Raw genomic sequence first — 98,810 nt, forward strand, 5'->3', positions numbered from 1 at the left:
TTCCGTCTCGGCCCGAGTGACGGTCCGTGGTGGCTGGGGTCCTTCTGGAGGGACCCCCTGCGGGGGAGAGAAGAAAACGGTCCGTCGCGGCTGGGCCCGATGGCGGGATCCTCCTCCCGGGAGCGGAAGAAGACGGTCCGTCGTGGATGAGGCCCCAGGAAGGGGCTTTTTGCACGTTTTGTGGAACTTGCTCGGGTAGTGGGGTGTTTCGGAGACTTGAGGAAACATTGTGGAGATCGAACGTAAGTACGATGTCAACGGCCCCGTCGAGATCGCGATCGAGGACTTCGCCGGCCCGGACGGCAAGGTCACGGTGGACGAGCCGGAGACGTGGCGGCTGGTGGCCGACTACGTCGACACCCCCGCTCTGACGCTCGCCGCCCACGGCATCACCCTGCGCCGCCGCCGGGGCGGCCAGGACGCCGGGTGGCATCTCAAGTTGCCGGTGGCCAAGGGGGCCAAGCGGGAGGTGCACGCGCCGCTGGGCGCCGGTGTGCATCAGGTGCCCGCCCGGCTGACCGACCTCGTCGCCGCCCATCTCCGCGGGCGCGACCTCGTGCCGGTCGCCACCCTCCGGACCACCCGCACGACGCGCAAGCTGCGCGACCAAGAGGGCCGGGTGCTGGCCGAGGTCAGCGACGACGTGGTGGAGGGCCGTCGTCAAAACGCCGACCGGCCGCCCGTCTCGTGGCGCGAGATCGAGGTCGAGCTGGTCGACGGCCGCATGGACGTACTCGATGCCGTCGAGAGCAGGCTGCGTGACGCCGGGCTGGCGCCGTCGCCGTCCGGCTCCAAGCTGGCGCGCGTGCTGGGCGCCGACCTGCCCCCGGAAAGCGGCCGCAATGACGGGCGGAGCGCCAGGGCGGTGCTGATCGCGTACGTGCGGCGCCAACGCGGGCAACTGCTCGCCAACGACCCGCTGGTACGCCTGGCCGACCACGACGACGACTCGGTGCACGACATGCGCGTGGCCCTGCGGCGCATCCGCAGCCTCCTGCGCACCCACGCGCGGCTGCTGGACGGCGACCGGATCGGCCCGCTCGACGCGGAGCTGAAGTGGCTGGCCGCCGAACTGGGCACGGTGCGCGATCTTGAAGTGCTCACCGGCCGATTCGCCCGCCGCCTCGCCGACCAGCCCGCCGCCGGTCCCCGGGAGGCGGAATGGCCTGCCGTGCTGGCCGAGCGCGAGCACAAGGCCAGACGGGCACTCAAGAAGACGCTGCGGACACCGCGTTACTTCGCCCTCCTGGCCGCCGTCGACGATCTCATCGCCGACCCGCCCTTCCACGGCAAGGCGAACCACCGGCCCTCGGCCCTGGTGGCCAGGAGCTGGCGCAAGGTCCTGGCCAAATACGCCAAGGCCGAGCAGCTGCCCCCGGGCGAGGAGCGCGACCAGGCCCTGCACGCCACCCGCAAGGCGGCCAAACGCGCCCGCTACACCGCCGAAGCCGCCGCCGACGTGCTCGGCAAGCCCGCCGCGAAGCTCGCCAAGCACGGCGAACGACTGCAGGACGCCTTCGGCCGCCGCCAGGACGCGCTGGTCGCCCAGCAACAGCTCACCCAGCTCGCCACCAGGGCGAACCTGTCGGCGGCCGACGCCTTCACCCTCGGCCTGCTGCTCGCCGAGGAACGTCACGAGGCCGCCGAGGCGTACCGCGCCCTCGCGCCGATCTGGAAGAAGGCCGCCAAACCCAAGCTTCTGCGCGCCCTCGCGAAATGATCAGTCACGCGTATCGGGAGGCTCCCCGTCCGCGGCTCGGGCCCGCTCACCGACCCACACGGCGATCTGGGCGCGTGAGTTGAAGCCGAGCTTGTTCAGGATGTGCTCGATATGCCCCTCGGCGGTGCGCGGGGCGATCACCAGCGCGGCGGCGATCTGCTTGTTGGTCATCCCCTGGGCGACCAGCTGGGCGATCTCCGTCTCACGGCGGGTGAGCCGCGCCGGCTCAGCCTTCGCCGCCTTCTCACTCTGAGGCGGCTCCTCCTGGAGCGCGTAGCCGAGCGCCTCGTCGTAGGAGAGCCGGGCACCCCGCTTGAACTCGGTGTCGAAGGTCGCGTCCCCCAAGGCGGCGCGCGTGCGACTCTCGCATTCGTCGTGGTAGCGGACCAGGTGCCCGAATCCGGACAATGCCGCGCCGATCGAGCTCCAGACCGTCTCCAGGATGCCCAGCAGCCGGGCGGCCCGCTCGTAGTGCTGCTCCGTCTCGGCGATCCAGGCCAGCACCTCGAGGTTGACCCCGACGCCCAGCGGATCGTCCAGCGAGCGGTTGAAGACCAGGCTCTCCTTCTCGAGTTCGGTCGCGCGGCGGAGGTCTCCCTGCCGCCACACCTCCACGCCGAGCGCCATCATCGTGTACGCCTTGTGCCACCCCTCCCCATAGGCGTCGCACACGGCCAGGCAGTCGTCGCCCAGGGCGATGGCCTGCGAGGAGTCACCCAGGTAGGAGTGCGCGAGGGACAGCCGGATGAGGGCCAGGGCCAGGCCCACGGGGTTCTCGGTGTTCCGGTGGTGTGCCACGGCCTCCTCGTACAGCCCGATGGCCATTTCGGTGTCGCCGCGGTACATGGCGATCATGCCGGAGTAGAGCGCGACGTACCCGCGGACCAGCTCATCACCCAGCCGCTCCCCCAGGACCCGGCTCTCCTCCAGCATGGCCGCGGCGGCGGTGATGTCGGCCTGGATGATGGCCAGCCAGCTGTTGGCCCACAGCGCCCTGGCGCGTACCTCACTCGGCTCGGTGTCCAGGGCCAGCCCTCGGTCCAGCCAGCGCCGGCCCTCGCCGAGGTAGTAACTGGTGATCCAGTGGTAGAGCAGGTCGGCGGCCATGCCCAGGCCGGCCCTGATCTCCGCCGGGTCGCCGTAGAAGCTGTCGATGGCGGTGCGCAGGTTGGCGTGTTCGAGCTGCAGCCGGTCGAACCAGGCCACCTGCGAGGGGCCGAACAACTGCGCGTGGGCCCGCGCCGCCAGTGCCCGGTAGTAGGCGCGGTGTCGCCGTTGCAGCGCGGGCTCCTGGCCCGAGGCGGTGAGCCGTTCGCGGCCGTACTGACGGATGGTCTCGAGGAGCCGGTATCTCACCCCCCGGCCATGCTCCTCCCGGAGGAAGACGGACTTGTCGACCAGGCCCATCACCAGGTCGATGACCTCCTCGCGGCTGATGCCGTCGCCGGAGCAGACCGCCTCCGCCGCCTCCAGGTCCAGCGTGCCGGCGAACACCGACGCGCGCTCCCACATCAGTTGTTCCTGCTCCGAGCAGAGGCCGTAGCTCCAGTCGATCATCGCGCGCAGCGTCTGATGGCGCGGCAGCGTCGCCCGCGAGCCCGCGGTGAGCAGCCGGAACCGGTCGTCCAGCCGGTCGTGGAGCTGCTGGAGCGACAGCGCCCGCAGCCGCACGGCCGCCAACTCGATGGCGAGCGGCAGCCCGTCCAGCCGGCGGCAGATCCGCAGCACGAGGTCCCGGTTCTCCTCGGTGACGGCGAACGCCGGCAGGACGGCCCGGGCCCGCTCGGTGAACAGCCGCACCCCGTCACACTGCATGAGCGCCTCGGCGGACATGCCCGGGCGGTCGGAGTCCGGCAGCGGAAGCGTCGGCACGGGCAGCATCTGCTCGCCGCTGATGCCCAGCGTCTGCCTGCTGGTGGCCAGGATCCGCAGCTCAGGCGCGGCCCGCAGGAGCATGTCGGCCACCACGGCGCACTCGTTGACCAGGTGCTCGCAGTTGTCCAGGATCATCAGCGTCTGCTTGTCGCGCAGGTGGCCGACGAGCACCTGCAGAGGCGGGCAGACGGTGTGGTCGCGAATCTCCAGGGCTTCGGCCACGACCTGGGCCAGCAGTTCCGGATCCTCCAGGGAGGCGAGCTCGACCAGCCACACCCCGTCGCGGAACGCCCGCCGCACCTCGAGCCCCACGCGCAGGGCCAGCCGGGTCTTGCCCACCCCGCCCACGCCGATCAAGGTCACCGCCCGGGATGCGGACAGCAGCGTTTTGACCTCGGCCACCTCGTGCCGACGGCCCACGAAACTAGTCACCTCGGCCGGCAGCCACCCACTCCGCTGCCGCCGGGACTCCCCTGTTGCCATGACGCGCCCTCGTGCCGGCTCGGCCAAGCAGGTCACCACCGTGCTGAATCCGGGCCCTTAACTACCTAGGTTATGCCCAGACCGTTTTCCGGTGCACAACGCGATGAAGTGGACATAGCCTGGTGGTGAGTGATGGCGCGATTACAGCAGCGCCACAAGGCAGGATGGACGCGGAGGTGACCGGTTCTCCGGAACGCCGGCGGGCAGAAGGACCCGGCATCGTCGGGCGCAGGCATGAGATGTCCGCCGTGCGGCGCATGTTGGGCCAGACCCGGTTGCTGACCCTGACGGGCACCGGTGGAGTCGGCAAGACCCGGCTGGCCGTGCAGGCGGCCGAGGCCCTGCGCGGGGCGTTCGCGCATGGAGCCGAGCTGGTCGAGCTGGCCCCTCTCGAGGATGGCGATCTTCTGGAGTCGGCCGTGGCCACGGCGCTGGGCCTGCGCGAACAGGGCCCCTGCTCCATGACCACGCTGGTGGACTACCTGGCCGACAGGCGGATGCTGTTGGTGCTGGACAACTGCGAGCACCTGCTGGAGGAGTGCGCCCTCCTGGTGGACCGCATGCTGCGCGGCGCCCCCCGCCTGCGGATCCTGGCGACCAGCCGGCAGGCGCTCGGCGTCTACGGCGAGCAGGTGCTGCACGTGCCGCCGCTGACGACATCGGATCCCTGCGAGGCGGTACGCGACATCGCCCGCCACGACGCGGTCCGCCTGTTCGCCGAACGCGCGGCGCGGGCACGACCCGGGTTCACGGTCGACGCGGCCAACGCCGCGACGGTGGCCCGGCTGTCACAGCGCCTGGAGGGGATCCCCCTGGCGATCGAGCTGGCCGCGGTGCGGCTGCGCACGACGCCCGTGGAGCAGTTGCTGCGTGAGCTGGACGAGCACTTCGAGGCGCCGGTCGAAGGCGCCCGTTCCGCCCTGCCCCGGCACCGGTCGCTGCGCGCCACCCTGGACTGGAGTTTCGGGCTGTGCTCGCCGGCCGAGCAGCGGCTGTGGAGCAGGCTGTCGATGTTCGCCGGCGGCGTCGAACTGGAGGCCGCGGAGGCGATCTGTCCGGGAGCGGAGAGCGAGAAGGAGGATATCCAAAAAGAGGATATCCAAAAAGAGGATGTCGTCGATCTGATCGCCGGCTTGGTGGACAAGTCCGTACTCATCGCGACAGAGCGCGACACCGGGGTGTATTACCGCATGCTCGACAGCATCCGCTCATACGGCCGTGAGGAGTTGTCTCCGGCCGAGGTGAGGGCGCTGGGCCGGCGATACGTCGAGTATTACCGGGGTGAGGTCGAGCGGCACCGGTTGGATCGGCTCTCTCCCCACCAGCTTGTGGGGTTCAGGGCCCTGCAGCGTGAGCTGCCCAATCTGCGCGTCGCGCTCGACCTGTGCTTCGGCCGGGCGGGCGAGGCGTCCGTGGGGCTGGAGATCGCCTCGGCGCTGTGGGTCTTCTGGATCATCGCCGGCTCTCTCACCGAGGGCCGGCACTGGCTGGATCGTGGCCTGCGGCTCGTACCGGAGGCGAACTCCGCCCGGGCCCACGCCCTGTGGGTCGACAGCCTGCTCGCCCTCCATCAGGGCGACCTGAAGACGGCCCTGCCGCAGCTTGAGGAATGTCAGATCCTGGCCCGGCGGCTGGGTGACGAGTCGGCTCTCGCGTTCGCCACCCAGGTCTCGGGCATCGCCGCCTTCTCGGCAGGAGAGCCCCGGCGAGGTCTCGCGCTCCTGGAGGGGGCCCGCGCCGGGCACCTGGCCTGTGGAGACGTCGACGCCGCCGCCATCAACCGGTTCTACGCCGCCGCCTACGGCGCGGCCGAGGCCCCGGAGCTCAGCATCACCCTGGGCGACTGGTTCCTCGCGCTGTCGGACGCCCGGGGTGCCCAGTTGTCGCGCGGATACGCGCTGTTCGCCCTCGGCATGGCCGCGTGGAACCAGGGCGATTGGCGCAGGGCGGAGGCCCTGATGAGGGAGGCGGCCGAGTTGAGGAACATGCTCAACGACCGGTGGGGCCTCACGCAATGCCTGGAGGTGCTGGCCTGGACGGCCTGCGCGCAGGGCCGATACGAACGGGCGGCCACGATACTCGGCACCGCGCATCCGCTGTGGCGGGCGATGGGCGCCTCACCGACCCGGCTGTTTCCCCACGTACGGGGCCACGAGCAGTGCATGGCCCGCGCCCACGAGGAACTGGGCGGGCGGGCGTTCGCGGCGGCCTTCCGCCAAGGGGCGCGGCTGGGGCTGAAGCGGACGATCACCTACGCGATCGAGGGGGACGACGGCGAGTGACCCTCGCCTGACGCTCACCGACAAGGCGGGACGCCGGGACCGATCTCAGCGGTGACCCGATCGGCTCCGGCGTCCCTCTGTTCAGGGGGTTCCGTAATGATCGTTTATTCAGTATGGCAACCTCCGTCCTGATGGCGTCCGCAGATCTGGCCGATCATCTTTGGTGCGGATAGGACTTTTGCGGACACGGATTTGGCGCATGGACTCTCTCTCGTAACCTTTCCGGATCGTGGGCGAGTGGGCCCGGGTTTCAGCACTGGCGCGCGCCGACAGGCAGTTCGCACCAGACGACCTTTCCCCGATGGGTGCGGATGCTTCCCCAGCAACACGACAGCGTGTCGACCAGGTGCAGACCGTGCCCCCTCTCCTCGTCCGGGCGGGGCGTACGCACCTGAGGCAGCTCGGGATTCGTATCCTCGACCTCGAAGCGCAGCAACCCGTCCTCAGCGGAGAGGCTGAGATCGACGGTCCCTTTCACATATTTCAGCGCGTTGGTGACCAACTCGCTGACCAGCAGTTCGGCGACCTCACCCTGGCCGTCGAAGCCCCATTGGGACAGCAGCGCACGTGTCAGGTGGCGTGCCTTGGGCACTGAGCCGAGCTGGTGCGGGAGCCTCCATGAGGCAGCCCGCCGCGTGTCGGCAGGACAGTCGTTCTCGACCCTGGCCGCGAACCGGTGTCGCTCATGTGCACCATCCCCTTGCGACGCAGACCCCATCCCTGCTCCAAGCAGTAGGTGACGAAAGATTTCGCCTCGCGGTCGGGAACGAAGGGGGGTGGACTTGGGGGGCTGATGCTTGTACATGGCTCGCAGCCTCGATCCTCACTTTCGGCGGAATTGGTACTTTGGCGACTAGCCTTCCTCACACCCCGCGATGACGAGAGGTGAGAAATCCCCATACGACTACCTATTTCGACTACGTAGGTAGTCCCCGGGACACCTACCTACGCGACCTGACTGATCATGCTCAGCCGGTATCTTTCTGTAGTCGTACAGTTACGTTAGGTAGTTTTCGCTGATGGGCATCGGTGCAGAGGGTCCACTCCTGATCGAAAGGAAGCCGATGCGCATCCCCCTCACCGACCCCGCGAAGATCGAGCACGCCCGGCGGATCCTCAGCGGCGAGGAGCAGGAGGAGCTGCACGTCCTGGGCCGGATCATCAAGAGACCGGCCCCCTACAACCCGTACTGGAGCTTCCACTACGACCCGGACACGATCAGCTTCTTCGCGCTGGCCATCGAGGTCTGCGACGCCACGGTGACCTACACCGAAGAGCATCTCGATGAGGCGTGCGGCGCCTTCCTGCCCGGCTGCTTCTTCTGCCCCTGGACGTCCAGGCTGGTCCGCGAGGTCCCCGCCCCCTGAGAACCCAAGAGCCACTCCCCGCACCACCGAAACCTCCGCGGTCACGCCCGCGGAGGTTTCGGTGTGAACGGGCCCCTCAGCTTCGTTCGGCAGAAACTTGACCATGGTCACGGAAGCGCCTTACGTTCGAGCGGTGAATCTCACAGGGAAAGCAGCCGCCACCGGTCGTACCGGCTCCCGGTACGAGAACCCGGGAACCTCCGGACGTCCGGCATGAACGTCGACGAGCTCGTCGCGATCGACGTTCACACGCACGCCGAGGTGTCCAAGGACGGCCACGGCTCGCTGAGTCCGGAGCTGTTCGGCGCGTCGGCGGAGTACTTCAAGGGGCACGCGCGGCCGGGCATCCCCGAAATCGCCGCCTACTACCGCGAGCGGAAGATGGCCGCGGTCGTGTTCACCGTGGACGCCGAGCACGCCACAGGTCACCCGCGCATCTCCAACGAGGAGGTGGCGGCGAGCTGCGCCGAGCACGCCGATGTGCTGATCCCGTTCGGCAGCGTGGACCCGTGGAAGGGACGGGCGGGCGCCCGTGAGGCGCGCAGGCTCGTCGAGGAGTACGGCGTGCGCGGCTTCAAGTTCCACCCCAGCATCCAGGGCTTCGCGCCGAACGACCCGATGGCCTACCCCCTCTATGAGGTCATCGAGGAGCTCGGGGTGCCCGCGTTGTTCCACACCGGGCAGACCGGCATCGGCGCGCGGGTGCCGGGCGGGGGCGGGATCCGGCTGAAGTACGGCAATCCGATGCTGGTCGACGACGTCGCCGTGGACTTCCCCGAGCTGCGGATCATCCTGGCCCACCCGTCCTTCCCCTGGCAGGACGAGGCGCTCGCGGTGGCCACGCACAAGCCGTACGTCTACATCGACCTGTCCGGTTGGTCGCCGAAGTACTTCCCCCCGCAGCTCGTCCAGTACGCGAACACGCTGCTCAAGGACAAGGTGCTCTTCGGCTCCGACTACCCGGTGATCACCCCCGACCGCTGGCTGGCCGACTTCGCCAAGCTCGACATCAAGCCCGAGGTCCGTCCGATGATCCTCAAGGACAACGCCGTGGGCCTGCTCGGGCTCCGTCCATAACTCCTGATCATGGGCGTCTCTAAATCACATTAAAGACAGCCGTATACATAAAAGGGCGGCATAGTGTCTTTTTGCCCTGTTTGTCATCATTGAGACAGAGCCTGTTTCGGACAGGCCAGCTCCCCGCCCAGCATCGGTCCTAATTTTCTGACCTGCCATTTTCCGAAGACGCTTCAGGACTCCTATATTCCCGCTGGTTCCATACCAGAAGTCAGGAAGCCCAGAAAATATTGCGGGTCCGGCCCGAAATATGATCGGTTACGATCGTGAGAAATTTTCTCATCGTGGGCGGCGGGGTGGCCGGCGCGAGCGCGGGATACTTCCTCGCCGAGTTCGGCACCGTGACGCTGCTGGAGATGGAGCACGCTCCCGGCTACCACGCGACCGGGCGGTCCGCCGCGCTCTTCTCGGAGTACTTCGGCAACCCGGCCGTACGAGCGCTCACCACGGCGAGCCGATCGTTCCTCACCACGCCACCGCCCGGTTTCGCCGACGGTCCGCTGCTCACCCCGCGCGGCGTGCTGACGCTGTGTCCCGTAGGCGCGGAGGAGCAGTTCGCCGAGATGCTGGCCGACGGGCTGTCGGCCCCGACCCCGGTCCGTGAGATCGACCACGATGAGGTACACCGGCTCTGCCCGATCGTGCGGTCCGGCTGGTACAGCCGCGCCATGCTGAAACCCGGGGCGATGGACATCGACGTGGACGCGCTCCACCAGGGCTTTCTCCGCGGCATGCGGGCGCGCGGCGGCCAGGTGATCACGTCGGCGCGGGTGCGGGGGCTGTCCCGGCGGGACGGGCTCTGGCACGCGGCGACCGACGCGGGCGAGTTCGCCGCGCCGATCGTGGTCAACGCGGCCGGGGCGTGGGCCGACGAGGTGGCCAGGCTCGCCGGGGTCCGGCTCATCGGCCTGCGGCCGCTACGACGCACCGCCTTCCTCACCGACCTACCCGAAGACAACAGCCTGTCCGAAGACGCCGAGCTCCCCCAGGGCCTCAGCGCGGCCCGGTGGCCGATGGTCACCGACGTGGCGGACACCTTCTACTTCAAGCCCGAGTCGGGGCGCCTGCTCGTCTCACCCGCCGACGCGACCCCGATGCCGCCCGGTGACATCCGTCCCGACGACCTCGACGTCGCGATCGGCGTGGAGCGATTACAGCGGGCCACCACGTTGGAGATCCGCAGCGTCCGCCACGCGTGGGCCGGCCTGCGCAGCGTGGTGGCGGACGACACGCCCGTGGTCGGCGAGGCCCCGGACGCACCGGGCTTCGTCTGGCTGGCCGCGCTCGGCGGTTACGGCGTGCAGACCGCGCCCGCCGTCGGCCGGATCGCCGCCGCGGCGGCGACGCGCACCCCGCTGGACGTCGCGTACGACCACCTCTCACCGGAACGCACTCATCTGGAACGGCATGGAACGCCTACGAGTAGGGCGGCATTCCTAACGGAGAGGTGGAAATGACCGGACAGCCGACCGGCAACGACCAGGAAGGGTCCCAGGGGCAGCAATCAGCCCCTTCCGGATTATCGATCGAATCCCAGAGCTTCGCCGGCCGCGCGGTCGACTTCGGGGTGTTCCGCCCGATCTCCGCGTTGATCGAGGAGCAGACCGACCGCCATCCCGAGCGCCCTGCGGTGTCGTTCGAGGGCCGGATGCTCACCTATCGACGGCTGGACGAGCTGGTGAACGGCCTGGCGGCCACACTGACCGGGCACGGCGTGGGCAAGGGCGACGTGGTCGCGGTCCTGCTGGTCAACTCTCTGGAACTGCCCATCACATATCTGGCGCTGATGAAGCTGGGCGCGGCGTTCGTACCGCTGGACCCCTCGTGGCCGGAGGACCGGATCCGCGGCACCTTCGGGGTGCTGCCGGGCGGGCCGATCCTGTGCGCCACCGCAGACGCGCTGCCACGGGAGTTACGGCACCGCGCGGTCACCGTCGAGGTCGACCGGATCGTCCCGTCACCCCGGCGCCCGGCGGTGCCCGTGGGCCCCGATGACCTGATCTACGGCTATTTCACCTCGGGCACCACGGGCACGCCGAAGTGCGCGATGAACCGGCACGCGGGGCTGACCAACCGGTTTCGCTTCATGACGCGTTACTTCGCCGCGACGGGCGCGGACGTCGTCCTGCAGAACAGCAGGCACACCTCCGACTCCTCGCTCTGGCAGCTGTTCTGGCCGCTGACCACGGGCGGTCACACCGTGCTGCCCGTACAGGAGGAGTTCCTCAACCTGCGGCACACCATCGACCTGATCGCCGAGTACGGCATCACGACCGCGGACTTCGTCTCCAGCGTCTTCAACGCGCTGGTGGCCATCGTGGACAGCGACGAGCAGGCGCTTCGGAAGCTGTCGTCGCTGCGGCGGCTCGTCGTCGGCAGCGAGGCGGTCAATCCGCGCGCGGTGCACCGGCTGATGGCGCTGCTCCCGGGCCTCCAGGTGACCAACGGCTACGGGCCGACGGAGGCGTCCATCGGGATGGTCTTCCACCCCGTGTCCGCTGCGGATGGGGACACGATTCCGCTGGGCCGCCCGATCGACAACTGCTTTGCCGTGGTGGTCGACGACGACCTGCGCCCGGTGCCGCCCGGCACCACCGGCGAGCTGGCCATCGGCGGCGAGTGCCTCGGCGAGGGGTACTTGGGCGACGCGGCGGCCACCGCCAAGGCGTTCGTCCCCAACCCGTTTCCGGAGATCATCCCCGGCCCCCGGCTCTACCTCACCGGGGATCTCGGCCATCTGGACCACGAGGGCCGATTGTTCTTCTCCGGGCGCAAGGACTTCCAGGTCAAGATCCGGGGCGTCCGGATCGAGCTGGGCGAGATCGAGGTGGCCGCCGAGAGGTGCCCCGGGGTCCGGCAGGCGGAGGTCCTGGTGGCCGAGCAGCGGGGTACGAAGGCGCTGGCGCTGTTCGCCTCCGGCACCGGTCTCACCGAGGCCGCGCTCAGCGAGCACCTGCGCCGCACCCTGCCCAGGACCAGCATGCCCCGCTACTTCTTCCTGCTGCCGGAGATGCCGCTGAACGACAACGGCAAGGTCGACCGCGGCCGGCTCCAGGCGGTCCTCGACGGCAGGCTGGCCGAGGACACCGCCCGGCTGGCCGAGAGCGCGCCGACCACGAACCTGGCCGACCAGGTCCTGCGGGCGCTGCGCTCGGCGCTCGGCCGGCCCGGACTGACGGGCGACACGCACTTCGCGGAGGCGGGCGGCGACTCCATCCAGGCCCTGTCCGTCGTGCACATGATCACCGCGGAGTGCGGTGTGCGGGTCGACGTCAAGGATCTGTACGACCACCCGACCGCGAACGAGCTGACGCCCCTGATCGAGGCCCGGCGGCGCGACGGCGTGGCCATCGAGGACGAGTCCGTGCTCATGGCCCACGACTCGACAGTGCCGGAGGGCGAGCCCATCCGGCCCGCCGACAGGTCGGGCAGGCTGCGGACCGTGCTGGTCACCGGGGCGACCGGCTTCGTCGGCAGCCGCCTGGTCCATGAGCTGCTGGCCCATACCGATCTGCGGGTTCGCTGCCTCGCGCGGGCCGCCGACGACACCGGCGCGACCGCGCGGGTCGTCGGCGCGCTCCTGGAGCGGGGTCTGTGGGAGCCGCGGTTCGCCGACCGGCTGGAGGGGTACGCGGGCGACCTGGCGTTACCGGGCCTCGGGCTGACCGCCCGGACCTGGGAGCACCTGGCACGTACGTGTGACCTGGTGCTCCACAACGGCGCACTGGTGAACTTCCTGTTCGACTATCGCGCCCATCGTCAGGTCAACGTGCGCGGCACCATCGAGCTCGTACGGCTCGCGATGGCCTACCGGCCCGTGCCGGTGCACTACGTCTCGACGCTCGGGGCGCTCCAGGACGAGGCGCTGCGGCACGACGACCGCCTGCCGGAGGACTACGAACCGTCCCTCGCCAGGACGCCCGCCGGCGGGTACGGCCGGTCCAAGTGGATCGCCGAACGCTACCTCGCCGAGGCCCGGCGCCGGGGCGCGCTGGTCACCATCCTGCGGCTCGGCGAGGTGATGCCGAGCGCCGACAACGGATATCCGAATCCGGTGGCTTTCACCCATCTGCTGCTGTCGGCCTTCCTGCGGCTGGGCGTCATGCCCGAGGTCGCCACGCGCTCCGACTACACCCCGGTCGACTATGTGGCGGCCCGCGTGGCGGCGGCGGTGTGCGACGACGGCGCCTGGGGCCGTACGCTGCACGTCTTCCGCGCGGAGAGCGTCAGCTTCGACGACGTCCTTGCGCGCGCCGGCGCGGTCATCGCGCCGATCCCGTGCGGGGACTTCGTGACGCTGGTCCGCGAGGCGGGCCGGGCCACCGCCGATCGCGAGCTGGCCGCGCTCGCGTCCCTCCTGCCCGCTCCGGAGGGCACGAGCGAGGACAAGCTGAAGCGGGCCTTCGCCAGGCTGCTGACCGACAACCCCGCACTGTTCCGCAAGGACGAATGCCGCCGGCTGGAGCAGCGCTGGCAGCTCGACGACGGCGGCCTGGACGGCTCGATCACCGCGTACCACGCCCGGCTGGCGAGCGGGAGCGGGGACGGTCGCGCGGTGAAGGGCCGCCCGCTGATCACCACGCGACAGAGAGGCTAGGGATGCGACACCGCAAGATGGGGAACCTCGGCTGGGCGGTCAGCGAGGTCGGATACGGCATGTGGGGCATCGGCGGCGGCCCCGGCAACTTCACCGGCTGGGACTACGACCTCGCCCCACGCTGCCTCGACGAAGCCGTGGCGCTGGGCTGCGACTTCTTCGACACGGCCTGGGTGTACGGCCGGGGCGTCAGCGAGCAGATGCTCGGCGCGCTGCTGCGCCGCCATCCCGACCGGAAGCTGTACGTCGCCACGAAGATCCCCCCGAAGAACCGCGAATGGCCGCCGGGACCGGACGACACCCTCGACGACGCCTACCCCGCGGATCACATCAGGGAGTACACCCATCGCAGCCTCGACAACCTCGGGGTGGCGCGCATCGACCTGATGCAGTTCCACACCTGGGAGGACCGGTGGGCGGCCGACGAACGCTGGCAGGAGGCGATCACCGACCTCAAGCGTGAGGGGGTCATCGACGCGGTCGGCATCAGCGTCAACCGGTGGGAACCGGCCAACTGCTTCGCCGCGCTCGACACCGGCCTCATCGACGTCATCCAGGTGATCTACAACATCTTCGACCAGGCGCCCGAGGACGAGCTGTTCGACCGCGCGCTGCGCGACGGCATCGGGATCATCGCCCGCGTACCGTTCGACGAAGGCACCCTCACCGGCACGCTGAGCGCCGACAGCAGCTGGCCGGAGGAGGACTGGCGCAGCACGTACTTCTGCGCGGAGAACCTGGGGCCGAGCGTCGAGCGGGCCGAGCGTCTCAAGGCGGCCCTCCCCGAGGGCACCTCGCTGCCCGAGCTCGCCCTGCGGTTCATCCTCAATCACCCGGCGGTCAGCACAGTGATCCCGGGCATGCGGAAACCCGCCCACGTACGGGCGAACTTCTCGGTCAGCGACGGCCGGCCGCTCGACGACGCGCTGCTCCAGGAGCTCCGCCGGCACCGCTGGGACCGCGTCCCGGCTTGGTGGTCCGGGTGAACCCGCTGATCGTCATGTGGGCGCACTCCCGCTCGGCCTCGACGGCGTTCCTGCGCATGATGATCGAGCGCGGCGACGTGACCGTTCTGCACGAGCCGTTCCTCGCCCTGACCGAGGAGGGCGCGGTGCCGCTCCCGTCCCTGCACGGCGGCCGGGCGGTGGCGCGCTCGGAGAAGGAGCTCCTCATCGGCCTCAGGGAGCTGGCTCGCGTGCGGCCGGTGTTCGTCAAGGAGGTGCTCGACTACGACTACGGCTACCTCTTCGACCACCCCGAGGAGCTCGCCGGGATCGTCCACACCTTCATCGTCCGCGATCCCAAGCCGACCATCAGCTCGCACTACGCGATCAAACCGGCCGTGACCTGCGCGGAGATCGGCTACGAGCGGTTGTACCGGCTGTTCGAGCTGGCCTGGTCGGCGACCGGGCGCAGGCCGCTCGTCATCCGCACGGAGCGGCTGGTCGCGGAGCCGGCGAAGGTGGCCGAGGTCTTCTGCGCGTACGCCGGTCTGCCGTTCCTCGCGCACGCGCTCACCTGGGACTCCGGAGACCGGCCCGAGTGGCAGCGGACCCGACGGTGGCATCTCGACGCGATCGGCAGCGCCGGCTTCGAGGACCGCCGCAACACCTACCCGGACACCGTCGACAACCACTCCGCGCTGAAGGCCTTCTACGACCACCATCTGCCCTTCTACCAGCGGCTCATCCAGCACGACTTCTGACCGGGAGGCCCCATGTCAACGGACACCGCCCCAGCCCCCACCGCCGTGAAGCAATCTCCGGGCCAGGCGTTCGCGCGGGCGTTCGCGGCCGACCCCGGCCGCGCCGAGGTGACCTTCGACTACACCATCACCGAGGCACACGAGCCGACCAAGGACAGACCACGGCTGACCGTACGGAACCTGCTCAAGGTCCGCCCCACCGACGACATCGCCCGGTTTTGGACGGAGTCCCGGCCCACCCCGGAAGAGCAGAAGGCGGTACGCGGCTCCGACGTCCGCCGGGAGGCGGCCTTCAGGTTCGGCATGGGCGAGGCGGGGGTGCACCCGATCCGGGCGTGGGTGCAGATCCCCGATGGGCTGGCCGACGACCCGGACGCGCTGGCCACCTTCCTCGACTACCGATTACTGGTACGGCTCGCCACCGCCGAGAACCTCGCCCTGACCAACGCCCTGCTCGACCACCCGGAGATCGCCCGGCTCCCCTACGACACCGACTACGTCACCGGGGTCCTGACGGCCTGCGACGAGGTCGAGCAGTCGGGCGCCACCCCGCACGCGATGATCATCAACCCGAACGACTACTACCACCGGCTCGTCGGCCGCAACGGCCTGCTGGCCGACCTGGCGGCGGGCAACGGCATGAAGATCAGCCGCAACCGGTGGATCAGCCCGGGGTCCGCCCTCGTGGGCGACATCTCGGTGGCGGCCAGGCTGCTGGACGCCCGTCACTCGGTCATCCGGGTGGCCGAACCGCCGCCGGGCACGTTCGCCCGGCCCGGGGTGGCTGTGTGCGCGGAGGTGTACGAGGGGGTGGCGGTCCATCTGCCGGCCCTGTTCTACCTCGTCACCCCCGCCTCGTGACCATGGCCCCCTTCGTCGCACGACCGTCTCGGTTCCTGTGACGGTCCGTGGTGGCTGGGGTCCCTGGAGAGGGACACCCCCTCCGGGGAGCAAAAGGGTGGCCTCCTCCGAGGGAATGGAGGATAAAACCCGTAGGCGATGAATTGCGGTAAATGCCGTACGTTGAATTTCGTGCAGATCAGCAGACGAGGGCGTCCGCGGGGCGCCTGATGGAAGGCGGGCGAGCGTGACGGACACACATGAGGAATATCGGCGCAACGGCTGGTGGCGAAGCACGACTTTCCTGGACGACCTTCACCATCATGTGACGGAATTTCCCGACAAGCCGGCCCTCATCAGTCGGCGCGTCGCCGATGGCCAAACCGACGTCGTCAGCTACGCCGAGCTCGACCGGCTGACCGACCGGATCGCCCACGGCCTGATCCGGCTGGGCGTACAGCCCGGGGATTATGTCGCGATCCAATTACCCAATCGCCGGGAGATGCTGCCCCTGACGCTGGCCTGCATCAAAGTCGGCGCGCGTATCGCGCCGCAGTTCCCCATCTACCGGCATCGCGAGCTCGACTTCATGATCCGGCTGACCGAGGCGCGCGTCTTCATCACCGTGAACCGCCTCGGTGACCTGCCGACCGCCGAGACCGCGATGACGCTCGCGGGCGAGATCCCGGCCCTGGAGCACGTCGTCGTGCTCGGCGGCGACGGCCCGGCCGGGTCCATCGGATTCGAGGAGCACCTCCTCGACCCCGAACCCGGTGACCCCGCGGACCTGGCCGGGCGCGCGCTGGGTCCGGACGATCCCTTCCTCATCCTGTTCACCTCGGGGACGACCGGAGAGCCCAAAGGCGCGCTGCACAGCCAGAACACCCTGCATGCCGCCATCCGCGGCTACGGGGACGCGTACGGCCTGGACGACAGCCTGGTCATCATGACGGCGCAGACCTCCATGCACTATGTGGGCCTGGTGATGACGTACCTGCAGGCGTTGATGCTGGGCGGCACCGCGGTCACGGCCGACATCTGGAACCCCGGCGTCTACCTCGACCTCATGGCAGAGCACGGCGTCACGATGTATTACGGCACGCCGCCCTTCGCCCGGGAGATCAGCGAGGAGCAGAAGGCCAACCCGCGGAAGATCCCCACTCTGCGGATCTTCGTGTCCGGCTCGGCGCCCGTCCCGCCGCACCTGGTGGAGCAGGTGAGCGAGATCCTCGGAGTACGGGTGTACGCGCTGTGGGGCATGACCGAGAACGGCGGCGTCACCATGACCCGGCCCGAAGACCCGCCGGAGCGGGCGGGCGAGAGTGACGGCACCGTCGTCACCGGCATGCAGGTGCGCATCGTCGACGAGGAGAACCAGCCGGTCCCGGCCGGCGAGATCGGCGCGCTGCAGGTACGCGGCGCGGCCCAATGCCTCGGCTACTACCGGCGCGAGGAGATCTACGCCAAGTCGCTCACGCCGGACGGCTGGTTCGACACCGGCGACCTGGCCCGCGACGACGGGTACGGCGGCGTGCGCATCTCCGGCCGGACCAAGGACGTCATCATCGCCAACATGTGCCTCAAGCTGCCGGTGAGCGACATCGAGGCGCTGCTGGGCAGGCACCCCGCCGTCCGCGACATCGCGCTCATCGGCATTCCGGATCCGAAGCTGATCGAGCTGGTGTGCGCCGTCGTGACACCGTCCGGCGAACCGCCCACGCTGGAGGATCTGCGGACGTACCTCAAGGACGCCGGCGTGAACAGCTGGTTCTGGCCCGAACGCCTCGAAGTCGTCGAGGCCATGCCACGGACCGTAACGGGCAAGATCCGAAAGGTCGAGCTCCGCGAGCAGTACGGCGCGGCGTCCAGCTGAGGTGCGCGGATCCCGGGCGCTCCCCCTGGCGGTGCTGTGCGGGAGCGCCTTTCTCGGTGCGATCGACGTACAGCTGGCCAACATCGCCTTCCCCGACATGCTCCGCAGCTTTCCGAGCAGCGGGCTGCCCGAACTCTCGTGGGTGTTCAACGGCTACGCGATCACGTTCACGGCGGCGCTGCTGCCGGCGGGCGGTCTGGCGGACCGGTTCGGCTATCGGCGGGTGTTCCTCGCCGGGCTGACGGTGTTCGTGGTCGGCGCCGCCCTGTGCGCGGTCGCCCCCTCGGCGGGCATCCTGATCGCGGCCAGGGTGGTGCAGGGCGTGGGCGGTGGCGTGATCACCCCGCTGACGCTCGCGCTGATCCTGCCGTACTATCCGCCGGAACGGCGCGGCACGGCGATCGGTCTGTGGAGCGCGACGCAGTCGGTGGCGACCGCCTCCGGGCCGTCGCTCGGCGGTCTGCTGGTCGCCGTCTGGGACTGGCGTACGGTGTTCTTCCTCCACCTGCCGGTCGGGCTCGTCGTGCTGTTCGGCACGTGGCGGACCCTGGCACGGACGCCGCCGTCCACCCCGTCACGGATGCCGGACCTCATCGGTCTGTTCCTGCTGGTGGCGGCCATCGGCCTGCCCTCGCTGGCCATCGTGCAGAGTGACGCGTGGGGGCCGGGCAGTCCGGGTACGATCCTCGCCCTCGTCGCCGGTGTCCTCGTCGGCGTGCTCTTCGTCCGGCGGTCGCGCTCCCACCCCGCTCCCATCGTGGACCTGAAGATCCTTCGGGCACGGGGCACCCAGCGGGCCAACCTCGCGATGTTCCTCCTCGGGCTGGTGATGTTCGCCCTTCCGCTGGCCAACATCCTGTTCCTCACCAAGATCTGGGGATATTCGGAGGCTCAGGCGGGGCTCGCCGTCACTCCCGGCGCGGTCGTACAGGTGCTCACCGCACCGCTCGCCGGGCGACTGGCGGCCAAGACCGGGCACCGCAGGCTGGCGTTGGGCGGGGTGGTGCTGCTCTCGCTCGCCACCGGCTACCTTGCGGTCGCGGCCGGGGGCGGTCAGGCGTACCTCGCGGTGGTCCTGCCCGCGGTCGTCGCCACCGGGATGGGCGTCGCCGTGCTGGTCAACGCGCTCAGCGGTGCCGCCGTCGCCGAGATTCCGCCCGCCCGGCTGGCCACCGGCACCGCCATGTCCGTCACCTCGCGCGCCTGTGGGGCGGTCATCGGCGTCTCCGCGCTCGTACTGGTGCTGTCGGGGGATCGCCTCGGCTCGACCGCCGCGTACCACGGTGTCTGGGCGACCATGCTCGGGCTCTGCGCCCTCATCGCCGTCGCCGCCTCGGGGCTGCGCAGCCCCGAGGCACCCGCCACGGCGGACGCCGGTCGGCGCGAACCCGGCTCGAAGACGCCGTGACGGACGCCGTCCCTCAGGCGGGCGGCGTCCCTCAGGCGCTGTCCCTCAGGTGCTGGTCCTCAGGTGCCGGTCCTCAGGCGGGGACGACCTCGAAGCGGCGGTTGGTGAGGCTGGGGTTCTTGGCGCGTACGGTCTTCACCCGCTCCGCGCCGATGACCGCGGACGCCACTCCCGGAGCCTCGCCCGCCGAGGCCGCTATCTGGCCCATCGGGTCCACGACGGCGCTGTGGCCGGTGCAGGTCGGGCCGGTCTGCCCGCAGGCGATGACGTAGGCGGTGTTCTCGATCGCGCGGGCGCGGGCCAGCGTGATCCAGTGGTCCTCCTTGGCGGGCCCGGCGACCCACGCGGCGGGTACGACGAGCGCCTCGGCCCCGGCGTCGACCAGGAACCGGGCCATCTCGGGGAAGCGGAGGTCGTAGCAGGTCATGACGCCGAAGGTCAGGTCGCCCAGGGTGAAGATCAGCGGCTCGGGCTTGTGCGCCTGGACCCGGTCGGACTCGCGGTAGCCGAAGGCGTCGTAGAGGTGGACCTTGCGGTAGACGCCCACGAGGTCACCACCGGAGTCCACGGCGATCACGGTGTTACTGGGCTTACCGAACCCTCCAGCCGACGCCTCGGTCGCGCCAGGCCCTCCGGTCTGCCCCTCAGCCATGCCGGACCCTCCCGCCGGTGCCTCGGTCATGCCGGCGACGACGGCGATGCCGTGCTTCTTGGCCAGCGCGCGGATCGTGGTCGCGAAGGGGCCGTCAAGGGGTTCGGTCTCCGAGACGATGTCGGCTGTGACGTCCGAGTTGGAGTACATGGCGTTCTCCGGCAGGACGATGAGCTGGGAGCCCTGGGCCGCCGCCTGCTCGATCAGTGCGGTGGCCGCTTCCAGGTTGGCGGACTTGTCGGTGGTGGCGCCGAACTGGCCGACGGTGACGAGCATGCTGTGTCTCCTAACGATTGCGGGTGAGTTCGCGGGTCTGGTCGAGAGCGGCCCGGAAACCGGCCATGATGGCGCCGTGCTCCATGGTCAGGACGAGTTGGTCGGCGCCGTTCGCCAGCGCGAACGCCTTCTCCTCCGCCGACCACGCGGGCAGCACCCAGGGCTTGCCGGCGGCGCGGGCCGCGTCCGCCACGATCTTGAGGTCGGCGAAGTCGCCTTCCGACCGGCTGTAGGCGCCGCGCTCCCGGCGCAGGGACAGGTCACTGGGGCCGACGAAGACGCCGTCGACCGTGGGGAGCGCGAGGATGTCGGCGATCTGCTCCAGCGCACCGGCGTCCTCGATCATGGGGTAGACGCGGGTCTCGCGGTCCTGCCGGGCGGTCCACTCGTCGTCGAAGCCGCCATAGCGCGTCGTACGGCCGCCCGCGAAACTCCGGTCACCCAGCGGCGGGAACTTCCCGAACGCGCAGATGGCGGCCGCGTGCGCGACGCCCTCGATGTGGGGCACGACGACGGCGGTGGCGCCGAAGTCGAGGGCCTGCTGGATCGGGCCCCGCTCCGGCCCCAGGACCTTGGCCAGCACCTCCAGATCGAGAGCGCGCAGGAACGGGATATAGCGTTCCAGATCGGCCAGATCGAACGAGCCGTGTTCGATGTCGAGGACCACCGCCCCGTAACCCAGGTCCGCCACGATCTCGGCCGCGGCGAAGCTCGGACCGGACAGCCAGGCGGCGTATCTCCGGTCTTGCTGGTCCTGCAATGGATACTCCTAACAGAAACTGGTATACGCTGTGTATACACATGAACATGGGGGGTGGCATGGATTGGGAACCGGACAGGGTCCCGGCGACGACGGCCGGTGAGCGTGCTTACCGGTGGACGAGGGAGGCGATCCTCGGCGGCCGGTTTCCTGAGGGTTCCTTCCTGGAGGAGAAGCTGGTCTGCGACGAGGCCGGCGTGTCGCGGACTCCCGTCCGGGAGGCGTTCCACCGTCTGGCGGCCGAGAAGTACATCGACCTGCAGCCCAGGCGCGGCGCCCAGGTGCGGAGCGTCACGGCCGGCGAGCTGTTCGAGACCTACGAGATGCGGCAGGTGCTCGAGATCCACGGTTTCCGGATCCTGTGCGAGACGAAGACCGACATCCCGGCGGGCCTGTCCGCGCACCTGGACCTGATGGAGGAGCCCTCGACGCTGGCGCGGTGCCGGGCCGGCGACCGCGACGCGATCGCCGAGCACGCGAAGATGGATTTCTTCTTCCACTATTCGTTTGTGAAGGCGACGGGCAACACCGTCCTGACCGACCTGTTCACCAGCCTCCAGCCGCGCCACCAGCGGATCGGGGTCAGCGCGATCTCGCTGCGGCCCAACCGGCTGGCGGTCATCGGCCCGGAGCACCGCGCCCTGCTCGCGGCGCTGACCGAGCACGACTTCGAGGCCGCCGAACGTACGCTGCGCAACCATCTGCGCCCCGACGAGTCGGTGGTCTCCCGCCTGAAGTGAACACCCGATAGACAGCTCGATCACTTCGCCATGGCCCGCCACAGCTCGCGGCGCTCGGCCTGCTCGGCGGGATCGGGCACCGGCGCCGCCGCGACGAGCCGCTTGGTGTAGTCGGTCCGCGGCTGGTTCAGCACCTCACGAGCCGGGCCGTGCTCGACCAGCCGCCCGTGCTGCAGGACGGCGACGTCGTGCGCGAGCAGTTCGACGACGCCGAGATCGTGGCTGATGAACAGGCAGGAGAAGCCGAGCCGGTCCTGCAACTCCTGGAACAACCGCAGGACGGTGGCCTGCACCGACACGTCGAGCGCCGAGGTGGGCTCGTCGGCGATGAGCAACTCGGGCTCCAGCGCCAGCGCGCGGGCGATCCCGACGCGCTGCCGCTGACCGCCCGACAGCTCGTGCGGAAACCGGTCGGCCCAGCTCTTGGGCAGCTCCACCTGTTCCAGCAGGTCCAGCACCCGCTCGCGTACGGCGGCGCGACCGGCGTACCGATTGATGATCATCGGTGCCGCGATCGAGTCGCCGATCGACCGGCGCGGGTCGAGCGAGGAGCCCGGATCCTGGAAGACCATCGAGTACGTCCGGCGGAAGTCGCGCAGTTGCCCGGCCTTGAGCCCCGTCACCTCGCGCCCGCAGATCTCGATCGCGCCCGCCGAGGCCCGCGCCAGCCCGACGATCGCCCGGCCGATCGTGGACTTGCCCGAGCCGGACTCCCCCACGAGACCGAGGACCTTCCCCTTCTCGATGGCGAAGCTGACGCCGTGTACCGCTTTGAAGCCTTTGCGACCGAGCCGGCCCGGGTACTCGACCTCGAGATCGGTGACCCGCAGCGTCATGCCATCAGCGGGCTCGGCCGTGGCGCGGGCCGGTTCCGCCTGCCCGCGCCGGGGCACCGCGGCCAGCAGCTTGCGGGTGTACTCGTGGCGGGGGTCGGCGAACAGCCGGGCGACCGGCGCCTCCTCCACGACCTCGCCCTGCTTCATCACCACGACCCGGTCGGCCAGGTCGGCGACCACTCCCATGTCGTGGGTGATGACGATGACCGCCGAGCCGAGGTCCTTCTGCAGGCGGCGCAGGAGCTCCAGGATCTCCGCCTGCACGGTGACGTCGAGGGCGGTGGTCGGCTCGTCGGCGATGATGACCTCCGGCGAGCCGGAGATCGCCATGGCGATCATCGCGCGCTGCCGCTGACCGCCGGACAGCTGGTGCGGGTAGCTGTCGATCCGCGACTCCGGCTCCGGGATGCCGACCTTGCGCAGCAGTTCCAGGGTCCGCGAGCGGGCCTCGGCGACGGGCAGGCGCTCGTGGCACTGGATCGCCTCGATGATCTGCTCGCCGATGGTGTAGACGGGGTTCAGCGCGGTCATCGGCTCCTGGAAGATCATCGCGATCCGCTTGCCCCGGATGGCGCGCAGCGGCTCCTCGCCGAGGCCGATCAGCTCGGTGTCGCCGAACCGGATGCTCCCGCGGCGCCGCGCGTTCGGCGCCAGCAGCCCGAGCACCGACATCGAGCTGACGGACTTGCCCGAGCCGGACTCCCCGACCAGCGCCACCACCTCGCCCTTGGCGACCGAGAAGCTGACGTCTTTCACCGCCGTGGTCCACTCGCCCGCGATCTGGAAATCCACCGAGAGCTGCTCGACCGAGAGGATCGTGTCGGTTGTCATGTGTCTCCCCAAATGCTCATGCAGGGCTACTCGGCTTTGGTGTTGCGGTCGTACTCCTGGATGTAGGCGGAGCAGAAACCGATGACCCGCTCGATCCAGATCTCGCCGATCTTGGCGTCGCCGAGGCTCACGTCGCCGGTGCAGCCGGTCTCGCTCACCTCGGAGAAGTCCCAGAAGACGGTCCCGCGTACGGTCTGGCCGGGGATCGCCGTCTCGAGGTAGCTCGTCGGCGTCCAGCCGCTGCCGGACGCCAGGCCGCCCGGGACGGCCAGCTCACTGCGCACCTGCTCGGGGAACATCGCGAGCATCGCGGAGTGCTCGGGCTCGGCGCCGTGTCCGTACGCGGTGGTGGGGTCCTCGTACACGTCGCGCATGAGCGCGTAGCCGAGCTGCCACGGGTACAGGTGCCCGATCAGCACGCCGAGGTCGCGGCGCGCGTCGAGGGCGGCGCCGGTGACGGGCCCGACGTTGCCGCCGTTGTTGTCGACGATGATGATGCGCCGGAATCCGGACTGGACCAGCGCCTCGATGATCTCGTACGTGACGTTGCGCAGGGTCGCCTGGCTCAAGGAGAGGTTGCCGGCGTAGCCGCGGAAGGTGCCGGAGTGCCCGTAGTGGAGGGCCGGGGCGACATAGCATCCGTTCTCCGCCGCCAGCTTGTCGGCGACCCATTCGGCCACGATGGAGTCCTCGTGGATGGGCAGGTGCGGGCCGTGCTGCTCGACGGCGCCGATCGGCAGCAGGATGATCGGGTCCCGTTCCGCCAGCTCCTTGACCTGGGTCCAGGAGAGCTCACCGAGCCTGTGGGTGGAAGGGAGGGTCATGTGGTGGTTCCTTTCAGTTGGTGCCAGGACTCGGTGGGTGCCACGTCTCAGCTGGTGCCTCGGCGGCGCGGGTCGAGCAGGTCGCGCAGGCCGTCCCCGAACACGTTGAGGGCGAGGACGACGAGGATGATGAGCACGGACGGGTAGATCAGCAGCGTCGGCTGGACCTCCAGGAAGTCGCGTCCCGAGCCGACCATCGTGCCCAGCGAGGGCAGCGGTGGCTGCGCGCCGAGGCCGAGGAAGCTCAGTCCGGCCTCCATCTGGATGGCGAAGCTGACCGACAGGCTGAGCTGGACGATGATGGGCGCGGCCACGTTCGGCAGGATCGTGCCGGCCAGGATGCCGGCCGGTTTCGCGCCCATGATCTTCGAGGCTTCGACGTACTCCAGGTTCCTGATGGACAGCACCTGGGTGTACACGATCCTGGTGAATCTCGGGATGTACAGGACGCCGATCACCAGGACGACGTTCACCAGGGCCGGCCCCAGGATCGCCACCACCGCGATGGCCAGCACGATCGGGGGGAAGCTCAGCAGGACGTCGATGCCGCGCATGATGATCGTCGAGACCCAGCGGCCGACGTACCCGGCCACCAGTCCGAGCGCGACGCCGATGACCGCCGCCACCAGGACCGCCGACAGCGCCACCCCGAGGGAGACCCGCAGCCCGATGAGCAGGCGGGACAGCACGTCGCGGCCGAAGTCGTCGATGCCCAGCGCCGCGCCGGAGGTCAGCGGCTTGCCGACGATGTCGCGGTAGTCGTACGGGGCGAGGAACGGGGCGAACACCGCGACCAGCGCGACCAGCAGCAGGAAGGCGCCCGCGACGGACGTCCTGCGGTTGGCCAGCAGCCGCCGCAGGAAGGTCTTCCTGTCGGCGCTCGTGATCGCCGGTGCGCCTGACAGCACAGTGGCCATGATCAGTTGTCCTCCGCCCGGGGGTCGAGTGCCCTGACGACCAGGTCTCCGACCAGGTTGACCAGGATGACGATGGTGGCCGCGGCGAGGACTACGGCCTGGATGACGGGGTAGTCGCGCTGCCCCACGGCGTTCATGAGCAGGGAGCTCATCCCCGGCCAGCCGAAGATGGTCTCCACCAGGACCGTGCTGCCGATCAGCGTCGTCAGCTCCACCGTCGTCACGGAGACCACGGACAGCATCGCCGTACGCAGGGCGTGCCGGTTGATGACGCGTTTCTCCACCAGCCCCTTGGCGCGGGCCGTACGGACATAGTCGGCGTTGAGGGTCTCCAGCATGGACGCCCTGGTCATCCGGGTGACCACGGCGCACGAGGCCGCCGTCAGCGTGACCACCGGCAGGATGAGGATGTGCAGGTGCGTGAGGGGATCTTCGAACGGTGAGGCGAAGCGCGCCGGCGGCAGGATCGGGATGAGGATGGCGAACACCAGCAGCAGCAGTGTGCCGACCACGAAGACGGGCAGGGAGATCCCGAAGATGGACCCGGCGACCAGCACGTGGTCCGACGGCTTGTCGGCGCGGGTGGCGGCCATCCGGCCTAGGACGATGCCGACCACCAGCGAGACGGCCAGCGCGATCAGGACCAGTTCCAGCGAGTTGCCGATGCGGGAGGGCAGGTCCTGCATCACCGGGCGCCCGCTGATCAGCGAGGTGCCGAGATCGCCCTGGAACAGCCGCGCCCAGAAGCCGATGAACTGCCCGAAGAAGGGTTCGTCGAGGTGCATCGCCAGCCGCGTCTGGGCGATCTGCTGCTCGGTGGCCGCCTCGCCCAGCACCGCCTTGGCGGGATCGCCCGGGATGAGGCGTACCAAGAAGAAGACGATGGTGCCGACGAGGAGCAACTGCAGGATCGCCTGCGCGAACCGCTTGGCCAGGAATCGCCTCACGCCGTCTTCTCCATCCAGGTCCGGCGCAGGGCCGTGGCGGTCCAGGCGCCCTTCGGCGGGTGCTCGTATCCCTTGACGTAGGTGTAGTGAGCCTCGCCCTGCTCGCGGCGGACGGTGTAGGTCATCGGAACCAGCTCCAGCGCCCGCTTCTCGATGTCGAGGTAGATCTCGTCGCGCAGGCTCTGCTCCGAGGTCTTGCGCCCCTGGGCGAGCAGCTCGTCGATCTTGTCGTCCGCGAAGTCGAGGTACTTGGCGAAGGTGCCCGTACTGCCGATGAAGTCGCCCAGCGACGCGGGGTCGCCGAACTTCGGCGCCGTCCCCCAGGAGTGGACGGGGAAGACCTTGTCGGTCACGCTGGCCCGGAAGGTCAGCCATTCCTGCTGCGTGAGGTTCACGTTCAGGCCGGCCGCGCGCAGGCCCGGCAGCATCGCCTGGGCGGGCCGGGCGATGACCGAGTAGGAGCTGGTGGTGACCACCGGCAGGGTCAAACCCTCTTGCCCGGCCTGTTTCAGCAGGAACCTCGCCTGTTCAGGGTCGTACGGCATGGTCCCGTCGAGCCCACGCGCGTACGGAGCGAACGTCTCTGACATCAGCGCGCCGTCCATCGGCCTGCCGTGCCCGAGCAGCGCGGTGTCCAGAACCGACTGCCGGTTGATCGACATGGCGATCGCCTTGCGGACCCGCACGTCGTCGAAGGGCCGCTTGCTGGTCACGAACCCGACGAAGCCGAAGCCGAAGGTCTTGTCCGAGGCGAACCGCAGCCGGGGGTTCTCGGAGATGACGCCGACGTGGGTGGCCGGGACATAGTCGATCATGTCCACGGTCGCCGTGCGCAGGGCCATCACGCGGGCGTAGTCGTCGCTCATCGGCTGGAAGACGATGCCGTTGAGGTACGGCAGGCCGGACTCGAAGTAGTGCTCGAACCGGACGAAAGTGGTGCTCACTCCGGGTATGCGCTCCACGAACCGGAACGGGCCGGTGCCCATGACCTGCGTCTTGGTGTTCGCCCCCGCCTCGATCCACTTCTTGGAGACGATGTTGGTGGTGGGCGCGGCCAGCGCGAACGGGAAGGCCACGTCGGGCCGCTTCAGGGTGAAGGTCACGGTCGTGGCGTCGGGCGCCTCGACGGAGGTGACCTGCGTGAGCAGCGGGCCCGACGCCGCCGCGGTCTCCTTGTCCATCATGCGGCGGAAGGAGAAGACCACGTCCTCGGCCGTCATCGGGGAGCCGTCGTGGAAGGTGACCCCTGAGCGGAGCTTGACCTTGTAGGTCAGCTCGTCCGCCCAGCCGAACTCGGTCGCGAGGTCCCCGACGATCTCTCCGGCGCCGTTGTACTGCACCAGCCCGTTGTAGGCGAGTTGCCGCAGGTAGTCGGAGGCGCTGCCGGTGCTGAGATGCGGGTCGAGGTTGGCCGGGTCCGTGGAGAGACCGAAGTACAGGATTCCGCCCCGGCTCGGGCCACCGTTACCGGCGCGGACCACCTGCATGGATTCGGGCAAGGTCGTGGGATTGCCGCAGGCCGCCAGGGTGGTGGTACCCAGCGCGGCGGCACTGCCTGCGAGAAAGGTCCGCCTGCTGATTACTGCCATGACATCTCCACCTCGTCGGCGCTTGGAGGATGCATCAGGTATGGCCCAGGTATACATGGCGTTTACCTCAAGGGTCAACGGGTTGCGGGCTAGCCGAATGTGCGGTAGGAGCTGGGCGAAAACCGATCTTCAGAAAGGCCCGGATCGCCGATGCACTCGCCCATTCCCCGCCCGGAGTACCCTCGGCCCGCCCTGATGCGTACGGACTGGCTGAACCTGAACGGCGAGTGGCAGTTCGAGATCGACGCCGGCGACTCCGGCCTCGAACGCGGACTGGTCGAACGCGAGCTGTCGGGCCGGATCACCGTCCCCTTCGCTCCGGAGAGCGAGCTGTCCGGCGTCGCGAACGTCGACTTCATGGAGTCGGTCTGGTATCGACGGACGGTCCGCGTTCCCGAGGCATGGGCCGGTCGCACCGTGCTACTGCACTTCGGCGCCGTCGACCATGACGCGACCGTCTGGGTCAACGGGCACGAGGTCGTGCGGCATCGAGGTGGTTTCACCCCGTTCACGGCCGATCTCACCGGCGTGGCCGCGCCCGGCGAGGACGCCGTGATCGTGGTCCGGGCCCGCGACAGCCGCCATAGCCTGCAGGCACGCGGCAAGCAGTCGAGGGAGTACGCCAACGCGGGCTGCCTCTACACCAGGACGACGGGGATCTGGCAGACGGTGTGGCTGGAGCCGGTCGGCGGTGTACACGCCCGCGAAGTGCGGGTCGTGCCCCAGCTGGCGTCGGCCGGCTTCGACGTCACCGTCCTGCTGCCGGCCAACCGGCCCGGCCATCGTGTCCGGCTCCGGCTCACCGAGACCTACGATCACGACACGAACGGTCCGGCCGGCGCCGTCCTGGCCGAGGCGGAGGTGCGCGCCGATCTCGACCTCTCCCCCAGGCTCACCCTGCGGCTGCCGGAAGGCTCGGTCAGGACGTGGTCTCCGTCGGATCCGCACCTGTACGGGCTGAGTGTCCAGATTCTCGACGCGGCCAGGGTCGTGGTCGACGAGGTCAGGTCGTACGCGGGGCTGCGCTCGGTCTCGATCGACGGGAACCGGTTACTGCTGAACGGCCCGCCGGTGTTCCAGCGGCTCGTACTCGACCAGGGATATTGGCCGCAGTCACTGATGACGGCCCCGAGCGACCGCGCGCTCGCCCACGACATCGAGCTGGGCATCGCGGCGGGTTTCAACGGGGCCCGGCTGCACCAGAAGGTGTTCGAGGAGCGATACCTCTACCATGCGGATCGGCTGGGCTATCTGGTCTGGGGAGAGTTCGGCGACTGGGGTGTCGACGCTTCCGGACCGGCCGGGGACAACCAGCGGCCGACGGCCTCGATGGTGACGCAGTGGCTCGAAGCCGTGCGCCGCGACCTGAGCCATCCGTCGATCGTCGGCTGGTGCCCGCTGAACGAGACCTCGCAGATCCTGACGGACCGGATCACCCAGCTCGACGACGTGACACGGGCGATGTGGCTGGCCACGAAGCTCGCCGACCCGACGCGCCCCGTCCTGGACGTGTCGGGTTACGCGCACCGCGTCGCGGAGACCGATGTGGTGGACTCGCACGACTATGAGCAGGATCCGGCGGTCTTCGCCGCGAACCACGCCGGCCTCGCCTCCGGGCGGCCGTTCATGAACACGAGCCCGGATGGCCCGATGTCCGCTGCCTATCGGGGGCAGCCGTACTTCGTCAGTGAGTTCGGCGGCATCTGGTGGGTCGCGGGCACCGACGAGGGTGGCGATGCGCTTGACCGGTCGTGGGGGTATGGGGTTCGTCCGGCCGGGGAGGAAGAGTTCTACGTACGGTTCGGCGGCCTTGTCAGCACATTGCTCGATAATCCGGACATGTTCGGCTATTGCTATACACAGCTCACCGATGTGTTCCAGGAGCAGAACGGCATCTATACCTTTGATCGCTCCATGAAGCTCGATGTCGAAAGGATCCGCGCGATCCAGGTGCGGCCCGCCGCCTGCGAACGGCGGTGACGCGTACACGAGGCAGCCTTGGCTGAGCGGGCGGCGTTCAGTCGGAGTAGCGCCGCTGTCTCACGCTGGCGGCCAGTGCGGCGGCCCTGGCCGCCTCTGTCGGGGTGAACGGCAGAGCGGGGCGGCTGACCAGGAGCGCCCGTTCGGGATGGACGGAAATCACCAGAGTGGTGCCGGACTCGCCGCTGTCGGCGAGGGTGTCTCCGGGGCGTCGCCACTGGACGTCCGGGGCGCGCAGCAGCTCCGCCATCGCATGGGGCAGCTGCTCCGGGTCGTCGCTGACGGCATGGGCCAGGACGAGGGCCTGGACCCCGGGGTCGACCAGGTCTTTGACGTAGGCGCGGACGATGACGATGTCGAGCCCGCCGGCCTTCTCGACCGCCGACCGCAGGTCCTCCTCGCTCAGCTGCGTAGGCGCCTCGACGACGAACTCGTCCAGGGCGTCGCAGCCGGACGGAGAGATCGCGCTGCTGCCGGTCGCGGCGATGTGCAGGGCCAGCACGTTGCAGTCCAGCCTGGCGAACGCCGTGGCCAACTCCGCCAGACGGCCCGGCCGGTCGACCACCCGCGTGCGGATGCGCCACAACTTCATCGGCCGGCCTCCCTCGATATCGATCACCTCAGCGGCTTGGCGCTCGGTTCCCCATCGTTTGTGGCCTTCGCGGCCCAGGCGTTTGCGGCCGGGTCGTCGGTGGGCCAGGCGTTTGTGGACGAAGGTGAACATGATGAGCCCCGCACCGAGGGTGATCAGCACCGCGGGGCCTGGGGCGGAGTGCCCCATAAGAGTGGCGAACAGGTGGGCCAGACCGACCGCGACGAAGAGCACCGCCAGTTCTACGACCTCACGCTTCCACGAGGCGGCGGCCTGCTCAGGAGTGTGCGCCCGATCTACGTCTTTCGCATCGCTCATGCGGGCAGGATGGCAGTCCGCTGTTTCGCAACCACGCGACGTGCGGTTTCACCGACATTAACCCTCGCCAGGAGCGGCCGGGCTCGCGACACATGCCCTCAATGCGACGAGCCGGGGCCCGCACCTCTTCAGGTGCGAACCCCGGCTCGTCGTGCGTGACTAGCGTCAGGCGGGAACGATGTTCTCGGCCTGCGGGCCCTTCTGGCCCTGCGTGATGTCGAAGCTGACCTTCTGGCCTTCCTGCAGCTCGCGGAAGCCCTGGGCAGCGATGTTGGAGTAGTGGGCGAAGACGTCAGCGCCGCCGCCGTCCTGCTCGATGAAGCCGAAGCCCTTTTCAGAGTTGAACCACTTCACGGTGCCAGTCGCCATGTCGATCTCCTTTAGGATAGGCGAAATAGACAGAACCCGCAGGTCACGGGCCCCACGTCGCCGAAATGACCCATCCGGAAATGACCGGCAAACAAAATGCGCCTGAGGGCTACGTCCCGTCAGGCGCACACAAAGTTCATTTGGGTACCAGAACTGCAACTGAGACCAGCCTACCATGGCCGCCACGCCGACGTGTCGGCCCCGCGTCGGCGTGCCGCTCACGATCGGCGAGGCGCCGGGGGCGGAGAGTGGGGACAGCGGGAGCGAGACCCCCGACCCACCGGTGCGAGCGGGTCAGGGCTTCCTGGCGATGCCGCCGTACATGAGGCGCTGGCCGACACTGAGCTCCTCGGGGACGGTGTCCTCGGGACGCCACAGGGGCAGCGGGACGACGCCGGGCTCGACCAGCTCGTACCCGTCGAAGAACGAGGTGATCTCCTCGGGAGTCCGGAAGCGGCCGGTGCCGAGCAGCGCGAGGAACTTCTTCTCCGCGTCACGCGCGTCCTGGGTGGCGGAGCAGAAATGGGTGATGAAGAGGTAGCTGCCGGACGGGACCGCCGCCATGTACTCCTCGACGATGCCCTTCGGGGCCTCGCCGTCGTGCAGGTGGTGCAGGATGCCGACCAGCATCACGCCTACCGGCTGGTCCAGGTCGATGAGCCGCTGGACCGTCTCGTCGGCCAGGATCGACTTCGGCTCACGCAGGTCGGACGTGACCACCCCGGTCCGGTCGTTCTCGGCCAGGATCGCCCGTCCGTGGGCCAGCACCATCGGGTCGTTGTCGACATAGACCACGTGCGCGTCCGGGTTGGCCCGCTGCGCGACGTGATGCGTGTTCTCCACCGTCGGCAAACCGGAGCCGAGATCGATGAATTGCGTGATGCCGCGCTCGACGAGAAAGCGCACGCCCCGGCCGAGGATCTCCCTGTTGTACGTCGCCACATCGTAGATCTCTGGGACGACTTTCACGATCTCGGCGACGAACGCGCGATCGACCTCGAAGTTGTCCTTGCCGTTGAGCACGACGTCATAGGCCCTGGCGATGCTGGGCCGGGTGGTGTCAATGCCATTTGCCCATAAGTCCGACTTTTCGGTCACGGTGGACTCCTCGCGAGATCGGGAACAGTCGAAATGATCATAAGGCCGTTGAATGATCATATGCCGGGCAAGGCGGGAGGCGGGTGTTCCTGGACATGCCATTTGAGGAATGTTGGGGTGATTGATGACTTATGTCGGATCTAGTCTGAGAGGGACCTGCGCCAAATGTCGACAGGAGGAATGTCATGACAAGGTTTATGGATGTCCACCACGACATGGTGGGCATCACTGACGAGCAACTCCGTGAAGCGCACGAGGCCGACCTCGCGATCCAGAGCGAAGAGGGCGTGTCCTTCATGCAGACCTGGGCGGACCCTGAGGAGGGCGTCATCTACTGCCTGTCCGACGCACCGAGCGCGGAGGCCGTGCAACGCATTCACCAGCGGTCGGGCCACCCCGCCGACGAGATTCACCCCGTGCCGCTGGCTCTCTGACCGCTCGCCGGGGAGCCGCCTCCACCGGGCATGCACGATCGAGCCCACTGCCGGCAGGATCACCTGCGGAAACGGCGGAGATCGCGTTAATTGTCGCGGCGGACTGATCCTGCCCGTTGAAGTCGAAGCCCCGTCCACGTACGCGTCCAGCCCACCCTGCCGCCGCTCGCCCTCGGCGCGGTCGGGGAGTGGCCGGCGCGGCACCGGTACAACGACATCTGGGACTCGTTACGGATGGAGTTCGACGCCGGCATCAAGATGGCGGAGGACCTGAGTGATCGGGTGTTCGCATCCGAGCGCCGCGGCGGAGGGCCGGGGCCGCGTCGCCAGGATCGGGCGTCTGGAGTCGAGGCTCGCCAACCTGAGCGCCCAAGGTGACTCAATGTCCCGGAGGTGGCCGAAGGAGACCGCCCCTTTCCGGGAAGCGAGCCCGGACGGCTGGAAGCGGCACCTGGTGAATGGCTACGCCGGTACGGAGGAGGATCTGGGCAGGGCCAAGTCCGAGCTGGCGAGCTGGAGCAAGACCACCGATGCCAACCTGAAGAAGGCACAGAGATTCAGTTGGTCCGCGGTGGCCGCCGGGCTCGCGTGGGCGGCGCTGGTCATCCCGTCCGACGAGACCCTGGACCGCGCGGTGCTCGGGTGGGAGAGCTCGCGCCTGACCACCGTGATCCTCCTCATCTCCGGTCTCCCGCCCGTCGCCGCCGTACAGGGCGCCCAATGGTACGTCGCCCGTGACACCAACGTGTCGATCAAGGTGGGCGAGCGCGAGATCATCGGCTTCACGAGCCTGAAGGCCGCTGCCTGAGCAAACCCGGCCCAAGTGCCGGACCGGCGGCAAGCCCGCCTCCCCAGGGCGAGTGGAACATTCCTGTCCCTCGATGTCACGCCTCAAGGTCAGAGGCACGCAGAGGGCATCGGGAGCACCATGATCGATGAGACAGGGATCGATGGGACAGACGGCCGCGAGAGCAAGGTGCTGATCCGGCTGGTGGGCTCCTTCGGGGTCGAGAGGGACGGCCTGCGCGAAACGGTCGGCGGGCGAGCCGGGACACTCTTGAAGCTGCTCGCGGTCGAGCGCGGCCACACGCTGCCCACCGACCGCGTCGTAGATGTGCTGTGGCACGACTGCCCGCCGAAACGGCCGGCGGAGAACGTCGCCACGTTGGTGAGCAGGCTGCGCAGGACTCTCGGCCCAGAGGCCGTGACAGGCGGCAGGCGGGGCTACCGGCTGGGCCGGCCACCGGCGGTGAGCGTGGACCTCGACGAGGCCGCCGCGCTGACCGCGGAGGCGGAGGGCCGGCTGGCGGTGAACGAGGCGGCCGCGGCCGTCGCCGCGGCGACGCGGGCGATCGAACTGCTCGACGACGGGGTCATCCTGAAGGGCGACTGCGACGCCCCTTGGGCGGCGGCGGCGCGGGGCGAGGCGGCCGGGCTGCTCAGGCGGGCACTGCACGCGGCTGCGACAGGGGCGCTCCGGAACGCCGAGCCGGAGCGGGCACGGCGGGCGGCGGAGTCGGCGGTGGCCGCGGATCCGTTCGACGAGGCGGCGCACCGCCTGCTGATGCGGGCGCACGCCGAGGCGGGCGAGCCCGCGCGGGCGTTGCTGGCCTACGAGCGGCTGCGCGACGTCCTGGCGGCCGAGCTGGGCACGGACCCGGCGGCAGAGACACGGGCGGTGCACTTGGCGATCCTGCGCGAGCAACCTGCCGGCCCCCCGACCGCGGAGAGGGATTCCGCGTTACCCGGGCGGGAGGAAGAGATGACCATGATCTCCCGGGCCTGGGCGGCGGCCGCGACGGGGCGGACCGGGGTGCTGCTGATCGTGGGTGAGGCGGGCATCGGCAAGTCCCGGCTGGCCGCGGAGACGGTACGGATCGCGCGGGCCACCGGCGGGATCACCCTGGAGGCGCAGTGCCAGGAGATCGAGCGTTCGCTCTTCCTCCAGCCGTTCGCCGACGCGTTGACGCCGCCGGTCACCCGTCTCACGGAGTCCGTGCTCCGCGACATGGTGGGTGATGCGGCGCAGGCGCTGGCCGAGCTGATCCCGGAGGCGGCGCTGCGGCAGGGGCGCTACGGCTCGGCTGGGCAAGTCGCCGGGCGCAGGTCCACCTATGAGGCGGTGGCCGCGTTTCTGCGGGCACTGGGGGCCAGGAAGCCGGTCCTGCTGGTGCTGGAGGACCTTCACCTGGCCGGCAAGGAGACCGTCGAGCTCGTGCACTACCTGGCCCGCCGGGTCTCCGGCGCGCGCCTGCTGGTGGTCGTGACGGCACGCTCGGCGGAGAACACGGCGGCGCTGGAGGCGCTCGGGCATGCAGCCGTCCGGCTGGAGCTGGGGCCGCTGCCCGCGCGGTCGGTCGCGCGGCTGGCCGCAAGGAGCGGTCAGGGCAGGTGGGCGGACGACGTCTTCCGCCGGACACGCGGTCACCCGCTGTACGTCGTCGAGCTGCTGCGCGGCCTGGCGGCGGGTGAGCACGGGGTGCCGGCGGGGCTGAGCGCGGCGGTGCTCGCGCGGGTTCACCGGACCGGCTCGCTGGTGGAGCGCCTGCTGCGGGCCGCCTCGGTGTTCCGGGGGACCTTCGAGCCCGCGCTGGCCGGGGAACTGCTCGGCCTGCCGCCGCAGGTGGCCGCCGAGCTGTGTGAGCGCGCGCTGAGGGTGGGATTGCTCGTGGTGACGGGCAGCGGGTACGAGTTCGCCAACGAGGTGACGCGGGAGTCCCTGTACGCCGCCACGCCCGTCCCGACCCAGCTGGTCTACCGCCGCCGTGCCGCCGATCTGCTCGGCCACCGCGACAACAGGCCGGTGCTCAACGGCCGGAGCCACCGCCCCGAACTCCGCTGAGGGGGAGTTCGTCGGCGTACATGCGGGCCTGCAGCTCGTACAGCTCCGCGTATCGACCGGATCGGGCGATCAGCTCGTCGTGCGTGCCCTGCTCCGCCAGCGCGCCCTCGTGCAGGAGGTAGATCCGGTCGGAGTTGCGTACGCTGGCCAGCCGGTGCGTGATCAGGATGACGATCCGGCCGGTGGCGAGGCGGCGCAGCGACTCGTACACGGCGAACTCGGCCTTGGCGTCCAGCGGCGCCGTCGGCTCGTCCCAGATCAGTACGGGCGCGTCGCGGAAGACGCCGCGGGCGACGGCCAGCCGCTGCCACTGACCGCCCGACAGTTCCTGTCCGCCGCGGAAGTACTTCGAGAGCAGCGTCTGCCAGCCGTTGGGCAGGTCGGCCACGACGGTGTCGGCGCCCGCCAGCTCGGCGGCGGCGCGCAGCGCCAGGTCGCCGGGGTCGTCGCGGCCGTGGCGGCCGGCTCGGACGTTGGCGCGGGCGGTGTGCGGCCATCGGATCGGGTCCTGGAGCACCATCATGATCCGGTCGCCGACGCTGTGCGGGTCCATCTCGCGGATGTCCACGCCGTCCCAGCTCACCTGCCCGTTCGTGGGCTCGTACAGGCCCGCGATGATCTTGGCGAGCGTGGTCTTGCCGGAGCCGTTCTCGCCGACGAGGGCGATGGTCTGACCGGTACGGACGGTGAGGTCGATGCCGCGCAGCGCCTCGCGGGTCCCGCCCGGGTAGCCGAACTCGACGCCGCTCAGCGTGATCACCTCCGGCGCGACCGGCGCCAGACGGGTGCGGGTGGCCGCCGCTCGGCTCCTGGAGGCGGCGTCGTCGACGAACTCCTGGTAGTCCGCCACGTACATGCCCTGCTCCAGCAGCTGGTGCGCCGAGTGGACCAGCCGGCTGAGCGCGGCGTTCGCGGTCCGCACGGCGATCACCGCGCCGCCGGCCACCGCCAGCGGGATCCAGCCCGCCTGCAGCAGCAGGCCGAGCACGGTGAACGTGATGGCGGACATGAGCCCGGTGAGCGCCCGGCCGACGGTGCCGACGCGTACCTGGCCCGCCTTCACCCGTACCTCCTGGTCGCGCAGCGGGTCGGCGACCTCGGCGTACTCCCGCAGCAGGAACTCCTCGGCCTGGCAGGCGCGGATCTCCGGCGCGGGGTCGCGCTGCGTGCCCAGCTCGGTGATCATCTGGACCCGGCGGTTCAGGGTGACCGTACGGGTCATGTGCGCGTACGCCAGCCGGGCCGAGCGCTGCACCGTCCAGGCCGACGGAAGTACGCCCAGCGCCAGCACCGGAAGCAGCGCGGCGTGCAGGACGGCCAGCCCGGTGAACGCGGCGGCGAACGCCAGCGCCGCGCCGACGAGGTCGACCAGGTTGTCCACGGCCCGCGCGAGGTGGAACAGGCCCCGATCCCGGGCCCGCTGCATCCGGTCGTAGAAGCCGGCGTCGTCGTAGGCGGCCAGCTCGACGCGGAGCCCCGCCGCGAACAGCTCCCCCTCCGCCATCCGGCGCACCGCGGGCGTCAGCCGGGCGTACGCGGCCGCGATGGCCGTCTCGACCGCCCCCCGCAGCAGGTACGCCCCGCCGACGAGGAGGATCAGGGGCAGCGCGGCCGCCACCACCTCCACGGTGGGGCCGGTGGCGAGCAGCCGTTCCAGCGCCCCCGTGGTGGCCAGCAGGCCGAAGGCCGTGGCGGCTCCCGACACGACCTGGAGCAGGACGACCGTGACGGCCTGCCGGGGGGCCGCCCGCGCCACGATCGCGAGCACCGCCCGGCTGGTGGCCGGCAGCCGGCGGCACATCCGCCAGAACCCCATGTCGCCCGCGTCGTCGAGTTGCCAGTAAGGCGACACCATTTCATGGGCATCTTCATGGGCATCGGCGGACGCGCTCAAGACGGCTTCACTGTGCTGGAGACCGGGCCGGGGTCGGGCAGGAGCACCGAGGGCAGTGGGCATTCGGGATGCATACGGAGCAACTGGTACGCGACTCCGCCGAGCCCCGGCATCAGCCCCGGAACGAACGCGTCCCTGGCGAACCCACTGACCGGCCCATGCTCCTCGACACTGCCGAGCAGGTGGGCCTCCAGCCGGGGCCGGTCCAGTCCGCCCGCGCCGAGCCCCGCGGTGACGGCGAGGTCCAGCACCTCCCAGGCCCCGAAGTCGCCGTGGCACAGGGTGTGGTTCCAGCCGATGCCGTCGGCCTGGCTGGACTGCGCCGCGCGCCGCAGCAGGTCACGCAGCCGTTCCGGGTCGCCGCGGCCCTCCATGAGCTGGTCGGCCGCCACGACCGCGATCCCGACGGACCCGTGGCACCACGCCGCCCCGATCTGGTCCGGGCCGCGCAGGTCGCGCCAGCTGCCGGTCTCGGGGACGTACAGGGTCTCCTCGTAGGCGAAGGCGGCCTCGGCGACGCTCGCGCAGTCGGTGTCGCCGGTGGCCGCCGCCAGCCGGGACAGCGCCCAGCCGATGCCGGTCGCCCCGTGCGCCAGGCCGCCGATGCCGTCGGGGAAGCCGTCGATCGTCCAGCACGCGGTGTCGCCGCGTACCTGTGCCGCCGACACCAGTTTGCGGCCGATCGTCCTGGCCAGGTCCCCCGCGTCGGCGTTGCCCGCGCTCTCGTGGAGCCGCAGCAGGGGCACCACCGCGCCCGCCATGCCGCGCACCAGGTCGAGCGACGGGTCGGAGTCCAGCGCGGCGGGCAGCTCGCGGACGAGGTCGGCCGACCGCGAGAACGCCTCGGCCGGCTCGATCACGCCGAGGCGTACCAGCAGCAGCCAGCCCCAGATCCGTGAGGCGAGCCCGAGGTAGCCGCCGGCGGGCGCGGGCCGGCGCGTCTTGATCTCGGCCCGGTCCTTGGCCCACTGCTCCTCCGCCATCCGCACGGTACGCAGCACGTCGGCCAGCAGTTGCCCGACGTCCGGAACCGGGTCGGCCCGTCCCGCCTCCATCTCACGCAGGTAGCCCGCCAGCAGCACGGCGATGCCGGCCGCGCCGCCGTACATGTCGAGGCCGAGCGGCAGCACCGCCCATCCGGTCGGGTTGAGCACCGGCGCGATCCAGGTGACGGTGCCGTCCTCGGCGCGTACGGCGGCGTCGGACAGCGATCGCATGATGTCGGCCGCCAGCGCCCGCCGCCTGCGGTCCAGGTCGTCGGTGTTCAGTACGGCTGGGAGCAGGCGCCGTTGGTCGGGTACGCCGCCCTCGTTCAGGTACGCGCTGACCAGGGCGGACTGGATCACCTGGTGCTCCAGAGCGAGGTCGGCCGACCGCCACCGGTCCAGCGTCCCGGCGATCAGGTCCTGGGCGGGACCCCACTGGGTGCCGCGCGGCCCGGTGAGCCGGCCACGGCGTGGCGTGGTGGCGAAGAACGGCACGTCGCCGTCCAGCAGCTCCTCGACCTCCGCCTCGATCACCTCGGGGTCGTCCGGCCGGCCGGGCGCGTTGGCCGCCTGCCTGGCCAGCAGGTCCGCCGCGCGCCGCCGGGCGGCGGGCTCGTCGTGCAGCGAGTGCGGGTGCCAGAGCATCCGCTGCAGCTCGGCGTAGCTCTCGGTGGACCTGAGTACGACCCGGATCGGCAGGTCGGCGAACTCCCCGAGCCACCCCGCCAGCTCGCCGCCCTCGTCGAGCTTCCTGAGCCGCCCGGTCAGCCGGGTGAACCCGTCGACCACCAGGTCCCAGTGCTTGCTCAGCACGGGCTCCGGGCTCGGGTGGTTGAGCGAGAGCGGGACGCGTACGGGCGCGAGGCCGATCCGCGCCTCGTCGGTGCCGACGCCGAGAATGACCGGCAGCTCCGTGACCGGCTGCTGGCCGGGCAGTGAGCCGATGGCGGACATGTCGACGCCGCGCCAGCCGAGCGCCAGCCCCCGGCCCGGCAGCAGCCCGGTGCCCAGCACCGAACCGCCGATCAGCGCCCCCGCCCGGTCCGCCGCGAGCCCGTAGCCGGAGACGCGCGTCGGCGGCTGGGGCGTGAACAGCGTCTCGCAGTCCACGACGGTCGGGATCGGTCCTGCGGCGATCAGGTTCTCGGCGTGCAGGTCGGTGCCGCCGATCAGCCGCATCACGGCCAGCCAGTGCCCGAGGTTGCGGTAGAAACAGCGCATTTCCTCGTCGTCGGCGCAGTACCGATGGGCGACGTGCTCAGCCCAGCCGTAGCCGTCGCCGCTCACCACGTCGGGGACCCTGATCCGGGTGTCGGCGGGCTCGTCGGCCAGCAACCGGCTCAGCAGCCGCGCCGCGGCCAGGTCCACGGCGACGGATCGCGGCTTGTAGACGACCTTGCCCGCGGCACAGGTCAGGATCGCCACGCTCTGCCCGCCGCGATGGCTGTCGCCCGCACCGAACTCGACGCTCACCAGCTCCCCCGGATCGCCCCCCTTGGCCTGCCCCGGCTCGCCCCCCTCGAGCGGCCGGAGCAGGGTCGTGAGCAGCGGGCGGTCGGCGGCGAAGCGGCAGGCCAGGCTCATCGCCGCCGCGCACCTGTGGCCGATCAGCCGTCGCAGGCGTGGGAGCAGGGTCGGGTAGTGGCCGCCCAGCGACTCCCAGAACTCCGGGTTCGCCGCCTGGGACTCCCAATCCCGCCACCTGGCCTCCGGGTCGGCGCCCGTGAGCCTGCCGGTGATCCTGGCCGCGTTCAGCTCCAGGAGCAGCACCCGGTTGGTCCTCATGCGCACGGTGTTCAGCAGCGCCGTGGCGGCGCCCGTGAGTACGGCCCGGCGCTCCGTTTCCGCCAGGCCCGCGACGGACCCGAGCCGGGCCGCCAGTCGCTCCAGTGAAGGTTCGAGCAGGCGGTCCAGCACGGTGTCGCTTACGGTGTATTCCCCCATGTCAGGTCAGCAGCACAAGCGCCCGGCGGAGGCGCTGCAGGCGGTGCCGCAGCCGCCCTCGGTGAGCGGAGGGGGAGGCGGGTTGCAGCCCGACGCGGCGAGGATGGATTCGAGGGTGATGTCCGCTTCCGCGTACTCACCGCTGGCGAACAGCGGGCCCGCCGGGTTGTCCCATCCTTCGACGAGCTGCGTGCCGCTCCGCCAGCCGGCCACGATCCGGTCGGCCTGCTCCGGGGTCAATTTGGGCATGAGATCGGTCCCTTCCTTGAGCCGAACAATCCGCTCAAGATGCTGCCAACCGACGTTGCAAATCCGTTGCAGCCGGGACATCGAGCGTGGGATCAGTCTTCTTCTGCCTGGACTTCTGCCTGGGCTTCCGCCAGGACTCGCTGGGCGACGGCGAAGGCGGCGTTGGCGGCCGGGACCCCGCAGTAGATCGCCGTCTGCAGGAGCACCTCGCCGATCTCGTCGGGGGTCAGGCCGTTGCGCAGGGCCGCGCGCACGTGCATGGCCAGCTCGTCCAGGTGGCCGCGGGCGACCAGCGCGGTCAGGGTGACACAGCTGCGGGTACGGCGGTCGAGGCCGGGCCGGTTCCAGATCTCGTCCCAGGCGTAGCGGGTGATGAGGTGCTGGAAGTCGCGGGTGAAGCCGGTGGTGGCGGCGACGGCCCGGTCCACGTGGGCGTCGCCGAGCACCTCACGCCTGGTACGCATCCCGGCCGCGTGACCGGAGTCGCCGCCAAGGTGGCCGACGATCGCGGATGTGACGGTGTCGGCCCGCTCCACACTCGCCAGGTGAGCCGCGCCGGGCACCACGCGCAAGAGCGCCCCGGGGATGCCTTGAGCCAGCGTGAGAGCCTGGTCCAAGGGCGTGGCCGGGTCGTCGGCCCCCGCGACAATCAGCGTGGGGGCGGTGATGGCGGCCAGGCGTCCGGTCAGGTCGCAGGATGCGATGGCGGTGCAGCAGGCCGCGTACGACTCGGCGTCCACGCGTTCCAGCATGTCCGTCACCCAACGGCCGTCGTAGCCGGCGGTGAACCAGCGGGCCGCCAGCACCGGGGCGAGCTGGGTCACGCCGGAGGCACGTACCAGCGCCGCCCGCTCCAGCCACGGGCCCGGCTCCCCGAACCGCGCCGACGTACAGCACAGCACCAGACTCCGTACCCGCCCCCGCCGACCGGCCTGCTGCCGACCGGCCGCGATCGCGGTGGCGATCGCGCCGCCGAGGGAGATGCCGCCGACCGCGAACTCTCCGTCCTGCGCGTCCTCCGTCTCGTCCACCAGGTCCAGTACGGCCCGCGCCAGGTCGTCGATCGTCAGGCCGGAGGTGGCGGGGGCCGAGCCGCCATGGCCCGGCAGGTCGTACCGGAGCACTCGCCACGACTGGGTGAGCGCGCTCAGCTGCGGGTGCCAGATGTCGAGCGTGGTGCCGAGCGACGGCCCGAGAACCAGCAACGGCGCTCCGGCGGGCCCGTCGACGCGGTGATGCAGCTTCATGCTCACGATCACTTCCGGTAGTCGTCCGGGACGCGGCGCTCGCGGTGTTCGCCCGGGACGCTGCGCTTGCGGTAGTCGGAGGGGACGCGACGCTCGCGGTAGTCGGCCAGGAGGCGATCGACGAGTTCCGGCGCGGCGCCCAGGTAGCCCTCGGGGTCGAGCAGTTCCTCGGGTCCCTCCAGCGGGCCCGGACGGCTCAGCGCCTCGTCGAGCGCGTCGCGGCCGAGGCGGACCGCGAGCCGTTCCGACACGATGCGCCCGCCGGTCAGACAGGCGTTGTCCCGCATCCTGTCCGGGAACACCTGGAGCCCGGCGACCAGCTCGGCGGCCGTCTCCGCGGCGCCGCCGGTCAGGCGGAGGCATTCGCGCAGCGGCGACCACTCCGCCTGCCAGGCGCCCGCGGCCCGCTCGTGCTCCCCCGCCTGTCCCAGCAGTTGGGCGTACGCGGGCACCTGGAGCGCCGCCGACCGGATCAGCACCGACAGGGCCGGGTTGCGCTTCTGCGGCATGGCCGAGGAGTTGCCCCGGGACGACTCGGCCACCTCGCCGACCTCGGTCTGGGCCAGGAGGATCACGTCGGTCGCCACCTTGCCCAGCGCGCCCGCCGTACCGGCCAGGGCCGCGCCCAACTCGCCGACCACGGACCGCTCGGCATGCCACGGCGCGAGCGGAGCGACCAGCCCGAGCTCCTCGGCATAGAGCTCGACCAACCGAAGCACCCGCACCTGCGCACTCTCGCCACCACCGGGTTCGGCAGCGGCTCCACCACCGGCCTCGGCACCAGCGGTGCGGCCTGGTTCGGTGCGGGCGCCTTCGACGAGGGCGGCTAGAGTGCCCGCCGCGCCGCCGAGCTGGGCGGGCAGGCGTAGCGCGCTCAGTCGGTCGCGGGCATGCAGGAGGCCGGTCAGCCAGCCCGCCGCCTTGAGCCCGAACGTCGTCGGGACCGCCTGCTGACCCAGCGTGCGAGCCGCCATCAGCGTGTCGCGATGCCGCTCCGCCAGCCCGGCGAGCACGTCCATGGCCGCGTCCAGATCCGCCACGATCAGGCTGATGGCACGCGCGGCGACCAGCATCGCGGCCGTGTCACAGATGTCCTGGCTGGTGGCTCCCCGGTGGACGAACACCGCCGCCCCGACGCTCCCGGAGGAGGCGGGGGCTTCGGAGGAGGTGCTGGTTTCGGCGGCGGTGACGGCTTTGCGCAGGTCGGCGACCAAGGGGACGACGGGGTTGGCGGCCTGTCTGGCTCGCTGGGCGAGGTCCGGTAGGTCCGCCGTGAACCCCGAGGCCACCCGGTTGATCAGGGCGGCCGCCGCACCGGGGATCAGCCCGGCGCGCCCCTGCGCACGGGCCAGCGCCGCCTCGGCGTCCAGCATGGCGCGCAGCCAGGCCGCGTCCGACGTCACCGCCTCCACCCGGGTGCCCGCCCGCACCGGCGCCAGCAGCCCGCTGTCCGCAGCAGCCCCGCCGGCAGTCCCGTCAGAAGTCAAGGAACACCGTCTCCCCATCCCCCTGGAGCCGCACGTCGAACCGGTACCGGTCCCCCGACCCCGTCGCGATCAGTGTCCCCCGCCGTTCCGGCTCCAAGCCGTCCAGCAGCGGATCAGGCAGATCCTCCAGGTAGACGCGGGTCAGCAACGACCGCAGCAACCCCCGCGCGAACACCTGCAACGACAGGTACGCCCCCTCAGGCCGCGCCGTACGGAAGCGAAACGAACCATCCGGATCCGTAGCGCAACGCCCGAAGCCGGACACTTCCCCATCGCCCCGCAGCAGCGCGCCGCGGTCGCCGGTGCGGCCCAGCCAGAGTTCCAGCAGCGCGTCCGGCACCGGCTCACCGGCGCCGTCCAGGACGCGGCCGGTCAGCATGATCGCGCCCGCGTGTCCGGGAGGCACCAGCTCCCAGTCGTGTGGGTACGGCAGCGCATGGCTGAAGAACGGCCCCACGGTCTGCGAGGGCGTGAGCTTCATGAAGGCTCCCTCCTGGGAGGGCGTGAGGTTCATGACGACTCCATCGGGGTTCGGCCCAGCACGATGTCGAAGGAGTAGCCCAGCGACCATTCGGGCTCCGTCAGGTCCATGGAGAAGGCCGAGACGAGCCGCTGCCTGGCCGGTTCGTCGGGGATCGACTGGAGGATCGGGTCGAAGGGCATCAGCGGATCGCCCGGGAAGTACATCTGCGTGACGAGCCGCTCGGTGAAGGCCCGCCCGAACACGGAGAAGTGCAGGTGCGCCGGCCGCCACGCGTTGTGGTGGTTGCGCCAGGGGTAGGCGCCGGGCTTGATCGTGACGAACCGGTAGCGGCCGTCCTCGTCGGTGAGGCAGCGGCCGGCGCCGGTGAAGTTCGGGTCGAGGGGGGCGGGGTGCTGGTCGCGTTCGTGGGCGTAGCGGCCGGCGGCGTTGGCCTGCCAGAGCTCCACCAGCGTGCCGCGGACCGGTTTTCCGGCGGAGTCCAGGATGCGGCCCGTGACGGAGATGCGCTCGCCGAGCGGCTCCCCGGCGTGCTGTCTGGTCAGGTCGGAGTCGAGCGCGCCGACCTCGTCGTGGCCGAAGACCGGGCCGGTCAGCTCGATCGCGTCGGGATCGCTCCTGAACGCCACCGGTGGCCGCGCGGGCGCGCGCAGGATCGTGCTGCGGTAGCCGGGGCTCAGGTAAGGAGGATGGGTCATGGCCGCCCTTCAAAGTTGATCATGGAAGCCCCACGTAGTTCTCCGCCAGCGTCGTGGCGGCCGCCTCGGAGGAGGTCACGTAGTCCAGGTAGGACAGCTGCAGCCGCCGCCCGTAGTCGTCGTCGGAGTCGAACGTGTGCAGCAGGGTCGTCATCCACCAGGAGAAGTGCTGGGCCCGCCAGACCCGCTTCAGGCAGGACTCGGAGTAGGCGTCGAGCAGGTCGGCCGAGCCGGTGGAGAAGAACCGGTCCAGCGCCTCGGTCAGGACGCGTACGTCGGCCACAGCGAGGTTCAGCCCCTTCGCGCCGGTGGGCGGCACGATGTGGGCGGCGTCGCCGGCGAGGTAGAGGCGGCCGTACTGCATGGGCTCGGCGACGAAGGCCCGCATCGGCGTGACGCCCTTGTCGAAGATCTCGCCGGTGTCCAGGACGAAGCCGGGTACGGTCTCCAGCCGCGCCTTCAGCTCGGCCCAGATCCGATCGTCCGGCCATTCCGCCACGGTGGCGTCGGGCGGAACCTGCAGGTAGAAGCGGCTGACCGTGGGCGAGCGCATGCTGTGCAAGGCGAAGCCGCGCTCGGTCCTGGCGTAGATGAGCTCATCGGACGAGGGCGCCACCCGGGCCAGGATGCCGAGCCAGGAGAAGGGATAGTCCCGCTCGAACAGCCGCAGAACGCCCGGCGGGATGGACGGCCTGGACACGCCGTGGAAGCCGTCGCAACCGGCGATCACGTCGCAGTCGAGCCGTTCGCCGCCGAACGTCAGGTACGGCTCGGCCTCCAGCGAATGCACGGCCACGTCCTCGATCTCGAACCGCACGTCGCCGCCCGCCTCCAGCCTGGCGGCGATCAGGTCCTTGACCACCTCCTGCTGGCCGTACACGGTGATGGACCGGCCGGGCACCAGCTTCTCGAAGGCGATGCGGTGGCCCTGCCCGCCGTACCTGAGCTCGATGCCCCGGTGCGGCAGGCCCTCGCGCAGCAGCCGCGCGCCGACGCCCGCCCCGACCAGCGTGTCCACCGTCCCCTGCTCCAGCACGCCGGCGCGCACACGGCGCTCCACGTACGCGCGACCGCGCTTCTCCAGCACCACGGAGGAGATGCCGCGCAGGTGGAGCAGGTGGGACAGCAACAGACCGGCGGGGCCCGCCCCGATGATCCCTACCTGAGTGCGCATGAGGGAAGCATCCTGCTTCGGCGGTCGATTGTTCGAGCTGCCTCTTCCACTGAGCGGAAGAATTGTGCAGGATTTGCGGTATGTCAGGGGGATCCCAGGGGCGCACGGTGACCTCCAAGGTGCTCGCCATCCTGGGCGCGTTCGACTCCGGGCACCCGCAGCTCACGCTGACCGACCTGGCCAGGCGCAGCGGCGTGCCACTGAGCACGGTGCACCGGCTGGTCGGCGAGCTGGAGGAGTGGCAGGCGCTGAGCCGCGCGCCCGACGGCCGGCTCCGCATCGGGCTGCGGCTGTGGGAGCTCGGCCAGCTCGCCCCCGCCAAGCTCCAGGACCTGGCCCATCCGTGGCTGCAGGAGCTGTTCGCGAGCACCGGCGAGAACGTGCACCTGGCCGTCCGAGACGGGCTGGAGGTCCTGTACGTGGACAAGGTGGCCGGGCGGCGGGCCGTGCCGATCGTGTCCAGGACGGGCGGGCGGCTGCCCATGCATCCGACGGGCGTCGGCAAGGCCCTGCTCGCCTACGAGCCCGAGTGGTTCGTCCGGTCGTACCTGGACCGCGTACTCGAACGGCCGACCCCGCACACGATCACCGAGCCGGGGCGGCTGGCACGCGAGCTGGCCACCGTACGCGCCCAGGGGTACGCGCTGACGTACGAGGAGATGACACTCGGCTCCTGCTCGGCCGCGGCCCCGGTCCTCGTCGACGGCCGGGCCATCGCCGCGCTCGGCATCGTGCTGTCCTCCAGGCGCGCCCGCGAGCTCCCCCGGCTGGTCGAGCCCCTGCTGACCGCCGCGAACGGTATCGCCAGAGCGTGCGCCGCCACGCCGTAGCCCTTGCCCAGAACTGCCCGTGGGCCATAACGTGCTCCGGTAAGCGCTTTCCAAAGGTCTCCAAAGGAGGTCGCCCGTGCCGTCCCCCCTGCGCGTCGCCATCGTCGGCGGCGGCGCGATCGCGAGCTTCGCGCACATGCCCGCCTTCCAGGAGTTGTCTGACGACATCGAGGTGGTCGCCGTCGTGGACGCGACCGCCGAGCTGGCCCAGGCGTTCGCCGACCGGTTCGGCGTGCCGTACGCCTCGGACGACCTCGAAGGCATGCTCGCCGAGGTACGCCCCGACCTGGTCGACGTCTGCAGCCCGCCCTCCCTGCACGCCGCCCAGGTGGCCGCCGCGCTGCGCGCGGGCGCGTGGGTGTGGTGCGAGAAGCCGCCGTGCCTGTCGCTGGCCGAGTACGACGCCATGGTCGCGGCCGAGCAGGAGGGCGGGCCGTACGCGGCGATCGTGTTCCAGCAGCGGTTCGGCTCCGGCGCGCAGCACCTGCGGCGGCTGATCGAGAAGGGCGCGCTCGGCACCCCGTACGTCGCGCACTGCCAGACCACCTGGTACCGCGACGACGCCTACTACGCGGTGCCGTGGCGCGGGCGCTGGGAGACCGAGGGCGGCGGCCCGGCGATGGGCCACGGCATCCACCAGCTCGACCTGCTGCTGGAGCTGCTCGGCGAGTGGAGCGAGGTACGCGCCATGGCGGCCAGGCTGGCGCGTGACGTCGAGACCGACGACGTCACGACCGCGCTGGTCCGCTTCGAGTCCGGCGCGCTGGCCACGGTGGTCAACAGCGTGCTGTCGCCGCGGCAGGTCAGCCACATACGCATCGACCTCGCCGACGCCACGCTGGAGCTGACCCACCTGTACGGCTACACCAACGACGACTGGACCTGCACCCCGGCCGAGCACGCCGGCCCGATCGAGTGGCCGCCCGCCGAGGACGAGCCCACCTCCCACCTGAAGCAGCTACGGGCCCTGGTGACGGACCTGCGCGCGGGCCGGCGGCCGCGGGCCAGCGGGCGGGACGGACGCCGGTCGCTGGAGCTGATCACCGCCATGTACAAGGCGGCGCTGACCGGCGGTACGGTACACGCGGGCGAGGTGGGCCCCGGCGATCCCTTCTACCGCAGCCTGCACGGCGACACCCCCGGATGGAGCCCCTCATGAGCGCGATCGTCTTCGAGGCGCACGGCGTGGAGCTGATGCGCTACGTCCACGAGCCCGACCCGCAGCCGTTCGAGGCGCCCAAGCCGTACATCCACCCGATGCGTACGCTGGCCGGTGACGTGGTGACCTCCTACCGGCCGCACGACCACCGCTGGCACAAGGGCCTGCAGCTGACCGCCTCGCACGTGTCCGGCCAGAACTTCTGGGGCGGCGGCACCTTCGTCCGCGAGGAGAAGCGCTACATCGACCTGGACAACAACGGCACGATGCGCCACGACACCCTCGACGTACGCGAAGACGGCCTGTCGGGGCAGCTGACCTGGCGCAGCTCGCGCGGCGAGCCCTGGGTGGAGGAGCGGCGCGAGCTCACCGTCGAGGCGGTCGACCCGGCGAACGGCTCCTGGGAGCTGGTCTGGCACACGACCCTCACCGGCCTGCGCGAGGAGCCGCTGCGTTTCGGCAGCCCCACCACGCACGGCCGCCCGCTCGCCGGATACAGCGGCCTGTTCTGGCGCGGCCCGCGCTCGTTCACCGGCGGCGAGGTGCTCGGCCCCGACGGGATGGGCGGCGAGGAGATGATGGGGCAGCGGGCCCGCTGGCTGGCCTTCCAGGGGCGGCACGACGAGGTGGACCGGTCGTCCACGCTGATCTTCGTACCGGAGCCGGGGCCGGAGTCGCACTGGTTCGTGCGCAGTGGCCCGTTCGCCGCCGTCAACCCCTCATGGGCCTTCCACCAGGAGTTCGAGCTGGCGCGCGGCCAGACGATCGCCCGCCGCTACCGGATCGTGCTGGCGACCGGCTGGTGGGGCACCGAGCGGATCGAGGAGCACCTGGCCAAGCGCCGAGCCGCCGACTAGTCGGCGAGCCGCTGCCCGCGCGGCGCAGGCGGCTGATCACCGGGCGCCTGGCTAGTCGCCGAGCCGCTGAATCCGGTCCTTGAACAGGGTGGTGGCGATGGCGGCCCGGTGCGGCTGGCCCTTGATGAACGCCTGGGCGAAGCTCTTGGCCTGGTCGTAGGAGACCTTGGCGGGCAGCGGCGGCTCGTTCGGGTTCACCTCCACGTCCACCAGCGCGGGCCCGTCGTAGGCCAGCGCCTCCTGGACCGCGGACACGAGGTCGCCCGCCTTGGTGACCTTGGCCCCGAACCCGCCGCAACCCCGGGCCCAGCCGGCGAAGTCGCCCGCCGGCTCGGGGAAGCGCACGCCGTGCTCGGGGTAGCCCAGGACCATCTGCTCCCACAGGATCTGGCCGAGTGAGCGGTTGTTGTTGATGACGACCTTGACCGGCAGACGCTGCTGGGCGGCGGTGAGGAATTCGGCCATGAGCATGGCGAACCCGCCGTCGCCGACGTACGCGATCACCTGCCGGCCCGGGTAGGCGTGCTGCATGGCGTTCGCGTACGGCAGGCCGGGCGCCATCGAGGCCAGGTTGCCCGACAGGTAGAACGCGCGCCCGCCGCGGATCGTCCAGTGCCGGGCGGCCCAGGTGGCGATCGTGCCGCTGTCGCAGGTCATGATGGCGTCGTCGGCGGCCAGGTCGTCGAGGACCGACACCACGTACTGGGGCGCGATGGGGTCGCGGTCGGCGTTCTCCTGCGCGTCCATGTCCGCACGCCACTTGACCATTTTCTTCTGATATTTCGCCAGATGGGAGTTCCCGTCGCGGGCGGAGAGCAGCGGCAGGAGGGCACGCAGTCCCTCCTTGGCGTCGCACACCACCGGCACGTCGGTGGCGATCCGCGCCCCGGCCCTGGCGGGGTCGGCCTCCAGCTGCACGACCCGCGTCCCTCCCGGCTCCGGCAGGAACTTGGAGTAGGGGAAGTTGGTGCCCACCATGAGCAGGACGTCGGCCTCCTCCATCAGGTCCTCGCTGGGGCGGGTGCCGAGCAGCCCGATCCCGCCCGTCGTGTACGGCGATTCGTCGGGGACCACCGCCTTGCCGGGCAGCGTCTTGACCACTGGCGCGCCGAGCGTCTCGGCGACCGCCAGCACCTCGTCCCTGGCGTGCAGCGCGCCCGCCCCGACCAGGATGGCGGGCCGTTCGGCCGTGTTGAGCACCTCGGCCGCCAGCTGGATGTCCTCCTGGCGGGGGATCCCGGCGGGCGCCAAGTAGACGGGCGCCGTCTGCGGGGTCCTGGCGGGCGCCACGTGCTGCCAGGGGTCGGCGTCCGCGTCGGCCACCTGCAGGTCGTTGGGCAACGTGAGGTGGGCGACCCCGCGCCGCGCGTACGCGGTGCGGATCGCCACGTCCACCAGCGCCGGCAGCTGGGCCGGATTGGTGATCATCATGTTGTACTCGGCCACGTCCGCGTACAGCCGATCCAGCTGCACCTCCTGCTGGTAGGCGGTGCCCAGCACGGAGCTCTCCTGCATCCCGGTGATGGCCAGCACGGGAGCGTGGTCGAGCTTGGCGTCATAGAGCCCGTTGAGCAGGTGGATGCCGCCGGGGCCCGAGGTGGCCAGGCAGACGCCGATCTTTCCCGTCGCCTTGGCGTAGCCCGTGGCCATGAAGGCGGCGGCCTCCTCGTGGTGAACCAGGACGAAGCGCACCTTGTCGCAATGGCGTCGCAGGCCCTCCATGATGCCGTTGATGCCGTCGCCCGGCATGCCGAAGACGGTGTCGACGCCCCACTCGGCGAGCCGCTCTACCAGGGATTCCGCTGCTATACGTGCCATGACCCCGGCCCTACCCCCGACCGGGGTAGGCAGACCCTTTGACCAAGCATGCGCTGAATTTCGGTGTCATTTCGGGAGAATTCCCAGGCTGCGGGTAGGGGCGGGGAATGCACATTCTGGTCACGGGGGCAACCGGCACGCTGGGCAAGGCCGTGGTGCCCACACTCCTCAGGACGGGTCACACGGTGCGAGCGTTGAGCCGCCAGGCGCACTCGGGCCGGGACGTCGAATGGGTATGGGGTGACCTGACTGGGGGCAAAGGCGTCTACAGCGCCGTGCGGGACGTCGACGCGATCATCCATCTCGCCACCTTCGCCCGCAAGGGGCACCGGGCCGGCTCTGTCGACGTCGCGGGCACCGCGGTGCTGCTCGACGCGGCCAGGGAGGCCGGGGTGCCTCACCTGGTGTTCACCTCGATCGTCGGCGCCGACCAGGCCGCGACCGGGTATCTCGAGGACAAGCTCGAAGCCGAGCGGCTGATCAGGGAGAGCGGGATCGGCTGGACGATCCTCCGCTCCACCACCTTCCACCAGCACCTCGACCAGCTGCTCCGGGAGCTGACCGCCTCCTACCCCGCGATCCCGGTGGACCGCACGCTCCCCTGGCAGCCGGTGGACCGCTCCGAGGTCGCCGGGTATCTGACCGATTTGGTCGCCGCCGGTCCCGAGCGGGGCGTGATCGAATATGGCGGGCCCGAGGTGATCGGCATGGACGCGGTGGTCAGACTCTGGCTGCAGGCCAAGAGGCTGCGCCGTCTGCTACTGCCGGTGCGCTATCCAGGCGGCAGGTGGGCCGCCCAGCGGGCCGGCTGGCACACCACGGACGCCACGCCACTGGGGCGGATCACCTGGCACGACCACCTCTTCCCCGCACCGCCCGAGCCGTCGGACGACTTCGCCGTCGAGCACACCGCCTCGCCGACCAGCCCGGCCACCCAGCCGGACCTCGACCCGAACGCGCACGTCTACGGCGGAGACGACGGCTACGAGCGCCCGACCCGCGCCTGACCCGCCTTAAATGGTCCAGGGGTCGTAGTCGACCTCCAGCGGCTCCTGGGCGGGTCGCTGGGCCTCAGGGACGTGCTGGAGGTTGACCCGGATGCGGTACCACACGCTGCTGCGCCCACGCATGCCATCGACGAGCACATCGGCGGGCTGGAGGTGGCCGGCCACCTCGGTGTGCCTGGCCTTCCACCGCTCGAACCCCGCCAGCGCCTCGTCCTTGTGCTGCGCCCTGGCGATCTCGACGACGGGAAGATCCTCGCGCTCGGGGGCGGGCCCCTGCGACTCGGCCAGCTCCAGCAACGACTCCAGGCCGCCCGCGTGCAGGTCCATGTCCGCCCACGGGTCGCCCAGCTCGGCGAACCTCTTGGGGACCGTGTCGATCGTGTGGTCGCCCGGCCGGCAGCCCGGCACCTCGTCCCAGGTCAGCGGCGTGGAGACGCGGGCGTCGGCGACCGGTCTGACCGAGTAGGCGGAGGCGACCGTACGGTCATAGGCGTTCTGGTTGTAGTCGACGAACACGCCGTGCCGCTGCTCCTTCCACCACCGGCTGGTGGCCACCTCGGGGGCGCGCCGCTCGACCTCCCGGGCCACCGCCTCGGCCGCCCGGCGCACCTCGGCGAAGGTCCAGCGCGGCTCGATGCGGGCGTACACATGAAAACCTCGTGATCCCGACGTCTTCGGCCAGGCGGTCAGTCCGTGGTCGGCCAGCACCTCGCGGGAGACCTGCGCCGTGCGCAGCACGTCGCCCCAGCGCACGCCCGGCACCGGATCGAGGTCGATGCGCAGCTCGTCGGGGTGGGCCAGGTCGGCGGCCAGCACCGGGTGCGGGTTGAGGTCGACGCACCCCAGGTTGACCGCCCACACGATGTGGGCCGTCTCCGTCGCGACGACCTCCTCGGCGCTGCGCCCGGAGCGGTAGCGGAGCTCGGCCACCTGGATCCAGTCGGGCCGCTTGGCGGGCGCGCGCTTCTGGAAGAACGCCTCCTCCTCGATGCCGTGCACGAACCGCTTGAGCACCATCGGCCGCCCGCGGACGCCGCGCAGCGCGCCCTCACCGACCGCCTGGTAGTAGCGGATCAGGTCGAGCTTGGTGTGCCCGCTGGCGGGGAACACCACCTTGTCGGGATTGGTGACGCGGACTTCACGCCCTGCGACCTCGATGTCAGGCATGAGGGTCACGATACGTGGCGCCCCCGACAGATCAGGCTCGGCTCCTCGCCTCCCAAAAGGCGAGTCCGAGCCGCCGGTACGTGGCGATCGCCACCCGCCGGTGCTCGTCCGCCTCCCCGGTACGGCCCAGCCGTAGGGCCAGCGCCGCGAGGACGTCGCGGACCGAGCCCCAGGCACCGCTGCCCATGCCCATGACGATGAACTGGTCGGCTACCGGCAGCAGCCGCTCGTACAGCTCCTCCGGGTCAGGTGTGCCGAGCCGGGCGGCGATGAGGCCCCAGATCGGGAACAGGAAACCCCCCGACCAGTCGTCCCGCAGCTCCGTGCCCCACCGCGCGATCAGCGCCCTGGCCAGTTCCTCCTTGCCCACGTCGAGGGCGGCCAGGATGGCGAGCGGCCGCATCGGGGTCATCTGCGGGAGGTCGCTCGCGGCGATGAGGTCGTCGATGATCTCGGCCACCCGGCCCTGGCCGCGTCTGCACGTGTAGAGCGTGGCCAGTCGGCGGGCCTCCGCGCCCCACGGGCTGGCACCGTACTTGAGGTCCGGGAAGTCGGCCACCAGCGCCTCCGCCTCGGCCCAGCGGCCGTGCAGAGTGTGTCCGCCCGTCTGCGCGACCCGGACCATGGCTTCCAGCTCGGGGCGGCGTACCTCCTCCAGGACCCGCTCGCAGCGGGCGAGCTCGCGCTCCCACTCGGCCAGGTCCCCCGCGCGGAGCAGGCAGGACATCCGCAGGCCGCCGGCCACCAACCGGGCCTCCCTGGTCAGCCCTGGAATGGCCAGCATCTCGTCGGCGGCGCGCAGCCGGGCGGGATTGTTCCCCATGACGAACCCGGCGATCAGGTAGTTGTTCAGCGTCCTGGCCAGCAGTGCCGGGTCGCCCAGCGCGCGGGCCAGCTCCACGGCGTCCGCGGCGAGTAGTTCGCCCTCGGCGCGGCGGGGGCCGTAGTGGAGCTCGACTCCGAGCGTGCCCAGCAGCGTGGCCCTGGCGTGGTCGTCGAGCGGGCCCGCCAGCAGGTCCTCCAGGACGGACACCATCTGCTCATCCACCACGCCGTACGGCCGCCAGTTCCACACCGACAGCCCGCCGAACGCCGATACCGCCGTCACCAGCGCGTCGCGGTCGCCGAGCCGCTTGGCCGCCGCGATCGCCTCCGTCAGGTCGTGCATGGCGCCGTCGGCGTCGCCCACGGTACGTCGGGCCTGGCCGAGCTCGGTCAGCAGGTGGCAGCGATCGGCCGAGTCGCCGGGCGGCAAGTGCGCGACCGCCAGTTCCCAGAACGTGACCGACTCGGTATAGCCGTGACGGGCCACCGCTTCCCGAGCCGCGGCGACGGCATAGGCCACCGCCCGCTCGGCGCCGCCCAGCTTCGCGGCCGCGGCGAAGTGGCCGGCGAGCTGGGCGGGGTCGGCGCCGGGCAGGGTCTCCAGGTACGTACCGGCCCTCAGGTGCAGCCGGGCTCTGGCCAGCCGGGTGAGGCCCGCGTCCAGCGCCTGGCGTACCAGGGCGTGCGAGAAGCGGTAGTCGGCGGGCCGCGCGTCCTCGGTCAGCAGGCCGACGGCGAGGGCGGGCTCGGCGAGGGTCATGACCTCCTCGACCGGCCGCTCGGTGAGCGCGGCCAGCAGGTCGACGGTCACCTCGCGGCCGGCCACCGCGGCGGCTCTGAGCAGGTCCTGCGTGGCGGCGGGCAGCCGGGCGAGCCGCCGGTCGATGACGTCGCGGGCACCGGCCGGGACCAGGTCCCGCTCGCTCTCCGGCAGCAGGAGCAGCTCGGTCAGGTAGAACGGGTTGCCGCCCGAGCGGTCGAGCATCGCCACCGGATCCGCGTCCACGTGGCGCAGGCGCAGGTAGTCGAGCACCTCGCCGGCGTCGAACGGGGCCAGCGGCACCCGGTGGCTCTCCCGCGCCAGCGCGCCCAGCGTCTCGCGCAGCTGCTCGGGGTGGTCGCCAGGCTCGGGCCTGAGCGTGACCAGGACGAGTGTGGAGGTACGGGCGAGCTCACCGGCGACGTGGCCGAGCAGCCGCAGCGACGAGACGTCGGCCCAGTGCACGTCCTCCAGCACCAGCAGGAGCGGGCCGCCGCGCAGCCGCGACACCACGCCGTCGTACAGGTCGAACAGCTCGGCCTGCGGTTGCGCGGGGATCAGCCCGGTCTGGGTCCAGGGCCAGAAGGGCGGGGCCGTCTCGCCGTCCAGGCAGCGTCCCCAGGCCGTCTGGAAGCCGCGCGCGGCGGCCACCTCGGCGGCGGCGCGCGCCAGGCTCGTCTTGCCGATGCCCGCCTCGCCGGTCACCAGCAGCAGGCCGCCCCTCCCCCGGCGGGCCTCGGCCAGCAGCTCCTCGACCAGGTGCAACTGTCCGTCCCGCGCGATCAGCCGCTGACCGGCCGTGCCTCGGCCGCTGACCGAGTCGTCCGCCGACGCACCGCTTCGAGCGGCAGTGTGCGTAGTGAAGGCGGTCTGGGCGGTGAAGGCGGTCGGCGTGGTGAAGGCGGTCGGGGCGGTGAGGCCGGGTGCGGTGAGGGTCATCAGGTCGGGCGACTGGTCGAACACCGCCTGTTCCAGCCGCTTCAGCTCCGGCCCCGGCTCGATGCCCAGCTCGCCGTCCAGCAGCGACCGGACCCGGCGCAGCGCCCCGAGCGCGTCCGCCTGCCGGCCCGCCCGGTAGAGCGCCAGCACCAGCAGCGCCCAGGCCCGCTCCCGGTAGGGATGGGCCTCGACCAGCGCCTCCAGATCCGGCAGCCCGGCCTCGCCGAGTGCCAGCCGCGCCTCGAACCGGTCCTCGGCCGCCCCCAGCCGCAGCTCCTCCAGCCGGTGTACGGCCCGCCGCGCGAACTCCAGGTCGGCGAACTCCCCCAGCAGCTCACCCCGCCACAGCCCGAGCCCCCGGTCGAGCACCTCCAGCGCCTCGGCGTACCTGCCGCCTCGCAGCACCCGCCGCCCGTCCTCGGCCAGCGCGGTGAAGCGGCCCGCGTCGACCTGTCCCGGCGCGATGTCGAGCAGGTAGCCGGGCTCGCGGGTGAGCAGCAGGCGGGGCGGCGTACGCGGCTTCCTGTCAGGTTCCAGCACGCGGCGCAGGTGGGAGACGTACGCCTGGAGGGTCGCCGTCGCCTTGGCCGGCGCCTCCCCGGCCCACAGCTCCTCGATCAGCCGGTCGAGCGGCACCACCCGCCCTGGTGAGAGGGCCAGCACGGCGAGCACGGCCCGCTGCTTACGCGTGCCGAGATCGAGCCGAACACCATCGGCGGAGTCGACCTCAAGCCGGCCGAACAGACGGACATCCACAAACCCCAAGTCAACCCCAAATCCCCCTCAAATGGTAAAACGCACACTTGGTCCCATGAATGACATCAAAGTGAACGGCAACCTTCTGCTCCCCGGCGACGCGGGCTTCGACGCGGCCCGCAAGCCCTGGAACCTGGCGGTGGACCAGCCGGTGCGCGCGGTGGTCGAGGCGGCCGACGCCGACGACGTGGCCGCCGTGGTGAGCTACGCGAGGCTCAACGGCCTGGCGGTCACCGCCCAGCCGAGCGGCCACGGCGCCTCCGGCGACACCGACGGGACGATCCTGCTCAAGACCACGCGTCTGGGCGGCGTGCGCGTCGAGGACGGCGTCGCGCGGGTCGGCGCGGGCGTGAAGTGGGGCGAGGTGCTGGCGGCCGCGGGCCCGCTCGGCCTCACGGGCCTGGCGGGCAGCTCGCCGGTGGTGAGCGTGACCGGCTACACGCTCGGGGGTGGTTTGAGCTGGTTCGGGCGCAAGTACGGCTTCGCGGCCGACAGCGTGCGGGCCTTCGAGGCGGTCGACGCCGCCGGGGACCGCGTCAGGGTGACGGCGGAGTCGGATCCGGAGCTGTTCTGGGGGTTGCGGGGCGGCGGCGGCGACTTCGCCTTGGTCACCTCTCTGGAGTTCGGCCTGAACCCGGCCCCTGAGCTGTTCGGCGGGCGGATGATGTGGCCGGTCGAGCGGGCTCGGGAGGTGTTCGACGCCTTCGCCGAGACCACCGCCGACGCGCCGGAGGAGCTGACGCTCTGGTTCGACCTGCTGAAGTTCCCCGGCGCTCCGGTGGGGTACGTCGCCGTCGACGTCACCTTCCTCGGCGAGCACCCCGGCGCCCTGTTGCGCCGCTTCGACCGGATCGGCGGGCTGATCAGCGACACCCGGCGGCCGACGCCGGTGGCCGAGCTGGGGTCGATCTGCGCCGAGCCCACGGACCCCAGCCCGGGGTCGGGCCGGTTCGAGCTGCTCACGGGACTGGAGGGCGTGGCGGACGTGCTGCTCGGCGCGCCGATCGACCCGCTGATCAGCGTGCAGGTCCGGCACCTGGGCGGGGCGCTGGCCCGGCCCGCCGAGGGTGGCGGCGCCGTGGGGCACCTGGCCGAGCCGTACTCCGTGTACATGTTCGGCCGGCCGTCGCCGGACACGGCCGAGCGCATCACCGACCTGACGAAGGCGCTCGTGCCGCACACGAGCGGACGTAAGACGTACACCATGCTGACTCAGGGCGAACGCGCCGCATCCGCCTTTCCCGCGAGCACGCTGGCCAGGCTGCGCGACCTCAAGCGGGCCCGCGACCCGCACGGCGTGATCCGCGCGAACTTCCCCGTGCTGGGGTAGTGACCGCGGGGATGGGATGTCGCGGCCTTCGGTCCGGTCGAGTCGGCCGGACCGCCGGGCGACAACCGGGGTCGCTAGAAGGTGCCGTGGCGGCCCGCGCCCGCCGCGAAGCGGGCGGCGCCGCCGACCGCGTCGGGCAGGGACACCAGCCCGTGGCGCAGCTCGTTCCGCATCGCCTCCCGCTCGGGCAGCCCGTCCTGCTCCAGCGCCGACAGCCGGTCGCCGCGCAGGCAGGTCTGCGGGAAGCCGGCGATCTCGCGGGCCAGCTCCTCCGCCTGGCGCCTGGCCGTGCCGGTGGGGACGACGCGGTTGGCCAGGCCCATCTCGTACGCCTCGCGGGCGCCGACCGGACGGCCGGTGAGGATCAGGTCCATGGCCCGGGAGGCGCCGATGAGCCGCGGGAGCCGTACGGTGCCGCCGTCGATGAGCGGCACGCCGAAGCGGCGGCAGAACACCCCGAAGACCGCGTCCTCCTCGGCCACCCGCAGGTCGCACCAGAGCGCCAGCTCCAGCCCGCCCGCGACGGCGTGCCCGGCGACAGCGGCGATGACCGGCTTGGACAGGCGCATCCTGGTGGGCCCCATCGGCCCGTCGCCGTCCTCGCCGACGTGATTGTCGAGCGTCTTCAGATCGGCGCCCGCGCAGAACGTGCCGCCCTCGCCCCAGAGCACGGCCACCGCGGCGTCCGACTCCTCGAACGCCCTGAACGCGTCGACCAACGCGTCGGCGGTCTTGCGGTCGACCGCGTTGCGGACCTCCGGCCTGCTCAGTATTACGGTTGTGACCTGGCCTTCTCGCTCCATGCGTACGGTCATGGCTGCCTCCGTGATGGGTGGTCGCCGGAACGTGAGCGTACGGCGGCACCGGAGGTCACGCCAGCGCCGGATACGGCCACCCGTATCTGGATTTTATTCCCCTAAGCGGTCGAGGGGGTCGGGGCGGCCCGAGCACATCGTCGGTGACCAGGGCGCGGGCCGTGCCGCCCGGCCATCTGCGCGGGCAGACGAGCGACCGGTACGTCGCCACATGAGGGAAGCGCCGAGAACGGGCTGAGGAGCCAGATTCGCTCCTTTATGCACCGCGAATATATCCTCAGGGTATAGTCCGTCCACATGATCGACTCCCCGAACCGCGCCACGCCGGACGACGGCCATGGCGAGCTGCGCGAACCCCGGCGTCGTGGCCGGCTGGCCATCATCACCGGGCTCGTCACCGTCCTGGCCGCCACCGGACTCGTCCAGGCCCTGCCAGCCGCGGCGTCCCAGACGGTCACACCATTCCTGCCCGCGCCGACCGGCTCCCGGCCGGTCGGCACCACATCCCTGTACATGAAGGACACCTCGCGCCCCGACCCCTGGGTTCCCACCGTCAAGTACCGCGAACTCATGGTCTCGCTGTGGTATCCGGCCAAATCGCCAGGCCGCGAGCGAGCGCAGTACATGACGGCGAAGGAGTCCGAGCTGCTGCTCAAGGACGGAAAGATCACCACCATCCCGTCCGACACGCTGAGCAAGACGCGCACCAACGCCTTCACCGACGCCCGTCCCGCCGGGCGCAGGCACAGCCTGCCCCTCGTGGTGCTCTCTCCCGGGCACAGCAAGCCCCGCAGCGAGCTCACGGGCCTCGCCGAGGAACTGGCGAGCCGGGGGTATGTGGTGGCGGCCATCGACCACACCTACGAGAACGTCGCCACGACCTTCCCGGACGGACGGGTCACCACCTGTGTCACGTGCGAGATCGCCAAGGGGCAGGGCTGGTGGGCGAAGCTGGAGAAGAGCCGGGCCGCGGACGTGTCTTTCGTGCTCGACCAGCTGACCGGCAAGCACCCGAAGTGGAAAGGCGCCGGCCTGATCGATACGTCGAAGATCGCCATGGCCGGTCAATCGGCCGGCGGCGCGAGCGCCGTCACGGCCCTGCTGGAGGATTCCCGGCTGCGCGCCGGCATCGACATGGACGGAACCGTGGAGAGCACGGTCCCCGCATCCGGGCTGTCCCGACCGTTCCTCTTCCTGGGCAAACCCGCGACCTACACGCCGGGCAAGAGTGAGGCCGCCTCGTGGGAGCACGTCTGGGCGGGACTGACCGGCTGGAAGCGCTGGCTGCTGATGTCCGGAGCCGTACACCTGTCCTTCACCGACCTGGGCGTGCTGGTCGACCAAGCCGGCATCGATGTCGGCGCCGACATACGCGGCGCCCGCGCCATGAGCATCACCCGCAAGTACGTCACGGCCTTCTTCGACCAGCACCTGCGCGGCAAGCCTCAGCCCCTGTTGAACAAGTCCTCGGCGAGCTACCCCGAGATCACGTTCTGCAGCCCGCCGGAGAAGACCTGCGCTTGACGCGCTCGCCGAGTAGCCCAGAGACGGACGTAGCGCGGCCTCTCACAGATCGATGACGAGGCGGGGCGACAGCGAGCGGGACACGCAGGCGTACATGCGACCGGGCGCGGCGCCGATGTCGTCGCGATGCTCCGGCTCGCCCTCCAGGACGGTGAGCTCGCAACTGCCGCAGACGCCTTCCCGGCAGCCTGCGGGCACGGGGAGGCCGGCGTGGGTCAGGGCGGCCAGCAGCGACTCGTCCTCGGGTACCCGTACGGTCCGTTCCGATCGTGCGCACGCCACGTCGAACGCGGTGTTGGCCGCGAACGTCCTGGGCGTCGGGCGGAAGCGCTCGGTGTGCAGCCGCTCGGCCGGAAAGACGGCCTCGGAGGCGGTGAGCAGCGAGGCCGGCCCGCAGCAGTACACGACGGTCTCGGGTCCGAGGCCGGCACCGAGCGCGGCGAGGTCGGGGCGCCTGTCGCGCTCGGTGGCGACGATCGTCACCCGCTCGCCGTACGCGTCGCGCAGGTCGCCGGCGAAGGGCATGGTGGCGTACGTGCGTCCGGTGTAGACCATCGTGCCGGACGCGCCCTCGTCGACGGCCGCCCGCAGCATCGGCAGGATGGCGGTGATGCCGATCCCGCCCGCCAGGAAGAGGTAGTCGGGAGCCGGGACGAGCGGGAAGTTGTTGCGCGGCAGGGACACCTCCAGCGTGCGGCCCGGCCGGAGATAACGATGGATGTAGTCGGAGCCGCCTCGGCTGAGCCGTTCGTGGCGCACCGCGATGCGGTAGCGCCCGCGGTCCGCCGGGTCGCCGCACAGGGAGTATTGCCTGGTCAGCCAGTTCGGCAGGGCGAGGTCGATGTGCGCGCCCGGCTCCCATGGAGCCAGCGGACCGGTCGCGCCGCGCAGGGTGAGGGCGACGACGTCCTCGGCGACCCGGTCGATGCGGTCGAGAAGGGTGAGCTGCATAAGATGATCACTTCGGGTCTCGGTCAATAGAGTTTCCGGTAGTCCTCTTCGAGGCTCGCTTCGATGAGCCGCGGGTCGATGTCGAGCCCGAACTGCGCCGCCGCCACCTCACCGAGCGTCGGGAGCTCGTCCGCGAGTGCCTGACTGGCGGGATCCCACAGACGGGAGCGGATGAGCGCGCGGCCGCAGTGGAAGTAGGCCTCCTCGACGTCGACGACGAGGGCCAGTTCGGGCTCACTGGCCTCGATCTGCATCCGGGCGAGCACGTCGGGCTCGTCGGTGGCATAAGCGCGGCCGTTGACGCGCAGACTCTCCCGCGAGCCGGGAATGAGGAACAGCAGCCCGATCCCGTCGTTCTCGGCGAGGTTGCGGAAGGAGTCGGCGATCTTGTTGCCGGACCGGTCGGGGATCGCGAGCGTGTGTTCGTCGAGGACCTTCACGAAGCCCGGATAGTCGCCGCGAGGCGAGCAGTCGGCCCGGCCCGAGGCGTCCGCGGTGGCCATCGCCAGGAAGGGCGAGTGCGCGATGAAGAGGCGGATGTGCTCGTCGATGCGATCTTGGATCTTGTTCGCGACCATCGCGTCGGGTTCGCCGAGCCGGGCACGGACCTCTTCCATGGACACCTCGCGGGGCCGCCGCCAGGGCTCGGCGAGTGGCGCATTTTGCCTGCTCATGGCACTATTATGAGCAATTATTCAGTTCTTGCGCTACTCGCTTTCGCACTCTTCGGCAGGAGGTCCGCGGTGTCGGAGAAGCAATGGCTTCACCCGCGCAAACAGCCACGGCAGGCCCGCGCCGAGCTGACCCGCCAGCGCATACTCAAGGCGGCTGCTCACGTTTTCGCCGAGTACGGCTACGCCGCCGGCACCACCAACCGGATCGCCGAGCGGGCCCGCGTGTCGATCGGATCGCTGTATCAGTACTATCCGAACAAGGACGCCATCCTCCTGGAGCTGATGGCCGGCCATTTCGACAGCGGCGCGGCCGAGGTCGCCCGCCGCCAGGCCGAGGAGCTGCCCGACACCATCGAAGGCGTCATGCGCGTCTTCGTACAGGCCGCCATCGCGAACCACCTGGACGACCCGCAACTGCTGCGCATCATGGTGGAGCAGGCGCCGCGCTCCCAGGACCTGATGAAGAAGGTCTACCAGTTCAAGGACGCGCGGGTCGCCTATGCCCGCGAGCTGCTGCGCCGCTATCCCGAGGTGCGGGTCTCCGACGTCGACACCGCCGCCCGGATCATCAACGCCTCGATCGAACTGGTCGTCCACCAGGTCATCGCGGAGCACGAGCCCATCGACCTGAAGCGCCTGGAGGACGAGCTCGTCGCGATGTTCACCCGCTACCTGACGTCGGCGTGATCAGCGCCTTCCGGCCGCGTCAGAGTGTGAGAGCGCCCGCGAGAAGATCGTCAAAACGGTCCAGACCCTCTGCCGGGCGGTCGATCCCCCGCAACGGACCATGATCCGCGAGGTGCGCGTCGGCGTAGAGCCGGGCCACCAATGCCTTGCGGTCGGTGCCCAGCTCCCGGGCCTCCCAGGCCGCCTGCTCCAGCAGCAGCGCCGCCGCGTAGACGTCCGCCATGTACGTGGCCAGCGCGAACAGCTGCGCCTCCGCCCCGACGGGGTCCAGGGAGGACCAGGCGGTGATCGCCTTTCGGAGGTCCTCGACGCGGCCGCGAACGAGAGACACGGTCTCCGGGTCGACGGACGAAGCCGGGTCGACGGCGGAGACGAGCCGGTCGAGGAAGGGCTCGTGGGCGTTCTCGCGCAGCATCGCCCGCCGCACGTCGAGGCACAGGATGTTGTCGCCGCCCTCCCAGATCGGGTTGACCTGGGCGTCGCGCAGCAGCCTGGCCACCGGCCACTGCTCGATGTAGCCGTTGCCGCCGTGCACCTCGATCGCGTCGCTGGCCGCCGTGACGCCGAGCCGGGCCGTCCGCAGCTTGATCAGGGCGGGGGCGATGCGCAGGCGCGGTCCGACGAGGCCGTCGAAGACGAGCGCCTGGGCCGCCTCGACCTCGACGATCAGCTCGGCCAGCTTGCGGCGCATCAACGGCTGTTCGATGAGCGGCCGGCCGAACGCCTCGCGAGAGCGCGCGTAGCAGAGCGACTCGACCAGAGCGCGTCTGGCCACGCCGACACCCATCATCGCCACGCCGAGCCGGGAGGCGTTGGTGAGCTTCATCATCGTGCCGAGCCCCGAGCCGGAGCCGCTTCCGGCCAGCAGGAACGCCTCCGCGTCGGCGAGCTCCACCTCGGCCGAGGCGACGGAGCGGGTGCCGAGCTTGTCCTTCAGCCGCCTGATCCGCACCCCGTTGCGCGAACCGTCACGGCGCTCCCACAGCACCAGGAACGGCGCCACGTCACCCTCGGGAAGCCGGGCGAGCACGACGAAGGCGGAGCCGTTGGCGTTCGAGGCGAACCACTTGAGCCCGGACAGCAGCCAGGAGTCGCCGTCGGGCACCGCCGTGGCCTCCAGGGCGGCCAGGTCGGAGCCGCCGGTCCGCTCCGTGAACATCTGAGCGGCCTCGCCGGAGTAGAAGCCGTTGGCGAAGATCGCCCGCACCCGGTCCCGTACGTCCTCGGGCGCGTGCCGCTCGGCCAGGGAGACCACCATGTCCCCGCCCGTGCCGAGCGCGCAGCCCATCCCGATGTCGGCCTGGTCGAGCAGGTACGTCCAGGCGGCGGCGAGCGCGGCGGGATTCGCGCCGTTCGCCCGGGCCTCCTCGGCGAACGCCGGTGCGGTGAAGTTGTTGGCCATGAGGGCGTTCCTGGCCGTGTGGAAGGAGGGCGGCATCACGACCTCACTGACGTCCCGGCCCCACTTGTCGTACTTCTCCAGCCGCGGCGGGTGCCGATCGGTCTCCTCCGCGCACTCGGCCACCGTGCCGCCCATCAGCGCGCCCAGCTTCTCCAGGTAGGGCGTGGCCCAGGCGAAGCCGTCGCCCAGGTGGCGCCGCATGAGCAGTTGCAGCGTCGGATCGCAGCTCCACCAGTTACGTCCCGTCGCGCCCTGATAGCGCTCGGTGGCGTATCGGTCGCTGCTGTCGAATGATTCGATGAGATAGCGCCCCATACCCCGGACATTACATATACTCGACACGCGATGGAAGAGCGTAACAATCTCAGTGCGAGGTCGGCTGTGCTGAGCGCGCTGCTCGGCAGCCATCCGCCCCGGCTGGCCGCCCGCCACCTGGTGCGCATCGGCGCGCTGTTCGGCATCGCCGAGGGGACCGTGCGGGTGGCGCTGTCACGCATGGTGGCGGCGGGCGACCTGGTCCAGTCCAGCGGCCGCTACACGCTGTCCGACCGCCTCATCGAGCGTCAGGGCAGGCAGGACGAGAGCCGCGACCCGCACACCAGGCCGTGGGACGGCACCTGGGAGATCGCGGTAGTGACGGCCGAGCGCCGCGCCCCCGCCGACCGGGCCGCCTTCCGGCACACGATGACCGCGCTACGCCTGGCCGAGCTCCGTGAGGGCACCTGGCTGCGCCCGGCCAACCTGCTGCGGCGGTGGCCCGAGAGCGTCACCGCCCAGTGCACGCTGATCGACGGCCGCCCGCGCGACGACCCCACGCCGCTGCTGTGGGACCTCGACGGCTGGGCGGGCGAGGCGCGCCGGCTGGAGAGCGCGCTCGACCGGGCCGAGGGCCTGACCGAGGGGTTCCTGGTGTCGGCGGCGGTGGTACGCCACCTGCTGGCCGACCCGCTGCTGCCGGAGGAGCTGCTGCCCGGCGACTGGCCGGGCCCCCGGCTGCGCGCCCGCTACGACGACTTCGACCGCCACTACCGCGAGCTGCTGTACCGGCACCTCGGCGATTGACAGCACCTCACAGATTGACCGCGAAGATCACCCGCTTGTTCCTGAACTCGGTGACACTCCACAGCCTGCCGCCCTGCACGGTCAGGTCCTCCGGCCCGATGGGATAGGGGCGGGTGACGAGCTTGCCCTCGGTGCTGACGTGCAGCTTGCCGTTGGTGTTGCCGTCGGCCGCCTGGCTCATGTACCACTTGCCGCCGCTGGAGAGCGCGCCCTGGATCTTCGGCAGACCCATGACGTAGGCGTCCCTGGGCACGCCGCCGCTGAGCTCCAGGTCCCAGCGGGCGACGCGGCCGTTGGCGTCGTTCTCGTGGTATTCGCCGCAGATGAGGGTATGCGGGGTGGTGCTGCGGTCGATGGAGGCGAACGAGAAGAGGGCGCCGGTCGTGGCGAGGCGCCAGGAGTCGCTCTGCGGGATGACGTAGCGGTAGCCGAAGGCGTTGTACTTGCCGCCCTGACGGCCGATCCGCGTCGGATCGCCCAGGTCGTTCTGGGCGGTGCGCAGGTCGAGCAGGTGGTTGAGGTCGAAGACGCGCAGTCCCTTGGTCGTGTCGGCCACGTAGAGCAGGTCGCCGTGCCAGGCCACGCCCCCCGCGTGGATGTTGATCGCCGCGTACGACCCGTCGGGCTTGGCCTCGACGAGGAGCGCGTGCTGGTACTTCAGCGTCTGCGGGCTGAGGAAGGTCACCCTGATGCCGCGTTCGACGACGGGCGGCGACGGCTTGAAGTACCAGCTGGCCACGAACACCGGGACCCCGGCGGAGCCGGAGTCCTCGCCGCAGGTCAGGCCCTGCGGATACCAGTCGGTCGTGTCCTCGTCCTTGGCGTCGAAGGCGTACCAGTCGACCGGTTTGGGGTTCATCGAGCCCAGCGCCCCCGTCGCCCCCTTGCGCTCGCCGGTCCGGTTGGCGTGGGCCAGCACCGCCTCCACGGAGACGGCGCCGATGCCGCCGGCCAGCTTGGCCGCCCCCTCGGCCAAGGTGCCCGTAGCCCTGCGTAAGGTGAAGGGCGTCTTGTCGATCGGAACCATCCCCGGTGCAGCCATACTTCCCTCGCTTTTCCGTCGATGTCTCGTGTATTCGACGGATCAGCGGCCGCGAAAGTTCGGCTAACTCCAGGTATGTACGGGTTGACCGGAAAGGGCGAGCTCGTGATAGCGCCGCACCAGCCGCTCCGCGTCGCCACCGAACTCGGCCAGCGTTTCGCGCTGCCACGCCGCTCCGGTACGGCGCAGCCGGGTCCGCTGCCTGATGACGTCCAGCGCGCCGTCGGCGTCCGACGGCGTGACCCCGGCCGCGAGCAGCCCCTCCCTGGCCTCGGGCAGCAGCTCGAGCACCAGGTCGGCGGCCGCGAACTCACCGTCCCGGCCGGGCCAGGACAGCTTGGCGTCGAGCCCGTGCATGGCGGCCCGGTAGAAGTTCTGGTACGCCTCGGCGAACGCGTACTTCGTGAGGTCCCGCTCAGCCTGCGACATCGTCAGTCCGATGAGGAACGCGGTGTTGGCCGCCATGTCCGCGCACGACGGCCCCGCGGGCAGGGCGCGCATCTCGATCCGCAGGTGGCCGCCGTCTGACGGGTCGTAGACGGGCCGGTTCCAGTGCCAGATCGTGCCCTGGTGCAGCCGCAGCTCGGGCACGTCCAGCGGGTCGGGGTTATCCGTCATGTCGGGCAGGACCGGGTCGTAGTCCCGTACGTACCGCTCGAACAACTCGTAAGCCCCCTCGCGCACCCAATCAGACCCGAACGTGACCCGGCCGTCCTTCCGATAGCGCCGTTCCAGGTCCCGGTCGTCGGCCGCCTCCTCCATCAACGCGATCCTGGTCTCCTCCCGCAGCTGCCTGCCCAGGAAGAACGGCGAGTTGCCGCAGGCCGCCAGCACCGGCCCGGTGGCCAGCTGCGCCGCGTTGAACAGCCGGGCGAACCGGTCCGGCGGCGTGCGGATGTGCACCTGCCACGAGGTGTTGGCGCTCTCCAGGATGACGTCCTCGACCGCCAGCTCCAGGTCGTCGATCTTGACCAGGAACGGCTCCAGCCGCAGCCGCCGCAGCCCCCGGCTCATCGCCCGGTAGCGGTTCTGGTCGCTGATCGCCTCCTTGGTGAAGTCGTCGGCGCTCAAGGTGGGCAGGATGCCGATGGGCACCGCGCCGCCACCCTCGACCGCCCGGTCCACGCTCGTCAGGGTCTCCTGCACCTCCGCGCCCAGCTGCTCGAACGGCCGCCCCTCCAGCGGCACCGGAGTCAGGTTGACCTCCAGGTTGAAACGGCCGAGCTCCAGGACCACGCGGGAGTCGCCGAGCGCGTCGCGCACCTCGGCGTTGCGCGGCAGCGGGCGGCCCGCCTCGTCGATGAGGAACAACTCCAGCTCCGCGCCGATGGTCGTCGGCCCCGCGCCGAAGCCCGGCCTGTCGAGCAGCTCGCGCAGCACGCCGAGCTGCTCATGGAGACGCTCTCCGAAGCGGGTGTACTCCGCTTCGGAAAACCGCTCTTTGTCCAAATCTTGTCCCATGCCTCCTTACTGTCCGGACATCTCCCTTCCACACCTCACCAAGTCAGCGGGCCGTCCTCATCCAGGAAGGCACCGGTCGGGCCGTCGGCGTCGAGGGTGGCCATCCGTACGGCGATCGTCGCGCCCTGCTCCGGCGTGCGCGGACCGGTGTGCCCGTTGAGGTCGGTGGCGCAGTAACCCGGGGTGACGGCGTTCACCTTGATCGAGGTGTCCCATAGCTCCTTGGCGTAAGAGACGGTGATCATGTTGAGCGCGCTCTTGGAGGAGTTGTAGGCCATGAGGTTGCGCTCCCAGAGGCGGCTGTCCGGGTCCATCACCATGGACAGGGAGCCGAGCTCGCTCGACATGTTCACGATCCTGGCCGCCTCGGCCTGGCGCAGCAGGGGCAGCATCGCGTTGGTCACGGTGACCACGCCGAACACGTTGGTCTCGTACACCTGCCTGAGCTCGTCAGCGCTGATGGCACTGGGGCGCGGGTCCTCCGTCCAGACCATGACCCCAGCATTGTTCACCAGGATGTCGAGCTTGCCGTACTCCTGCTCGATCCACTTGGCGGCGGCCTGCACGCTGTCGGCGTCGGTCACGTCGAGCCGCACGTACGGCTGGCCGATCCGCTCGGCGGCGGCCCGGCCGCGCTCCTCGTCGCGCGCCCCCACGATGGCGGTGACGCCGCGCTCGCCGAGCAGCCGCGCGATCTCGAAGCCGATTCCCTTGTTGGCACCTGTGATGAGGGCTGTTGTCGTCATGGTTCAACGCTCTCGTGGATCGGGCCGCAGCGTGAGAGACCTCCTTAGGCTGGGATCGGCGGTACCACCCAAGAGGCCACGATCTGCCCGAAGATAGAGGGATGGACCGCACCAAACTCGCCGAGTTCCTCCGCAGCAGGCGCGCCCGCGTCACGCCCCGCGACGTGGCGCTGCCCGAGGCCGGGCGCCGTCGTACGCCGGGCCTGCGCAGGCAGGAGGTCGCGCAGCTCGCGGGGATGTCGATCGACTACTACATCCGGCTGGAGCAGGGACGCGGGCCCCATCCGTCACGCCAGGTGCTCAACGCGCTGGCCAGGGCGCTCATGCTCAACCAGGACGAGCGCGGCCACCTGTTCAACCTGGCCGGCCAGGCGCTGGAGACACCGCGCATCAGGGCCGACGTGCCCGAGGCCATCCTGCACCTCATCTCCTTCCTGGAGGAGGTGCCCGCCTATGTGGTCGACGCCAAGTACGACATCCTCGCCTGGAACCCGCTCGCCGGCGTGGTCATGGGCGATCTCGACGCACGCTCGCCCGACGATCTCAACGTCATCCGCTGGGTGTTCCGCTCCTCCGACATCGGCGGGTACTTCGAGGACGAGGAGAGGAGCCGCTTCGCCCGCGGCTCCGTGGCCGACCTCCGCGTCGCGGCGGGTCGTTACCCGGATGACCAGGGCCTCCAGGCGCTGGTCGCGGAGCTGCTCGCGTTGAGTCCCGAGTTCGCCGAGATCTGGGCCAGGCACGAGGTGGCGGTCCGCCGGCACAACACCAAGCGCCTCGACCTCCCGGACCTCGGCGTCATCGACGTGACCTGCCAGGTCCTGGCCGTGCCGGACCGCGAGGACCTGCGCCTCGTCATCTACACGGCCGAACCAGGCTCACCCTCGCACCAAGCCTTGCGCAAGCTGCGGCAGTTGACCCTAAGCTCATGAGATGCGAGCCGTTGCGTTTGACCTGTTCGGTGGGGAGCTCGACCTGCGCGAGCTGCCCGACCCCTCGCCCGCGCCGCACGGGGCGGTGATCAGGGTCGAGGCGACGGGCCTGTGCCGCAGCGACTGGCACGGCTGGCAGGGCCACGACCCCGACATCCGCGTCCTGCCCCACGTGCCGGGGCACGAGCTCGCGGGCGTCGTGGAGGCGGTCGGCTCCGAGGTGCGCGGCTGGCTGCCCGGCGCCAGGATCACCGTCCCGTTCGTGTGCGCCTGCGGATCCTGTACGGCCTGCGCCGCCGGCCAGCAGCAGGTGTGCGAGCGGCAGACCCAGCCCGGCTTCACCCACTGGGGCTCCTACGCCGAATACGTGGCGATCGACCACGCCGACGTGAACCTGATCCCGGTCCCCGAGGAGATGGCCTACGTGACGGCCGCCGGGCTCGGCTGCCGCTTCGCCACCGCCTTCCGCGCCATCACGCAGGTGGGGGCCGTGCGGCCGGGCGAGTGGGTGGCCGTGCACGGCTGCGGCGGGGTCGGCCTGTCCGCCATCATGATCGCCACCGCGGCCGGGGCGCGCGTGGTGGCCGTCGACATCAACACCGACGCCCTCCAACTCGCCGAGCAGGCCGGCGCCACGCACTTCGTCGACGGCTCGGCCGGTGACGCGGGCGCCCAGGTCAGGGAGCTGACCAGGGGCGGGGCGCATCTGTCGATCGACGCGCTGGGCAGCCCCCAGACCTGCGCGGCCTCCGTCGAGAGCCTGCGCCGCCGCGGCCGGCACGTACAGGTCGGCCTTCTGCCCGGCGCGGCCACCCCGGTGCCGATGGACCGGGTGATCGGGCATGAGCTGCGGCTGCTCGGCAGCCACGGCATGGCCGCGCACGACTACGCGCCGATGATGGAGATGATCAGGGCCGGGATCCTGCACCCCGACCAGCTCGTCACCCGGACCATCGGGCTCGCCGACGCGGGCAAGGCCCTTTCCTCGATCGGCAGCGTGCCCGGCGTGACGATGATCACCCCGCGCTTCCCCCTGTAGCGGCCGCTTGGTATGCCGCTGACCGCTTTGCAGGGGATGCCGGATACGTCAGACTTGTAGGCTCACAGGCTTGCTGGCTGACCGTGAGGACAACAGTGATCCGAACCTTGCTCGCTGAAGACATGCATCTGGTGCGAGGAGCGATCGTGGCATTGCTGGCCTATGAGGAGGATATCGAGATCGTCGCGGAGGTCGACCGGGGTGATCGCATCCTCCACGTCGCCCAGACGGTCCGGCCCGACGTCGCCGTGCTCGACGTCGCGCTGCCCGGCAAGGACGGGCTGGAGGCCGCCGGTGAGCTGCACGACAAGCTGCCGGAGTGCGGCGTGCTCATCCTCACCGGCGTCGGCACTCCCGGGCTGCTGAAGCGGGCCCTGGACGTGCACGTGCGGGGGTTCATGGCCAAGGACGCGCCGCCCGGCCGGCTCGGCGACGCCATCCGGAGAGTGGCCGCCGGGGAGCGGGTCATCGACTCCGAGCTGGCGATCGCCGCGATGAGCCCGCCGGAGGCGCCGCTGACGGAGCGGGAGCTGGACGTGATCGGGGCCGCGGCCGAAGGGGCCACGGTGTCGGAGATCGCCGCGTCGTTGTTCCTCGCGGAAGGAACGGTCCGAAATTACCTCCACCGGAGTACGGCGAAGCTGGGGGCGCGCAGCCGGATCGACGCCATCCGCATCGCCCGCGAGTCCGGCTGGATCTGACCCCGCCCGCTGGAGACCGGCGACTTAGGGCATCGGTTCCAGGCCGGTGTGGGCGGCGGCGAAGGCGAGCACGTCGGCGGCCAGGGCGATCGATCTGCTGACCGCCCTGGCCCCGTGGCCGACGTCGCGCTCGTGGCGCAGCAGGATCGGCCGTTCTCCCGCCGTCGCCCATTGCAGGGCCGCGCACATCTTGCGGGCGTGCATCGGATCCACCCGCGAGTCGGCGCCGGAGACCGTGAACAGCGTCGCCGGGTAGTCGATCCCCTGGTGTACGTGGTGGTAGGGCGAATAGCCGAGCAGCCAGCCCAGCTGCTCGGGAAGGTCCGCGGAGCCGTACTCACCGGTCCAGGCCGCCCCGAGCCCCGACCGCTCGTACCGCACCATGTCCAGCAGCCCCGCGGAACACACGACGGCGGCGAACAGCTCCGGCCGCCGCGTCATCGCGGCCCCCACGAGCAGGCCGCCGTTCGACTCGCCCCAGACGGCCAGCTGACCGGGGGTCGTCCACCCGTCGGCGATCAGCTTCTCGGCGGCGGCGGTGAAGTCCTGGAAGACGTTCTGCTTGCGGTCCAGCATGCCGTCGCGGTGCCACGCCTCGCCTTCCTCCCCGCCGCCGCGCAGGTTGGCCACGGCCAGTACGCCGCCTGCCTCGACCCAGGCCAGGGAGTCGGCCGCGTACCCGGGGGTGAGCGACATCCCGAACCCGCCATAACCGGTCAGGATGGTCGGACGGGGGCCGCCGGGGTGCGGGCCCGCCACGACCACCATGCGGACCCGGGTCCCGTCGGCGGAGACGTACTCGAGCTGGTGACTCTCCACCCGCGAGCCCGTCACCGCCGCGCCGCTCGCGGCCGGTGACCAGCGGGTCGTCGTTCCCTCGCGGGCGTCGTGGCGCCAGACCTCCGCCGGGGTGACCGCGTCCGTGTAGACGAACCACGCCTCGTGGCCGCCACCGGGACGCGCGGTCAGCGAGGCGATGGAGCCGCTGCCGGGCAGCGGGACGGTGCCGGTGCGCTCACCCGTTGCGGCGTCGTGGACCGCGAGCTCGCCGACCGCGTGGCGGGTCCTGGCGATCAGCAGCCGGCCGCCGTCGAGCAGCGTGAACGTCCCGAGAACGGCCGCGGGGTCCTCGGGCACGAGCTCCTCCCACGCGGCGGGGGTGGCCGGGTCGGCGACGCAGAGCCGGCGGCGGGGCGCGTCCTGGTCAGTGAGGATGTACAGGCGGCCGTCCGGGCCCATCGCCGCCGCGGCGCGCGCCGCCACCCCCTCCTGGATCACCTTCAGATCAAGGTGCTCGGGCGGGCTGGCGGACAGGTCGGCGAGGTAGAGGTCGTTCCGGGCGGGGGTGCCCGCCGAGATCACCAGCCAGCGCCCGTCCGCGCTGATCTGCAGGCCGTACGAGAGCGCGCCCCGCGTGAAGACCTGGACGTCGCCGCCGTTTCGCCGGTGCAGGTGTACGCCCTGGTGGAAGCGGACGTAGAAGAACTCCCTGCCGCCGGGCAGCCAGGCGACCGGTGAGTAGCGGCAGCCGCCGATCGGGCCGTCGACGATCTCGCCGGTGGCGACGTCCATGACGTACAGGTCCGCCCGCTCGTCCCCGCTCCTCGACAGCTGGTACGCCAGCAGGCGCCCCTCCCAGTCGGGCTGCCAGTCGTCCAGCGTGGTGAGACCGGTGGCGTCGAGCTCCATGGGGTCGAGGACGGCCCGGTCGTCGCAGTACAGCACCGGGTGCTCCTGGCCCGCGGACTGGGACAGGTGGAAGCGCCGGTCGCCACGCCATACCGGCGGGGTGGTCATCCCGGTGACGCTGAGCTCGGTCAGGCGCTTCTGGAAGTGCTCGCGGAGAGGCAGGCCGGCGGCGTGGTGCCGCCAGAGCCGGTCCTGCTCTGCCTGCCAGCCTTGGGTGGCCGGATGGGCGGCGTCCTCCAGCCGGCGGTAGGGGTCGGTGACGAGGTGGCCGTGCAGCTCCTCGACGAGGGACAGACGCTCTGCGTCCGGATATTTCATGACACGGGCTCCGGTTGCCAGTGGCCGGCCAGGTCGGCGTAGGTGGGTGAGAGGCGCACCAGCTCGTCATGCGTGCCGACCACGGCCTGGCCAGCGTCCATGAGCAGGATGCGGCGGGCGCGCGTGGCCGAGGTGAGGCGGTGGGCGACGACGATCAGCGTGCCACCCCGCTCCGCGAACGCGGCCTCCACCCGCGCCTCGGCGGCGGGGTCGAGATGGCAGGTGGCCTCGTCCAGGATGACCAGGCGGGCCGGGGCCAGGTAGGCGCGTACGAGGGCGATCAGCTGACGCTGCCCGGCGGACAGGGAGCCGGGGTCGAGCTCCGGCTCCATGTCCGCCAGCAGGCTGGTGGCGCCGAGCGCGGTGACGGCGGCCTCGACCTGGTGGGGTGGCGCGTCGCTCAGGTACGTGAGGTTCTCGTGCAGCGAGCCGCGGAAGACGTACGCCTCCTGAGGGATCAGCACCCGTGTGGCGGGGGGCACGTCGGCGGCGGGCACTCCGCCGATCCGGACGTCACCTGCGTCCGGCTGGAGAAGACCGCTGACCAGGGCCGCCAGAGTGGACTTACCGGCGCCGCTCGGGCCGACGACCGCCAGGTGGTCGCCCTCGGGGATGTCGAGATCAAGACCGTCGATCACCGCCTCGGAGTGCGGCCCGTACGCGAACGTGACCCCGCTCAACCGCACACCGCCCGCGTGTGTCCGCCTCGATCCGGCCGTGGGGATCGATCCCAGGACTACAGGCGGGATCGGCGCTGGGGCCGGGGCTGGGAGGCCGGAGGTGGCGATGCGGCGGAGGGTGGCCACGAGGCTGACGCCGCTGACGCCGAGGCCGTGGACGAGGCCGTTCAGGGCGGGGGCCAGCGACTGGGTGACGTAGGCCAGGGCGCCCACGACGACCCCCGCGCCCACGCCGCCGCTGAGCAGCCAGGGCGTACCGGTCAGGAGGAGCACCACGGGCAGCCAGGCGCCGACGGCGAGCGCGATCGTGCGCGCGGCGGTCACGCGGGCCAGCGCGCGCGCCGCCGACGCCTGCGCCTCGACCCGGTCGGCCAGCGCCGCGCCCACGCGGTCCTCCGCCCCGCAGGCCACGATGTCGCGCAGCCCCCCGGCCATGCCGGTCATCGACTCGGCGAGCAGTTCGTCGGCCATCAGGAACGCCCGCTGCCGCCGCGCCAGAGCCGGCAGCGACACCAGGAACAGCCCCAGCCCGGCGACGAACGGCGGCAGCACCAGCACCGCCGCCTGCGGAGCCAGCGTGAGCAGCCCCAGCACCACGCTCACCACGGTGAACGCGAACCCGCGCACAGTGGTGACCACCGCCGCGAAGGCGTCCCTGGCCAGCTCCACCTGGAGACCGGCCCGGGTGACGGCGGCGGTGTCCGGACGGGCGGTCACCGATTGGGCGGCCCGGCGCATGGCTCCGCCGACCACGTGAGTGAGCAGGTCGTCCCGGAACGGCTCCGCGACCGCCGCCACGGCGAGAATGATCTGGCGGGCGGCGACGGCGGCGACCAGCCACGCACAGCCGAGCGCCGCCAGCCAGACCAGCCCAAGGGCGGGGCGGCCCGCCGCGAAGCCGTCCTCGATGGCGCGCGCGACGGCGTGCCCGATGAGGAACGCGGGCGCCGCCTCCAGCACCGACCACAGACAGAGACGTAGCAGCGCGTACGGCCGCCGCCGCAAGGCCTGCCAGAGCAACTGCTTCATGAGACGTCTCCCGATTCCCGGGGCCCCTGGAAGACGGCCCGGTAGTGCGGGTTCGCCCACAGTTCGTGGTGCGGCGCGTGGCCGAGCACCCTGCCGTCCTCCAGCCAGACGACCCGGTCGGCGCGGGAGGCCGTGGTGAGCCGATGGGCCACGATGAGCCGGGTCCGTCCTCGGGGGTCGGCGGTGAGGGCGTTGCCGACCTGGCGTTCGGTGACGGTGTCGAGGCTGGAGGTGGCGTCGTCGAGCACCAGGAGGCGCTCTCCTTGCGCGAACGCCCTGGCCAGGCCGATCCGCTGCCGTTCGCCGCCGGAGAGCGGGGTGTCGGCCATGGGGGTCGCGTACCCGCCGGGCAGGCGGCGGATGAACCCGTCGGCGCACGCCGCCGTCGCCGCCGCGGGTACGACCCCTTGGTCGTCCGCACCGAGCCCGATGGCCGCGCCGACGGTGTCGCCGACCAGGACCGGCCGTTCGAAGGCGTACCCGATGGCCCGTCTCAGCTCGGCGCGGTCCAGCTCCGGCAGCGGTACGCCGTCGAGCAGCACCGTTCCCCCGGCGGGGTCCGCCAGCCGCGCCGCGAGGGCGGCGAGCAGCGACTTGCCGGATCCCGAACGCCCCACCACGGCTGTGACCGACCCACCGGCGATCATCAGCTCGTCCACGGCCAGACCGGGCATCGTGACCCCCCGAAACTCCACGCCGCCGAGCCCGTCAGGTGGTCTCGAGGTGCCGTACCGGGTGGTGGGCAAGCCGAGGACCTCGGCGACGCGTTCGGCCGCCGCGCGTGCCCTGGCCAGGCCGCCGATGTAGCCGAGCGCGGTGCTCAGTGCCGCGCCCAGGACGGCGTACCTCGCCGCCGCGTACAGTTCGCCGATCGTGAGCTCGCCGGCGGCCAGCCGGAGTCCGCCCACGGCGAGTACGGCCACCTCCACCAGCGGCACGACGAGGCCCGCCTGGACACCGGCCGAGGCGTTCGCCCGCCACAGCGCCATGCCGTGGGCCCGCAGCCGGTCCATGGGCGCCAGGACCCGGCGCGTCTCGCGGTCGGCGGTCCCGGCGGCGGCGATCGTCCGGGCGCCGCCGAGCGCGTCCACCAGCCGGGCGGCGATCTCGCCCTGTACCTCCTGGTAGCCGCCCGCGATCGTGGTCGTGGCCCGGAGAAAGGCCCGCAGGACGAGCAGGATGAGCGCGATCCCGGCGACCAGCGTCGCGGTCAGCACGGGATCGATGAGCGTGAGCGCCACCAGCGCGCCGAGCGTGGGGACGAGCAGCGCCAGCGCGCCGGTCACGGATTCGGGCGCCCGACCGGCCTCCTCGGCGTTCAGGCCGGCGCGGGTGACCAGCTCGCCTTCTGGGAAACGGCGGATCGCGGCGGGGCCGACGCCCAGCACGTGACGCAGCACCGACAGGCGCAGCCGGGCCGCCGCGTACGCGCTGCTCGCGCCGCGTGCCCAGACCCCGGCGCTCTCGCAGAGCATGATCCCGGCCACGATCACCGCGCAGGCCGCCAGCCAGGACGCGGTATCGGGCCGGGCGGAGACGAAGCCGTCGACGGTACGGCCGACCGCGTAGGGCAGTGCCAGCTCGGCGGCCGCGCCCCCGATCGCCGTGACCGCGAGGACGGCGGGCCATGGGCCGCTTCGCCGTACCGCGTCCATCACCAGCCGGTCTCCGGCCCGCACGACCGTCTCCTTCATCTGGCCCAACAGAGGAAATGCCAGTGACCAATCCCCGCGCCGCCGTAAGCGACGCGGGGATCGGCGCTAATGTGATCAGTGACAAAGTGCGACACTGAGGTTGCTCGGGTGGCCTGAGTGACACGTCAGAGCGGTCAGAGTGCTGCCGCCACTGGCGACATCGCTGCCGGCCGGGGTCTCGAGACCCTGCAGGTCGAGAAGTACCATGGTTTACACCTCCTTCTGGGACTGGTTGGAGACAGGCCGCCGGTCGGCGGCGGCCTCGAGGAAGGGCAGGCGTCCCGGCTGTTCGCCCATCACTGTGCCGAGGGCGAACAGGACGCCTGCCGTTCCGGTCGCGAAATCCATGGAGAGGCGCAGCAACTGGTCGCCGGGGAAGGCCAGGCCTCCGCCGTACGGCAACGCGTGCCAGCGCAGACCCTTGATCTGAGCCTCAGAAGGACCATCGAGCCCGCAGCCGAGCGCGGCGACGATGCCCGCGCGCCCGGTGAACAGCCCCGGCTGGACGAAGAACCCCGACCGCGCGACCAGTCGCAGATCACGCAGCGCGGTGGCGAACTCCTCGTCCTCCCGGTGCGCCAGGTAGCGGGCGAGCACCAGGCCGATCCCGACGGACCCCTCGTCCAGGTACGGCAGCAGCCGCCAGCCCTGGTTCACCTGGAGTGAGCCGTCCTCGGCCGCGCGGCAGCGGCGCAGGTCCTGCCGGAGCGCGACGGCGGCCAGGTCGAGCAGCGCCGCGTCACCGGTGCGCTCATAGGCGTGCAGGAACAGCAGGGCGGGTCCGCAGGAGCCGTACATGAGCCCGGCCCGCGGATTCGTGCCGCCACTGAGCTCAGGGACGTCGTCGGCGCCGCCGAGCCGGTCCGCGCAGATGTCGACCGCTTTGAGCGCGCTCCGTTCCAGCTCGGGCTCGCCCAGGTGGAAGAGGTTCAGCCCGATGCCGGACAGGCCGGAGAAGAGGGCCGATTCCAGGCCGTCCCACTTCTCACGCAGACTGATCTCGACCACGTCGAGCGCGTCCTGCCGGTGGCCGAGCAGGTCGAGGGTGTAGGCGATGCCGTGCAGGCCGTCGTAGAAGCCGAGGCCGGAGCCGGACACCGGGCGCTTGGCCCGCGCGAGCAGCCAGCTCTCGTACTCGGGGAAGCGGCCGGTTCCGGTCGCGGCCAGGGCGTACAGGACGCCGGCGGCGCCGTAGGCGAGGTTCAGGCCGCCGCCCGGCTGGAACTGGGCCACGTCGCCGGGGAAGAGCCGGTCGTCGCGGCCGGGTGTTGCGGATGTCCGGATGGCCCGGCACATCGCGGCGCGCAGTTCGGGCCAGGTGGCGCTGCCGGGCATCGGCAGGGCGCGCATCTCGCCGTCGTCGCGGTCGTCGCCCGCGATCGTGGACACGGCCGGCGCGATCTCGCGGGTGAAGGTGTCCGCCACGATCTCGCCGAGGTGCGCGACCTTGGCCCGGTGCAACGGCAGCATGATGGTGCACTGCGGGGCGAACAGCCCGAGCCGCAGGCAGGCCATCGCGTACCTGTCGACGTCGGTGCCCCGACGGTCGGCCGGCGCCGCGTACGCGGGATGGGCCAGCGCGGCGCGGCCGCCCTCCTCGGCGAGCGTGGCCACCTCGTAGTCGATGAGCACGACCCGGCCGCTCTCGGTCAGCAGGATGTTGTCGGGATGCAGGTCGCCGAAGACCACGCCGCGCTCGTGCAGCGACGCCAGCGCCCGGTCCACCCGGTCCAGGGTGTCGAGGGCCCAGTCGGTGTAGCCGGCGAGGTCGTCCGGCGTACACGTCGCGCGGGTCAGCGGGTATCTGTGCACCAGGCGGCGTTGCAGCGTGGTCCCGTCGACGAACTCCTGCACCAGGAAGTGATGCTCACCGAGGGTGAAGTAGCCGAGCAGCTCCGGCGCCGCGGACAGCCCGGCCAGGCGGCTCAGTATGTCGCGCTCGTGCGTCAGCCGCGCCACCGCGTCCCGTCCCGCGTTGTCGAGCCCGGCGTACGGCCTGGCCTCCTTCAGCACGACCCGGTCACCGGTTCGCTGGTCACGGGCGAGGTAGACGCCGCCGCCGTTGGAGAAGTGCAGCACGTTCTCGATCTCGTACGGCAGGCCGGTCGTGGTCACGGCGTTGCGCGCGGCGAGATGAGGCTCAAGGAACTCGGGCAGCGTGGTCCAGGGCGGCACCGAGAACGTGGCGCCCCGCACGTCGGGCACGAGCTGTCCCCCGCCGTCCTCGACGGCCAGCACCCGCTCGCCGCCGGACAGGCAGTGCCGCTCGGCGAAGCCGCCGTAGCGGACGAACAGCGGTCCCTCGCCGTAGCGCAGGTCGCTCAGGATGTACGGGCCGCGTACGTCGCGCAGGAGTTCGTGCAGCTCTTTGAGAACGAGTTCGAGCTGGCTCTCGTCCCTGGGATAAATGGTGACCAGTTTGCCGCTCGACGCCCTGGACGCGGCCTTGGAATTGAGCATGACCAGGACCGGCAGGCCGCGCAGGAACTTGAACGCGATCCCGCGGGGCAGGCAATAGTCCCAGACGGCCGCCAAGGCCCGTTCGGCGTCGTCCACGCGGGCCGAGACGTGAATCTTCCAGCCCTGGGAGGGCAGGGGCGCCACTCCGCCCGGCGCGTAATAGCACCAGGTCTCCGTCGCCTCGTGCAGCCATCCTTCGGGGACCGGCCGGTGCGCGATGGGAAAGTCGGCGTCCTCGGCGGTGCTGTGCTCGAGGGTGTCGTAGAAACGACCGTCCGCGAGGCAGTACAGCTCATACTGGTCCATCCGGTGCGACCTCCCGTGCGTTGTCAATAAGAGAATGGCAACGCACGGACAAGGCGTCTAGTAACACACGACATTATCGAGGTGTGCTTACCTCATAGGCATTTGTGAATTTCACACGTTTGTTTATCTGGGGCACATATACCGAAAAGGTGAATTGCCCGCTGCGGACCGCGGTGATCTCCAGCCAGCCGCCCACATCGGCCATCCGCTCGGTCAGGTTCATCAGCCCTTGGCCCGACTCTCCCGCCCTGCGTACCGGGTGGACGCCGTCGTTCTTGATCGACAACCGGACCAGTTCGTCGCGTTCGAGCAGCTGGATGGCGCACTGTCGCGCCTCCGCGTGGCGCAGCACGTTGGTCACGCCTTCGCGCAGGGCGTGCGTGAGCGCGTCGGCGACGTCACCGGGCAGGTCGGGGCACGCCACCCGGATCTGGCACCGCACTCCCACCGACTCAAGCAGGGCGCGCGCCGAGCTCATCTCCACCTCCAGCGAGGAGCGCCGCCCGCCGTGGGCGACGGCCCGTACGTCCCCCGCCAGGGTGCGCAGCAGCTCGAGGGTCTCGCCGACCTCCAGCTTGGCCTTCTCGTTCTCCTCGTCCACCAGCCGATCGATGAGCTGCGTCTTCAGCACCAGGGCGGTGAGCCGGTGGCCCACCAGGTCGTGCAGGTCCCTGCTGAAGCGGCGGCGTTCGAGCGCCACGGTCGTACGGATGGCGTCGGTCCTGGCGCAGGCCAGCCACTGCGCCCGCACGGCCAGGCTCACCAGGGCGTACTCCATCAGGCCGAGCACCGGGGCGGCCAGCGCCCACCCACGGTCGGCGAGCCCTTCATGGGGAGCCGCGAGCAGGACCGGCCCGCAGCACACGGCCAGCGCCACCAGCGTGGCCGACCTGATGCGCCCGGCCACCACCAGCAGCGCGCCGGCCAGCAGCCCGCACATCGGCGTCCACGCCGCCCCGAACAGGGCCAGCGGCACGTACGTCAGCCAGGCCTGCACGCCGACCAGCCACCACCCCCCGGTCCTGCCGGCCAGCGTCCCCAGCACGAACTGGGCGTGCACGGCCAGCAGGAGGAGCAAGGCCACCGAGGCCGCCGGCGAGAATCCCGAGCCGGCGAGCTCTGCCTGCACCGGAACCGTCACGGTGAGCAGCCCCGCCATCAAGGTCAGCCAGGCCATGTCCAGAGGAGAAGAGGGAATGTCGCCGAGAAGACGCAGCCGAGGAGCCGGCTCGCTTCCTAATCCATTCACTTGTCCCCCGTCGCGCTGCGTCACGAGCACCGAACCGTCCGTTGTCCCTCTCCAATCGACCCGATGTACCGCGTTCTGTAAAGCGCAATGTCGGCTTCGAGCAGAACTTTCTGCCCGCACCCGCCTGACTTAGGCCGCGTGACGTCGTCATAGGGTTGCCGCTATGGATTACAGACGACTTGGTGACACCGGCCTGCGGGTCTCGCGCATCTGCCTCGGCATGATGAGTTTCGGGGATCCGGCCAGGCAGGAGTGGGCGCTGCCCGAGGACCAGGCCGAACCGCTCGTCCGCCGGGCAGCCGACGGTGGGGTCACGTTCTTCGACACAGCCGACGTTTACAGCGCCGGCGAGAGCGAGGTCGTGACCGGAAACCTGCTACGCAAGATCTTCCCCAGGCGCGAGGACTACGTACTGGCCACCAAGGTCTATTTCCCGATGGGCAAGGGAGGCAACGACCGGGGCCTGTCGCGCAAGCACATCTTCGACGCGATCGACGCCTCGCTGCGCCGGCTGGGCACCGACTACGTGGACCTCTACCAGATCCACCGGTGGGACGACGAGACGCCCATCGAGGAGACCATGGAGGCGCTGCACGACGGGGTCAAGGCGGGCAAGGTCCGCTACATCGGGGCCTCGTCGATGTGGGCGTGGCAGTTCGCCAAGGCCCAGCATGTGGCGCGGGAGAACGGCTGGACCAGGTTCGTGTCCATGCAGAACCACTACAACCTGCTCTACCGGGAGGAGGAGCGGGAGATGCTCCCGCTCTGCGCCGACCAGGGCGTGGGCGTGATCCCGTGGAGCCCGCTGGCGCGCGGCGTGCTGGCCCGCGCGGGCGCGGCCCAGTCGACGACCAGGGCCGGCTCCGACGCGCGCATCGACGCCCTCTACGACCCCGAGAACGACCGGCTCATCCTTGACCGGGTGGCGGAGCTCGCGCGCGAGCACGAGCTGCCGGCCGCCCAGATCGCCCTGGCCTGGGTGCTCCAGCAGCCGACCGTCACGGCCCCCATCGTGGGCGCCACCAAGCCGGGCCATGTGGACGACGCGCTCGCCGCGGTGTCGGTGTCGCTTTCTGACAAGGACCTGGCCTCCCTCGCGGAGCCTTACCGGCCGCGCGAAGTGCGTATGTAGCCCCGCGCCGCCGTCGCGCGCATCGGCCTCGCCGTTTGTCGGAGGGGATCCCTAAGCTGGCTCCATGGCTAGGGCTAACGATGATGCGGCGGCGGCGCTCTCCGAATACGCGGAGCTGTTCGCGCTGACCGGCGGCGACGCGTTCCGGGTGCGGAGCTACCAGAAGGCCGCCAAGGCGATCGCCGGGTTCCCCGAGGACATCTCGGTGGCCGACGTCCGGAGTGTGCCGGGCGTGGGCGAGGCGATCGCCAAGAAGATGGAGGAGTTCCTGCAGCGCGGGAGCTTCCGCCAGCTCGACGACCTGCGCGGGCGGGTGCCCGAAGGGGTGCGGCGGCTGACCCGCGTGCCGACGCTGGGGCCGAAGACGGCGATCATGCTGTTCGAGGACTACGGCATCGACTCGCCCGTGGCCCTCGGCGAGGCGATCACCTCCGGGCGGCTCGACGGCGTCAAGGGGCTCGGCCCCAAGACCCTCGCCAACCTCCTCAAGGGCATCGAGCAGCTCGAGCAGTCGGGCCGCCGGGTGCACATCGGCGTCGCCATGTCCCTGGCCGAGCAGGTGATGGCCTCGCTGAAGGCCGAGCGGATCGCCTACGCCGGGTCACTGCGGCGGATGAAGGACACGATCGGCGACATCGACATCCTGGCCGTGGCGCCCGAGTCCATCATGGCGGACTTCCGCGCCCAGCCCTATGTCGCGGAGATCATCGCGGCGGGCGACAAGAAGACGTCGATCCGCACGACGTCGGGCCTTCAGGTGGACCTGCGCGTGGTGCCGGCCCAGTCGTGGGGCGCGGCGATGCAATACTTCACCGGCTCGAAGGAGCACAACGTCGCCATCCGGGAGATGGCGGTGAAGAAGGGCTGGAAGCTCTCCGAATACGGACTGTTCGAGGGTGAGACGGTGATCGCCTCGGAGTCCGAGGAGGACATCTACGCCGCGCTCGGCATGCAGTTCGTACCCCCGCCCATGCGCGAGGACGGCGGCGAGGTGAAGGCCGCGCTCCGCCACGAGCTGCCGGATCTCCTCCAGCTCCCCGACCTCAAGGGCGACCTGCACACGCACACCAACCTGACGGACGGCATCGCCTCGCTGGCCGACATGGTGGCGGCGGGACACGCCCGCGGCTACCTCTACTACGCCGTCACCGACCACGCCCCCGACCTGGCCATGCAGCGGATGACCCTGGACAAGGCGCTGGAGCAGCGGCAGCAGGTCGCGGAGCTGCAACAGAAATATCCCGACATGCGGATCCTGCACGGCACCGAACTCAACATCGCCCCCGACGGCTCCGTCGACTGGCCCGGCGAGATCCTCCGCGAATTCGACGTGTGCGTCGCCTCGGTCCACTCGCACTTCGGCATGTCCCGCGACGAGATGACCCGCCGCTTCATCGCCGCCTGCGAAAACCCGTACGTGGACATCATCGGCCACCCGACCACCCGCAAGATCGGCAAGCGCCCGCAGGTGGACGCCGACTGGGACGCCGTCTTCCGCGCGGCCGGCCGCACTGGGACGGCCATGGAGATCGACTCCTTCCCTGACCGCTCGGACCTGCCCGCGGACCTGGTCCGCCTGGCCAAGCACCACGGGGTGAAGTTCTCGATCGACAGCGATTCACACGCCATCCCCCACCTGGCCAACCAGCGGTTCGGCATCGGGATCGCCCAGCGCGCCTGGCTGACCACGGATGACGTCATCAACACCTGGCCGCTCGAGCGCCTGCTCGCCTTCCTCGGCCGGTAGGAGCGGCCATCGCCTGCTCGCTTTCGTCGCCGACAGGCGCGGCCATCACCTGCTCGCCTTCCTCAGCCGACAGGCGCGGCCATCGCTCGATCGCCCGCGCGGAACGGGCTCAGGCGCAGTGATCTCTCAAGACACCCCCTGAGCCGCCGCGCCGCGCGACTCCTTCGCCACCTCCAACCTCAGGTGCGTGGCGAACGGAGACCCGGGCACCTGAGTCCGGTGCGGCCGGACCTGCTCGCTCCCGACCTCGAACAACCTGATCCCTTCCCCCATTGGTACGGGCGCCAGATGGATACGCAGGTCTGGATGCGCAGGTCGTCGATGAGCCCGGCACGTAGAAACCCGCCGTCCGATATCGGCCCCGCCACCGATCGCGACGCCCCGATCCCCGGCCACCGCCCGAGCCCGCGCCAACGCACTCTCAACACCATCGGTGAACGTCCTCAACACCGTCAGTGACGAACGTGAACGGCGAGCCGTCCCTGACCCACTCCTCCGGCGGCTGAGGAGTCATCACAAGACGGGGCAGTCCACCCGGAGAATGACCACCCACAGGTGGATGTGGCCACCAACGGATTACGCGAAAGTAGTCCCACCTTCACCCCACGAAAGGACGGCGATCATGCCACCGGCGCCCAAGCGATCGAGAGCCCGCAAGATCTGGACCCGGGCTCTCGCAGCGCTGGCCGTGCTGCTCGTCGCCGCCGTCGCCGGCGTGGCGGTGGCCTACCCCTCCGTGGCCGCCACGACGTGCCCCGGCTGCTACGGCCTGACTGAGCTCCGCCCCGGTGTCTACATCGAGCGCGACCTATCGCCCCAGCAACGTTCACAGGTCAGCCAGACGGTTGACGCCGCCACGAAGAGGGTCGACACCTTCTACGGCGGCAGAAAGAGCTCACCCAGCCTGCTCATCTGCGCCACCGAGGAGTGCTACCAGCACATCGGCGGCCACAAGGAGCGTGGCATCGCCGTTCTGAACCGCTCCGTAATGCTGTCGCCTCGCGGCCTCGACGCAGTGATCGCTTCACACGAGATGTCCCACGTCGAGCTCCACACCCGCCTCACCTCCGGGGCAGAGGTCCCGCAGTGGTTCGACGAGGGCCTCGCCGTAGTCGTCTCCGACGACCCCCGCTACCTCGCCCCGCGAACGACCGGCGACCGCTGTCTGGTCCTACCGACCGCTCCGTTGCCCGTCTCTTTAGACGAGTGGCTGAGTACGGCCAGCAAGGATACGAACACGTATGCCAAGGCCGCCTGCCAAGTAGACCGCTGGCTCCGAGCCAACGGGGATCGGCAGGGCTTGGAGTCCCTCATTCAGCACCTCAACACCGGCGAGACCTTCGACTCCCTCGTCCCCAATCGAGCACCCGATCATTCACCCTGAGCTCAACCTAGCCCATCAGCGTCCCCGAACGGCGGACCCGGAGAGCCTGCGCAAGCAGCCCATCAGCCACGCCCTGCGGGAAGCTCAAGCGGCCTGTGGGGGCGAATACAGCCACGGGTCGCGCAGGTCGAAGTAGGTGAGTTCGCCGTCGAACAGGTCCTTCCACTGCTCGAAGAGCTCCCGCATCTCGGCCGGGAGCTCCTTGCCCTCGCCGTCCCTGGCCGCCTGCTCAGAGGTGAAGTACGCGACCTCGGTGTATCCGCCGTCCCCGTGCAGCGCGGCGAACCCGCCGATGAGGTCGGGCCGGAATGCGGCCATGTCCCGCTCGCTCTGGGCGGTGATCTCCCGCATCCGCTGGAAGTCCCGGACCCGGCCCTGCATCACCTGGACGAACCCCGCCGCATCGGACCCGCCCTTCAGATACGTGTACGCCTCGGCGCAGTCGTGGAAGGTGACCTCGCCGCTGAAGAGCTTCTGGGTCTCGGCCCACCACTGACCCTGCTCCGGCCGCTCGCTGTTGCGCCGCGCCGCCTCCTGCGACTCGAAACGCACCGTGTTCACGAACATGCCGTCGTCTGTCACGCCGGCCGTCGTACCGAGCCAGCCGTCCACCCCTGGCGCGAGCTCGGCGTGCCATCGGTCCAACGCCGCCCGCATCTCGCCAACGTCCCCGACCTGTCCCTGAATGACCTGGATGAACATCGCGGCCCCCTCGCTGTGTACCTGAAATCCACGCTAGGAGTCCGCCCGTGAAGGTCGAGATGTCGAGGCCCCATGCCATGCCCAAAACTTGCCGCCGCTCCGTTGACCTCGGCCAACGGGACTCCAACCGAGGGGGTACTGCCAGTACACCTTTCGACAGGACCTGTTTGCCTGGACGTAAAGCCGGTTACCTGAAAGGGCACCGAACTCCTCGCGCAGGTCGACGCCGCCCGGCCTGGCCCACACCTGACACAGCTCACAACCTCGTACGTCTAAGAGAAACACCATGGAATTCGTCAAACAGCAGGCCACCACCAAGGCCCCCGCGGACTGGTTCACCGGCGACGTCTGGTTCGACGTGATCTACGCGGGCCAGGAGCCGTCCCGGATGCGTGCCAACATGGTCCGTTTCTCCCCCGGCGCCCGTACCCACTGGCACTCCCACGTACTGGGCCAAACCCTGCACGTCGTGTCCGGCGTCGCGCTGATCGGCACCCGCGACGGCACCGTATTCGAAGCCCATCCCGGCCAGACCGTGCGCTGCCCCCCGAACGAGGAGCACTGGCACGGCGCCACCCCCGACCGCTTCATGGAGCACCTGGCCATGTGGGAAGGCGCGGGCGACGGCAGCACCGAAACCACCTGGAACGAGCCGGTCACCGACGAGCAGTACAACCGCGCCCGCAGCCACTGACCAGGTAAACCCGTCCTTCTTCCCGCTCCGACAGCAGCAGTGCCGAGGTACACCGGCGATCCCGGTCCCGGAACCCAGACCCGGTTCCGGGTCTGGGTTCCGGTTCCGGGTCTGGGTTCCGGGTCCGGGTCCGGTTCCGGGTCTGGGTTCCGGTTCCGGGTCCGGGTCTGGGTTCCGGGTCCCGGATCCGGGTCTGGGCCCGAGTCCCGGACCCGAGTCTCCGTTCCGGGTCCCGGATCCTGGTCTGGGTTCCGGGTCCCGATCTTGGTTCCGGTCTCGGTTCCGCAGCGGCCGCCGCGCCGCAGGGCCGAAGGACGGCCAGCGAAAGGATCTTCGATGACCGAGCAACCCCGGCAGATCGGCGGCGGACGCCGCATGATCGGCGATTTCGCGCCGAAGCTCGCCGAGCTCACCGACGACGTCCTGTTCGAGGACGTGTGGAATCGTACAGAGCTGGCCGCCCGCGACCGCAGCCTGATCACCGTCGCCGCCCTCGTCGCCGGCGGCGACGCCGATCAGCTCCGCTTCCACCTCGGGCGCGCCAAGGAGAACGGCGTCACCGAGACCGAGCTCATCGAGGCGATCACCCACCTCGCCTTCTACGCCGGCTGGCCGAAGGCCATGACCGCGATCACGACCGCGAAGCAGGTCTTCTCAGGTTGAGCCCCGAGACGAAAGCAGGTGGTGAACTCTTGAGCCGGATCCTGGTGACCGGTTCCGCGGACGGTCTTGGGCGTGCCGCGGCGGATGCGTTGTTGTCCGCGGGACACGACGTGGTGGTGCACGCCCGCAACCGGGAGCGTGCGGCCGGCCTCGACGCGCTGGTCGAGCGTGGGGCACACCTCGTGGTGGGCGACTTCACCGAGCGTGATGCCGTCCGGCGCATCGCAGCCGAGCTGAACGAGGCGGAGCCGCTCGACGCGGTCATCCACAACGCCGGCGTGTGGAGCGGACCCGCGGTCATGCCGGTCAACATCATCGCACCGTATCTGCTCACGGCCCTGGTGCGTGGGCCGCGCCGTCTGGTGTACCTGAGCAGCAGCTCGCATTTCGACGGGCGCCCGTCGCTCACCGGAGTCGACTGGCGAGGCCAGAGCGCCGGCTCGTACTCCGACAGCAAGCTGTTCGTCACCACGCTCGCGGCCGCCGTAGCTCGCCTGCGTCCCGGGGTGCCGAGCAACGCCGTGGATCCGGGCTGGGTGCCGACGAGGATGGGCGGACCGAGCGCACCGGACGATCTCGAGCTCGGCCACCAGACACAGGAATGGCTCGCCTCCAGCGACGAACCCGAGGCCCTGACCACCGGCGGCTACTGGTACCACCGCCAGCGGCTGCAGCCGCATCACGCCGTCCACGACGAAGCGTTCCAGGACCGCCTCCTGCAGAGGTTGGCCGAGGAGACCGGCACCGCGCTGTGAAAGGCGACACGAGCTGGGCGACGGAGCTGATCGACAGAGCTGATCGACAGAGCTGATCGACGATGTCAGGCTCGACGGCGGCCCCCGCCCAGCGCCGAACCTGGCCCGGTTCATCTTCCTTGTCCCCCGTGCCCGCTTATTCCACGGGATAAGCGGCTTACCGCGAGCAGATGCGCCACGCCGGCCTGCACGGAAACCAGGCGACCTCCCCCGCGACCTCATGACGCCTCCTGCGCGATTCACCATCACCTGGAAAGGTGGTGGCGCCAGCCTGGCACGGACTCCGCCACAGCGATTAAATGGTTTCCCTGTAGGAAATACATGCTGTGGAGGTAGCGGCCCATGGAGCAAGCTCTTGCGACGATCGTCAAACTGCTGCCGGCCCAGCTGTTCACCGTGCACGACGGCAGCGCCGAGATGCGGTGGGAAGCCATGGCCGGGCAGGGATACCACACCCCTATAGACCGATTTTTCGTGCGAAATCATACGTACACGCCCCGCATCGACCCCACGACCTGGCGGCTGCGGCTCCACGGGCCCGGGCTGCGATGTCCGGGCGAGTACGACTACGACCAGCTCCGTGCCATGCCGTCACGCACCGTCGACGTCGCGATCGAGTGCGCCGGGAACGGCCGACGCCTGTACGCGACGCAGCAGCGCAACCCGGCCCCGGGCACGCAGTGGGGACTGGGCGCGATCGGGGTGGCGCGGTGGCGCGGGGTGCCGCTCAGTTACCTGCTCCGGCACGCGGGACTGCGGCCCGATGCCGTGGACCTGCTGCCGAGTGGTCTCGACGCGCCGTTCGAGGACTACGGGCACGTACGCCGGCCGCTCCCGGTCGACAAGGCCATGGCCGACGTGCTCGTCGCGTACGAGATGAACGGCCGGCCGCTCCCGCCCGACCACGGATTTCCGGTACGCCTGGTGGTGCCGGGCTGGGTGGGAATAGCGTCGATCAAATGGCTGGGTGATATCGAGGTGGCGACCCGAGAGCTCACTTCCCCGTGGAACACCGTCTTTTACCGCGACGTGACGACCCAGCCGGTGAAGAGCGCTTTCGAGCTGGCGTGGAATGCGCGCCTGGTGGTCGGCCGGCCGCACATCCTGCACGGCAGATCGTGGTCGGGGCGGGGACGGATCGTCCGCGTCGAGGTCAGCGTAGACGGCGGGCTGAGCTGGCGGCGGGCCGTACACCACGGCCCGCACCTGGTCAGCGCCTGGTTGCCGTGGCACATCGGCTGGACGCCCCGGCGGCCGGGGTCGTACGAGCTGATGGCGAGGGCGACCGACGAGACGGGCGAGACGCAGCCGCTGACGACGCCGCACCACCCGTTCGGATATCACTTCGACGCTGTCGTGCGGCACCCCGTTTCCGTTGTCCACGGATAGGGAATTGTCACCGATCGGGGGTGAGCTGCGCATTTACTAAATGATGGCACAGCGCATCCGAATTCATCTGGAAGACTCTCGCGGAAACGTCGCGGCAATCCTCGCATGTGATGGTGGCCAGATTCCGTGAGAAAGGGAGAGCAGATGCGCCAGCTCACCGCACTCGACGCCCAGTTCCTCAACGTCGAATCCGCGACCACCGCCGCCAATGTGGCGGGCCTGGCGATCCTCGACCCCTCCGAGGGCCGTGTCACCCGTGACAATCTCGCGGCCCTGCTGCTGGAGCGGCTGCATCTGTCGCCGGCGCTGAGCCTGCGGCTGGCGGAGGTCCCGTTCGGGCTGGACCGGCCCTACTGGGTGCCCGACACCGAGTTCGACATCGGCAACCACCTGTTCGAGACGACACTGCTCCCGCCCGGCGGCGAGCGGCAGCTGGCCGAGACGGTGGCGGCGATCCACGCCCGGCGGCTCGACCGGGCCCATCCGCTGTGGGAGATGCACCTGATCAACGGGCTGGCCGACGGCCTGGCCGCCGTCTACACCAAGGTGCACCACGCGGCCATCGACGGCGTCTCCGGCGCGGAGACGCTCGCCACCCTGCTCGACCTCTCCCCCGACGCCTGCGACCCGCTGCCGGCCGGCTGCCGGTCAGGCCGCACACCGCACCAGGCGAACCGGCCGGACCAAACACCACACGAGACGGACCAGACGCCGGGCAAGGCGCTGGACCTGGTCCCCGAAGGGCAGGCGCCCGGCCTGGTGGGCATGCTGGCCGCCGCCGCCGTTCAGACCGCGACCCACCCCATGCGCGCCATGCGCTCGGTGGTCAAGGCGGCCGGTGACCTCGACGCGATCCCCCTGGCCTCCGCCCTTCCCGGCTCGCGGCTGATCGCCAGGGCGGCCAGGTTCGTCGTCGGCGACGACACGCGGCGCCCCGAGCTGCCCGGCCTGACCGTCCCGCGCACGCCGTTCAACGGGCCGATCAGCGGGCGGCGCCATCTGTCGTTCGGGTCGGTCTCGCTCAAGGATGTCAAGAGCGTGGCCAAGGCCAACGGGATGAGCGTCAACGACATCGTGATGGCCCTGTGCACGTCGGCGCTGCGGTCGTGGCTGGAGGAGCGGAACGCGCTGCCCGACGAGCCGCTGGTCGTCGCGGTCCCCGTCGCGGTCCGTACGGCCGGCGCCGGGGAGACGGTGGGCAACCAGATCTCCGCCATGATCGCCCCGATGCCCACGAACGTCGCCGACCCGGTGCGACGCCTGCGGGCCGTCGGCGCCACGATGAGCGCGGCCAAACGGCGCTTCGCCCTGGCGCCGCCCACCTGGGTGAACGAGCTGTGCTCGCTGCTGCCCGCGCCCATCACCAGCCTGGCGACTCCGGCGATCTTCCGGCTTGCCTCGGTGACGTTCCCGCCGATCAACCTGATCATCAGCAACGTGCCCGGTCCGCAGTTCCCGCTGTACCTGTGCGGGGGACGGGTCCTGTCGTACTACCCGCTGTCGGTGCTGACCGACATGAGCGGCGGCGTGAACATCACCTGCTTCTCCTACGACGGCATGCTCGACTTCGGCGTGGTGGCCTGCCCCGAGCGGATGGACGACGTGTGGGGGCTGCTCTCCCACCTGGAGACGGCCCTCGACGAGCTGTCAGACGAGCGAGTGGGCGATGAGTTCCGCGACCGCGTCGGGATCGATCTGGTGGCCGGTTAGCTGACACAGGTTCTCCTGGTAGAGCAGTACGGCCGCGAACGTGGCCGCCGCCACCTCCAGCCGGGCCGCGTCGCCCCGAGCGCCCGGTAGCGCCAGCTCCAGCGCGAACCTGGCCCGGCTGATCAGCTCGCCGTTGAGCCGGCCGAGCCGTTCCTTGACCGAGCCGTGCGTGTCGGCCTCGCGGAACAGGATGCGGCGCATCGCCGGCGAGGCGCGCAGCGGCAGCCTGCGGGCCAGCCGCGACAGTGTGCCCGCCGGGTCGCCGGGCACCGCGTCGACCTCGTGCCCCTCCTCGACCAGCGTGCGTTCGTCGATGAGCGCCACCAGGACGTCGATCTTGCGCGGGAAGTAGTGGAAGATCAGCCCCTTGGGCACCGCGGCCAGCCGAGCGATGACCGCGGTCGGCGTGGCCTCGTAACCGCCACCGGCGAACAGCTCCTCCGCCGCGTCCAGAATGCGCGTCCGCGCGTCACCGACCTCCACAGCCGCACCCTAGCGTCCCCCTGTAGCCCCTGGTAAGGGCACGGAAGTCGACGACATCCTCACTGGGCGCCGATGGCCCGGCTGAGCATGGGGTAGGCCCGGTGCAGCTCCCGCTGCCAGGACTCGTGGTTGTGCCCGCCGCGATAGAAATGCGTCCGTACGGGCACACCCAGCCGCTCAAGCCGCCCCGCGAACGCCCGTGCGGCCCGGTTGGCGAGGTCCTCGACCAGGTCGCCCGCGCCCGCGGCCACGTACAGCTGAACCCCCTTGAGCTTCCCGGCCTGGTCGTAGGGGTTGTGGGCGCGCCAGACGGAGCGCTGCGCGGCCGGATCCCCCCAGACGCGCTTCCAGTCGGTGCCGAAGCAGCCGATCGTGGTGCCCGCCATGACGGCCTGCGGCACGCCGGGTTCGAGGATGTGCACGGCTCCGCTGAAGGAGGCCGCGGCCTTGAAGTACCCCTTGGCGGCGTACAGCATCGCGCCCTGACCGCCCATCGAGTAGCCCGCGACGGCCCGCTCCCGCCCGGCGCGGTAGCGGGATTCGAGCAGCGGCAGCAACTCCTTGAGGTGGTACGTCGCCCAGCGCGGCGGGCCGCCGTCGCCGCCGTTCCACCAGTCGGAGTAGCTGCCGCACTTGCCGCCGTCGGGCATGACGACCATCAGCCCGGAGTTGCGGGTGAGCGCGTCGACGTCGGTCTTGGCGGTCCACGAGGCGTAGTCGTCGAGGCCGCCGTGCAGCAGCCAGAGCACCGGCCAGTCGCGCCGCGACTCCCATCCCGAGGGCAGCAGCAGCCTGACCTTCGTCGTGCCGGCCAGCGCCGGCGACCTGATCGTCAGCTCCATCCTGCGCTCGTCGAGCCGCTTCTCCTCGACGACCTCGGCCACCTCGCCCGCCCGCGCGCCGCTCGACGGAGCCGGCCGGGGGGCGGGCTCACGACCACGATTGAGCAGTACGGCCACCGCCACCACCACGAGAAGGCCGCCGACGACCAGGCAGCCGCGTAACCGGGGTGCCATCGAAGCCTCCCCTTTCGATGCGCGGATAATAGCCGGATGAGATCTTCTGAGTTGAGATCAATCGCCACTACGGACCTGTCCGTGTTCCCGATATGCCTGGGCACCAACGTCTTCGGCTGGACCGCCGACCGGGCGGCGTCCTTCGAGGTGCTCGACGCGTACATCGAGGGCGGCGGCAACTTCATCGACACAGCTGACGTCTACCCCTACTGGGCCACCGGCGAGTCCACCTCCGAGACGATCATCGGTGAGTGGATGGCGGAGCGCGGCAACCGCGACTCGATCGTGCTGGCCACCAAGGTCGGCATGCTGGAGGGCGTGAAGGGCCTGGCGCCCGCGACCATCCGTACCGCCGTCGAGGACTCACTGCGCCGGCTGCGTACCGACCGGATCGACCTCTACTGGGCGCACGTCGACGACAAGGACACCCCGCTGGCCGACACGCTGGCCACGTTCGGGCAGCTGATCGAGGAGGGCAAGATCCGCCACATCGGCGCCTCCAACTACGGCGCCGAACGGCTGGCCGAGGCGCTGCGGGTGGCCGACGACGAGGGTCTGCCGAGGTATGTCGCGCTGCAGCAGCAGTACAGCCTGATGGAGCGCGACTACGAGGGCGGGCTGCGCGACGTCGTGGCCGCGGAGGGGCTGTCCAGCACCCCCTACTCCACGCTGGCCCGCGGCTTCCTGACCGGCAAGTACGCCCCAGGAGTTACGGTCGACAGCCCGCGCGCGGGACAGGCGGCCAAATACCTGGAGACGGAGCACGGGCCGCGGACGATCGAGGCCCTCACCAAGGTGGCCGCCGAGCACGACGTCGAGCCGGCGGCGGTGGCGCTGGCCTGGCTCGCCGCCCAGCCCACGATCACCGCGCCGATCTCCAGCGCCCGCGACGCCAGGCAGCTCCAGCCGCTCCTCACGGCGGCCGCGCTCACGCTGACCGCCGACGAACTACGCCTTCTGGACGAAGCCTCCCGCCCCTGACCACCTCACGACCGCCGGGTCGCTCGACAAGCCTCGGACCGGCCGAACCGGATCGAGCAGCGGGCGACCACGTCGCCGACCGGCCTGACCACGGGGAACCGGCCACAACTCATCGGGAGCTCCCACCTGGCTTCGATCTTGAAACTTCCCTGACGATCATGTGATACTTCACGCGATAGCTTACTTTTGTCAGGAATGTCCGTCATGTGAGACGGGGCGATGGAGGAGCACGTGGCAGCCAGCGCCCCAGGCCTCGCAGCCAGGACCCTGCCCTTCCTCCGCTCATTGGCCAGGCACGCGCGCACCCCCGTCCGCGCCTTCCAGGAGGCGAGCGACCGGGCCCGTGGCGAGCTCGTCCGGCTGAACATGGGCCCGTTCCGCCCCTACCTGGTGACCCACCCCGACCACGTCCAGCATGTACTGCGCCGCAACCAGTCCAACTACCTGCGCGAAGGCATGTTCTGGGACCCGCTCGCCCCGCTCATCGGCAACGGCATCCTGTCCGACGGCCCCACCTGGGCCGACAGCAGGGCAATCCTGCAGCCCCTGTTCACCGCCAAGTACGTCGACTCGCTGGCCGGGCGGATGGCCGGGATCATGACCGAGCTGATCGAGACCGTCATGGTCCCCGGGCGGCCGTTCGACATCGCCGAGAGCGTGTCGGCCATCGTCCACCCGACCATCGTGCGACTGCTGCTCGGCGCCAAGCTCCCCGCGGCGGACGTCGACCGGCTGGCGCCCGCCTACGACACCGGCGTCACCGCCAGGTCCATCCGGCTGCTGCTGCCGTTCGTGCCCCAGGGATTCCCGCTGCCCGGCGACCGGGCGTTCAAGCGGGCCATCAGGACCATCGACGACGTCGTGTATCCGACGATCCGCCACGCGCGGACGCAGGCGCAGGAGGACGGCGACGTCGTCTCGGCGTTGTGCCGGGCCCGCCACGGCGACGTGGGCGCCGACGGCGACCGGCGGATCCGCGACGACCTGGTGGCCATCCACGGGGCCGCCACCGAGACCTCCGCCACCGCGCTGACCTGGGTGTGGCCGGTGCTCGACGCCCATCCGGAGGTGGCGGCGAAGGTGTACGAGGAGGTCGAGCGGGTCGTCGGCGCCGGGCCGGTCACCACGGACCACCTGCCGCGGCTCACGTACCTGCGGATGTTCCTGGAGGAGTTGCTGCGGCTCTACCCGCCGGGCTGGATCCTGCCGCGTACGGCCCACGCGGACGACGTCATCGACGGGATCAGGATCGAGGCGGGCAGCACCGTCGTGCTCAGCCCGTTCCTGACCCATCGGCTGGCGGACTGGTGGGAGCGGCCGCTCGACTTCCTGCCCGAACGGTTCGCGCCCGCGGACCAGGCTCATGGCGGGGGCAGGCGGCACCGCTACGCCTACTTCCCCTTCGCCGCCGGGCCGCACGTCTGCCTGGGGCCGCACCTGTTCATGATGGAAGCGCTGCTGCTGGTGGCGGGGGTCCTCAGCAAATACCGGCCGGTGCTGGACGCCGGCGGACCGGTCACTCCCCGGCCGGCCTCCACGCTGCGGCCGGCCACCGGCCTGTCGATGACGCTCGTGCCGGTCGGCCGCCGATGACACACTCCCCCACCGGCGTCCAGACGGGCGCCGGCTTCCGAACGGGCTCCCCAACCGGCTCCACGACCGGCCTTCCGGCTGACCCACCGACCGGTCCACCAACAGGCGCCGAGCTGGGCAGAACGTGCGCGCTGGCCGTGGAGTGCGCCCGTGACCTGTCCCGTCATGCCCGGCGGTACGGCGAGCTCTTCCCGGCCCGGCCGTTCGACGCGGGCTTTTTCCACTCCCTCGGGCTCGTCAGCGCCTTCGGCTCGCCCTGGGCCAGCACCGCCGAGCTCCGGGCGGTCAGCCGGGCGGCGCTGTGGGTGTTCGCCGTCGACCTGCGCATCGACCACATCGCCGAATCACGCGCGGAGGTCACCACCCTGGTCGGCGACTGCCTGGACGTGGCCGGCGGCGCCACGCCCCTGAGCCCGATCACCCGCTTCCTCGCCGACCTCCGCGACGGCCTCCGGTACGGCTTCCCAGACGATCCCGAGGAAGCCGGTCGGCGACGCGACGGATCCCGTGACGGTTTCCAGAACGAACCGGCAGACGCCGCCTGGCGCGACCAACTCGCGCGGATGCTGACCGCGATGGCCAAGGAGTGGGACTGGCGCGCCGCCGGAGCCCGGCCCGGCCTGGAGGAGTACCTGGACAACGCGGCCGGCACCGGCTCGTCCTTCGTCAACCTGTCGCACTGGATCTCCACCGGCGAGCCGCTCGAACCGGCCAGCCGGGCCGGCGAAGAGGTACAGCGCTACCTACGGCTGCTCAACGACCTGGCGACGGCCGACAGGGAGGCCCGCTGGGGCGACGCGAACGCGCTCACGCTGGGCATCAGACCTGCCGACGTGAGCGAGCGCATGGCCGGGATCGCCGCCCGGGCCGCCGAACTGATCCGGCCACTGCGGGCGACCGGCCCGCGCGCCGCGTACTACCTGGAGCGGCAGCTGACCTTCAACACCGGCTTCTACGGCATGTCTGATTACTGGGGTGAGCTGTGAACTACGCCCGCGAAGCCGACGAGCTGGTCGCCACGCTGATGGCCAGACCGTGGGGGCAGGTCTCCGCGTCGATCTACGAGACAGGACGCCTGGTCACGCTGGCCCCCTGGCTCACCGGCCACCGGGAGCGGATCGACTACCTGCTGGCCACGCAGCGGGCCGACGGCTCGTGGGGGGCACCCGACGGCTACGGCCTCGTTCCCACCCTGAGCGCCACGGAAGCGCTGTTCAGCGCACAGGCCGAACGCCCGGAAAACGGTTCACGACGCGAGACCCCGCCGAGCGGGGAACACCTCGGCCAGGCCGCGCGCAAGGGGCTCGACGCGCTGCGCGGCTGGCTGTCGCGCCCCGTCGAGGTGCCGGACATGCCGGCCGTGGAGCTGATCGTCCCGTTCCTGATCACTCTCATCAACGCCCATCACCCCGGCGAACCACTGCCGTTGCCGTCGGGGATGGACTACTCGCGCGTCGAGCGCATCAGGCAGGCGGTCGCGTCGGGCGCGGAGTTGCCGCAGAAGCTGCTGCACGCACTGGAGGTGGCCGGCCCGGACGCGGGCGGCGCCCGCGCGGTGCGGCCGACGGCGATCGGCACGATCGGCGCCTCGCCCGCCGCCACCGCCGCCTGGCTCGGCAGCGTCCTGCGGCACGCCCCCGACCGGCCGGGTGGCGCGCTCCTGGACGCCACCCAGGCCCGATCCCACCTGGAGGCCGTGGCGACTCGCTACGGTGGCCCGGTCCCGGTGGGGCTGCCCATCACGGTCTTCGAGCGCGGCTGGGTGCTGAGCTATCTGGCCAGGGCGGGCGTCCCGGTCGAGGTGCCGCCGGAGATGGTGGCCGACCTCAGGGCGGCGATGGGCCCCTCGGGCACGCCCGCCGGTCCGGGGCTGCCGGCCGACGCCGACACGACGTCGGTGGCGCTGCACGCGCTGGCCCGGCTCGGCATGCCGTACGACCCGGAGATCCTGATGGCGTTCGACACGGGAGCGCATTTCTGCACCTGGCCGGGCGAGGACGGTTTCTCCATCAGCGTCAACGCGCACGTGCTCGACGCGTTCGGGGCGTACACGACGGCCCGGCCCGAGCGGGCGGGCTCCTATCGGCCGGTCATGGCACGCCTGGGCGCGCTACTGGCCGAGCGTCAGCAGCCCGACGGGAGCTGGGACGACCGCTGGCACGCCTCCCCTTATTACGCCACGGTGAGCTGTGTGCTGGCCCTGAGCGAGTATGGCGGGCAAGACCGGGCCCGGCCGGTGGCCAGGGCGCGTGACTGGCTGCTGGCCACCCAGCGGAGCGACGGCTCGTGGGGCCGCTGGGAAGGCACGATCGAGGAGACCGCCTACGCCGTCCAGGCGCTCCTGCTTCCCGGTTCGGCCAGGAACATCGGCTACGAGCAAGCCGCCTCTCGAGGGCACGCCTACCTGCTCCACGCGAACAACGGGCCAGACTATCCGCCTCTATGGCATGACAAGGACCTTTACAGTCCTTTCGCCGTGGTAAGAGCTGCCGTCCTGGCCGCACTCCATCTGGGCAGCAAAGTGAATTTGATAGGACAATAAGGGCATAACAGTATTTCCACTGATTGCGTCGGCTTGAGTACACTTTGCGGCGTTGCTAAGGTATGCCGCGTGCTCGGGCATTCAAGAAGCTCATCAATGCTCTGACTCCGGGCTTTACGCAATAATTCCTGCAGGATGGCTTCATATGCGCTTCCGTAGCTCTAGCGTGCGGACAAAAGTGACCGCCCTACTGGTGTCGCTGGTCGCACTGTGGGGGTTCGCCGCCTGGGTGACGCTGCGCGAAGGTGTGAACCTGATCGGTGCCACCACTGTCGACAGCGGAGCGGTGCAGCCGGCCGAACGGTTATTGGCCGAGCTGCAACGCGAGCGACGCCTCACGTTGGTCTCCCTCGGCTCCGGCACACGGATGCCCGACCGGGCCGTACGCGAGCAGCGCTCGAAGACCACGGCCGCTCGCGCCGAGTTCATCGAGTCGGCCACCAGTTCCAGCGTCGAACTGGCCGCCGACGCCTTGCTGACCCAGCGTCTGAACGAGGCGTACCGCAGCCTGGCCGACCTGGAGAACGTCAGGAAGGCGATCGACGGCGGCCGGCCGGATCGCCGCGCGGCGGCCGCCTCCTACAACGACATCATCGACGCCCTCTACCGCATGTTCGACGGTGTGGCCTCGCTCGACGACAAGGAGATCGCCAAGGATGCCCGCACGGTCCTGCTGGTGAGCCGGTCGAGCGAGTACCTGGCCCGCGAGGACTCGCTCGTCGCCGGGGCCCTGGCCAGAGGCGCCTTCACCGCCACCGAACACACCGACTTCGTGCAGATCGCCGGCGTCTCCCGTTTCAACCTGGAACAGGCCGCCCGCCAGCTCCCCACCGAGGACAAGGCCGAATACGACGCGTGGCTCAAGTCCAAGTCCACCACGCAGCTGCGCGCGCTGGAACAGCGGCTCATCCAGCAGGTCGACACGGGCCTGCCGCCGCCCGTGACCGGCGCCGAGTGGCGGGCCGCGGCTGAACCGGCCCGCGCGGGCCTGGAGAAGGTCATCGCCGACGGCGGCGACCGGCTGGTGGCCAGGGCCATTCCCGGCGCCATCGGGGTTCTGCTCCGGCTGCTCCTGGCGGGCGGACTCGGCCTGGTCGCCGTCGTGGCCTCCATCGTCCTGTCCATCACCACCACGAGGCAACTGCTGGCGCAGCTCAAGAAGCTGCGTGACGCCGCGCACGAGCTGTCCGACGAGCGGCTGCCCCGTCTGGTGGAGCGGATCGGGCACGGCGAGGAGGTGGACCTGGCGCGCGAGGCCCCGTCGCTGGACTTCGGTGACGACGAGATCGGGCAGGTCGGCCAGGCGTTCAACACCGTGCAGCGCACAGCGGTCAGCGTCGCCGCCGAGCAGGCCGAGCTGCGGCGCAGCATCCGCGACATCCTGCTCAGCCTGGCCCGCAGGACCCAGGGCCTGGTGCACCGGCAGCTGACCGTGCTCGACGTGATGGAGCGGCGTGAGACGGACCCCGAGGAGCTGAAGGAGCTCTTCCGGCTGGACCACCTGGCCATCCGGATGCGGCGCAACGCCGAGAACCTCATCGTGCTGTCCGGCTCCTCCCCAGCCCGTGTCTGGCGCCGCTCGGTGCCGATGGTCGACGTCGTACGCGGCGCGCTGGCCGAGGTGGAGGACTACACCCGGGTGACGCTCATGCCGATGGGCGACGTCGTGCTGCTGGGCCGCGCCGTGGGTGACGTCATCCACCTGCTGGCCGAGCTGATCGAGAACGCGGCCTCCTTCTCCCCGCCCTACACCACCGTCGAGGTCCGCGGGCAGCTGGTGGCCAACGGCTACGTGGTCGAGATCGAGGACCGTGGGCTCGGCATGAAGCCGGAGGACCTGGAGTCCGCCAACGAGCGCATCGCGGACCCGCCGGAGTTCCGCATCACCGGCACCGCGCGCCTGGGACTGTTCGTGGTCAGCCGCCTGGCCGGGCGCCACGGGATCCAGGTCGTGCTCAAGTCCTCACCGTACGGGGGGACCACGGTCGTGGTCCTGATCCCCCAGGAGCTCGTCCAGCTGGGAGAGGCGCCGGAGGAGGGCGATGAGCCGGCGCGGCTGCCCCGCAGGAAGGCGGTCACGACGGCGGCGCGGACGGCCGCTCCGGAGAACGTGCGCCGGCTGACGGTGGCTCCGCCCCGTGACCCCGCCGAACCGGAGCCCGCACGGGAGCGCGTCCGTCCGGGGTCTGAACGGGAACGCGTCCGCCCGGAGTCTGAACAGGAGCGCGTCCGTCCGGAGCCGAGGCGCGCGCGACCGGAGCCCGCACAGGATCAGCCCCCCGCCGAGTTCACCCCGTCCGGCCTGCCCTTGCGGGTGCCACAGGCCAGCCTTGCCCCAGCCCTGCGTGACGAGGCGCCCGCCACGCGACCGAACCCCGAGGAGGACGATGACGAACGCTCGCCAGAAGAGATCCGCGCGATGATGGGATCTCTGCAGTCGGGCACCAGGCTGGGCAGGACCGAAGCGGCCAAAATCATGGACGGGCTCGAAGGAGAGCAACCGGGAGGCGAGACGTGACACCTGGTTCCGGCACGGATCTGAACTGGCTGCTCGATGATCTGATCGGCCGGGTCAAGGAGGCCGAGCACGCCATCGTCCTGTCTTCCGACGGGCTGCTGATGGCGTCGTCCGCGGCGTTGCCGCGGCCCTCCAGCAGGTGGACTCCGGCGAGATCGTCGGATTCTCGCCCGGGTGAGCGGGCTCAGGGGAGCCGGCTT

80 protein-coding genes are annotated in these 98,810 nt (G+C 70.6%); 41 read left to right on the forward strand and 39 right to left on the reverse strand.

Going from position 1 to position 98,810, the window contains the following annotated elements; translation table 11 throughout:
• Nucleotides 1–229 precede the first annotated feature (229 nt).
• Nucleotides 230–1,720: a CYTH and CHAD domain-containing protein gene (locus tag AB0B64_RS35670; protein WP_357951315.1), complete on the forward strand. Its 1,491-nt coding sequence runs from the start codon at nucleotides 230–232 to the stop codon at nucleotides 1,718–1,720.
• Here AB0B64_RS35670 and AB0B64_RS35675 read toward each other — a convergent pair whose 3' ends face one another.
• Nucleotides 1,721–4,078, reverse strand: a complete 2,358-nt coding sequence (locus AB0B64_RS35675) for a LuxR C-terminal-related transcriptional regulator (RefSeq protein WP_357951314.1) — start codon at nucleotides 4,076–4,078, stop codon at nucleotides 1,721–1,723.
• A 248-nt stretch (nucleotides 4,079–4,326) separates the two neighbouring features.
• Between AB0B64_RS35675 and AB0B64_RS35680 the strand changes: the two genes are divergently transcribed.
• A complete protein-coding gene (locus AB0B64_RS35680; RefSeq protein WP_358182941.1) occupies nucleotides 4,327–6,360 on the forward strand; it encodes a LuxR family transcriptional regulator in 2,034 nt (677 codons plus the stop codon).
• Between the two features lie 250 nt (nucleotides 6,361–6,610).
• Here AB0B64_RS35680 and AB0B64_RS35685 read toward each other — a convergent pair whose 3' ends face one another.
• A complete protein-coding gene (locus AB0B64_RS35685; protein ID WP_358182944.1) occupies nucleotides 6,611–7,165 on the reverse strand; it encodes an ATP-binding protein in 555 nt (184 codons plus the stop codon).
• A 259-nt stretch (nucleotides 7,166–7,424) separates the two neighbouring features.
• Between AB0B64_RS35685 and AB0B64_RS35690 the strand changes: the two genes are divergently transcribed.
• The 9 genes from AB0B64_RS35690 to AB0B64_RS35730 all read left to right on the forward strand — a co-directional run bounded on the left by AB0B64_RS35690 (nucleotide 7,425) and on the right by AB0B64_RS35730 (nucleotide 19,227).
• Nucleotides 7,425–7,727, forward strand: coding sequence for a calmodulin (locus tag AB0B64_RS35690; RefSeq protein ID WP_357951310.1), 303 nt, complete (start codon nucleotides 7,425–7,427; stop codon nucleotides 7,725–7,727).
• 213 nt (nucleotides 7,728–7,940) lie between these two features.
• Nucleotides 7,941–8,804, forward strand: a complete 864-nt coding sequence (locus AB0B64_RS35695) for an amidohydrolase family protein (protein WP_357951308.1) — start codon at nucleotides 7,941–7,943, stop codon at nucleotides 8,802–8,804.
• Nucleotides 8,805–9,070: 266 nt separating this feature from the next.
• Nucleotides 9,071–10,261 (forward strand): FAD-binding oxidoreductase, encoded by a 1,191-nt coding sequence (locus AB0B64_RS35700; protein ID WP_358182947.1) that lies wholly within the window; start codon nucleotides 9,071–9,073, stop codon nucleotides 10,259–10,261.
• Entirely contained in the window at nucleotides 10,258–13,401 is a 3,144-nt protein-coding gene (locus AB0B64_RS35705) for an amino acid adenylation domain-containing protein (RefSeq protein ID WP_358182950.1), read from the forward strand. Before AB0B64_RS35700 ends, AB0B64_RS35705 begins: the two co-directional genes overlap by 4 nt.
• Nucleotides 13,402–13,403: 2 nt before the next feature.
• Nucleotides 13,404–14,387 (forward strand): aldo/keto reductase, encoded by a 984-nt coding sequence (locus tag AB0B64_RS35710; protein ID WP_357951304.1) that lies wholly within the window; start codon nucleotides 13,404–13,406, stop codon nucleotides 14,385–14,387.
• Nucleotides 14,384–15,106: a hypothetical protein gene (locus AB0B64_RS35715; RefSeq protein WP_357951303.1), complete on the forward strand. Its 723-nt coding sequence runs from the start codon at nucleotides 14,384–14,386 to the stop codon at nucleotides 15,104–15,106. The genes AB0B64_RS35710 and AB0B64_RS35715 overlap by 4 nt, the downstream gene beginning before the upstream one ends.
• Before the next feature lie 12 nt (nucleotides 15,107–15,118).
• Complete coding sequence (locus AB0B64_RS35720) at nucleotides 15,119–15,967, forward strand: family 3 encapsulin nanocompartment shell protein (RefSeq protein WP_357951301.1); 849 nt, start codon at nucleotides 15,119–15,121, stop codon at nucleotides 15,965–15,967.
• 226 nt (nucleotides 15,968–16,193) lie between these two features.
• Nucleotides 16,194–17,819 carry an AMP-binding protein gene (locus AB0B64_RS35725; protein WP_358182953.1) on the forward strand — a complete coding sequence of 542 codons (1,626 nt, stop codon included), beginning with the start codon at nucleotides 16,194–16,196 and terminating at the stop codon, nucleotides 17,817–17,819.
• 1 nt (nucleotide 17,820) lies between these two features.
• The gene (locus AB0B64_RS35730) at nucleotides 17,821–19,227 is read left to right on the forward strand and encodes a DHA2 family efflux MFS transporter permease subunit (protein WP_358182956.1); all 1,407 of its coding nucleotides are present in this window, start codon (nucleotides 17,821–17,823) and stop codon (nucleotides 19,225–19,227) included.
• Nucleotides 19,228–19,300: 73 nt separating this feature from the next.
• Here AB0B64_RS35730 and AB0B64_RS35735 read toward each other — a convergent pair whose 3' ends face one another.
• Nucleotides 19,301–20,155: a carbon-nitrogen hydrolase family protein gene (locus AB0B64_RS35735; protein ID WP_357951295.1), complete on the reverse strand. Its 855-nt coding sequence runs from the start codon at nucleotides 20,153–20,155 to the stop codon at nucleotides 19,301–19,303.
• 10 nt (nucleotides 20,156–20,165) lie between these two features.
• On the reverse strand, nucleotides 20,166–20,915 hold the full coding sequence (locus tag AB0B64_RS35740) for an aldolase/citrate lyase family protein (protein ID WP_357951294.1): 750 nt from the start codon (nucleotides 20,913–20,915) through the stop codon (nucleotides 20,166–20,168).
• Nucleotides 20,916–20,974: 59 nt separating this feature from the next.
• Between AB0B64_RS35740 and AB0B64_RS35745 the strand changes: the two genes are divergently transcribed.
• The gene (locus AB0B64_RS35745) at nucleotides 20,975–21,655 is read left to right on the forward strand and encodes a GntR family transcriptional regulator (protein WP_357951292.1); all 681 of its coding nucleotides are present in this window, start codon (nucleotides 20,975–20,977) and stop codon (nucleotides 21,653–21,655) included.
• Nucleotides 21,656–21,675: 20 nt separating this feature from the next.
• On the opposite strand, the gene AB0B64_RS35750 is transcribed toward AB0B64_RS35745, so the two are convergent.
• The 5 genes from AB0B64_RS35750 to AB0B64_RS35770 are packed head-to-tail and all read right to left on the reverse strand — an operon-like array spanning nucleotide 21,676 to nucleotide 27,599.
• Nucleotides 21,676–23,322: an ABC transporter ATP-binding protein gene (locus tag AB0B64_RS35750; RefSeq protein WP_358182959.1), complete on the reverse strand. Its 1,647-nt coding sequence runs from the start codon at nucleotides 23,320–23,322 to the stop codon at nucleotides 21,676–21,678.
• Nucleotides 23,323–23,348: 26 nt separating this feature from the next.
• Nucleotides 23,349–24,146: a creatininase family protein gene (locus tag AB0B64_RS35755; protein ID WP_358182962.1), complete on the reverse strand. Its 798-nt coding sequence runs from the start codon at nucleotides 24,144–24,146 to the stop codon at nucleotides 23,349–23,351.
• Between the two features lie 47 nt (nucleotides 24,147–24,193).
• Nucleotides 24,194–25,063 carry an ABC transporter permease gene (locus tag AB0B64_RS35760; protein ID WP_357951287.1) on the reverse strand — a complete coding sequence of 290 codons (870 nt, stop codon included), beginning with the start codon at nucleotides 25,061–25,063 and terminating at the stop codon, nucleotides 24,194–24,196.
• Nucleotides 25,064–25,065: 2 nt separating this feature from the next.
• On the reverse strand, nucleotides 25,066–26,010 hold the full coding sequence (locus AB0B64_RS35765) for an ABC transporter permease (protein WP_357951285.1): 945 nt from the start codon (nucleotides 26,008–26,010) through the stop codon (nucleotides 25,066–25,068).
• A complete protein-coding gene (locus AB0B64_RS35770; protein WP_358182966.1) occupies nucleotides 26,007–27,599 on the reverse strand; it encodes an ABC transporter substrate-binding protein in 1,593 nt (530 codons plus the stop codon). Before AB0B64_RS35770 ends, AB0B64_RS35765 begins: the two co-directional genes overlap by 4 nt.
• 150 nt (nucleotides 27,600–27,749) lie before the next feature.
• Between AB0B64_RS35770 and AB0B64_RS35775 the strand changes: the two genes are divergently transcribed.
• Nucleotides 27,750–29,579 carry a sugar-binding domain-containing protein gene (locus AB0B64_RS35775; protein WP_358182969.1) on the forward strand — a complete coding sequence of 610 codons (1,830 nt, stop codon included), beginning with the start codon at nucleotides 27,750–27,752 and terminating at the stop codon, nucleotides 29,577–29,579.
• A gap of 37 nt (nucleotides 29,580–29,616) precedes the next feature.
• Here AB0B64_RS35775 and AB0B64_RS35780 read toward each other — a convergent pair whose 3' ends face one another.
• From AB0B64_RS35780 to AB0B64_RS35790, 3 genes are all read right to left on the reverse strand, one after another.
• Entirely contained in the window at nucleotides 29,617–30,489 is an 873-nt protein-coding gene (locus AB0B64_RS35780; RefSeq protein ID WP_357951281.1) for an ACT domain-containing protein, read from the reverse strand.
• Between the two features lie 165 nt (nucleotides 30,490–30,654).
• Nucleotides 30,655–30,858, reverse strand: a complete 204-nt coding sequence (locus tag AB0B64_RS35785) for a cold-shock protein (RefSeq protein WP_086663560.1) — start codon at nucleotides 30,856–30,858, stop codon at nucleotides 30,655–30,657.
• Between the two features lie 294 nt (nucleotides 30,859–31,152).
• Nucleotides 31,153–31,956: an SAM-dependent methyltransferase gene (locus tag AB0B64_RS35790; RefSeq protein ID WP_357951279.1), complete on the reverse strand. Its 804-nt coding sequence runs from the start codon at nucleotides 31,954–31,956 to the stop codon at nucleotides 31,153–31,155.
• Nucleotides 31,957–32,141: 185 nt separating this feature from the next.
• Between AB0B64_RS35790 and AB0B64_RS35795 the strand changes: the two genes are divergently transcribed.
• From AB0B64_RS35795 to AB0B64_RS35805, 3 genes are all read left to right on the forward strand, one after another.
• The gene (locus AB0B64_RS35795) at nucleotides 32,142–32,390 is read left to right on the forward strand and encodes an SCO4226 family nickel-binding protein (protein ID WP_357951277.1); all 249 of its coding nucleotides are present in this window, start codon (nucleotides 32,142–32,144) and stop codon (nucleotides 32,388–32,390) included.
• Between the two features lie 382 nt (nucleotides 32,391–32,772).
• Nucleotides 32,773–33,198 carry a hypothetical protein gene (locus tag AB0B64_RS35800; RefSeq protein WP_358182973.1) on the forward strand — a complete coding sequence of 142 codons (426 nt, stop codon included), beginning with the start codon at nucleotides 32,773–32,775 and terminating at the stop codon, nucleotides 33,196–33,198.
• A gap of 120 nt (nucleotides 33,199–33,318) precedes the next feature.
• On the forward strand, nucleotides 33,319–35,232 hold the full coding sequence (locus tag AB0B64_RS35805; protein WP_358182976.1) for an AAA family ATPase: 1,914 nt from the start codon (nucleotides 33,319–33,321) through the stop codon (nucleotides 35,230–35,232).
• Here AB0B64_RS35805 and AB0B64_RS35810 read toward each other — a convergent pair.
• The 8 genes from AB0B64_RS35810 to AB0B64_RS35845 all read right to left on the reverse strand — a co-directional run bounded on the left by AB0B64_RS35810 (nucleotide 35,198) and on the right by AB0B64_RS35845 (nucleotide 45,392).
• Nucleotides 35,198–37,087 (reverse strand): ABC transporter ATP-binding protein, encoded by a 1,890-nt coding sequence (locus AB0B64_RS35810; protein WP_358182979.1) that lies wholly within the window; start codon nucleotides 37,085–37,087, stop codon nucleotides 35,198–35,200. The genes AB0B64_RS35805 and AB0B64_RS35810 overlap by 35 nt on opposite strands.
• 35 nt (nucleotides 37,088–37,122) lie before the next feature.
• Nucleotides 37,123–40,056: a type 2 lanthipeptide synthetase LanM family protein gene (locus AB0B64_RS35815; RefSeq protein ID WP_358182982.1), complete on the reverse strand. Its 2,934-nt coding sequence runs from the start codon at nucleotides 40,054–40,056 to the stop codon at nucleotides 37,123–37,125.
• Nucleotides 40,057–40,062: 6 nt separating this feature from the next.
• A complete protein-coding gene (locus tag AB0B64_RS35820; RefSeq protein WP_357951270.1) occupies nucleotides 40,063–40,305 on the reverse strand; it encodes a DUF6229 family protein in 243 nt (80 codons plus the stop codon).
• Between the two features lie 92 nt (nucleotides 40,306–40,397).
• Entirely contained in the window at nucleotides 40,398–41,552 is a 1,155-nt protein-coding gene (gene pcaC, locus AB0B64_RS35825; protein ID WP_358183064.1) for a 4-carboxymuconolactone decarboxylase, read from the reverse strand.
• 8 nt (nucleotides 41,553–41,560) lie between these two features.
• A complete protein-coding gene (locus AB0B64_RS35830) occupies nucleotides 41,561–43,039 on the reverse strand; it encodes a lyase family protein (RefSeq protein WP_358182986.1) in 1,479 nt (492 codons plus the stop codon).
• Complete coding sequence (locus AB0B64_RS35835; protein WP_357951266.1) at nucleotides 43,029–43,553, reverse strand: protocatechuate 3,4-dioxygenase subunit alpha; 525 nt, start codon at nucleotides 43,551–43,553, stop codon at nucleotides 43,029–43,031. Before AB0B64_RS35835 ends, AB0B64_RS35830 begins: the two co-directional genes overlap by 11 nt.
• Nucleotides 43,550–44,218 (reverse strand): protocatechuate 3,4-dioxygenase subunit beta, encoded by a 669-nt coding sequence (gene pcaH / locus AB0B64_RS35840; protein ID WP_357951265.1) that lies wholly within the window; start codon nucleotides 44,216–44,218, stop codon nucleotides 43,550–43,552. The genes AB0B64_RS35835 and pcaH overlap by 4 nt, the downstream gene beginning before the upstream one ends.
• Nucleotides 44,219–44,237: 19 nt before the next feature.
• The gene (locus AB0B64_RS35845; RefSeq protein WP_358182989.1) at nucleotides 44,238–45,392 is read right to left on the reverse strand and encodes a 4-hydroxybenzoate 3-monooxygenase; all 1,155 of its coding nucleotides are present in this window, start codon (nucleotides 45,390–45,392) and stop codon (nucleotides 44,238–44,240) included.
• A gap of 80 nt (nucleotides 45,393–45,472) precedes the next feature.
• Here AB0B64_RS35845 and AB0B64_RS35850 point away from each other — a divergent pair, with 80 nt between their 5' ends.
• The 3 genes from AB0B64_RS35850 to AB0B64_RS35860 all read left to right on the forward strand — a co-directional run bounded on the left by AB0B64_RS35850 (nucleotide 45,473) and on the right by AB0B64_RS35860 (nucleotide 48,238).
• On the forward strand, nucleotides 45,473–46,222 hold the full coding sequence (locus AB0B64_RS35850; RefSeq protein ID WP_357951262.1) for an IclR family transcriptional regulator: 750 nt from the start codon (nucleotides 45,473–45,475) through the stop codon (nucleotides 46,220–46,222).
• 76 nt (nucleotides 46,223–46,298) lie between these two features.
• Nucleotides 46,299–47,381, forward strand: a complete 1,083-nt coding sequence (locus tag AB0B64_RS35855) for a Gfo/Idh/MocA family oxidoreductase (protein ID WP_358182992.1) — start codon at nucleotides 46,299–46,301, stop codon at nucleotides 47,379–47,381.
• Entirely contained in the window at nucleotides 47,378–48,238 is an 861-nt protein-coding gene (locus tag AB0B64_RS35860) for a PmoA family protein (protein ID WP_357951259.1), read from the forward strand. The genes AB0B64_RS35855 and AB0B64_RS35860 overlap by 4 nt, the downstream gene beginning before the upstream one ends.
• A gap of 51 nt (nucleotides 48,239–48,289) precedes the next feature.
• On the opposite strand, the gene AB0B64_RS35865 is transcribed toward AB0B64_RS35860, so the two are convergent.
• Nucleotides 48,290–50,056: a thiamine pyrophosphate-binding protein gene (locus AB0B64_RS35865; protein WP_358182996.1), complete on the reverse strand. Its 1,767-nt coding sequence runs from the start codon at nucleotides 50,054–50,056 to the stop codon at nucleotides 48,290–48,292.
• A 107-nt stretch (nucleotides 50,057–50,163) separates the two neighbouring features.
• Here AB0B64_RS35865 and AB0B64_RS35870 point away from each other — a divergent pair, with 107 nt between their 5' ends.
• Entirely contained in the window at nucleotides 50,164–51,063 is a 900-nt protein-coding gene (locus AB0B64_RS35870; RefSeq protein WP_357951255.1) for an NAD(P)H-binding protein, read from the forward strand.
• 6 nt (nucleotides 51,064–51,069) lie between these two features.
• On the opposite strand, the gene ligD is transcribed toward AB0B64_RS35870, so the two are convergent.
• On the reverse strand, nucleotides 51,070–52,230 hold the full coding sequence (ligD, locus tag AB0B64_RS35875; RefSeq protein WP_357951253.1) for a non-homologous end-joining DNA ligase: 1,161 nt from the start codon (nucleotides 52,228–52,230) through the stop codon (nucleotides 51,070–51,072).
• 31 nt (nucleotides 52,231–52,261) lie between these two features.
• Nucleotides 52,262–55,510 carry a BTAD domain-containing putative transcriptional regulator gene (locus AB0B64_RS35880; RefSeq protein ID WP_357951251.1) on the reverse strand — a complete coding sequence of 1,083 codons (3,249 nt, stop codon included), beginning with the start codon at nucleotides 55,508–55,510 and terminating at the stop codon, nucleotides 52,262–52,264.
• Between the two features lie 55 nt (nucleotides 55,511–55,565).
• Between AB0B64_RS35880 and AB0B64_RS35885 the strand changes: the two genes are divergently transcribed.
• Nucleotides 55,566–56,840 (forward strand): FAD-binding protein, encoded by a 1,275-nt coding sequence (locus AB0B64_RS35885; RefSeq protein ID WP_357951249.1) that lies wholly within the window; start codon nucleotides 55,566–55,568, stop codon nucleotides 56,838–56,840.
• A 74-nt stretch (nucleotides 56,841–56,914) separates the two neighbouring features.
• On the opposite strand, the gene AB0B64_RS35890 is transcribed toward AB0B64_RS35885, so the two are convergent.
• Nucleotides 56,915–57,655, reverse strand: a complete 741-nt coding sequence (locus AB0B64_RS35890) for a crotonase/enoyl-CoA hydratase family protein (protein ID WP_357951247.1) — start codon at nucleotides 57,653–57,655, stop codon at nucleotides 56,915–56,917.
• 297 nt (nucleotides 57,656–57,952) lie between these two features.
• Here AB0B64_RS35890 and AB0B64_RS35895 point away from each other — a divergent pair, with 297 nt between their 5' ends.
• Entirely contained in the window at nucleotides 57,953–59,179 is a 1,227-nt protein-coding gene (locus AB0B64_RS35895; protein ID WP_357951245.1) for an alpha/beta hydrolase, read from the forward strand.
• Between the two features lie 42 nt (nucleotides 59,180–59,221).
• On the opposite strand, the gene AB0B64_RS35900 is transcribed toward AB0B64_RS35895, so the two are convergent.
• Together AB0B64_RS35900 and AB0B64_RS35905 are read right to left on the reverse strand one after the other, a co-directional pair.
• Nucleotides 59,222–60,130 (reverse strand): PDR/VanB family oxidoreductase, encoded by a 909-nt coding sequence (locus AB0B64_RS35900; protein ID WP_358183000.1) that lies wholly within the window; start codon nucleotides 60,128–60,130, stop codon nucleotides 59,222–59,224.
• Between the two features lie 23 nt (nucleotides 60,131–60,153).
• Nucleotides 60,154–60,804: an MSMEG_1061 family FMN-dependent PPOX-type flavoprotein gene (locus AB0B64_RS35905; RefSeq protein WP_357951241.1), complete on the reverse strand. Its 651-nt coding sequence runs from the start codon at nucleotides 60,802–60,804 to the stop codon at nucleotides 60,154–60,156.
• Nucleotides 60,805–60,873: 69 nt separating this feature from the next.
• Between AB0B64_RS35905 and AB0B64_RS35910 the strand changes: the two genes are divergently transcribed.
• Nucleotides 60,874–61,491: a TetR/AcrR family transcriptional regulator gene (locus AB0B64_RS35910; protein WP_357951239.1), complete on the forward strand. Its 618-nt coding sequence runs from the start codon at nucleotides 60,874–60,876 to the stop codon at nucleotides 61,489–61,491.
• Nucleotides 61,492–61,510: 19 nt separating this feature from the next.
• Here AB0B64_RS35910 and AB0B64_RS35915 read toward each other — a convergent pair whose 3' ends face one another.
• Nucleotides 61,511–63,208, reverse strand: a complete 1,698-nt coding sequence (locus AB0B64_RS35915) for an acyl-CoA dehydrogenase family protein (protein ID WP_358183005.1) — start codon at nucleotides 63,206–63,208, stop codon at nucleotides 61,511–61,513.
• Nucleotides 63,209–63,238: 30 nt separating this feature from the next.
• Between AB0B64_RS35915 and AB0B64_RS35920 the strand changes: the two genes are divergently transcribed.
• Nucleotides 63,239–63,955, forward strand: coding sequence for a PaaX family transcriptional regulator C-terminal domain-containing protein (locus tag AB0B64_RS35920; protein WP_358183008.1), 717 nt, complete (start codon nucleotides 63,239–63,241; stop codon nucleotides 63,953–63,955).
• A 7-nt stretch (nucleotides 63,956–63,962) separates the two neighbouring features.
• On the opposite strand, the gene AB0B64_RS35925 is transcribed toward AB0B64_RS35920, so the two are convergent.
• The 3 genes from AB0B64_RS35925 to AB0B64_RS35935 all read right to left on the reverse strand — a co-directional run bounded on the left by AB0B64_RS35925 (nucleotide 63,963) and on the right by AB0B64_RS35935 (nucleotide 67,204).
• On the reverse strand, nucleotides 63,963–64,982 hold the full coding sequence (locus AB0B64_RS35925) for a hypothetical protein (protein WP_358183011.1): 1,020 nt from the start codon (nucleotides 64,980–64,982) through the stop codon (nucleotides 63,963–63,965).
• Nucleotides 64,983–65,060: 78 nt separating this feature from the next.
• Nucleotides 65,061–66,458 (reverse strand): glutamate--cysteine ligase, encoded by a 1,398-nt coding sequence (locus AB0B64_RS35930; RefSeq protein ID WP_357951229.1) that lies wholly within the window; start codon nucleotides 66,456–66,458, stop codon nucleotides 65,061–65,063.
• Nucleotides 66,459–66,493: 35 nt separating this feature from the next.
• Nucleotides 66,494–67,204, reverse strand: coding sequence for an SDR family oxidoreductase (locus AB0B64_RS35935; RefSeq protein WP_357951227.1), 711 nt, complete (start codon nucleotides 67,202–67,204; stop codon nucleotides 66,494–66,496).
• A 101-nt stretch (nucleotides 67,205–67,305) separates the two neighbouring features.
• On the opposite strand from AB0B64_RS35935, the gene AB0B64_RS35940 reads away from it, so the two are divergent.
• The 3 genes from AB0B64_RS35940 (at nucleotide 67,306) to AB0B64_RS35950 (ending at nucleotide 69,876) form a co-directional block, all read left to right on the forward strand.
• On the forward strand, nucleotides 67,306–68,136 hold the full coding sequence (locus tag AB0B64_RS35940) for a helix-turn-helix transcriptional regulator (protein WP_357951224.1): 831 nt from the start codon (nucleotides 67,306–67,308) through the stop codon (nucleotides 68,134–68,136).
• 1 nt (nucleotide 68,137) lies between these two features.
• Complete coding sequence (locus tag AB0B64_RS35945) at nucleotides 68,138–69,175, forward strand: zinc-dependent alcohol dehydrogenase family protein (protein ID WP_358183014.1); 1,038 nt, start codon at nucleotides 68,138–68,140, stop codon at nucleotides 69,173–69,175.
• Nucleotides 69,176–69,270: 95 nt separating this feature from the next.
• The gene (locus AB0B64_RS35950; RefSeq protein ID WP_225289753.1) at nucleotides 69,271–69,876 is read left to right on the forward strand and encodes a response regulator transcription factor; all 606 of its coding nucleotides are present in this window, start codon (nucleotides 69,271–69,273) and stop codon (nucleotides 69,874–69,876) included.
• 24 nt (nucleotides 69,877–69,900) lie between these two features.
• On the opposite strand, the gene AB0B64_RS35955 is transcribed toward AB0B64_RS35950, so the two are convergent.
• The 6 genes from AB0B64_RS35955 to AB0B64_RS35980 form a co-directional block, all read right to left on the reverse strand.
• Nucleotides 69,901–71,883, reverse strand: coding sequence for a prolyl oligopeptidase family serine peptidase (locus tag AB0B64_RS35955; protein ID WP_358183018.1), 1,983 nt, complete (start codon nucleotides 71,881–71,883; stop codon nucleotides 69,901–69,903).
• Entirely contained in the window at nucleotides 71,880–73,592 is a 1,713-nt protein-coding gene (locus AB0B64_RS35960) for an ABC transporter ATP-binding protein (protein ID WP_357951216.1), read from the reverse strand. Before AB0B64_RS35960 ends, AB0B64_RS35955 begins: the two co-directional genes overlap by 4 nt.
• Entirely contained in the window at nucleotides 73,589–75,286 is a 1,698-nt protein-coding gene (locus tag AB0B64_RS35965; protein WP_358183021.1) for an ABC transporter ATP-binding protein, read from the reverse strand. The genes AB0B64_RS35960 and AB0B64_RS35965 overlap by 4 nt, the downstream gene beginning before the upstream one ends.
• Nucleotides 75,287–75,361: 75 nt before the next feature.
• Entirely contained in the window at nucleotides 75,362–75,493 is a 132-nt protein-coding gene (locus AB0B64_RS35970) for a SapB/AmfS family lanthipeptide (protein WP_225289749.1), read from the reverse strand.
• A 3-nt stretch (nucleotides 75,494–75,496) separates the two neighbouring features.
• Nucleotides 75,497–78,052: a class III lanthionine synthetase LanKC gene (gene lanKC / locus AB0B64_RS35975; protein WP_357951211.1), complete on the reverse strand. Its 2,556-nt coding sequence runs from the start codon at nucleotides 78,050–78,052 to the stop codon at nucleotides 75,497–75,499.
• Between the two features lie 73 nt (nucleotides 78,053–78,125).
• Nucleotides 78,126–79,229: a histidine kinase gene (locus tag AB0B64_RS35980; RefSeq protein WP_357951208.1), complete on the reverse strand. Its 1,104-nt coding sequence runs from the start codon at nucleotides 79,227–79,229 to the stop codon at nucleotides 78,126–78,128.
• Between the two features lie 235 nt (nucleotides 79,230–79,464).
• Between AB0B64_RS35980 and AB0B64_RS35985 the strand changes: the two genes are divergently transcribed.
• From AB0B64_RS35985 to AB0B64_RS35995, 3 genes are all read left to right on the forward strand, one after another.
• Complete coding sequence (locus tag AB0B64_RS35985; RefSeq protein ID WP_358183027.1) at nucleotides 79,465–80,433, forward strand: aldo/keto reductase; 969 nt, start codon at nucleotides 79,465–79,467, stop codon at nucleotides 80,431–80,433.
• A gap of 64 nt (nucleotides 80,434–80,497) precedes the next feature.
• Nucleotides 80,498–82,180 (forward strand): DNA polymerase/3'-5' exonuclease PolX, encoded by a 1,683-nt coding sequence (gene polX / locus AB0B64_RS35990; RefSeq protein WP_358183030.1) that lies wholly within the window; start codon nucleotides 80,498–80,500, stop codon nucleotides 82,178–82,180.
• A 622-nt stretch (nucleotides 82,181–82,802) separates the two neighbouring features.
• Nucleotides 82,803–83,564 (forward strand): hypothetical protein, encoded by a 762-nt coding sequence (locus tag AB0B64_RS35995; RefSeq protein ID WP_358183033.1) that lies wholly within the window; start codon nucleotides 82,803–82,805, stop codon nucleotides 83,562–83,564.
• Between the two features lie 84 nt (nucleotides 83,565–83,648).
• Here the strand turns inward: AB0B64_RS35995 and AB0B64_RS36000 are convergent, their stop codons facing one another.
• Nucleotides 83,649–84,266 (reverse strand): hypothetical protein, encoded by a 618-nt coding sequence (locus AB0B64_RS36000; RefSeq protein WP_357951197.1) that lies wholly within the window; start codon nucleotides 84,264–84,266, stop codon nucleotides 83,649–83,651.
• Nucleotides 84,267–84,552: 286 nt separating this feature from the next.
• Between AB0B64_RS36000 and AB0B64_RS36005 the strand changes: the two genes are divergently transcribed.
• From AB0B64_RS36005 to AB0B64_RS36025, 5 genes are all read left to right on the forward strand, one after another.
• Complete coding sequence (locus AB0B64_RS36005; RefSeq protein ID WP_357951195.1) at nucleotides 84,553–84,960, forward strand: cupin domain-containing protein; 408 nt, start codon at nucleotides 84,553–84,555, stop codon at nucleotides 84,958–84,960.
• A gap of 336 nt (nucleotides 84,961–85,296) precedes the next feature.
• Complete coding sequence (locus tag AB0B64_RS36010; RefSeq protein WP_357951193.1) at nucleotides 85,297–85,623, forward strand: carboxymuconolactone decarboxylase family protein; 327 nt, start codon at nucleotides 85,297–85,299, stop codon at nucleotides 85,621–85,623.
• 29 nt (nucleotides 85,624–85,652) lie between these two features.
• On the forward strand, nucleotides 85,653–86,378 hold the full coding sequence (locus AB0B64_RS36015; protein ID WP_357951190.1) for an SDR family NAD(P)-dependent oxidoreductase: 726 nt from the start codon (nucleotides 85,653–85,655) through the stop codon (nucleotides 86,376–86,378).
• Between the two features lie 342 nt (nucleotides 86,379–86,720).
• The gene (locus AB0B64_RS36020) at nucleotides 86,721–87,767 is read left to right on the forward strand and encodes a sulfite oxidase (protein WP_358183037.1); all 1,047 of its coding nucleotides are present in this window, start codon (nucleotides 86,721–86,723) and stop codon (nucleotides 87,765–87,767) included.
• 144 nt (nucleotides 87,768–87,911) lie between these two features.
• A complete protein-coding gene (locus tag AB0B64_RS36025; RefSeq protein ID WP_357951185.1) occupies nucleotides 87,912–89,477 on the forward strand; it encodes a wax ester/triacylglycerol synthase family O-acyltransferase in 1,566 nt (521 codons plus the stop codon).
• On the opposite strand, the gene AB0B64_RS36030 is transcribed toward AB0B64_RS36025, so the two are convergent.
• Both AB0B64_RS36030 and AB0B64_RS36035 read right to left on the reverse strand, forming a co-directional pair.
• Nucleotides 89,415–89,960, reverse strand: coding sequence for a helix-turn-helix domain-containing protein (locus AB0B64_RS36030; RefSeq protein WP_357951183.1), 546 nt, complete (start codon nucleotides 89,958–89,960; stop codon nucleotides 89,415–89,417). The genes AB0B64_RS36025 and AB0B64_RS36030 overlap by 63 nt on opposite strands.
• A 59-nt stretch (nucleotides 89,961–90,019) precedes the next feature.
• Nucleotides 90,020–90,976 carry an alpha/beta hydrolase family protein gene (locus AB0B64_RS36035; protein ID WP_358183041.1) on the reverse strand — a complete coding sequence of 319 codons (957 nt, stop codon included), beginning with the start codon at nucleotides 90,974–90,976 and terminating at the stop codon, nucleotides 90,020–90,022.
• Between the two features lie 36 nt (nucleotides 90,977–91,012).
• Here AB0B64_RS36035 and AB0B64_RS36040 point away from each other — a divergent pair, with 36 nt between their 5' ends.
• From AB0B64_RS36040 to AB0B64_RS36065, 6 genes are all read left to right on the forward strand, one after another.
• Nucleotides 91,013–91,957, forward strand: a complete 945-nt coding sequence (locus AB0B64_RS36040) for an aldo/keto reductase (protein WP_357951177.1) — start codon at nucleotides 91,013–91,015, stop codon at nucleotides 91,955–91,957.
• A gap of 231 nt (nucleotides 91,958–92,188) precedes the next feature.
• Entirely contained in the window at nucleotides 92,189–93,550 is a 1,362-nt protein-coding gene (locus AB0B64_RS36045; protein ID WP_358183046.1) for a cytochrome P450, read from the forward strand.
• Complete coding sequence (locus tag AB0B64_RS36050) at nucleotides 93,547–94,536, forward strand: terpene synthase family protein (protein ID WP_357951171.1); 990 nt, start codon at nucleotides 93,547–93,549, stop codon at nucleotides 94,534–94,536. Before AB0B64_RS36045 ends, AB0B64_RS36050 begins: the two co-directional genes overlap by 4 nt.
• Nucleotides 94,533–96,092 (forward strand): prenyltransferase/squalene oxidase repeat-containing protein, encoded by a 1,560-nt coding sequence (locus AB0B64_RS36055; protein ID WP_358183049.1) that lies wholly within the window; start codon nucleotides 94,533–94,535, stop codon nucleotides 96,090–96,092. The genes AB0B64_RS36050 and AB0B64_RS36055 overlap by 4 nt, the downstream gene beginning before the upstream one ends.
• Nucleotides 96,093–96,270: 178 nt before the next feature.
• Nucleotides 96,271–98,610, forward strand: a complete 2,340-nt coding sequence (locus tag AB0B64_RS36060; RefSeq protein ID WP_358183053.1) for a nitrate- and nitrite sensing domain-containing protein — start codon at nucleotides 96,271–96,273, stop codon at nucleotides 98,608–98,610.
• A partial coding sequence (locus AB0B64_RS36065) for a roadblock/LC7 domain-containing protein (RefSeq protein WP_358183056.1) occupies nucleotides 98,607–98,810 on the forward strand: 204 nt, incomplete at its 3' end. The genes AB0B64_RS36060 and AB0B64_RS36065, both read left to right, overlap by 4 nt.

Origin of the sequence: Nonomuraea sp. NPDC049129, from assembly GCF_040648495.1 — a bacterium.
Classification (GTDB): Bacteria; Actinomycetota; Actinomycetes; order Streptosporangiales; family Streptosporangiaceae; genus Nonomuraea.

Coding starts and splice junctions, on each gene's coding strand:
- AB0B64_RS35675 (WP_357951314.1), bottom strand. CDS start 4,078: ATGGCAACAGGGGAGTCCCGGCGGCAGCGGAGTGGGTGGCTGCCGGCC.
- AB0B64_RS35685 (WP_358182944.1), bottom strand. CDS start 7,165: ATGTACAAGCATCAGCCCCCCAAGTCCACCCCCCTTCGTTCCCGACCG.
- AB0B64_RS35690 (WP_357951310.1), top strand. CDS start 7,425: ATGCGCATCCCCCTCACCGACCCCGCGAAGATCGAGCACGCCCGGCGG.
- AB0B64_RS35695 (WP_357951308.1), top strand. CDS start 7,941: ATGAACGTCGACGAGCTCGTCGCGATCGACGTTCACACGCACGCCGAG.
- AB0B64_RS35705 (WP_358182950.1), top strand. CDS start 10,258: ATGACCGGACAGCCGACCGGCAACGACCAGGAAGGGTCCCAGGGGCAG.
- AB0B64_RS35710 (WP_357951304.1), top strand. CDS start 13,404: ATGCGACACCGCAAGATGGGGAACCTCGGCTGGGCGGTCAGCGAGGTC.
- AB0B64_RS35720 (WP_357951301.1), top strand. CDS start 15,119: ATGTCAACGGACACCGCCCCAGCCCCCACCGCCGTGAAGCAATCTCCG.
- AB0B64_RS35735 (WP_357951295.1), bottom strand. CDS start 20,155: ATGCTCGTCACCGTCGGCCAGTTCGGCGCCACCACCGACAAGTCCGCC.
- AB0B64_RS35745 (WP_357951292.1), top strand. CDS start 20,975: ATGGATTGGGAACCGGACAGGGTCCCGGCGACGACGGCCGGTGAGCGT.
- AB0B64_RS35750 (WP_358182959.1), bottom strand. CDS start 23,322: ATGACAACCGACACGATCCTCTCGGTCGAGCAGCTCTCGGTGGATTTC.
- AB0B64_RS35755 (WP_358182962.1), bottom strand. CDS start 24,146: ATGACCCTCCCTTCCACCCACAGGCTCGGTGAGCTCTCCTGGACCCAG.
- AB0B64_RS35760 (WP_357951287.1), bottom strand. CDS start 25,063: ATGGCCACTGTGCTGTCAGGCGCACCGGCGATCACGAGCGCCGACAGG.
- AB0B64_RS35770 (WP_358182966.1), bottom strand. CDS start 27,599: ATGGCAGTAATCAGCAGGCGGACCTTTCTCGCAGGCAGTGCCGCCGCG.
- AB0B64_RS35775 (WP_358182969.1), top strand. CDS start 27,750: ATGCACTCGCCCATTCCCCGCCCGGAGTACCCTCGGCCCGCCCTGATG.
- AB0B64_RS35780 (WP_357951281.1), bottom strand. CDS start 30,489: ATGAGCGATGCGAAAGACGTAGATCGGGCGCACACTCCTGAGCAGGCC.
- AB0B64_RS35785 (WP_086663560.1), bottom strand. CDS start 30,858: ATGGCGACTGGCACCGTGAAGTGGTTCAACTCTGAAAAGGGCTTCGGC.
- AB0B64_RS35795 (WP_357951277.1), top strand. CDS start 32,142: ATGACAAGGTTTATGGATGTCCACCACGACATGGTGGGCATCACTGAC.
- AB0B64_RS35800 (WP_358182973.1), top strand. CDS start 32,773: ATGTCCCGGAGGTGGCCGAAGGAGACCGCCCCTTTCCGGGAAGCGAGC.
- AB0B64_RS35805 (WP_358182976.1), top strand. CDS start 33,319: ATGATCGATGAGACAGGGATCGATGGGACAGACGGCCGCGAGAGCAAG.
- AB0B64_RS35810 (WP_358182979.1), bottom strand. CDS start 37,087: ATGGTGTCGCCTTACTGGCAACTCGACGACGCGGGCGACATGGGGTTC.
- AB0B64_RS35815 (WP_358182982.1), bottom strand. CDS start 40,056: ATGGGGGAATACACCGTAAGCGACACCGTGCTGGACCGCCTGCTCGAA.
- AB0B64_RS35820 (WP_357951270.1), bottom strand. CDS start 40,305: ATGCCCAAATTGACCCCGGAGCAGGCCGACCGGATCGTGGCCGGCTGG.
- pcaC (WP_358183064.1), bottom strand. CDS start 41,552: ATGAAGCTGCATCACCGCGTCGACGGGCCCGCCGGAGCGCCGTTGCTG.
- AB0B64_RS35835 (WP_357951266.1), bottom strand. CDS start 43,553: ATGAACCTCACGCCCTCCCAGGAGGGAGCCTTCATGAAGCTCACGCCC.
- pcaH (WP_357951265.1), bottom strand. CDS start 44,218: ATGACCCATCCTCCTTACCTGAGCCCCGGCTACCGCAGCACGATCCTG.
- AB0B64_RS35845 (WP_358182989.1), bottom strand. CDS start 45,392: ATGCGCACTCAGGTAGGGATCATCGGGGCGGGCCCCGCCGGTCTGTTG.
- AB0B64_RS35850 (WP_357951262.1), top strand. CDS start 45,473: ATGTCAGGGGGATCCCAGGGGCGCACGGTGACCTCCAAGGTGCTCGCC.
- AB0B64_RS35860 (WP_357951259.1), top strand. CDS start 47,378: ATGAGCGCGATCGTCTTCGAGGCGCACGGCGTGGAGCTGATGCGCTAC.
- AB0B64_RS35865 (WP_358182996.1), bottom strand. CDS start 50,056: ATGGCACGTATAGCAGCGGAATCCCTGGTAGAGCGGCTCGCCGAGTGG.
- AB0B64_RS35870 (WP_357951255.1), top strand. CDS start 50,164: ATGCACATTCTGGTCACGGGGGCAACCGGCACGCTGGGCAAGGCCGTG.
- ligD (WP_357951253.1), bottom strand. CDS start 52,230: ATGCCTGACATCGAGGTCGCAGGGCGTGAAGTCCGCGTCACCAATCCC.
- AB0B64_RS35885 (WP_357951249.1), top strand. CDS start 55,566: ATGAATGACATCAAAGTGAACGGCAACCTTCTGCTCCCCGGCGACGCG.
- AB0B64_RS35890 (WP_357951247.1), bottom strand. CDS start 57,655: ATGACCGTACGCATGGAGCGAGAAGGCCAGGTCACAACCGTAATACTG.
- AB0B64_RS35895 (WP_357951245.1), top strand. CDS start 57,953: ATGATCGACTCCCCGAACCGCGCCACGCCGGACGACGGCCATGGCGAG.
- AB0B64_RS35900 (WP_358183000.1), bottom strand. CDS start 60,130: ATGCAGCTCACCCTTCTCGACCGCATCGACCGGGTCGCCGAGGACGTC.
- AB0B64_RS35905 (WP_357951241.1), bottom strand. CDS start 60,804: ATGAGCAGGCAAAATGCGCCACTCGCCGAGCCCTGGCGGCGGCCCCGC.
- AB0B64_RS35915 (WP_358183005.1), bottom strand. CDS start 63,208: ATGGGGCGCTATCTCATCGAATCATTCGACAGCAGCGACCGATACGCC.
- AB0B64_RS35920 (WP_358183008.1), top strand. CDS start 63,239: ATGGAAGAGCGTAACAATCTCAGTGCGAGGTCGGCTGTGCTGAGCGCG.
- AB0B64_RS35925 (WP_358183011.1), bottom strand. CDS start 64,982: ATGGTTCCGATCGACAAGACGCCCTTCACCTTACGCAGGGCTACGGGC.
- AB0B64_RS35930 (WP_357951229.1), bottom strand. CDS start 66,458: ATGGGACAAGATTTGGACAAAGAGCGGTTTTCCGAAGCGGAGTACACC.
- AB0B64_RS35935 (WP_357951227.1), bottom strand. CDS start 67,204: ATGACGACAACAGCCCTCATCACAGGTGCCAACAAGGGAATCGGCTTC.
- AB0B64_RS35940 (WP_357951224.1), top strand. CDS start 67,306: ATGGACCGCACCAAACTCGCCGAGTTCCTCCGCAGCAGGCGCGCCCGC.
- AB0B64_RS35945 (WP_358183014.1), top strand. CDS start 68,138: ATGCGAGCCGTTGCGTTTGACCTGTTCGGTGGGGAGCTCGACCTGCGC.
- AB0B64_RS35955 (WP_358183018.1), bottom strand. CDS start 71,883: ATGAAATATCCGGACGCAGAGCGTCTGTCCCTCGTCGAGGAGCTGCAC.
- AB0B64_RS35960 (WP_357951216.1), bottom strand. CDS start 73,592: ATGAAGCAGTTGCTCTGGCAGGCCTTGCGGCGGCGGCCGTACGCGCTG.
- AB0B64_RS35965 (WP_358183021.1), bottom strand. CDS start 75,286: ATGAAGGAGACGGTCGTGCGGGCCGGAGACCGGCTGGTGATGGACGCG.
- AB0B64_RS35970 (WP_225289749.1), bottom strand. CDS start 75,493: ATGGTACTTCTCGACCTGCAGGGTCTCGAGACCCCGGCCGGCAGCGAT.
- lanKC (WP_357951211.1), bottom strand. CDS start 78,052: ATGGACCAGTATGAGCTGTACTGCCTCGCGGACGGTCGTTTCTACGAC.
- AB0B64_RS35980 (WP_357951208.1), bottom strand. CDS start 79,229: ATGGCCTGGCTGACCTTGATGGCGGGGCTGCTCACCGTGACGGTTCCG.
- AB0B64_RS35985 (WP_358183027.1), top strand. CDS start 79,465: ATGGATTACAGACGACTTGGTGACACCGGCCTGCGGGTCTCGCGCATC.
- polX (WP_358183030.1), top strand. CDS start 80,498: ATGGCTAGGGCTAACGATGATGCGGCGGCGGCGCTCTCCGAATACGCG.
- AB0B64_RS35995 (WP_358183033.1), top strand. CDS start 82,803: ATGCCACCGGCGCCCAAGCGATCGAGAGCCCGCAAGATCTGGACCCGG.
- AB0B64_RS36000 (WP_357951197.1), bottom strand. CDS start 84,266: ATGTTCATCCAGGTCATTCAGGGACAGGTCGGGGACGTTGGCGAGATG.
- AB0B64_RS36005 (WP_357951195.1), top strand. CDS start 84,553: ATGGAATTCGTCAAACAGCAGGCCACCACCAAGGCCCCCGCGGACTGG.
- AB0B64_RS36010 (WP_357951193.1), top strand. CDS start 85,297: ATGACCGAGCAACCCCGGCAGATCGGCGGCGGACGCCGCATGATCGGC.
- AB0B64_RS36020 (WP_358183037.1), top strand. CDS start 86,721: ATGGAGCAAGCTCTTGCGACGATCGTCAAACTGCTGCCGGCCCAGCTG.
- AB0B64_RS36025 (WP_357951185.1), top strand. CDS start 87,912: ATGCGCCAGCTCACCGCACTCGACGCCCAGTTCCTCAACGTCGAATCC.
- AB0B64_RS36035 (WP_358183041.1), bottom strand. CDS start 90,976: ATGGCACCCCGGTTACGCGGCTGCCTGGTCGTCGGCGGCCTTCTCGTG.
- AB0B64_RS36040 (WP_357951177.1), top strand. CDS start 91,013: ATGAGATCTTCTGAGTTGAGATCAATCGCCACTACGGACCTGTCCGTG.
- AB0B64_RS36050 (WP_357951171.1), top strand. CDS start 93,547: ATGACACACTCCCCCACCGGCGTCCAGACGGGCGCCGGCTTCCGAACG.